Source organism: Serratia sp. BW106, assembly GCF_002607755.1.
Taxonomy (GTDB): Bacteria; Pseudomonadota; Gammaproteobacteria; order Enterobacterales; family Enterobacteriaceae; genus Serratia; species Serratia proteamaculans.
Genome location: NZ_MCGS01000030.1, coordinates 1 through 113,276, shown reverse-complemented (window position 1 = coordinate 113,276; position 113,276 = coordinate 1). Strand labels below are relative to the sequence as shown.

112 protein-coding genes and 1 pseudogene (1 of these 113 running past the window's edge) are annotated in these 113,276 nt (G+C 55.6%); 51 read left to right on the top strand and 62 right to left on the bottom strand.

Annotated elements, in window-relative coordinates; translation table 11 throughout:
• The 3 genes from BEI65_RS19415 to norV form a co-directional block, all read right to left on the bottom strand.
• Positions 1 to 662: the 5' portion of a Dyp-type peroxidase gene (locus BEI65_RS19415; RefSeq protein ID WP_099064706.1), read on the bottom strand. Its footprint begins 289 nt before the window's first position; only the first 662 of its 951 coding nucleotides appear in the window; its start codon is at positions 660 to 662; its stop codon lies off the left edge, out of view.
• Between the two features lie 122 nt (positions 663 to 784).
• Positions 785 to 1,933 (bottom strand): NADH:flavorubredoxin reductase NorW, encoded by a 1,149-nt coding sequence (gene norW / locus BEI65_RS19410; RefSeq protein ID WP_099064705.1) that lies wholly within the window; start codon positions 1,931 to 1,933, stop codon positions 785 to 787.
• Positions 1,930 to 3,411, bottom strand: coding sequence for an anaerobic nitric oxide reductase flavorubredoxin (norV, locus tag BEI65_RS19405; RefSeq protein ID WP_099064704.1), 1,482 nt, complete (start codon positions 3,409 to 3,411; stop codon positions 1,930 to 1,932). The genes norW and norV overlap by 4 nt, the downstream gene beginning before the upstream one ends.
• 161 nt (positions 3,412 to 3,572) lie before the next feature.
• Between norV and norR the strand changes: the two genes are divergently transcribed.
• Complete coding sequence (gene norR, locus BEI65_RS19400; protein ID WP_099064703.1) at positions 3,573 to 5,096, top strand: nitric oxide reductase transcriptional regulator NorR; 1,524 nt, start codon at positions 3,573 to 3,575, stop codon at positions 5,094 to 5,096.
• 96 nt (positions 5,097 to 5,192) lie between these two features.
• Complete coding sequence (locus BEI65_RS26880; RefSeq protein WP_157765466.1) at positions 5,193 to 5,354, top strand: hypothetical protein; 162 nt, start codon at positions 5,193 to 5,195, stop codon at positions 5,352 to 5,354.
• Between the two features lie 45 nt (positions 5,355 to 5,399).
• Here BEI65_RS26880 and BEI65_RS26875 read toward each other — a convergent pair whose 3' ends face one another.
• The 3 genes from BEI65_RS26875 to BEI65_RS19380 form a co-directional block, all read right to left on the bottom strand.
• Complete coding sequence (locus BEI65_RS26875) at positions 5,400 to 5,600, bottom strand: hypothetical protein (RefSeq protein WP_157765465.1); 201 nt, start codon at positions 5,598 to 5,600, stop codon at positions 5,400 to 5,402.
• Positions 5,601 to 5,863: 263 nt separating this feature from the next.
• Positions 5,864 to 6,229: a hypothetical protein gene (locus BEI65_RS19385; protein WP_232519123.1), complete on the bottom strand. Its 366-nt coding sequence runs from the start codon at positions 6,227 to 6,229 to the stop codon at positions 5,864 to 5,866.
• A 224-nt stretch (positions 6,230 to 6,453) separates the two neighbouring features.
• Positions 6,454 to 7,680: a Xaa-Pro peptidase family protein gene (locus BEI65_RS19380; protein ID WP_099064699.1), complete on the bottom strand. Its 1,227-nt coding sequence runs from the start codon at positions 7,678 to 7,680 to the stop codon at positions 6,454 to 6,456.
• A 607-nt stretch (positions 7,681 to 8,287) separates the two neighbouring features.
• On the opposite strand from BEI65_RS19380, the gene BEI65_RS19375 reads away from it, so the two are divergent.
• From BEI65_RS19375 to sbmC, 10 genes and pseudogenes are all read left to right on the top strand, one after another.
• A complete protein-coding gene (locus tag BEI65_RS19375) occupies positions 8,288 to 9,514 on the top strand; it encodes an MFS transporter (protein ID WP_099064698.1) in 1,227 nt (408 codons plus the stop codon).
• A 44-nt stretch (positions 9,515 to 9,558) separates the two neighbouring features.
• Positions 9,559 to 10,413: a cupin-like domain-containing protein gene (locus BEI65_RS19370; protein ID WP_198404485.1), complete on the top strand. Its 855-nt coding sequence runs from the start codon at positions 9,559 to 9,561 to the stop codon at positions 10,411 to 10,413.
• Positions 10,413 to 11,636: an aminotransferase class I/II-fold pyridoxal phosphate-dependent enzyme gene (locus BEI65_RS19365; protein WP_099064697.1), complete on the top strand. Its 1,224-nt coding sequence runs from the start codon at positions 10,413 to 10,415 to the stop codon at positions 11,634 to 11,636. Before BEI65_RS19370 ends, BEI65_RS19365 begins: the two co-directional genes overlap by 1 nt.
• Positions 11,633 to 12,496, top strand: coding sequence for a CoA ester lyase (locus BEI65_RS19360; RefSeq protein WP_099064696.1), 864 nt, complete (start codon positions 11,633 to 11,635; stop codon positions 12,494 to 12,496). The genes BEI65_RS19365 and BEI65_RS19360 overlap by 4 nt, the downstream gene beginning before the upstream one ends.
• The gene (locus BEI65_RS19355; RefSeq protein ID WP_099064695.1) at positions 12,493 to 13,380 is read left to right on the top strand and encodes an acetaldehyde dehydrogenase (acetylating); all 888 of its coding nucleotides are present in this window, start codon (positions 12,493 to 12,495) and stop codon (positions 13,378 to 13,380) included. The genes BEI65_RS19360 and BEI65_RS19355 overlap by 4 nt, the downstream gene beginning before the upstream one ends.
• Positions 13,364 to 14,365: a 4-hydroxy-2-oxovalerate aldolase gene (gene dmpG, locus BEI65_RS19350; protein WP_099064694.1), complete on the top strand. Its 1,002-nt coding sequence runs from the start codon at positions 13,364 to 13,366 to the stop codon at positions 14,363 to 14,365. The genes BEI65_RS19355 and dmpG overlap by 17 nt, the downstream gene beginning before the upstream one ends.
• Positions 14,366 to 14,367: 2 nt before the next feature.
• Positions 14,368 to 15,318, top strand: coding sequence for an ornithine cyclodeaminase family protein (locus BEI65_RS19345; protein WP_099064693.1), 951 nt, complete (start codon positions 14,368 to 14,370; stop codon positions 15,316 to 15,318).
• Positions 15,312 to 15,827, top strand: coding sequence for a MaoC family dehydratase (locus tag BEI65_RS19340; protein ID WP_099064692.1), 516 nt, complete (start codon positions 15,312 to 15,314; stop codon positions 15,825 to 15,827). Before BEI65_RS19345 ends, BEI65_RS19340 begins: the two co-directional genes overlap by 7 nt.
• A gap of 199 nt (positions 15,828 to 16,026) precedes the next feature.
• On the top strand, positions 16,027 to 16,869 hold the full coding sequence (gene kynA, locus BEI65_RS19335; protein WP_099064691.1) for a tryptophan 2,3-dioxygenase: 843 nt from the start codon (positions 16,027 to 16,029) through the stop codon (positions 16,867 to 16,869).
• 32 nt (positions 16,870 to 16,901) lie between these two features.
• A pseudogene (gene sbmC, locus BEI65_RS19330) lies at positions 16,902 to 17,371 on the top strand (DNA gyrase inhibitor SbmC).
• 94 nt (positions 17,372 to 17,465) lie between these two features.
• On the opposite strand, the gene BEI65_RS19325 reads toward sbmC, so the two are convergent.
• From BEI65_RS19325 to BEI65_RS19245, 18 genes are all read right to left on the bottom strand, one after another.
• Entirely contained in the window at positions 17,466 to 18,377 is a 912-nt protein-coding gene (locus BEI65_RS19325; RefSeq protein WP_099064689.1) for a hypothetical protein, read from the bottom strand.
• A gap of 14 nt (positions 18,378 to 18,391) precedes the next feature.
• A complete protein-coding gene (locus BEI65_RS19320) occupies positions 18,392 to 18,874 on the bottom strand; it encodes a type VI secretion system tube protein Hcp (RefSeq protein ID WP_099064688.1) in 483 nt (160 codons plus the stop codon).
• 505 nt (positions 18,875 to 19,379) lie between these two features.
• Positions 19,380 to 19,868, bottom strand: coding sequence for a hypothetical protein (locus tag BEI65_RS26870; RefSeq protein ID WP_157765464.1), 489 nt, complete (start codon positions 19,866 to 19,868; stop codon positions 19,380 to 19,382).
• A gap of 1 nt (position 19,869) precedes the next feature.
• Complete coding sequence (locus BEI65_RS19315; protein WP_099064687.1) at positions 19,870 to 24,294, bottom strand: RHS repeat-associated core domain-containing protein; 4,425 nt, start codon at positions 24,292 to 24,294, stop codon at positions 19,870 to 19,872.
• Positions 24,295 to 24,296: 2 nt separating this feature from the next.
• A complete protein-coding gene (locus BEI65_RS19310; protein ID WP_099064686.1) occupies positions 24,297 to 24,737 on the bottom strand; it encodes a DcrB-related protein in 441 nt (146 codons plus the stop codon).
• A gap of 41 nt (positions 24,738 to 24,778) precedes the next feature.
• The gene (locus BEI65_RS19305) at positions 24,779 to 26,707 is read right to left on the bottom strand and encodes a type VI secretion system Vgr family protein (RefSeq protein ID WP_099064685.1); all 1,929 of its coding nucleotides are present in this window, start codon (positions 26,705 to 26,707) and stop codon (positions 24,779 to 24,781) included.
• 81 nt (positions 26,708 to 26,788) lie between these two features.
• Positions 26,789 to 28,246: a serine/threonine-protein kinase gene (locus tag BEI65_RS19300; protein ID WP_099064684.1), complete on the bottom strand. Its 1,458-nt coding sequence runs from the start codon at positions 28,244 to 28,246 to the stop codon at positions 26,789 to 26,791.
• 48 nt (positions 28,247 to 28,294) lie between these two features.
• Positions 28,295 to 30,961 carry a type VI secretion system ATPase TssH gene (gene tssH / locus BEI65_RS19295; RefSeq protein WP_099064683.1) on the bottom strand — a complete coding sequence of 889 codons (2,667 nt, stop codon included), beginning with the start codon at positions 30,959 to 30,961 and terminating at the stop codon, positions 28,295 to 28,297.
• Positions 30,962 to 31,017: 56 nt separating this feature from the next.
• Positions 31,018 to 32,091 carry a type VI secretion system baseplate subunit TssG gene (tssG, locus tag BEI65_RS19290; RefSeq protein WP_099064682.1) on the bottom strand — a complete coding sequence of 358 codons (1,074 nt, stop codon included), beginning with the start codon at positions 32,089 to 32,091 and terminating at the stop codon, positions 31,018 to 31,020.
• On the bottom strand, positions 32,088 to 33,974 hold the full coding sequence (tssF, locus tag BEI65_RS19285) for a type VI secretion system baseplate subunit TssF (RefSeq protein WP_099064681.1): 1,887 nt from the start codon (positions 33,972 to 33,974) through the stop codon (positions 32,088 to 32,090). The genes tssG and tssF overlap by 4 nt, the downstream gene beginning before the upstream one ends.
• 4 nt (positions 33,975 to 33,978) lie before the next feature.
• Positions 33,979 to 34,554, bottom strand: coding sequence for a type VI secretion system baseplate subunit TssE (locus BEI65_RS19280; protein ID WP_099064680.1), 576 nt, complete (start codon positions 34,552 to 34,554; stop codon positions 33,979 to 33,981).
• A gap of 2 nt (positions 34,555 to 34,556) precedes the next feature.
• Complete coding sequence (locus tag BEI65_RS19275; protein ID WP_304528421.1) at positions 34,557 to 35,372, bottom strand: type VI secretion system accessory protein TagJ; 816 nt, start codon at positions 35,370 to 35,372, stop codon at positions 34,557 to 34,559.
• Positions 35,373 to 35,389: 17 nt separating this feature from the next.
• Positions 35,390 to 36,376, bottom strand: a complete 987-nt coding sequence (locus BEI65_RS19270) for a type VI secretion system-associated protein (protein ID WP_099064678.1) — start codon at positions 36,374 to 36,376, stop codon at positions 35,390 to 35,392.
• Between the two features lie 30 nt (positions 36,377 to 36,406).
• Positions 36,407 to 37,180, bottom strand: a complete 774-nt coding sequence (locus tag BEI65_RS19265; RefSeq protein WP_099064677.1) for a PP2C family serine/threonine-protein phosphatase — start codon at positions 37,178 to 37,180, stop codon at positions 36,407 to 36,409.
• Positions 37,180 to 38,910, bottom strand: coding sequence for a type VI secretion system-associated FHA domain protein TagH (tagH, locus tag BEI65_RS19260; protein WP_099064676.1), 1,731 nt, complete (start codon positions 38,908 to 38,910; stop codon positions 37,180 to 37,182). Before tagH ends, BEI65_RS19265 begins: the two co-directional genes overlap by 1 nt.
• A 152-nt stretch (positions 38,911 to 39,062) precedes the next feature.
• Positions 39,063 to 39,452: a T6SS amidase immunity protein Tai4 family protein gene (locus BEI65_RS19255; protein WP_369804771.1), complete on the bottom strand. Its 390-nt coding sequence runs from the start codon at positions 39,450 to 39,452 to the stop codon at positions 39,063 to 39,065.
• Positions 39,436 to 39,801, bottom strand: coding sequence for a T6SS amidase immunity protein Tai4 family protein (locus tag BEI65_RS19250; protein WP_099064812.1), 366 nt, complete (start codon positions 39,799 to 39,801; stop codon positions 39,436 to 39,438). Before BEI65_RS19250 ends, BEI65_RS19255 begins: the two co-directional genes overlap by 17 nt.
• A 94-nt stretch (positions 39,802 to 39,895) precedes the next feature.
• Complete coding sequence (locus tag BEI65_RS19245; protein ID WP_012145727.1) at positions 39,896 to 40,378, bottom strand: type VI secretion system tube protein Hcp; 483 nt, start codon at positions 40,376 to 40,378, stop codon at positions 39,896 to 39,898.
• 202 nt (positions 40,379 to 40,580) lie between these two features.
• Here BEI65_RS19245 and BEI65_RS19240 point away from each other — a divergent pair, with 202 nt between their 5' ends.
• Entirely contained in the window at positions 40,581 to 40,865 is a 285-nt protein-coding gene (locus BEI65_RS19240; RefSeq protein ID WP_099064674.1) for a hypothetical protein, read from the top strand.
• Positions 40,866 to 41,066: 201 nt separating this feature from the next.
• Here the strand turns inward: BEI65_RS19240 and BEI65_RS19230 are convergent, their stop codons facing one another.
• From BEI65_RS19230 to tagV, 10 genes are all read right to left on the bottom strand, one after another.
• The gene (locus BEI65_RS19230) at positions 41,067 to 41,735 is read right to left on the bottom strand and encodes a hypothetical protein (protein WP_232519122.1); all 669 of its coding nucleotides are present in this window, start codon (positions 41,733 to 41,735) and stop codon (positions 41,067 to 41,069) included.
• An 87-nt stretch (positions 41,736 to 41,822) separates the two neighbouring features.
• Positions 41,823 to 43,328, bottom strand: coding sequence for a type VI secretion system contractile sheath large subunit (tssC, locus tag BEI65_RS19225; protein ID WP_085117362.1), 1,506 nt, complete (start codon positions 43,326 to 43,328; stop codon positions 41,823 to 41,825).
• 3 nt (positions 43,329 to 43,331) lie between these two features.
• Positions 43,332 to 43,868, bottom strand: coding sequence for a type VI secretion system contractile sheath small subunit (gene tssB, locus BEI65_RS19220; RefSeq protein WP_099064671.1), 537 nt, complete (start codon positions 43,866 to 43,868; stop codon positions 43,332 to 43,334).
• A gap of 104 nt (positions 43,869 to 43,972) precedes the next feature.
• Positions 43,973 to 44,998 carry a type VI secretion system protein TssA gene (gene tssA / locus BEI65_RS19215; RefSeq protein ID WP_099064670.1) on the bottom strand — a complete coding sequence of 342 codons (1,026 nt, stop codon included), beginning with the start codon at positions 44,996 to 44,998 and terminating at the stop codon, positions 43,973 to 43,975.
• Positions 44,999 to 45,021: 23 nt separating this feature from the next.
• Positions 45,022 to 45,741, bottom strand: a complete 720-nt coding sequence (gene tagF, locus BEI65_RS19210; protein WP_099064669.1) for a type VI secretion system-associated protein TagF — start codon at positions 45,739 to 45,741, stop codon at positions 45,022 to 45,024.
• 18 nt (positions 45,742 to 45,759) lie between these two features.
• On the bottom strand, positions 45,760 to 49,398 hold the full coding sequence (tssM, locus tag BEI65_RS19205; protein ID WP_099064668.1) for a type VI secretion system membrane subunit TssM: 3,639 nt from the start codon (positions 49,396 to 49,398) through the stop codon (positions 45,760 to 45,762).
• Entirely contained in the window at positions 49,398 to 50,600 is a 1,203-nt protein-coding gene (locus tag BEI65_RS19200; protein ID WP_099064667.1) for a DotU family type VI secretion system protein, read from the bottom strand. Before BEI65_RS19200 ends, tssM begins: the two co-directional genes overlap by 1 nt.
• A 21-nt stretch (positions 50,601 to 50,621) precedes the next feature.
• The gene (tssK, locus tag BEI65_RS19195) at positions 50,622 to 51,968 is read right to left on the bottom strand and encodes a type VI secretion system baseplate subunit TssK (RefSeq protein ID WP_099064666.1); all 1,347 of its coding nucleotides are present in this window, start codon (positions 51,966 to 51,968) and stop codon (positions 50,622 to 50,624) included.
• A 40-nt stretch (positions 51,969 to 52,008) separates the two neighbouring features.
• Entirely contained in the window at positions 52,009 to 52,539 is a 531-nt protein-coding gene (gene tssJ, locus BEI65_RS19190; RefSeq protein ID WP_099064665.1) for a type VI secretion system lipoprotein TssJ, read from the bottom strand.
• A 26-nt stretch (positions 52,540 to 52,565) separates the two neighbouring features.
• Positions 52,566 to 53,066, bottom strand: coding sequence for a type VI secretion system accessory protein TagV (gene tagV, locus BEI65_RS19185; RefSeq protein WP_099064811.1), 501 nt, complete (start codon positions 53,064 to 53,066; stop codon positions 52,566 to 52,568).
• Positions 53,067 to 54,555: 1,489 nt separating this feature from the next.
• Here tagV and pcp point away from each other — a divergent pair.
• Positions 54,556 to 55,203, top strand: a complete 648-nt coding sequence (gene pcp, locus BEI65_RS19175; RefSeq protein ID WP_099064664.1) for a pyroglutamyl-peptidase I — start codon at positions 54,556 to 54,558, stop codon at positions 55,201 to 55,203.
• A gap of 43 nt (positions 55,204 to 55,246) precedes the next feature.
• Here pcp and BEI65_RS19170 read toward each other — a convergent pair whose 3' ends face one another.
• The 3 genes from BEI65_RS19170 to ydgT all read right to left on the bottom strand — a co-directional run bounded on the left by BEI65_RS19170 (position 55,247) and on the right by ydgT (position 57,142).
• Positions 55,247 to 56,281 (bottom strand): NADP-dependent oxidoreductase, encoded by a 1,035-nt coding sequence (locus BEI65_RS19170; RefSeq protein WP_099064663.1) that lies wholly within the window; start codon positions 56,279 to 56,281, stop codon positions 55,247 to 55,249.
• A 77-nt stretch (positions 56,282 to 56,358) separates the two neighbouring features.
• On the bottom strand, positions 56,359 to 56,778 hold the full coding sequence (uspC, locus tag BEI65_RS19165; RefSeq protein WP_099064662.1) for a universal stress protein UspC: 420 nt from the start codon (positions 56,776 to 56,778) through the stop codon (positions 56,359 to 56,361).
• A 148-nt stretch (positions 56,779 to 56,926) separates the two neighbouring features.
• The gene (gene ydgT, locus BEI65_RS19160) at positions 56,927 to 57,142 is read right to left on the bottom strand and encodes a transcription modulator YdgT (RefSeq protein ID WP_012145712.1); all 216 of its coding nucleotides are present in this window, start codon (positions 57,140 to 57,142) and stop codon (positions 56,927 to 56,929) included.
• A gap of 1,398 nt (positions 57,143 to 58,540) precedes the next feature.
• On the opposite strand from ydgT, the gene flhD reads away from it, so the two are divergent.
• The 17 genes from flhD to BEI65_RS19070 all read left to right on the top strand — a co-directional run bounded on the left by flhD (position 58,541) and on the right by BEI65_RS19070 (position 75,122).
• Positions 58,541 to 58,891, top strand: a complete 351-nt coding sequence (flhD, locus tag BEI65_RS19150; RefSeq protein ID WP_017893242.1) for a flagellar transcriptional regulator FlhD — start codon at positions 58,541 to 58,543, stop codon at positions 58,889 to 58,891.
• Positions 58,891 to 59,475, top strand: coding sequence for a flagellar transcriptional regulator FlhC (flhC, locus tag BEI65_RS19145; protein ID WP_157765463.1), 585 nt, complete (start codon positions 58,891 to 58,893; stop codon positions 59,473 to 59,475). The genes flhD and flhC overlap by 1 nt, the downstream gene beginning before the upstream one ends.
• A gap of 158 nt (positions 59,476 to 59,633) precedes the next feature.
• A complete protein-coding gene (gene motA / locus BEI65_RS19140; RefSeq protein WP_037418923.1) occupies positions 59,634 to 60,524 on the top strand; it encodes a flagellar motor stator protein MotA in 891 nt (296 codons plus the stop codon).
• Positions 60,521 to 61,486: a flagellar motor protein MotB gene (gene motB, locus BEI65_RS19135; RefSeq protein ID WP_099064661.1), complete on the top strand. Its 966-nt coding sequence runs from the start codon at positions 60,521 to 60,523 to the stop codon at positions 61,484 to 61,486. Before motA ends, motB begins: the two co-directional genes overlap by 4 nt.
• Positions 61,487 to 61,490: 4 nt before the next feature.
• Complete coding sequence (cheA, locus tag BEI65_RS19130) at positions 61,491 to 63,464, top strand: chemotaxis protein CheA (RefSeq protein WP_099064660.1); 1,974 nt, start codon at positions 61,491 to 61,493, stop codon at positions 63,462 to 63,464.
• A gap of 32 nt (positions 63,465 to 63,496) precedes the next feature.
• Entirely contained in the window at positions 63,497 to 63,997 is a 501-nt protein-coding gene (gene cheW, locus BEI65_RS19125) for a chemotaxis protein CheW (protein WP_012145706.1), read from the top strand.
• A 172-nt stretch (positions 63,998 to 64,169) separates the two neighbouring features.
• Positions 64,170 to 65,840: a methyl-accepting chemotaxis protein gene (locus BEI65_RS19120; RefSeq protein WP_099064659.1), complete on the top strand. Its 1,671-nt coding sequence runs from the start codon at positions 64,170 to 64,172 to the stop codon at positions 65,838 to 65,840.
• 84 nt (positions 65,841 to 65,924) lie between these two features.
• Complete coding sequence (locus BEI65_RS19115; protein WP_099064658.1) at positions 65,925 to 67,550, top strand: methyl-accepting chemotaxis protein; 1,626 nt, start codon at positions 65,925 to 65,927, stop codon at positions 67,548 to 67,550.
• A 28-nt stretch (positions 67,551 to 67,578) separates the two neighbouring features.
• Positions 67,579 to 68,451 (top strand): protein-glutamate O-methyltransferase CheR, encoded by an 873-nt coding sequence (gene cheR, locus BEI65_RS19110; protein ID WP_026142427.1) that lies wholly within the window; start codon positions 67,579 to 67,581, stop codon positions 68,449 to 68,451.
• Positions 68,451 to 69,500: a chemotaxis response regulator protein-glutamate methylesterase gene (locus tag BEI65_RS19105; RefSeq protein ID WP_099064657.1), complete on the top strand. Its 1,050-nt coding sequence runs from the start codon at positions 68,451 to 68,453 to the stop codon at positions 69,498 to 69,500. Before cheR ends, BEI65_RS19105 begins: the two co-directional genes overlap by 1 nt.
• Before the next feature lie 65 nt (positions 69,501 to 69,565).
• Positions 69,566 to 69,955 carry a chemotaxis response regulator CheY gene (cheY, locus tag BEI65_RS19100; RefSeq protein ID WP_099064656.1) on the top strand — a complete coding sequence of 130 codons (390 nt, stop codon included), beginning with the start codon at positions 69,566 to 69,568 and terminating at the stop codon, positions 69,953 to 69,955.
• Positions 69,956 to 69,965: 10 nt separating this feature from the next.
• Complete coding sequence (gene cheZ, locus BEI65_RS19095) at positions 69,966 to 70,610, top strand: protein phosphatase CheZ (RefSeq protein ID WP_099064655.1); 645 nt, start codon at positions 69,966 to 69,968, stop codon at positions 70,608 to 70,610.
• Positions 70,611 to 70,734: 124 nt separating this feature from the next.
• Entirely contained in the window at positions 70,735 to 70,968 is a 234-nt protein-coding gene (vapB, locus tag BEI65_RS19090) for a type II toxin-antitoxin system VapB family antitoxin (protein ID WP_085117342.1), read from the top strand.
• Positions 70,968 to 71,366, top strand: a complete 399-nt coding sequence (locus BEI65_RS19085) for a type II toxin-antitoxin system VapC family toxin (RefSeq protein ID WP_099064654.1) — start codon at positions 70,968 to 70,970, stop codon at positions 71,364 to 71,366. Before vapB ends, BEI65_RS19085 begins: the two co-directional genes overlap by 1 nt.
• Before the next feature lie 129 nt (positions 71,367 to 71,495).
• On the top strand, positions 71,496 to 72,647 hold the full coding sequence (gene flhB / locus BEI65_RS19080; protein WP_099064653.1) for a flagellar biosynthesis protein FlhB: 1,152 nt from the start codon (positions 71,496 to 71,498) through the stop codon (positions 72,645 to 72,647).
• Positions 72,640 to 74,718 (top strand): flagellar biosynthesis protein FlhA, encoded by a 2,079-nt coding sequence (gene flhA, locus BEI65_RS19075; RefSeq protein ID WP_099064652.1) that lies wholly within the window; start codon positions 72,640 to 72,642, stop codon positions 74,716 to 74,718. The genes flhB and flhA overlap by 8 nt, the downstream gene beginning before the upstream one ends.
• Positions 74,718 to 75,122 (top strand): flagellar protein FlhE, encoded by a 405-nt coding sequence (locus BEI65_RS19070; protein ID WP_099064651.1) that lies wholly within the window; start codon positions 74,718 to 74,720, stop codon positions 75,120 to 75,122. Before flhA ends, BEI65_RS19070 begins: the two co-directional genes overlap by 1 nt.
• A 3-nt stretch (positions 75,123 to 75,125) precedes the next feature.
• On the opposite strand, the gene BEI65_RS19065 is transcribed toward BEI65_RS19070, so the two are convergent.
• The 5 genes from BEI65_RS19065 to flgA all read right to left on the bottom strand — a co-directional run bounded on the left by BEI65_RS19065 (position 75,126) and on the right by flgA (position 77,858).
• Complete coding sequence (locus BEI65_RS19065) at positions 75,126 to 75,428, bottom strand: DNA-binding transcriptional regulator (protein ID WP_006321467.1); 303 nt, start codon at positions 75,426 to 75,428, stop codon at positions 75,126 to 75,128.
• Positions 75,409 to 75,795 carry a type II toxin-antitoxin system RelE/ParE family toxin gene (locus BEI65_RS19060; protein ID WP_099064650.1) on the bottom strand — a complete coding sequence of 129 codons (387 nt, stop codon included), beginning with the start codon at positions 75,793 to 75,795 and terminating at the stop codon, positions 75,409 to 75,411. Before BEI65_RS19060 ends, BEI65_RS19065 begins: the two co-directional genes overlap by 20 nt.
• Before the next feature lie 232 nt (positions 75,796 to 76,027).
• Entirely contained in the window at positions 76,028 to 76,462 is a 435-nt protein-coding gene (locus BEI65_RS19055) for a flagella synthesis protein FlgN (protein WP_099064649.1), read from the bottom strand.
• A 47-nt stretch (positions 76,463 to 76,509) separates the two neighbouring features.
• Positions 76,510 to 76,836, bottom strand: coding sequence for a flagellar biosynthesis anti-sigma factor FlgM (flgM, locus tag BEI65_RS19050; protein ID WP_099064648.1), 327 nt, complete (start codon positions 76,834 to 76,836; stop codon positions 76,510 to 76,512).
• A gap of 359 nt (positions 76,837 to 77,195) precedes the next feature.
• A complete protein-coding gene (flgA, locus tag BEI65_RS19045) occupies positions 77,196 to 77,858 on the bottom strand; it encodes a flagellar basal body P-ring formation chaperone FlgA (RefSeq protein ID WP_099064647.1) in 663 nt (220 codons plus the stop codon).
• A 160-nt stretch (positions 77,859 to 78,018) separates the two neighbouring features.
• Here flgA and flgB point away from each other — a divergent pair, with 160 nt between their 5' ends.
• From flgB to flgL, 11 genes are all read left to right on the top strand, one after another.
• The gene (gene flgB / locus BEI65_RS19040; RefSeq protein ID WP_037418980.1) at positions 78,019 to 78,432 is read left to right on the top strand and encodes a flagellar basal body rod protein FlgB; all 414 of its coding nucleotides are present in this window, start codon (positions 78,019 to 78,021) and stop codon (positions 78,430 to 78,432) included.
• Between the two features lie 5 nt (positions 78,433 to 78,437).
• The gene (flgC, locus tag BEI65_RS19035; protein WP_020827521.1) at positions 78,438 to 78,842 is read left to right on the top strand and encodes a flagellar basal body rod protein FlgC; all 405 of its coding nucleotides are present in this window, start codon (positions 78,438 to 78,440) and stop codon (positions 78,840 to 78,842) included.
• 12 nt (positions 78,843 to 78,854) lie between these two features.
• Positions 78,855 to 79,532: a flagellar hook assembly protein FlgD gene (flgD, locus tag BEI65_RS19030; protein WP_099064646.1), complete on the top strand. Its 678-nt coding sequence runs from the start codon at positions 78,855 to 78,857 to the stop codon at positions 79,530 to 79,532.
• A gap of 70 nt (positions 79,533 to 79,602) precedes the next feature.
• Complete coding sequence (gene flgE / locus BEI65_RS19025) at positions 79,603 to 80,826, top strand: flagellar hook protein FlgE (protein ID WP_099064645.1); 1,224 nt, start codon at positions 79,603 to 79,605, stop codon at positions 80,824 to 80,826.
• A gap of 12 nt (positions 80,827 to 80,838) precedes the next feature.
• Positions 80,839 to 81,594 carry a flagellar basal body rod protein FlgF gene (locus BEI65_RS19020; RefSeq protein ID WP_099064644.1) on the top strand — a complete coding sequence of 252 codons (756 nt, stop codon included), beginning with the start codon at positions 80,839 to 80,841 and terminating at the stop codon, positions 81,592 to 81,594.
• A gap of 18 nt (positions 81,595 to 81,612) precedes the next feature.
• Positions 81,613 to 82,395 carry a flagellar basal-body rod protein FlgG gene (flgG, locus tag BEI65_RS19015; protein ID WP_020827517.1) on the top strand — a complete coding sequence of 261 codons (783 nt, stop codon included), beginning with the start codon at positions 81,613 to 81,615 and terminating at the stop codon, positions 82,393 to 82,395.
• A 72-nt stretch (positions 82,396 to 82,467) separates the two neighbouring features.
• A complete protein-coding gene (gene flgH / locus BEI65_RS19010) occupies positions 82,468 to 83,169 on the top strand; it encodes a flagellar basal body L-ring protein FlgH (protein WP_099064643.1) in 702 nt (233 codons plus the stop codon).
• Positions 83,170 to 83,179: 10 nt separating this feature from the next.
• Positions 83,180 to 84,280, top strand: a complete 1,101-nt coding sequence (locus tag BEI65_RS19005; protein WP_099064642.1) for a flagellar basal body P-ring protein FlgI — start codon at positions 83,180 to 83,182, stop codon at positions 84,278 to 84,280.
• Complete coding sequence (flgJ, locus tag BEI65_RS19000; RefSeq protein WP_099064641.1) at positions 84,280 to 85,221, top strand: flagellar assembly peptidoglycan hydrolase FlgJ; 942 nt, start codon at positions 84,280 to 84,282, stop codon at positions 85,219 to 85,221. The genes BEI65_RS19005 and flgJ overlap by 1 nt, the downstream gene beginning before the upstream one ends.
• Before the next feature lie 189 nt (positions 85,222 to 85,410).
• A complete protein-coding gene (gene flgK / locus BEI65_RS18995) occupies positions 85,411 to 87,057 on the top strand; it encodes a flagellar hook-associated protein FlgK (protein WP_099064640.1) in 1,647 nt (548 codons plus the stop codon).
• A 58-nt stretch (positions 87,058 to 87,115) separates the two neighbouring features.
• Complete coding sequence (flgL, locus tag BEI65_RS18990) at positions 87,116 to 88,075, top strand: flagellar hook-associated protein FlgL (RefSeq protein ID WP_099064639.1); 960 nt, start codon at positions 87,116 to 87,118, stop codon at positions 88,073 to 88,075.
• 388 nt (positions 88,076 to 88,463) lie between these two features.
• Here flgL and sra read toward each other — a convergent pair whose 3' ends face one another.
• The 14 genes from sra to fliF form a co-directional block, all read right to left on the bottom strand.
• Positions 88,464 to 88,595: a stationary-phase-induced ribosome-associated protein gene (sra, locus tag BEI65_RS27020; RefSeq protein ID WP_099064638.1), complete on the bottom strand. Its 132-nt coding sequence runs from the start codon at positions 88,593 to 88,595 to the stop codon at positions 88,464 to 88,466.
• Positions 88,596 to 88,968: 373 nt separating this feature from the next.
• Positions 88,969 to 89,751, bottom strand: a complete 783-nt coding sequence (gene fliR / locus BEI65_RS18980; RefSeq protein WP_099064637.1) for a flagellar biosynthetic protein FliR — start codon at positions 89,749 to 89,751, stop codon at positions 88,969 to 88,971.
• A gap of 2 nt (positions 89,752 to 89,753) precedes the next feature.
• Positions 89,754 to 90,023 carry a flagellar biosynthesis protein FliQ gene (gene fliQ / locus BEI65_RS18975; RefSeq protein ID WP_037419012.1) on the bottom strand — a complete coding sequence of 90 codons (270 nt, stop codon included), beginning with the start codon at positions 90,021 to 90,023 and terminating at the stop codon, positions 89,754 to 89,756.
• Between the two features lie 48 nt (positions 90,024 to 90,071).
• The gene (gene fliP / locus BEI65_RS18970) at positions 90,072 to 90,908 is read right to left on the bottom strand and encodes a flagellar type III secretion system pore protein FliP (protein ID WP_232519121.1); all 837 of its coding nucleotides are present in this window, start codon (positions 90,906 to 90,908) and stop codon (positions 90,072 to 90,074) included.
• Positions 90,905 to 91,309, bottom strand: a complete 405-nt coding sequence (gene fliO / locus BEI65_RS18965; protein WP_099064636.1) for a flagellar biosynthetic protein FliO — start codon at positions 91,307 to 91,309, stop codon at positions 90,905 to 90,907. Before fliO ends, fliP begins: the two co-directional genes overlap by 4 nt.
• Positions 91,309 to 91,722 (bottom strand): flagellar motor switch protein FliN, encoded by a 414-nt coding sequence (fliN, locus tag BEI65_RS18960; RefSeq protein WP_085117280.1) that lies wholly within the window; start codon positions 91,720 to 91,722, stop codon positions 91,309 to 91,311. Before fliN ends, fliO begins: the two co-directional genes overlap by 1 nt.
• On the bottom strand, positions 91,719 to 92,720 hold the full coding sequence (gene fliM / locus BEI65_RS18955; protein WP_085117279.1) for a flagellar motor switch protein FliM: 1,002 nt from the start codon (positions 92,718 to 92,720) through the stop codon (positions 91,719 to 91,721). The genes fliN and fliM overlap by 4 nt, the downstream gene beginning before the upstream one ends.
• A gap of 5 nt (positions 92,721 to 92,725) precedes the next feature.
• Positions 92,726 to 93,208 carry a flagellar basal body-associated protein FliL gene (fliL, locus tag BEI65_RS18950; RefSeq protein WP_099064635.1) on the bottom strand — a complete coding sequence of 161 codons (483 nt, stop codon included), beginning with the start codon at positions 93,206 to 93,208 and terminating at the stop codon, positions 92,726 to 92,728.
• A 168-nt stretch (positions 93,209 to 93,376) separates the two neighbouring features.
• Positions 93,377 to 94,603 (bottom strand): flagellar hook-length control protein FliK, encoded by a 1,227-nt coding sequence (locus BEI65_RS18945; protein WP_099064634.1) that lies wholly within the window; start codon positions 94,601 to 94,603, stop codon positions 93,377 to 93,379.
• On the bottom strand, positions 94,600 to 95,046 hold the full coding sequence (gene fliJ / locus BEI65_RS18940) for a flagellar export protein FliJ (protein ID WP_099064633.1): 447 nt from the start codon (positions 95,044 to 95,046) through the stop codon (positions 94,600 to 94,602). The genes BEI65_RS18945 and fliJ overlap by 4 nt, the downstream gene beginning before the upstream one ends.
• Before the next feature lie 22 nt (positions 95,047 to 95,068).
• Complete coding sequence (gene fliI / locus BEI65_RS18935) at positions 95,069 to 96,430, bottom strand: flagellar protein export ATPase FliI (RefSeq protein ID WP_099064632.1); 1,362 nt, start codon at positions 96,428 to 96,430, stop codon at positions 95,069 to 95,071.
• A complete protein-coding gene (fliH, locus tag BEI65_RS18930) occupies positions 96,430 to 97,134 on the bottom strand; it encodes a flagellar assembly protein FliH (protein WP_099064631.1) in 705 nt (234 codons plus the stop codon). Before fliH ends, fliI begins: the two co-directional genes overlap by 1 nt.
• Positions 97,127 to 98,119, bottom strand: a complete 993-nt coding sequence (gene fliG / locus BEI65_RS18925; RefSeq protein WP_099064630.1) for a flagellar motor switch protein FliG — start codon at positions 98,117 to 98,119, stop codon at positions 97,127 to 97,129. Before fliG ends, fliH begins: the two co-directional genes overlap by 8 nt.
• Positions 98,116 to 99,804 (bottom strand): flagellar basal-body MS-ring/collar protein FliF, encoded by a 1,689-nt coding sequence (gene fliF / locus BEI65_RS18920; protein ID WP_099064629.1) that lies wholly within the window; start codon positions 99,802 to 99,804, stop codon positions 98,116 to 98,118. Before fliF ends, fliG begins: the two co-directional genes overlap by 4 nt.
• 434 nt (positions 99,805 to 100,238) lie before the next feature.
• Between fliF and fliE the strand changes: the two genes are divergently transcribed.
• On the top strand, positions 100,239 to 100,553 hold the full coding sequence (gene fliE, locus BEI65_RS18915) for a flagellar hook-basal body complex protein FliE (protein ID WP_099064628.1): 315 nt from the start codon (positions 100,239 to 100,241) through the stop codon (positions 100,551 to 100,553).
• 35 nt (positions 100,554 to 100,588) lie between these two features.
• Here fliE and BEI65_RS18910 read toward each other — a convergent pair whose 3' ends face one another.
• Complete coding sequence (locus tag BEI65_RS18910) at positions 100,589 to 101,188, bottom strand: NAD(P)H-dependent oxidoreductase (protein ID WP_099064627.1); 600 nt, start codon at positions 101,186 to 101,188, stop codon at positions 100,589 to 100,591.
• Between the two features lie 146 nt (positions 101,189 to 101,334).
• Here BEI65_RS18910 and BEI65_RS18905 point away from each other — a divergent pair, with 146 nt between their 5' ends.
• Positions 101,335 to 102,249 (top strand): LysR family transcriptional regulator, encoded by a 915-nt coding sequence (locus tag BEI65_RS18905; RefSeq protein WP_099064626.1) that lies wholly within the window; start codon positions 101,335 to 101,337, stop codon positions 102,247 to 102,249.
• Between the two features lie 547 nt (positions 102,250 to 102,796).
• On the opposite strand, the gene BEI65_RS18900 is transcribed toward BEI65_RS18905, so the two are convergent.
• The 4 genes from BEI65_RS18900 to fliD all read right to left on the bottom strand — a co-directional run bounded on the left by BEI65_RS18900 (position 102,797) and on the right by fliD (position 106,211).
• Positions 102,797 to 103,663 carry an AraC family transcriptional regulator gene (locus tag BEI65_RS18900; RefSeq protein ID WP_099064625.1) on the bottom strand — a complete coding sequence of 289 codons (867 nt, stop codon included), beginning with the start codon at positions 103,661 to 103,663 and terminating at the stop codon, positions 102,797 to 102,799.
• Positions 103,664 to 104,008: 345 nt separating this feature from the next.
• Complete coding sequence (gene fliT / locus BEI65_RS18895; RefSeq protein WP_099064624.1) at positions 104,009 to 104,377, bottom strand: flagella biosynthesis regulatory protein FliT; 369 nt, start codon at positions 104,375 to 104,377, stop codon at positions 104,009 to 104,011.
• Positions 104,377 to 104,787, bottom strand: a complete 411-nt coding sequence (gene fliS, locus BEI65_RS18890; RefSeq protein ID WP_085117266.1) for a flagellar export chaperone FliS — start codon at positions 104,785 to 104,787, stop codon at positions 104,377 to 104,379. Before fliS ends, fliT begins: the two co-directional genes overlap by 1 nt.
• 26 nt (positions 104,788 to 104,813) lie before the next feature.
• On the bottom strand, positions 104,814 to 106,211 hold the full coding sequence (gene fliD / locus BEI65_RS18885) for a flagellar filament capping protein FliD (protein ID WP_099064623.1): 1,398 nt from the start codon (positions 106,209 to 106,211) through the stop codon (positions 104,814 to 104,816).
• 281 nt (positions 106,212 to 106,492) lie between these two features.
• Between fliD and BEI65_RS18875 the strand changes: the two genes are divergently transcribed.
• The 7 genes from BEI65_RS18875 (at position 106,493) to tcyN (ending at position 112,660) form a co-directional block, all read left to right on the top strand.
• Positions 106,493 to 107,731 (top strand): FliC/FljB family flagellin, encoded by a 1,239-nt coding sequence (locus BEI65_RS18875; RefSeq protein WP_099064622.1) that lies wholly within the window; start codon positions 106,493 to 106,495, stop codon positions 107,729 to 107,731.
• 186 nt (positions 107,732 to 107,917) lie between these two features.
• Complete coding sequence (locus BEI65_RS18870) at positions 107,918 to 108,640, top strand: RNA polymerase sigma factor FliA (RefSeq protein ID WP_099064621.1); 723 nt, start codon at positions 107,918 to 107,920, stop codon at positions 108,638 to 108,640.
• Between the two features lie 57 nt (positions 108,641 to 108,697).
• On the top strand, positions 108,698 to 109,207 hold the full coding sequence (fliZ, locus tag BEI65_RS18865) for a flagella biosynthesis regulatory protein FliZ (RefSeq protein ID WP_099064620.1): 510 nt from the start codon (positions 108,698 to 108,700) through the stop codon (positions 109,205 to 109,207).
• 127 nt (positions 109,208 to 109,334) lie between these two features.
• A complete protein-coding gene (locus BEI65_RS18860; protein ID WP_099064619.1) occupies positions 109,335 to 110,327 on the top strand; it encodes a D-cysteine desulfhydrase in 993 nt (330 codons plus the stop codon).
• Positions 110,328 to 110,441: 114 nt separating this feature from the next.
• The gene (gene tcyJ / locus BEI65_RS18855; protein ID WP_099064618.1) at positions 110,442 to 111,242 is read left to right on the top strand and encodes a cystine ABC transporter substrate-binding protein; all 801 of its coding nucleotides are present in this window, start codon (positions 110,442 to 110,444) and stop codon (positions 111,240 to 111,242) included.
• Complete coding sequence (gene tcyL / locus BEI65_RS18850) at positions 111,242 to 111,904, top strand: cystine ABC transporter permease (RefSeq protein ID WP_037419074.1); 663 nt, start codon at positions 111,242 to 111,244, stop codon at positions 111,902 to 111,904. The genes tcyJ and tcyL overlap by 1 nt, the downstream gene beginning before the upstream one ends.
• Before the next feature lie 3 nt (positions 111,905 to 111,907).
• Positions 111,908 to 112,660: an L-cystine ABC transporter ATP-binding protein TcyN gene (gene tcyN, locus BEI65_RS18845; RefSeq protein ID WP_099064617.1), complete on the top strand. Its 753-nt coding sequence runs from the start codon at positions 111,908 to 111,910 to the stop codon at positions 112,658 to 112,660.
• A 59-nt stretch (positions 112,661 to 112,719) separates the two neighbouring features.
• Here tcyN and BEI65_RS18840 read toward each other — a convergent pair whose 3' ends face one another.
• A complete protein-coding gene (locus BEI65_RS18840) occupies positions 112,720 to 113,145 on the bottom strand; it encodes a transposase (RefSeq protein ID WP_099064616.1) in 426 nt (141 codons plus the stop codon).
• Between the last annotated feature and the right edge of the window lie 131 nt (positions 113,146 to 113,276).

The window sequence follows — 113,276 nt, the reverse complement described above, 5'->3', positions numbered from 1 at the left end:
GAAGGTTTCACGTCTTCATCCAGTTCAATATTGGATTGCTTGTGGCGGCCAATAATGCCCTCCTGCGTTTCGACGGGCAGGGCATTCCAGCCTTTCATATCATGCAGATATTTCTGCACCAGCACGTAACTGCCGCCGGAAAATGCGCCATCTTCATCACCGATCACCGTGTAGTTGACTGCATCATTTCCCTCCGGGTTTTCGGTGCCGTCGACAAAGCCAATCATCGCGCGCTGGTCGAAGTAACGGAAGCCGTGCACTTCCTCAATCACCGTCACGGCGTCGCCGAGTTTGTTCATTAACTGGGTGGCCAGTTCGAAGCACAGATCCATCTCGTCGGCGCGGATATGCAACAGGATGTCGCCGGGGGTTGAGACAGCCACGCGGTCGCCGGAGCCTATTGCGCTAAAGGGATGAAGTTGTGCCGGACGGGGTTGGCCGAATAACCGATCCCAGGCCATTGAGCCAAATCCGCAGACGCAGGACAAGTTTCCTGCCGGGGCTCTTTTGCCGACGGAACGGATCACACCGCTGATATCAGCGCACCAACCACGCACCGTTGCGAGCTGTGCAGGGTCGGGTGACAAGGTAGCAACCAGGAAAATAGCGTGGCGCGTAACAGGGCTGGAAACAGCTTGTGGTAGGGGGGAATTGATAGTCATAGCATCCAGTGCCGGAGTAAGTCAGAGCTTAAAACTAATCTATTTTAAGGGCTACGCCAACTGATTAACCCCAGTTGGCGTAGGGCATCGTTAAATGCTCAGAGTGTGCAGGTGGGTCATCATCAACTTTCTGCTGTCAGGGCGTTTAATTCTTTCAGTAAGCCGAAGGCCAGTTTCATATGGTCTTCGCTAACGATAAACGCGCGCAACTGCTGTTGCCGATCAAAACCTTTGGCAATCATGCCCTGTTGTTCGGCGACAATGTTCCAGCTCAAATCCTGACGATGGGTTTCCCCTGCCAGGTGCAGCGGCAGGCTGGGGGTTTTCACCTTGACCAGCATGGCTGGCAGTTTCACGCCTTCCTCGGCACCCAGCAGGTTTTTCGCCAGGGCCATGGCGCTAAACTGTATCGGCTGGAGGAATGGCAGCAGTTGGCCATCAATCTCTGCGCAATCGCCGAGGGCGTACACATCGATCTGCGAGGTCTGTAAGCGATTATTCACCCGGATGCCGCGATCCACCTGCAGATTAGCCTGGCGCGCCAGCCCAACGTTCGGGCGCAGTCCGACCGACGCGATCGCCGTATCAACCGATAATTGACGTCCATTCCCCAGCGTTGCCTGTATGCCACCGTCTTGTTGTATCAAGGCGCTCAGTTGCTGGTTGAGCAGCACTTCGACACCCATCTGTTGCAGACAATGCTGCAAACGGCTGCTGGCTTCAATCGGCATCAGTGCCGACAGCAGGCTGCCGGATCTGTCCACCAGGGTGACCTGTTTACCGGCCCGGCACATGTCCATCGCCAATTCACACCCGATCAGGCCGCCGCCCAGGATCAGCACTCGCTGCGCCTGAAGCAGTGTCAATTCGCCGTCGCGATATTCCTGCTGGCTGTTGAGCGTCAGCATCAGTTCATTGCCGGTCACCGGCGGTACGATAGCCGAAGCACCGACCGCCAAAACCAGTTTGTCGTACTGCCAGCTTTGCTCGCCGCTGCACACCCTTTTATGCTGAGTATCAATATCCGTGATCCGCGTGTTTGGGTGTAACGTCAGTTGGAACTGTTCGGCAAAGCTGCCGCAGGTTTGCCGCGTTAAGGCATCTGCTGTTTGATTCTGGCTGATCACATGGCTCAGCTCAGGTTTGTTATATTCATCACAGCTGTCGGCGGCAATCAGGCGAATCGGGACGTCGCTATTGAGCCTGCGCAGATTTTTTACCAGCTGTCGGGCGGCAAAGCCGGAGCCAACGATCAGAATGCCAGGGTTCATTTTGCCTCCGAAGCGAGGGGATCGAACACGTCTTTGCCCATTGCGCATTCCGGGCACAGGAAATCATCCGGCACGTCTTGCCAGCAGGTTCCGGGGGCCACATCTTGCATGGGTTCGCCCAACGTTGGATCGTAGATCCACAGGCAGACGCTGCATTGCATGCGCGGCCCGAGATCGGCATCGGCGTTGGTATCGGTATCGACATTGGCGCAGGATACTTCAGGTTGTGGTTGAGCGACGGCAGCTGCAGGCGCTGGGGCTGCCGTCGTCAAAGGCAAGCAGGTTAAAGCCCATTGACGAGCGATATCCCGGCCATGTTGACGGCAGACTGCCAGCATATCGCCATCGGGACGCCATTTGGCTTTCAATGCCAGCGTGGTTTCAAAACCACAGTCCATCAAACGGGTTTGAATACGGTCTACCGCGCCACCGTTCCAGCCGTAGCTGCCGAAGGCCGAGGCTTTCTTATTGCGAAAACGCAGCCCGGTGATCTCTTCCAACAGCCCGGCAACTTTTGGCATCATCACATTATTCATGGTCGACGAACCCACCAATACGCCTTTGGAACGGAACACGTTAGTCAGGATTTCGTTTTTGTCATGACGCGCCACGTTAAAAATCTTCACCGCCACCCGTGGATCGACTTCGTTGATGCCCTGTGCAATAGCGTCCGCCATCATGCGGGTGTTGTTGGACATGGTGTCGTAAAAAATGGTGATGCGATCTTCTTGATAATCCGCCGCCCACTCTAAATAGCGCTGCACAATTTGCGTCGGATTATCGCGCCATACCACGCCGTGTGAGGTGGCAATCATGTCTACCGGCAGGTTGAAGCCGAGGATCTCGTTGATTTTGGGTGTCACCAGCCGGCTGAACGGGGTCAGGATATTGGCGTAGTAACGCTGACATTGTTCAAACAATTCATTTTGATCAACCTCATCATTAAACAGATGCTCATCGCAATAATGCTGGCCAAAGGCGTCATTACTGAACAGCACGGCATCGCCAGTCATGTAGGTCATCATACTGTCCGGCCAGTGCAGCATCGGCGTTTCAACGAAGATCAGCTGTTTACCATTGCCGATATCCAGGCTGTCACCGGTGTGGACTACGTGGAAGTTCCACTCTGGGTGATGATGGTGACCGTTGATTGAATCAATGCCATTTTCGGTACAGTAGATAGGCGTTCCCGGGATCTGCGCCATCAACTCGGTCAGCGCCCCGGCGTGATCTTCTTCTGCGTGATTGATGATGATGTAATCCAGCGTTTTGAGATCAATTTCCGCTGACAGATTCTGTACAAACTCACGGCTAAACTTGTGGTCCACCGTGTCGATCAACACGGTTTTCTCTTCACGGATCAGATAGCTGTTATAGCTGCTGCCCTTCAAGGTTTTGTATTCTGTCCCATGAAAATTACGCACTTCCCAGTCACGTTGACCGACCCACTGGATATTATTTTTCACCTGAATTGCCATGCTCATTACCTTATTGTCGTTTACTGGGTTTCGATACTTGTAATGAGCAAACAGCGTGCCAGTTTTTATGTTGTTGTTTTTTATGTGATAATTATTCATTGATGTCATTGTGACATGGGCGTAACATTGTCAATATGACAATTAAGTGTCGGAATGACATTATGACCCTCTCCATACAGTCCCTTGCCACCATCGCTATCGAATTACAAAGCGGCCTGACACAAGGCGACCGCTTTCAACGCCTGATCAACAGTCTGCGCCGCCTGCTGCGCTGTGATGCTTCGGCTTTACTGCGCTTTGAAGGGCAGCAGTTCCGCCCATTGGCGATTGACGGTTTGGTTCAGGATGTTCTGGGGCGACGCTTTGCGCTGGATGCCCATCCGCGCCTGGAAGCGATTGCCCGCGCCGGTGACGTGGTGCGTTTCCCCGCGGATAGCGATTTACCGGACCCCTACGATGGTTTGATCCCCGGCCATGACCAACTTAAGGTTCATGCCTGTATTGGACTGCCCTTGTTTGCCGACCAGGATTTAATCGGTGCGTTGACTTTTGACAGTCTGGACCCGCTGCAATTTGATCGCTTCAGCGATGAAGAACTACGGTTAATCAGTGCACTAGCGGCGGGAGCGCTAAACAATGCGTTATTGGTTGAAGCCCTGGAGAGGCAGGCGTTGTCTCCGCTGGCATCGCAAGGGGTAAGCACGCCTAGAGAAAATGATGAGATCATCGGACTTTCGTCGGTTATGCAGCAACTCAAGCAGGAAATCAGCATCGTTGCCGGTTCCGAACTCAACGTTTTGATCACCGGAGAGACCGGGGTAGGTAAAGAGCTGGTGGTGCGGGCGATCCATCAGGGATCGGCGCGGGCTGCCAACCCGCTGGTCTACCTTAACTGCGCCGCTCTGCCGGAAAGCGTGGCGGAAAGCGAACTGTTCGGCCACGTCAAAGGGGCATTTACCGGTGCCATTCAGCACCGCGCCGGCAAATTTGAAATGGCGGACAATGGCACTCTGTTTCTCGATGAGATTGGTGAGCTTTCACTGTCGCTGCAGGCCAAGCTGTTGCGGGTGATCCAATACGGCGATCTCCAGCGAGTGGGGGATGATCGGGTCAAGCGCGTTAATGTACGAATTTTAGCGGCCACTAATCGTAATCTCAAACAGGCGGCGGTTGATGGGGAATTCCGGCTGGATTTATACCATCGGCTGAGCGTGTTTCCGCTGTTCGTGCCACCGTTGCGCGAGCGAGCCAGCGACATTGCCCTGCTGGCGGGGTACTTTTGCGAACGTTGCCGTATCAAGCTGAGTTTGGTGCAGTTAACGCTTTGCGCAGAAGCATTATTCACGCTCGAGCAGTATTCATGGCCGGGGAATATTCGCGAACTGGAACATGTCATCTATCGGGCGGCGATTTTAGCTCGCGCGGAGCAAAACAGCAGCGAGCTACAACTGTTGCCGGCGCATTTCACTATAAAGGCCGGCTCTTTGCCGACCGGGATCAGCGATGAAGCACTGCCAGAGACAGCTATTGAGGCGGATCTCGCGACGATGACGCAACATTTCCAGCGCAGCGTGATTGAGAAAACCTTGGCGCAATGTGAGATGAACTGGGCGGCGACCGCACGTAAATTGAACCTGGACAGCGGTAACTTGCATCGATTGGCCAAGCGATTGAATATTAAATAAGTGTACCTTTTATAATATTCACTAATTTATTTTTTCTCAAAAAAATCAAATATTTTTAATGAAAGGGTGACAAAAGAGTAAAAGGTGGCGAGAGTAATGACAAATGTGGATGCGCCTAAGGGGGCGGAGAAACCTAAAGCAGAAGTCTCGCCCCTGATACCGCTAAGAAAAGGTGCCGTGGCAATGATTGCCAAGAAGATAATTGCGGGTCTGATTATTTTCCTCATTTGTTTCACTCCATTAATTTATTCAGCATAAAAAATAAACCGTCCGCGTATATTCTCATGTGCGGGGCGGTTTTATCTATGTTTTTTTGAAAATCACACAGATGATTTTGTATATAAAAACAATAATGGAAAGTGAAAAGAACATGGCAACGATAAGTTTTGATATTTTTTCTGGCGCAGAGTAAAGATAATCAACGCCGATGCCTGCACCCGCTAATAAAATAGAGGATAAAACCATCACAATTAAAACTGATATTGTCCAGTATGTTCTTTTCATGCTGAAGACTTTGTAAAAATATCGAATAATTTAAAAAATAACGAAATGAAAAAAGAGAAGGTGGCAATGATAATGACTAATTGAGACATACCTGCCGGCGCGGCCAAGCCTGAACCAGGATTAAGCACTCCAGCACCGCTAAGAAAAGGGCTGCTGGAAACTATAGCTAAAAGTATAAGTAACGGCCTAATTTTCTTTGTCATATATAATGCGGCTCTAATATATAGAGCGGTAGTAATAAACTACCGCCTATGATTTTTAGTCTAGATACGGCACGAGCCACCAATTGAACCATTACAATTAGAGCTTTTATTTCCGGCATTGCTATTATTATCACCATTAGAACCTTTGTTCGTGAAGCACCCACCAGCAAGTGATCCACCAATAAGTCCTAATCCGAGACCAAGCGGTCCGCCAGCAGCTCCTGCAATCATGCCGCCGATAATGCCAGCACTACAGTTTGTTGTCTCCTGACTCTGTTTCTTATAATAACCACCATTATCAGCCTTGCCACTGGTGTTGCTGGTTCTGCCTCTGCTTCTGCCGCCATTATCTACACGATCGCCGCCATTATTGCCACGGCCACCGGCGATCGAGTCTAACAAGGCTACATCAATTGTTTTCATCATCAATTCCATTTGAATGTATAATTTATTGTTATATTCACCTTTGAATGGGACGGTTAGTTTTTAACTCACAACTATTTTTATATCAAGAGTTATTTTATCTGACAGATAAAAAATTTTTAATTAATTAGTGATTGCACTAAATTGTATAATTAAATGATTTTATTAAACATGGTCGATATTAATATTATATTTAAATCCGAGCGGCAACGCCGCCCGGGGGATGATCAGCCAGCTAAATCAAATGGATCATCAAGGGATTTTGCCGGCGGGGTAAACCAGCGAGCGCCGTCTTCAGTGACGTAAAAATGGTCTTCAAGGCGGATACCAAACTCGCCCGGCAGGCACAGCATAGGTTCGATGCTGGCGCACATACCAACATCGAGCTGTTGCTGCTGTTTGCGGATCAGATACGGTGCTTCGTGAATGTCCAACCCGATACCGTGTCCGGTGCGATGTGGCAGGCCCGGCAACTGATAGTCCGGTCCGAAGCCATGAGAAACCAGCACATCGCGCGCCGCGTCATCCACTTTATGGCAGGGTACACCCGGTGCGATAACGGCAAAAGCGGCGGCCTGCGCCTCATGCTCCGCCTGCCAGGCGAAGCGTTGCCGTTCGTTGGCTTCGCCATACACATAGGTACGGGTGATATCGGACAGGTAACCCTTGTAGCGGCAACCGGTATCCAGCAGCACGATATCGTTGTTTTGCAGCGGCTTGGGCTGCTTCACGCCATGCGGAAACGCGCTATCGGAGCCGAATAGCGCAATACAGAAATAAGAGCCACTGGTGCCCATTTTACGGTGGGCTTTATCGACGAAGTCGATCAGCTGGTCGGCGGTGATCCCTGGGTGCAAGATACTGGCCGCAGCCTGTTGTACCCGCAAGGTAATGTTATTGGCGGTTTGCATCAGCGCGATTTCCGTCGCCGATTTTCGGCTGCGACAGCCACCGGTGATGGGCAGGGCACTGACCAGTTTATTGTCCCCGGCATACTGTTGCAGACCGAGGAACAGCGTGACCGAAGCGGTTTCGCAAATCGCCACTTTGTGCTGGCGGCCAGCACCTGTCAGCCCGCGAGAAGCCAGCACGCTGAAGAACAGTCGATAGGGGTCTTCTTCCTCATGCCAGCTAAAGATTTCGGCCTCAATCACCTGTGCGTCTTTGAAGGTGCCGATCTCGAACCAGGGGGCGATATAGGCGATTTCACCTTCGGCCGGGATCACTGCGCCGACCATGCGTTCGCTCGGTGACCATGGAGTTCCGGTAAAATACAGCAGGTTGCTGCCCGCATTGACATAGCAGGCGTCAATGCCGTTTTCGCGCATCAGGCGCTGTGCGTGTTGAATACGTTGCCGATACTCTCCGGCGGCGATTGCAGGCGGATTATCCGTTAACGGTTGCAGTTGTTCCAGGGCCTGTTGCGCCGTGCAACCGCCAATGCCTGTAGCCATGTTTTTCTCCTCGCATAATGTTCAATGTCAGGGCCAATGTCCCAGCGCGCCAAACCTTCATCATAAATAAACCGCAGCGACAAAACTTGGCTCCAATAGATAAGAAAGATGCCGATTACAGCACAGTTTTACCTTCGGCGATGTTGTGTCCTCGTTTTACCCGACAGATTCTGCTGTAAAAGGCGCTGCGGGCGAACCAAAAATTACATTTACCCCTTAATCTATCTGTAACTGATTCTATTTACTTGATAATGCAATAACGCATCAATGTGATGCAAAAACGCTCTTGTAAATAATGATTAGCGTTGCTAATTGTTAATGCCCATCGTATTAAATAAATTTATAAGGAATTTTTACTTTTACACAGTAGTGAATGAATCATTGTTCATCACGATAATTTCAATGCTAACGATGCATAAATAACCAAGTTTTAAACGGATAATTTTAATTTATTAGCGTGTTATTAGACACTCGCGCCGTCACGCATAAATAAAATTTGAAATTATTTTCTCTATTGCGAAAACCTAACCTGATAAGTGAGGGGATATATTGTTGTTGATATATTCAGTTGCTTGGGCATAAGCGATTTTATTATTGAGAGTACTTTATGGAAACAAATGCCGTTGAGTCTAAATTCAGTTTTGGTTCCTATACCCGATTACTGTCTGGTCCCGGGCATGCCGTGCTTTCTTTGTTTGGGCTATTAGTTCGCTTTCCGGTGGCGATGCGTTCTATAAGTTGCATTATGTTGTTATCTGCTACTACCAATTCGCTGTGGATCGCGGGTACCGTCGCCGGAACCTTAATGATTACCCAGGCTTTGGCCAGCCCGATACTCGGGGGCTTTGCCGACCGATTCAGCCAACGCAAAGTGCTTATTGTTACCTGTTGTTGTCACGTTATGGCCATAGCTTTACTGATTGCCCTGGTCTTTCTTAATGCCCACTTATGGACAATCATGGCCGCCGCTATGGGTATTGGTTGCTCGTCAGTGCCGGTAGATGGCTTTATTCGCACCCGTTGGGCGGCAATGGTCACCGATGAGGCTCTGCGAACCGCTTATGCTTTAGAAACCGTACTCGATGAGATTATTTTCTTGTTGGGGCCGCTGGTCGCCATTGTTTTAGCCACGGTATTACACCCCGCTGCGGGGTTGGTTTTATGCGCCGTATTCACCTTCAGTGGTTCGATGGCGCTGGTGCTGCATCGGCGTTCAGAACCGGTTGTTGTGCAAAGGGTCGATGAAAAAAACCGCAGAGCCATTAGCATGGCCTGGGTTCGTAGCCTGATGATCTCCTATGCAGCAGTGGGGATATTTCTTGGCTCGATCGATGTGATGATGATCGCCTTTGCCAAAGAGGCAGGTAATCCCACGCTGGCTGGCGTGTTGTTGTCTATTTGTGCCGCGGGCAGCCTGGTGGGAGGGCTCTGCTATGGTGCCATGAACTGGTCTATACCGCAGCCACGGCTGCTGTTACTCACCTCTGCCACGCTGTGTGCCGGTACTGTTCCCCTGGTGTTCACCAGTTCCCCGATCGTCATGGGGTTCTCCGCTTTTATTGCCGGTTTATCGGTGGCGCCGTTATTAATCACCTGCAGTAACCTGCTGGAATCGTTAACGCCCAAAGGTTGCCTGTCAGAAGGCTTCTCCTGGCTTTCCAGTGCGGGTTGGCTGGGGTTTTCCCTGGGAGTGTCGGTCGGCGGGCAACTTTCAGATCAAACCGGGGCTGCTCAGGTCGCCTGGATCGCTTTGGCCGCTGGCATGCTCGCCTTATTAGCCAGTCTGTTCAGCCAGTCACTACTCAGTAAGAAATCAATACCCAGCCCGATTTAAGCGGGTTCTCTCATTATTATTACCGAGACAGGAAAACGGCCATCGTGAATCAGTTAACCACGGGTATTCCCGTACCACGTATTACCTTTAATGAATTTGTCGCGCTGGGGGTTGAGGCTGTTTTCCGGGCCGACGTTCCTGTGATTATTACCGATCTGCCGCTTGATACCAGCCGTAGCGCTAATGACCTTATTGCTCAACGGTTAGGTGATGACAATGTCACCTTGTTCCGGGAAGCCAGTAATAAGGAAAATACCGAACGATGGCAGACCATGAAGATCCAACTGCGTGGCTTTCTGGAAAATAAAGAATACCAGCAAGACAACAGCACCTGGTATCGCGTGGTTTCCAATATTATGCACCGGCCAGAAGACATCAATACTCTTCTCGGCTTCGATGCATTTTCGCTACTGGCTTCCCGTCGTGGTCTGAACGCGGCCAATTTATGGATAAGTTACCACGGTGTATTTACCCAAAGCCACTTCGATGAACTCGAGAACTTTAATATCGCCCTGCAGGGAAGAAAACGATTCATCCTTTACCCACCCGGCCGACGCGATTATTACCCGCGTTCTATCTTAAAGGGGTTTGGCGACAAATCGCAGGCCTTCGATTTTAACAATATTGACCCACAGCGTTTCCCACGGCTGGCAGCGAAATCCCCGCAGCGTCGCGATTTTATTCTGGAGCCCGGTGAAATGCTGTATTTGCCGCTGGGATGGTGGCACCAGGCCGAGTCGTTAGACGACCTGAATATCAACGTTAATTTTTGGCTGTGGGATCTGAAAATCCTGCGCAGGCCTTATGTTTTGTATTCCGCGCTCTACACGGCCGCCTACCGTAAGTTCAAAGGTATTTATAACTATCAACCCGAACCTGCCAAGAAGGAAGGAATTTGATGACCAGCCGTAAGAAGATCATGCCAACCAACCACTATCGCAACAACGACAAAGCTATCGGTATTGGTAATCCCTTCTGGGATATGTCAGAGCAGAACGGACTCGCAGGGATCGTCGCCGGACTTGAAAACGATCTCCTGTCCACCCCGAATGGTCATCAATTTGTCAATTTTAGCTGCTGCTCCTACCTGAACCTGGACTCCCATCCCAAGGTGGTAGAAGGGGCCATCGACGCGGTACGTCGCTATGGCGTGCTGGATCATTGCATCGCCCGCAGCCGGGTTCAACTGCCGGTACTGAAGGAGCTGGAGGAATCGCTTGGTGAACTGTTCCAGGCCGATGTTCTCAGTGGCGTGTCGGCCAGCAGCATCAGTGGCGGGCTGCTGCCGCTGATCGCCTCCGGACATTTGGGCAACGGTGCTCGCCCGTTAATGATTTTCGATAAGCACGCTCATGTGTCGTTGGCCGCAGCCAAACCCGCCTGTGCCGATGAAACCGAGGTCGTCACCTGCAATTACCACGATCTGGAGTTCATTAAGGACTGCTGTAAGAAATATGAACGGGTCTGCTACGTGGTTGACGGCAGCGATAGCCTGGGCGGCTATGCGCCGGTTAAAGAGTTGGCCGAACTGCAGGACAAATACGGCCTGATGGTGTTCTACGATGATTCACATTCTATTTCCGCCTATGGCGAACGTGGAGTCGGTTATGTTCGTTCACACAGCCCGGCACTGAATGAGAACACCGTTATGGTGGTCACGCTCAACAAGGCTTTCGGCACCAGCGGGGCGGCGATACTGCTCAACGGCTATTCACAGCCGATGTTGCGCCTGGTCGAACGCTTTGGCGGTGGGCTCAACTATTCGCAAAATCTGAACACGGCGGCCATCGGTGCCAGCCTGGCTTCGGCCGAAATTCACCGCACGGCTGAATTGCCGATGTTGCAGAAGAAGCTGTACGACAACATTGCCCTGTTCGACTCACTGGTTCCGACAGAGCAGAGCGGCAACAGCTACCCGATCCGTCTGGTGCCGATGAGCGATGAAACGGTGATCAGCGAAGGTCGCAAGGTGATAGAGGCCGGTTTTTATGTCTCGCCGGTATTCTTCCCGATCGTTGCGAAAGGCACCGCAGGCCTGCGGGTGATGATGCGTGCCGGGCAAACAGAAGATCAGATTCGCCGTTTGTGCAAGATACTCGCTGAAGTAAGGGCTCCCCAATGACGGATATCACACGCGCTATTCCACGCAGCATTCTGTATACCCCGGCCTTATCACTTAACCGGGTGGTCAAGGCGCTGACTTATGACGCCGATGTTCATCTGATCGATTTGGAAGACTCGGTCCCGGGCCCATTGAAAGCGGAAGGGCGGATCATCTGCCGCACCGCCCTTGATAGTGCCCCTCCGTCGGCGAATATAGCTGTGCGCATAAACGCGCTGGGTACGATTGATGCTTTGCATGATTTGGTGATGCTAAGCACCGGCGTTGCCACGCCGGGTTTTATCGTTATGTCGATGGTCAGGTCACCTGCCGAGGTTATTTTTCTGCGTGAGACTTTTGCCTCAGCGGGCAAGTATCCGGAAATTTACCTGACGATAGAGACGGTTGAAGCCATTACCGACCTCGATGATGTCGCGGCCGTAGCCGATGGCCTGGTTTTTGGCTCTGCGGATTTAGCGGCTACGCTTGGCGTGCCAATCACCTGGTCCGGAATGCTGGCGGCGCGTCAGGCGATGGTTTTGGCCAGTGCGAGACACGGTATTGGTTGTATTGATACCGCCAACTACCGGCTTTCCGAGCCGGAGGTGCTGGCCAGCGAAATTCAGAACATCAAGGATCTGGGTTTCCACGGTAAAGCTACCGTCCACCCCAGCGAACTTGAGCCGATCAATTTAGCATTGCGACCCAATGAGGGCGCGCTATTGGCCGCATCCCGGATCACCGACGCGGTCAAGGCCGCCGCCGGAGGCATTGCCTTACTGGACGGACATATGGTGGGGCCACCTTTTGCGCGTATGGCCCACACCACGTTGCAACTAGGCAAAGCCTGGGCTGAACGTTTCAACCGGGGGAACTCATGACTCTCTCCGTTGCCGTCATCGGGACCGGAGCCATCGGCATGGATCTGGTCAATAAAATTCATCGTTCGCCCTGGCTTTATTGTGGGCTGCTGGCGGGGCGTAACAAGGATTCTGCCGGTCTTGAAATCGCGGCCAAGCTGGGCTGCCCGACCAGTGCCGGAGGGATTGACGCTATTCTGGCCGCACCCAAGCCGTTCGATGTGGTATTTGATGCCACTAATGCGATGTCGCACGTCAAACACTGGGAGCTGCTTCGCCCACTGGGTACGTTGCTGATCGACCTGACCCCCAGCCACTTGGGCAAAATGATAGTTCCTACGGTGACCGGCATCGAAGCGCTGGCCGATCGCAATGTCAGTTTGATCAGCTGTGGCGGGCAGGCGTCGATCCCCATCCTGCATGCCCTTAGCCGGCATTTCCAAATTAACGACATCGAGGTGGTGGCGACCGTCGCCAGCAATATTTTGGGGCGAGCAACGCGTATCAACATCGATGAATACGTAGAGACTACGCAGATTGCGCTCAGCGCTTTCACTGGCGTGGCAAACACCAAGGCGATCCTCAATATCAGCCCGGCAACCCCGCCTGCCATGTTTAGGGTCACTATTTTTGCCGAGATCCCCGGCGTGACGGCAGAACAGATAACCCCGGTGGTCACCGCGGCGGCGGCGGCAGTGCGGGAATTTTCGGCGGGTTATCGATTAACGGCGATCAAGGTCACCGAAGGGCGAGTGTCTGTCTCTTTGGAGGTGATCGCCAGCAGTAAGGTGATGCCTGAATACGCGGGTAACCTGGACCTGATTAATTCCGCGGCCATTCTGGTTGCCGAACAGTATGCGCACTCTCGAAATAAAGCGGAGGTGGCCAATGACTATTCTCATTAACGACTCAACCCTGCGCGATGGGCAACATGCAGTAAAACACCAACTTACTGCGGCGCAGTTGCGAAGCTACGCCACCGCGGCAGACAAAACCGGCGTGGCGATTGTTGAAGTCGGCCACGGTAACGGGCTGGGGGCTTCCTCCTATCAGGTGGGCCGTGCGGCACTGAGTGACGAAGCCATGCTGACTACGGTGCGAGAGTCTTTGCAAAACAGCAAGATGGGGGTGTTTATGCTCCCCGGTTGGGGCACCAGCGCTGACCTGTCGAAAGCCCTGGTCTGCGGCACCGATGTGGTGCGTATCGGCACGCATTGTACCGAGGCTACGCTGGCTGAACGTCACCTGGGCTGGCTGCGTGAACAGGGTGCGGAGGCGCATGCGGTGCTGATGATGAGTCATATGGCCACCCCTGCCGAGTTAGCCGAACAGGCTGAGTTATTGGTGGGTTATGGGGCTCAGGCGGTCGGCATCATGGATTCGGCAGGCAGTCTTTTGCCGCAGGATGTCACTGCACGTATTGCTGCGATGCGCATGCAGGTAGAGGTGCCGCTGATTTTCCACGCGCATAATAATTTGGGCATGGCGGTGGCGAATTCGGTGGCTGCCGCTCAGGCGGGAGCCGGCATTATCGATGGCTGTGCTCGCGGGTTTGGTGCGGGGGCGGGTAATACCCAACTGGAAGTGCTGATCCCGGTATTGGAACGCCTGGGGTATAACACCGGCATCGATCTCTATCATTTTCTGGATGCCGCCGATCTTGCCGCCCGGGAGTTAATGGTGGTTCCGCCGATGATTGACTCTTTGGGCATCGTCAGCGGGCTGGCCGGCGTATTTTCCGGCTTCAAAAACCCGGTACTGAATCATGCTGGCAGCGCCGGGGTGGATGCGCGCGACGTGTTCTTCGAACTGGGAAGACGACAGGTTATTGCCGGCCAGGAAGACCTGATCGTTGAGGTTGTTGCCGAGTTGAAGAGGGCAATCTTGTGACGATGCAAATGATAAATGCTGCCGAAATGGCGGGTGAGGACCGACTTCGGCAGGTGATGGCGACCCTGAGTGAAGTGTTCCAGGACTTACGCAGCGGTAAAGAACAATCTCCGCCGCGAACCTTGCTGAACCACGGTCGTTCTGAAATGTTGATCAGCCCGGCAAGCTGGATGAAGCGCGGCGTTGCCAGTGTCAAAATCACCACCCTCACGCCGGGGAACGCCGAACATGGCCTTCCGTTGATCCACGGGGTGGTGGTGCTGACCGACGTCGATAGTGGCCAGATGCTGGCATTACTTGATGGGGCGAGCTTAACCGCCGTACGAACCGGTGCGGTTGCCGGCTTGGCGACCCAGCTGTGTGCCAATGCAAATGCCGGGGATCTGGCCATTTTGGGCGCAGGAGTGCAGGCCCGGGCCGTGCTGTTGGCGATGCTTGCCGTCCGCCCGATCCGCAGGGTGCGGATTTTTTCCCGCACGCCGACCAGAACCGAAGAGTTTGCACGGTGGGCACGCTCGGTGACGCAAGCCAGAGTCACTCTGTGCAATAGCGCATTCGAGGCGGTGCAGGGGGCGGAGATTATTTGTACGACCACATCCACCAGCGCTTGTGAGCCGCTGATCGAGGCCGGTTGGATAGCGCCGGGGGCGCATCTGAACATTATTGGTGGGACCCACGAAGAGGCTATTGAGGTTGAGCCCAGCTTGCTGAAGACGGCGTTTGTGGTGGTGGAAACCGCCGCTGCCGCTCAGGAAGACGCAGGAGAAGTGCGCACCGCCCTCACGCAGGGCTACATTCAACCTGAAGATCTAAATGAACTCGGCGCCGTCATTCTTGGCGAGGTTGCGGCAAGAGAAGGGCAGACAACGTTGTTTCGCAGCGTGGGGCTGGCGATTGAAGACACGGCAGCGGCGATTGCACTGTATCCATCCAGGGAGAAAAGGTCATGCTAAGACGAGTTGGCGAAAACGAGTATGTTGAAGAACACGGTGGGGATTACGAGGACTTCGAGCCGGGAATGACCATCAAACACTGGCCGGGGCGCACGTTATCCGAGGCCGACAATACCTGGCTAACCTTGCTGACGATGAACCAGCATCCTTTGCATTTCGATCAGGCCTATGGCGCCCAGGTTGAATATGGCCGCGTATTGGTGAACAGCAGCATTACCCTGGCGCTGGTCAGCGGAATGACCGTACAAGCCCTGTCGGCCAGGGCCGTCGCTAATCTGGGGTGGGAAAAAGTGCGTTTGAAAGATCCGCTTTTTGTCGGTGACACGCTCTATGCCACCAGCAAAATCCTGGCAAAACGCCCTTCAAAATCCCAACCGAATAAAGGCATTATCACGGTAGAAACCCTGGGCATCAAATCCACGGGCGAAACGGTGATCACCTTCGAAAGATCCTTTATGGTGCTGCGCCGGGAGTATATTGCCGCCCAATCTTCATCTGCGCGGGATTAGACAGGGCGACTCATTCCCGTTGATAACCGCAGCGGGGATGAGCAGAAAAAACCATTGAATTGAATGTGCTGCCACCCAGCCTGAGATCTGCGTGGCAACTCTGGCTGATAGTCCTTCAGGCCTGGGGGTTCTGTACTATGTTTTCTGTTTGCAGCACGCTACACACCGCTTCCGGTCGTGGGCGCAGCGGAGAGAACAGATGAACAAACGGGAAATAGAAAGCGCGATTGTCACCGATTTTTCCAAACGCATGAGCTACGGTGACTACCTGTGCCTGGATCAACTGCTGGACTGCCAACATCCGTTGTCGAACCCACAGCATCATGATGAGATGCTGTTTGTGGTGCAGCACCAGACCTCTGAACTGTGGATGAAATTAATGCTGCACGAGCTGCAGGCGGCGCGGGCACTGGTGCAGCAGGATAAACTCAGCCACTGCTTCAAAATCCTGGCCCGGGTCAAACAGATCCAGCGGCTGCTGTTTGAACAGTGGGCCGTGTTGGAAACCCTGACGCCGTCGGAGTACGTTGAATTCCGCGATGTGCTGGGCAATTCATCGGGTTTTCAATCCCATCAGTACCGCTCGATTGAATTTTTGCTGGGCAACAAGAATGCCGCCATGCTGGCGGTGTTCAGCAACGATGCGGAAAAACACGCTGCGCTGAAGGCGATCCTTGAAGCACCGAGCCTGTACGATGAATATCTGCTTTACCTGTCACGCCACGGCCTGCCTATTCCGCAAGAGTGTATCGAACGTGACTGGACGCAGCCTTACCAGCGTAACCCGAACCTGTTGCCGGCATTTAAAGAGATCTACGATCATCCACAAAAGTATTGGGAAGCCTATGAAATGGCCGAGAAGCTGGTGGATATAGAAGAAAGCTTCCACCTGTGGCGTTTCCGCCATATGAAGACGGTGGAGCGGATTATCGGCTTTAAAACCGGCACCGGCGGCTCCAGCGGCGTCAGTTTCCTGAAAAAGGCGCTCGAGCTGACTTTCTTCCCGGAACTGCTGGATGTGCGCACCGAGATTGGTGCCTAAGCTTTATCCCGTAACAGTGCGAGGGGGTCGTGATGGCGATAAGAATTGAAGATAAAGCGGCAGAAACCGTGGTGGGCTTGCGGGTCGCGGCCCTTACCCGCAAACCATCCCTCAGGGCTGCCAACGGCTGATGGCCTGGCAGCAGCAACACAAGGTTCCATTAGGGAAATGGTTGGTGCTGTACTGGGACGATCCGTCGGAAGTCGCCCCCGAGCGACTGCGGGCCGACGTGGTGTTTACCGTGGCGGATGATTTCGTATTGCCGACGTCGGCCAGTGAAGGGGTGGTACTGCAAACGCTGCCCGCCGGGCAATATGCGATTTACAACGTTCGTGTCAGCGACGGGGATTTCGAGCGGGTATGGGGCGATTTTTATCAGCGGGAACTGCCGGCCAGCGGTTACCAGCCGGTAGAGGGCGTGTGCTATGAGCACTACCTTAACGACTGTGAGGCAGACGGCTACTTTGACCTGGATATTTACCAGACGGTGAAGAAAGGTTGAGTTTGCGGTGCGGGGAAGGGGAAATGCTGAGGTTTCAGGGAGAGGAAAGGGGCTGAACCCGGCGAATACCGGGCTCAGTTCCCTATATTAGCTGCTAGAAGGTACTGGCGATTTCATACATTAACTTCATATGCGCCTTTGAGATATCCGTCGTGCCCCTATCACTGATTACCGAGACATACTGCTGCTCACTGGTTAACAGGATTTTGGCTTGTAACGGCGCGGATCGTTCATTCAGGGTGGTAAATAACAGAGTTTCAATGCGATCCAGATTTGGATCCGCATTGCCCCTGGCCTGGTCCGTATAACGTCTGCCCATATACAGCTCGGCATTACTGCGGCATTTTTCTTCATCCTTGATTATTTTTATCCGCGTTTCGTTAACGAACTCAATTAGCTTGATCCTCGCCTTGGCCGTTCTTTTGGTTGCTTCCAGCAAGTCTTTATTATCCGTCTGCTGACGCTCAGACAAGGTGTTTCTGAGCATCAACAGGCCGGCACTGACGATACCGGTCGCGCCGATCGTCGTCATGGCATACCGGACATAGATATTGGTCATCAGCGTGTCTGCTGCCTGAGCGGCGGCGATCGCCGCATAGGTAGCCCCTGCGCCCGATAATGCCCCCACGGCACCTACTGCCTTGGCGGCATAATCATAGTTACTCTTTTGCCTGTCGTTATAGACGTTGCCCCCATAACCCCGCAGCGAGGTTTTATATTTTTGGAAGAAACCAGAGCGCTCTCGCAGAGTGGTATTGTTGCCATGATTTAATAGCCCCATTTCCATCACGTCGGTGTCATCTTCTTCACCATTGCGCTGAGCATCACTGCTCTGGCGCAATCGTTCGAAACTGGACATGATTGCCCGTTCGGAGTCATTCTCATACTGGTTGAGCGCTGTATTATCCAGCTCATTAACAAAGGCGATAATTATCCGCAGCTCGGCAGCATTGTATACCGAGAGATCGTTGAGCAGATTGTCTATCGCCAGCGTTGGGTCTGCCATAGTGCTGCCCTCGTTTAAATCTCTTTATTCTGTTTAATATCCCAACCGGCTTTGGTTTCTGCACCTTTGGTGCCGCTGGCGCTTTGCTCCCAGTAATGCAGGTTGACCTTGGAAGCCTGGAAGCGATATTTAACCAGGATATTGTCGGTGTGCCCAACACCGGTAAAGTCCGCCATACTGACCAGGACATCTTCCAGCACGATCCTGGTATATTCGACCTGGGTACCCCCGGCCTTGCAGATAGAAAGTTCAACTTTGGTTACATGTTTACCGCTGGAGCAAAACTTCAGAATGGCCGGTGTGGATTTATCGATAAGTGCCTGCACCTCCAAATCCTTGAAGTTTACTTTCCCTGTCCCGCCGCCACCGCCTACGGCCATATTGCCAGACTGGGTCGCCCCCCAGTTGAATGACAGAATATCAGTCCAATTTTTGTGATTCGAATCATTAGATTCGCCAGTAACCCCTTCAACCTTCAAAAATGAGTCAATTGCCATTTTGGTACCTATATGAAATTGATTAATTTGCATTGGTAAAGCGAACTTATGTCCGTCAAAGCCAATAAGTGAGGTGACACTTCTGGGCAAAGATAGCATGGGTTAATACACCCAGAATTAAACTTGAACTAAATATCAATGGTGATTGCAACGGCTATGGGTGGGTATCTCTCCTTTGGTTTTTAGGGTGATTTTGGTTGTGCAGCGCAGAGAAGTAGCACTACCGCAGGTTTTTAAATTTAGGGGCCAATTAACGAATGCTTTTTATCAAACTATTATTGATTAGATAGAGTGGTTATCTATTTTTATAATGTGCTTTTCTCTATATTTATCAACGCAGGTTGCTTCGGAATATATTGATGCGTGTTAATCCCGTCAGCCTGAAAGGATTATATCGGATCTGTATAGGCGGCAGGGGATCTTTACGGTACAGCGTACGACTTCGATCTAAAACCAAAAAGACACTTTGGATTAAAACCCAATCGAAGAGATAGTCCCCGTTAATTCAGTAAGTTATTTTGTTTCTTCTGCAATAACGTTGCCATTCTCCTTCATCACGAAAGCTGCTTCGATAGTTACATACTATGGTTCCGGTTAAATTATGAGGGTCATAGGCAGCGTCAATGTGTCCCCAAGGCCCACTAACGGGCAGCTGTATTGAGGTTTCACTTTTAAACCATGCTCGAAGACTTTTGGTAACTTTACCCTCAGGTTTACTTTGTTCTCCCATCATTAATTTCTCCGGAGCAAAACGCCAACTACAAAGTAAAGCATTTTTTGAAAATGGTTCGGAAAAATCAATTATTAAATATATTTTACCTAGTTTTTTATTGCTTGAATTTATTATGGTTCTGTATGAAGTTGTACTGCCATCTGATTTCTCTGGCCACCCTTCAAAAGATACAGGCTTTATCATTAACTCTTCTTTAGTTGTGGTCGGACTTACAGTTATTTTGTTTAGTTCTAACTCACCATTATGGGTATTTATTTGCATCTTAAAGTCCAAGTTCAAAAGGTTTTCCAATCGGTTCAAGTACAGTTTTATAATTCGAGAGAAAATATTGAGTTCCTCCCCCCTTACCGAATCTCGATTGATCCTGTGATAGCGCTTTACCTGTTCCAGCTACTGCTTCTCTTTTAACTCTATATGCTTGTATTTTTGATCTAAAGCCAAATTTTTCATGTGGAAGCACTTGCAAACTCTCCCAGAGTTTCTGTCGACTTCCACCTGCGGCATTTAATGTGGCCTTATCAAAGTAGAAACCTGACTGCCCAGGAGCGCCACCATAAACAATATCACCTTCTTTTAGCATTGTGTTTGACCATGAATCCCGTCCTTTATAGATACCACGCCCTTGCCACTGTCGACCAAAAGCAGCCTGATTATGATCGTTGTCTTTGGTTGGAGCACATCGCGGTTTCCATCCCCAAGGATCCACCCACCCCAAAGGATTCGGCGCATACTGATAAAGGTTTATCCCGCCCGCCAACCCAATCGGGTCGTGCTGGGTAAATCTGCCGATATCTGGGTCGTAATAACGGAACAGATTGTAGTGCAATCCGGTTTCGCGATCCAGGTATTGACCCTGCAGGCGCAGGTTTTGGGAGTAATCCAGATGCTGCTGATTTTCCTCATACTTTGTTTTGCCCCAGGCGCTGCTGTGACCTTGCCAGCATAGAGTGCCATCGCGGTCGGTCAGGCTTTCCGGCTCGCCGTTGGGCGCGGTGTGGAAGTAAAACACCTGCGCCTGCGGCCCGCCGTCGATACGTGCCAGCGGCTCGTAACTCCCCTGATCGGCATACACATAGGTGAGCGGCATACCGTCGCGCGTTTCCTGCAGCAATCGGAAGCCTTCCCACAGGAAGGTGGTGGTCTGGTGCTTGCCGGTCGTTTGGCGCAGATCCTGGCTTTGCAGCCACACCTGTTTCTGCGTGCGTCGCCCGAGCGGATCGTAACGGAACTGCACATGCTGCAAGGGTTCGCTACGGTGCAGGCTATAGCGTACCACTTCGCAAAGGCGGTGCTCGGCGTCGTAGCGGTACTGCCAGCGTGAGTTGCCCTTGCGCTTTTCCACCGTGCGGCCAAAGGTGTCGTAGCGGTAATCGATGCCTTGATAGTGCATCACACGGTTATGCTGTTGGCGGAACTGACCTTCATCCAACAGGTTGGAGGCCGGGTCGTAGCGGTAGCGCTCAGTGTCCGGTAAGGTGCCGTCCTGGCTTAGCAGGCGGCCTGCGGCATCGTAGTGATAGCGCTGATAGGCGAACGGGTTGGCGTTCTGTTCTTCGCGCGTCAGGTTGTTCTGATAGTCGTAGAACCACTGCCGCGAGCTGCTGGCCGGGGCAGGGCGTTGGCGGTTATCGTTAAAAATTTCCCGGCGATCTTTGCGTCCGAGCCGATCATAGTGCAGCCGGCTGGTCAGTCGGCCCTGAGTGCGGCTCAGTTCACGGTGCAGGTTGTCGCGTTCGAATTCGCTAATGGTGACGTCATCCAGCGCCACCTGCAGCAGGTGGCCGCTGCCGTAATACAGCGAGCGCAGGGTGCGGCCGTCGGGCAGGGCAATCTGCGTGCGGTTGCCCATCGGGTCGTAATCATAGTTCAGCGTGCCCTGGGTGCTTTGCTCACTGAGCACCTGACCCAGCAGGTCATAGCTGAAGCTGACTTCGCTTTCCGCTGTCGGCTGGTAATCCCGCCACACATCGCCGCGATAGAAGGCGGCGTGCAGTAACTGGCCGACCGGGTTGTAGCGATAGCGGGTTTCCCCGTCCGGTGTCTGTTTGTTCGACAGTTGTCCGGCGGCGTCATGGCTGAAGTAGTGTGAAAAAGCGGCCGGCGTATTGGCCGCAAAGGTGCGTTCAATAACCCGACGGCATTCGTCATAACGATAGCGGGTGCTGATACCGTCCAGCCCGGTTTCTTCCTGCAGCAAATTGGCTGCTGTCCACTGAAAGCCGTAGCTCTCGCCGTTCTCATTGCGCAGGGCGGTCAGCCGACCACGAGTATCGTAGCTGCGCAGCACTTCGCCATCGAGCGGGTTGCGGGTCGCCAGCAGGCGGCCGACGCTGTCGTAACGATAATGCGTCAGGCGGCCATCGGCACCCTGGTAATGAATCAACTGACCCTGCGCGTTCCAGCCCAGTTTCTCCTGCCAACCTTCGGCACGTTGCAACTGTGTCAGGCGGCCGGCTTTGTCGTAATGATAGTGGGTGCTCTCACCGGCGGCGTCGGTGACTTCGGTTAACCAGCCATGTGGCAGGTAGCGGTAGGTGGTCTGTTTGCCGGAGCAATCGCGGGCGCGGATCAACTGGCCGTGTTCATCATAGGCGAAATGGCTGATGCCGCCGTTGGCGTCGACCGACTGCACGACCTGGCCGTAGTCATCGCGCAAATAGCGCTGGGTGTGACCGAGTGCGTCGACGTCGGCTACCAGCGCGTGGCGTTGATCGTAATAAAAATACTGTGCGGCACCGTTTGGCGCTTTGATACTGACCGGCAGCGCACGCTGTGGCAGCCATTGAGTCAGGCGGATGTGGCCGAGCGGGTCTTCTTCTTCGACCAGATTACCGGCCTCGTCATAGCGAAATTGCCAGCCATGACCCAGCGGATCCTGGGTGGCGACCAGCATATCTTCGTCGTTCCACTGGTAACGCCAGATTTCGCCGCGCTCATCGATGTATTCGGTAATTAATTGCTGGGCGTTCCAGCGGTGGCTGTGTTGCAGACCATCGTATTCGGTGACGGTGGTCAGGCCTGCAGCCAGGTCGTAATCAATGGTGCAGCCGCTACCGGCTTCATCGCGGTGTTCCACCACTCGCCAGTCGTCAAACATCGCCCAGCGATACTCGAAATAGGGGCCACCGGCCTGTTGATGACGGGTCAACAGAGACTGGTCGTTATAATGGAACTCACGAGTAATCAGGTCACCGGCGTCAACCACCTGGTGGAGATCGCCGGTGTCGTTATAGCAATAACGTACTCGCGTCTCATCGTTATGGCGCAGTGCCGTAACGCGGTCCGCAAAGCGTTCGTCAGCGTATTCCAGTTGCAGCGTCATGGCGTTGGCACTGTCGCTGATCTGGCTCAGGCGTTGCTGTTCGTCGTAGCTCAACAGCAGCGCATTATCATATTCGTCGCTGAGCGACATTAACCGCAGGCGAGAGGGATCCTGTGGTAGCGGGACAAACAGCCGCCACACGCTGCCGTCGGTATCGGCGATGACCAGTTGGCCTTCTTCACCGCTGCGGAACATCAGCCCTTCACCGGCGCTGAAGCTGGGTTTATTCACCTCGGGCAGAGGGAAGCGCAGTTCGCGGCCAGTTTCATCATGCAGACAACATTCGACGTTGCCTTTACCGTCGTCAGCCAGATCGACCCAGGTTTCAAACGGCGTGCGCCAGCCGTGACCGAACAGGCCCTGATAGCGGTTGCGACTGTTGTAGTTACGCTGCCAGACCAAAGGGAAGCGTGCCGACAGCAGCAGATCGATATCCTCTTCGCCGTTCAGTACCTTGGCACCGGTGGCAGCGTGCACTGGATTAAATGCGGCGTGGATCGCTTCTCCTAACGCATTGGCACCCGCTGCGGCCAGGCCGCCGCCAATCATGCAGGGCAGGTTTTTAACCAACTTGGCTGGGTTGCCTAGCAACAAGGGCAGCACGGTCAGCGCCAGGCCGATACCCGGCAGTTTGCCGCTCTTGATATCCCGTACCACAACCGCGTCACCGCCGATCAGCACGTTCTTTGAAACGTCGGTCGAGACCTTGGCTTCACAGGTTGAACGGTCGTTACTGCGCACGGCCGGTTGACCGTTAATGAATACCTTGCCGGAACCTTCCGCCAGGTATTGCGGGCTGGGGTGCTTGTCGCAGGCGATCTTGTCTTCTTCCAGCGCCTGGCTGGGCAGGCTGGGACCGGCGACGCTGGGCTGCCACAACTGCGAGATGATATTACCGCCAGCGGCCAGCAGCTCAGAACCGTAATCCCAAAAACTTTGTGGCGGTTGCGGCGCGGGCAGGGCCTTGATCTCATCAGCGGTGAGCAACCGACCGGCGGCACGTGCGGCCGGTTTGGCGTTGGTTAAAACGTTGGCAGATCCCGTGAGGATCACACCGGAGACCACGGGAGGAAACAGCCAGTTGGCCACGGTGTCGCAGCCGTTGCTGATATGCTCGCCGACGCCGGTCAGGCTGGCGGTGAAACCGACGATCAGACCGGCACCGACACAGCCGGAAGCCGCCGTCGCCGCAGCCCCCAGCACAGCCACACCCGCCAGTGCCGGGGCTGCCGCTGCCGCTGCGGCCGCAACGGCGGCTGTCGCCAGTGAGTAAACCGCGACCTCGGCAACGGCGCTGGCGATGTCCGCCAGCGGGCTGGTATGGATCAGTTCGTCATCCTTTCTTGCCGCCCAAATATCGCTCATGGTTATCGGTCATCCTGTCCGGTCAATGCCAGCGAGGCTTTCACCTGCTGCCATTCATGGTCATCCTCAGCGGTGAAAGATTTCATTGAGGAATAAGTCACGATCAGCAGCGTCTGGCTTCCCTCGGGTTGGGCCGCTAACTGATGCTGATGGTGGTGGTGTCCGGCGCGAATAAAATTGCTGGTGACCTCGATAGCCCGGATAAGGTGGTTGGGCCCGGCGCTGATGCGCTGGCGTGGCGACTGCTGCAAATCCGTGATCTGCGGCAGCAGCGCCTGCCACTGTTTGTCAAACTCGTCTTCCAGCGTGCTGTCCTGCGGGATCGCGCCACGGGTGATCACCAGCGAAGCGCCGGTCTGCGGGTTTTTGAGGATATTGACGGTGCAGTCCTGCCAAGGGCCGGCGGGCAGGGTGAAATGACCTTCCTGGAAAAGATAATTCATGGGTATTCTCTAAAGATATTGAGGACCGAAAAATTCAGCGGTCAGGATTTTGGGAACAACTGGTCGACGGCACCCTGGATTGCCGTTTTGTGATCCGGCCCTGGGGCGGCAGTGCGCGCGGCACCGCCCGGTTGATTGAGTTGCAGCTTGCCGCCGGTGTTGATCTCGCCGTCGTTTTTGACCGTGATGTTAAAGCTGGTGCCGGTGATGTTGATCTGGCCATTGGCCCGCAGCTCAATGACACTTTCCCCGCATTCCAGCCGCAGTGACTCCCCGGATCCGAGGGTGAAGGCGTCTACCACATTGTCGGCGCGCGTTTTGCCGGTCAGCGACGAAGCGTCGCCTTTAACCCCGGTCGCCTGGTTGAGCACCACCCGTTTCATCTGGTTACCGCCGACCAGGTGAGTATGGTTCTTGTCAATGCTATGGCTCTCGTCGTTCTTTACCTGGGTATCCATATTGCGTTCCGCCTGGATCCACACCTGTTCCGAACCGGCTTTATCTTCGAAGCGCAGGGCGTTGGCGTTGTCAGCGGTGCCGTCCTTGGTGCGGCTCATAAAGCCCATTTGGGTCGCGGCGGCGGGCAGTGCCCAGGGCGGCATGCTGGCGTCGTTATACACGCGACCGGTCACGATCGGGCGGTCCGGGTCACCGTTGATAAAGTCCACCACCACTTCGTCGTTGACGCGTGGGATCTGCACCCCGCCGTAACCCTGTCCGGCCCAGGCACTGGAAACGCGCACCCAGCAGGAGCTGCCATCGTCTTTGGGTCCGAAGCGATCCCAGTGGAATTTCACCTTGATGCGGCCGTATTTGTCGGTCCAGATTGACTCGCCTGCCGGGCCGACCACTTTTGCGGTCTGCGGGCCGTGGGTTTTCGGCCAACTGGCCTGCTGTGCCGGGTGCCAGGGAATATCGGCCGGTAACACGGTGAAATCGATGCGGTGCTCGCTGTGCTGATCGTCGCCGCTGGCGTAGCGGTTTTCCTTCAGGTGATATTTGGCTTGCAGCGTCAGGTATTCCCGGTTGTCGTCCGCATGCGGCGCGTTATACAGCGTGAAGGTGCTGCCGGGGGCGATACCCAGCGCGGTGGCGGTGCCTTCAATCTGCTGATGCTCGGCCTGCCAGGTTTCCTGACGGATACGGGCGTAGAACTCCCCCTGCTGATGCTCGGTGTAGCGGCCCGGCCAGTCGTAAACGTCAATCTGACCCGGCGTCGGTGAAGCGGGGTTCTGACGTGCCTGAAACAGCCAGGCGTTGGGTTTGCGGAAGTCGTAATCATCGAGACTGTAAATGCCCGGCGTCACGTGATCGGACAAGGTCCACTGGCTGATACCTTCTTCGCTGGTACTGCCACCGGAGGGTGTCAGATGGTAAGGGATCATCTCGTAGCCGGGATAGGGCTGATGATGGTGGGGCGCATCGCCCAGTACCAGGGTGTGCTTGCCCATCTCATGTTTGAAATAGTAATAGATGCCTTCCAGCTCCATCAGTCTGCTGATGAAGTTGAAGCTGCTCTCGTTGTACTGCACGCAGTAGCCCCACAGGCGGTAGTCGCCTGTGAGCTGGTCTTCCAGCTGAACATTATGTTCAGTCAGCAGGGTTTTGACGATCTGCGGTACCGTCTGTTCCTGGAAGATGCGGAAGTTGCGGTCCTTGGTCATCGGCCACAGGTCTGGCTGCACGTGCAGGTTATACACTGCATAACGGGTGCCGCCGATCTCCTCGCTGCCGACGGCGATCGAAGTGATCTTGCCGTTCAGGTAGCGGGGGGTACTGAGAAACCCCTGGGTGGGGATCTCCAGCGTCAGGGGTTGGCCGAGCAAGGCCTTGCGGTCGAGGCGGGCATTTTTGCTCAGCAGCTCGATGCTGAAATCAAAGGGGGTAGAAAGGGCTTCGGTCCCTTCCAGCGAACGGAACAGCAATGGCTCCGGGCCCAGTGGCGTATGCGCAATAATACGATCCAGCATGAGAACGTCCTCTGTGAATGACGCATGCGTCAATCTCATGAAAATGGTGTGGCCCGCCGTGGCGGGCTGGAGACGTCGGGGTTAACCAGCGACGGCCGGGTTGACCAGCCAGGTGCCGGCGTTATCGATGCTAAGCTGCTGGCGGCGCAACTGGTCGTTATGGCGGATTTCCAACTGATAGCTGCCCGGTGCCAGATTCAGGCTGGCGAAACCGTTATTGCCCGCGCTCACCTGCTGGGGTTTGCCGTCCAGGCTGACCTGTTCGCCGGGTTGCAGTTTGAAATACACCAGCGCCACCGGCTGAGGCACCGGGGCGGTTTGGGCCGCAGGCGGCTGCTCGGGCGACGGATTGGCCGCCGTCTGCGACGCGTTCTGTTGCGGCACCAAGGGCTGATCCGCCGGTGGATTGTCCGGGGTATTGGCGGCTATCGGCGTTGGGTTACTGTCGTCGCCGCTCAGCCAGGCGATGATGCCAACCACCAGCAGAGCCGCTACGCCAGCGCCTGCCATCATTGGGCGTGTGAGCTTCATGCTATGTGCGGTGACGGTGCCTGCCGCTGCGGCGCCGGCTGCCGGATTGGTGGCCACCAGCAGGTTTTCCGGGGCGGCGGCCGGGGTGCTGATGATTTCGTTTTCATCGGCAATCGGCAGGTGCAACAGTTCCGCCATCTCGTCGATGGTTTGCGGCCGATCTTCCGGTTTCAATGCCAGCGCATGATCGATAGTGCGCAGCAGCTCCAGTGAATAGCCCGTCGGGCGGCGCTCGGTCAGCGGTTGATAGCTGTCCTCGATGCTGCGCACCACGCTGACCGGCGGCGGTGAACCGACGATCAACGTATGCAGCACGGCACCCAGAGCGTAAATGTCGGTCCAGGGGCCCTGTTCACCGTCGCTGTTCTCGGTGTATTGCTCAATCGGCGCGTAGCCCGGCTTCAGCATGATTTCCGTTTCGTCTGACAGGTTGCCGATCTCTTTGCGCGCCGAACCAAAGTCCAGCAGCACCGGCAACTGGTTTTCCTGGATCTGAATGTTATCCAGTGAAATGTCACGGTGCAGATAACCTTCCTGATGGATGGTGTTGATGGCGCTGAACAGCGGCGGCAGCAGCCTGCGGATCCAGGGCTCGTCGATTTTCTCCGGCTGTTGGGCCTGCAGGTTCTTCAGGGTGGTGCCGCTGTAAAACTGGGTGCCCATGTAGGCGGTACCGTTCTCTTCCCAGAAGCGCAGCACGTGCAGCAGCCCTGGGTGTGAGAAACGGGCCAGCAGACGGGCTTCCTGAATAAAGCTGTTTAATCCGGCCTGGAAGGTTTTGCTGAAACGCTCACCGCGCAAGCCGATGCTCAGATCGTCATTACGCATGGCCAGCGAGGTCGGCATGTACTCTTTGATGGCGATGGTGCGTTCCAGTTGATGATCGTAGGCGCGATAGACGATGCCGAAACCGCCTTCGCCGATAGCTTCCTTGATCTCGAACTCATTAAACCGATAGCCGATCGGCAGGCTGTTTGAATTCGGTTTGATTACCCCGGTTCCCGACATAATGATGACTCTCTGTGAACAATGGCCGCCGTGCCGGCGGCCGCGGCGTTATGCCTGAAATTGACAAATAAATTCGTTTTGCTGTAGCGCGATATGCAGTTGGCGATAACGCTGATCGTTGGCGCTGCCGGTCAGTAAGGTGTGGCTGATCTGCGGCAGCAGATTGTTGGTCAGAATGGCGTCGACCATACGGCCGCCGGACTCCACTTCGGTACAGCGGCTGACGATTTGCTCGATCACCGCGTCGTCGAAGGTACAGACGATATCGTGGTTTTCCGCCAGCCGGCGTTGTACCCGTCCCAGTTGCAGCCGCACGATGTTGCCCAGCGTGGCATCGGTCAGCGGGTAGTAAGGCACCACCAGCAGGCGGCCAAGCAGCGCCGCCGGGAACACCGACAGCAGCGGTTCGCGCAGGGCACCGCTCAGCGCCTCCGGTTCCGGCATCAGATCCGCATCGCTGCACAGTCCGGCGATCAGATCGGTACCGACGTTAGAGGTCAGAATAATGATGGTGTTACGGAAATCGATATGGCGGCCTTCGCCGTCTTCCATCCAGCCTTTATCGAACACCTGGAAGAAGATCTCGTGTACATCCGGATGGGCTTTTTCTATTTCGTCCAGCAGCACCACGCTGTAAGGGCGACGGCGTACCGCTTCGGTCAGCACGCCCCCCTCGCCGTAGCCGACATAGCCTGGCGGGGCGCCTTTCAGCGTTGAAACGGTATGCGACTCCTGGAACTCGCTCATGTTGATGGTAATCACGTTCTGCTCGCCGCCGTACAGCGTTTCCGCCAGCGCCAGCGCGGTTTCGGTCTTCCCGACGCCGGAGGGACCTGCCAACAGGAAGACCCCGACCGGCTTGTTCGGATCGTCCAGCCGTGCCCGAGAGGTACGTACCCGGCGGGCGATCAGATCCAACGCATGTCGCTGGCCGATAACCCGTTGGTTGAGCGTATCCGCCAGTTGCAGTACCGCGTCAATCTCATTTTTGACCATGCGACCCAGTGGGATACCTGTCCAGTCGGATACCACTGCGGCTACCACGTTGGCATCGACAGCGGCGAAAATCAGCGGAGCCTCACCCTGCAACTCGCTCAGTTGTTGCTGCAATTGCGCCAACCGGGCGCGCAGTTCTTCGGCAGTTGGGACGGTTGGTGATTCATCTGTTGTGGCCTCGTCAGTTGGCTCAGCTACAGCGTCTTCCCCGTGCAGTTCGGCACGCAGATCGATGATCTGTTGGATCAGCGCCAGCTCATCCTGCCAGCGGGTAGTGAGCTGTTCCAGTTGCTGTTGCAACAGCGCCAACTGAGCTTCGATATCCTGCGGGCGCTGCGGATTGCCGATGCCGACCTTGGTTTCGCGCTGGGCGATCTCCAATTCAATCTGTAATGCTTCAATGCGGTGGCGGCAGTCTTCCACCTGTGCGGGTTCCGCATGTTGACTGACCGCGACGCGTGCACAAGCGGTGTCCAGCAGCGCTACGGCCTTGTCCGGTAACTGGCGGGCCGGAATGTAGCGATGCGACAGACGCACGGCGGCGTCGACCGCCTCATCCAGCAGCAGCACGCGGTGGTGTTGCTCCAGCGGGCTGACGGTGCTGCGCAGCATCAACAACGCCTTGTCTTCGCTCGGCTCATGCACCTGCACTACCTGGAAACGGCGGGTCAGCGCCGGGTCTTTCTCAATGTATTTTTTGTATTCCGACCAGGTGGTGGCACCAACGGTGCGCAACTGGCCGCGTGCCAGCGCCGGTTTCAACAGGTTGGCGGCATCACCGGTGCCCTGTGCGCCACCGGCACCGATCAGCGTATGGATTTCGTCGATAAACAAAATGATGGGAGTCGAACTGGATTGAACTTCATCAATCACCGTCTGCAGACGTTTTTCGAACTCGCCCTTAACCCCGGCTCCGGCCTGCAACATGCCGATATCCAGTAGATAAAGCTGAACATCGCGCAACTGCGGCGGGACGTCACCGGCCACAATACGCAGCGCCAGCCCTTCGACCACGGCGGTTTTGCCGACTCCGGCCTCACCGGTCAGCAGCGGGTTGTTCTGGCGGCGACGCATCAGAATATCGACAATCTGGCGGATTTCTTCGTCACGCCCGGTCACCGGGTCAATCTCGCCGTTGCGCGCCCTGGCGGTCAAATCCTGAGCATATTGCGCCAGCACGCTGCCGCCGCTTTGCGCCGCCGTCGGGGTAGTCTCGGCCTGGGCGCTCGGCGTCAGGTTGTTTTCTGCCGAGTGGGCGGTGATGGTGGCAAATTGCTCCATCAGCAAATCGGCGTTGATGTGTTCAAACTGTGCGGAGATGGCCTTCAGCAGGTGGCGCAGGCTGTAGGTTTTCAGGATGCCAAGCAGCAGATGGCCGCCGCGGATCTGTGTGGCACCGAACTTCAGCGAACCATAAACCCAGGCACGCTCTACGGCGCTGTCGATATGCTCGGACAGATCGGAAATCGCGCTGGCACCCCGCGGCAGACGGTCCAGCGCCTCGACGATATCGCGCGCCAGTTGCGCCTCATCCAGTGCAAAGTGGCGGATCACCTGTTGCAGGTCCGCATCCGGTGCCTGCATCAGTTGATGCAGCCAGTGCACCAGCTCAACGTAAGGGTTACCGCGCAGCTTGCAAAACGCCGTCGCACTTTCCAGAGAGGTGAATAACAGGCTATCCAGTTTGCCAAATAATACCGAGCGGCTGATTTCAGACATGGTTTTCCTCAGGTCTCAGAGTGGCGGAGCGCTGTATGGCTCCGGCCAGAATAAAGTCAGAACGGGTTTTCCAGCGGTTCGGGGCTGAAGATCAGATCGTCAAGGTCGCGTTGGTGGCGGGCGTCTTCCAACCAACTGCTTAATCCCAGGCGCTGAGTACCGCCGAGTTGGGTGCCGCTGAGCTGATCTTTCGCCAGAATCAGCCGCAGTTCCCAAACAAACTCGATGCCCAGATATTGGCGCACCCAATCACGCAACTGACGGCACAGTTCGGCACCGGGCAGAAAACGCTCATAGTTTTGTTGTGACATTGGCCCCAGTTCGATGCGGAACTTGTGTTGAATATCGCGCACTGCAATGCCAAGGAACGAGGATTCTCCCAGCCGGGGGGCACCGCGACCCGCCTTGAGGCGAGCCTGTTCGCGTGGTTCTACCCGCAGCCAGTGCGGTACGTTTTCCACGATGCGCACCGGTACCTTGAAGTACTGCTGCAAGATTTTGCTTAACCCTTCCGGATCGCGGCTGTGGCGAATCAGATGACCGGCCATAAAATGCTTGGCGTGGGCATTGATACTGTCGCGTTGTTGTTGCGCCGGTTGGCCGATGCCAATCAGGCTGGAAAGGTATTGGTCGAAACGCCGGTCATCCTGACGATCCAGCGATACCGTGGGTTGTGCATCGGCCCAGGCGCGGTAAAACAATAGCGTTAGCCGGTGGTGAAACAGGTTGGCAAAGGCCAGCAGGGTGGTGTCCTGATGGTGATGGACCCGTTCACGCACGTATTCGGTCAGGTGCAGCGGCAGCGGCCCATTGGGACCAAACAGGCCAAAGCTGAAAATCGAAACGTCGTGTAACGGACTTTGCGGCCGTGGGCTGACCTGTGCCAGCGTCGACGGGGCGAACGACAGAGAAGGTTCTTGCCCCAACCGCAGCATTTCATGGCGTGGCAATGGGGCACGGCCCAGCAGGTAAGCTTGCCCGCCCTGAGCATCGAGGCGGCGCAGCAGCTGAAATAAATCGTGTTTATAAGGCGCATTGCTCAGCCGCAGCCAGAAATCCTCCGGCAGGCGGTGCAAGGCATTAATCTGTGGCGGTGCCGTCAGTTCCGCCCCGGCGAGATGCGGGCTCAAATCAGCGTCCTTTTGCCCATGCGCGCCTGCCAGTGGGCGATCTCGCCGCGTTGTTGGCTGGAAAGCGTCATTTCGGTAAAGGTGTTCATCGCCACCAGTCGGGAGAACAACCGCTCCAGCACGCTGCCCAACAGGTAGGGGCTGCTGCCGGAGAACGACTGCTCGTCAACGGTCAGATCGATGGCGATGCCGCGTGCGAATACGATCGGGCCTGGCTCGGGTACGCGGCGGTAAACCGGGCGCAGGTTACAGTGGCGCACGCCCTGGATCTGCTTGGTGATTGCCGGTTCGCTCAGGTTACCGTACAGCCCGAGCAACTGGCGCAGGCTGGCAGCACCTTGTTCCGGGTCACCGTCCATCATGCTGAGGTAGTTCAGTTGCAGCTGGCTGATCAGCCGCCAGGTGATCATGCCTTCGGCCAGAGCCGGGCGCGGCGGTGTCGGGCCTTTTTTCAGCGACACCTGTTTAATCGGGATCGAGTCCGGCATCACGAAATTGCCCTGATCCTGTTGCAACAGCATTAGCGGCAAATCGCGGCTGGTGCACAGCACGTCGGCGGTGAGGTATTTCAGGTCGCTATGCCAGGGTGACTGCCGTTCATCCACCAGCGAGACGAACACTTCCGAACCGACATAGCCGGTGCGGGTGCCGTAGCGGCGGGCGTGTTCGGACAGCGTGCGCTGTTCGCGGCGCAGTGAAAAGTAAGCGCCATAGTTGCCGTCATCCGCGCTCAGGGTGCTGTAAAACGGTCGAAACTCCTGCTCATAGCGTTTTTCGCTGGCGCTGCCGCCGAGCCGTTGAACAGAGAACACCTCATAATCAAGTGGGCGAATATTATCGACCACCAGATGATATTCATGGCTTTTTTCGCTGACAGTGATGCGTTCGGCGACTTTGGGGAACAGATTAATCACCGGCGTGCAGTGCAGCGCCAAATGACTGACGTCGATCACCCGTTCCAGCGCCGCATCCTGGCGGTCAAGCAACACCAGGATCTCAAACTGCCGCAGCGTTTTTTTGCCTTCACGTACGCTTTGCAACAGCGGGCGTATACCGTTGACGCTGAAGAACTGGAAGCGCGCCGGGAAGGCAAAATATTCCTGTAGCAGGCGATAGCCTTCAAAGTTGCGCAGATCGTTCGGCAGCAGTGCCTGATCGGCGGCAAAGCCTTCCTGGCGTAACCCATCCAGCGCCAGCACTCTCCGCTGCGGTTGTGCTTCCACCGTCTGGCAAATCAGCCCGACGCTGTGCTGCATCAGCAGTTCCAGCAGTTGCTGCGCCTGCAAATCCGGGCCAGCGAGGTAGAACATCAACTGGTCTAACTGCAGGTTGTTCAGCGTGACGCTGTCATAACATTCCAGCCGGATACGCAACGCGCTGACACAGCCGTTGTGCTGCAACCCCAGGCTGGCCAACGGGATATCAGCCGGAATGCCGCCCAGCTCGACGCTTTTCAGCCGCACAGGCTGCAGCGTGACGTCGTGCGCGGTGGTATAGCTGCAGGTGATGCCGCTCTTTTTCAGCGACTGGCTGTCCATCATGGTGCCGCGCGGCACCACAAAGCCGTTGCTGATGTCGCCTTTGTTGCTGTCCGGTTGCAGTTCGGCAATCGCCATCGACGGCGTCGGCGACAGGTAATTGGGGTAGATAATCTCCAGCAGGCGTTGGGAGAAACGTGGAAACTCCGCGTCCATCTTCAGTTGCACGCGCGAAGTGAGAAAGGCGAAGCCCTCCATCAGACGCTCGATATAAGGATCCGCCACGTCGATGCCACGCATGCCGAGGCGGCCCGCCACTTTCGGATACTGCTCGGCGAATTCCGCGCCCATCTCGCGCAGATAGGCCAGCTCGCGGTTGTAATAATCTAAAAGTTTACTGTCCATCGCCTTACCCTATGTCTTTCAGATCGAAGTGGCCGTTTTCCAGGTCCACGTCGGTACGGAACAGAAACTCAAGCGGATAGGGCACGCACCACAGGCGGCCCTTGATTTCAATCGATAACACGTTGTGCAGCTCCAGCGAGCCGGTGTCCGAAATGCAGCGCACCTGCAAGCCATCGGGCAGGATGCGTGGTTCGAAATTGAGGATGGACTCGGTCAGCGCCTGCTGAATATCCTGCCATTCGATATCCGACATGCGCTTGCCGGCCAGCGAGGCGATGCCATAGTTCAGGGTGGATCGCCGCACCTGCGGGAAGTCGCCCAAATCGAGACTGGATTCGCTGTTCACGCAGTTAAACAGCCACTGCAGGTCACGCAGCACCCGGCGACGCAGTTCGCTGTGCGAGACCAGATTGCGCACCTGCGCTTCCTGTTTTTTCAGCGGTTGGTCGTCGGTCAGCATGTCGAGCAGCACCGGCTGCATTTTGTCGCGTGACGTCAGGCGCTCGCTGTCCTGACGGGCGCGATAGCCCTGACGGCGCAGATCGCCATCATCATGTTGGGTTGGCCGCTTGCTGTTCATGATTAGGCGCTCGCGTTAAAACTCAGGTGGCGCAGGCTGTGCAGCGGGAACTCATCGTTCTCGCTCAGCCAGGTTTTCAGGCCCAGTCCGGCGTAGTGCGGACCCTCGCCCAGCGCGAGCCACTCGGTGCGTTTGCCGAGCAACAGGGCATCGTCGCTGTCTGCGGCCAGCGGATAGCGAGCAGGCAGTTGGCAAACCTGTTCACGACCGTCGTTCAGCCGCACCAGTGCATGGCTCCAGACCAGGTCAATGGCGCTTTGCGGTGCCTGGAACTGAATTTCTGCGATATCGGCAAAGGGCAGCCAGTAATAGGTGCCGTTCAATGCCAGTTCGCACAGCGGGCCGAGGCGGCCGTCACCGTCGGTCAGCCAGTCAAACGCCACCGGCTGTTGCTGTTCATCCAGGGTCAGTTGTCCGGCACTGGCCGGTGCCGCTTCCAGCGCGCTATCGCGCAATGCCTGCGCCTGTTCAGTTTCACCCAAGACATCGTGACGTAACGCCTGGATCATCTGTTGCAGCCAGGGCTGATTTTTTTGCAGCAGCGCGGGGGCTGCCTCGCCGGCGAACACCACCTGGCGCTGCTGTTCCGCATTGACCGATTGCATTAACAGCAAAGTGGTCGGCTGGGCGATCGGCTTCAGAGCCTGCCAGGATTTCAGTTGCGCGTTGGCGCGCTGCCAGTTACCGCTGATGCACAGCAGTTGCACCAGCGCCGCACGTAGATCGGCATCCGCCGGTCGCGCTTTAATTTCACTTTCCACTGCGCCGATAGCCGCGCTGACCGAGCCGCCTTGCAACATGTTTGCTAATGATTTCACGGGGCTTTCCTTAATAATCAGTGAGTGGCGTCGTTAACCGACAGGTAGCTGCCACTGGCAGGATCGACCCGATCGCCGGCCAGCTTTTCCACCAGTTTGAAACTCAGCGGCGTGGCCGGGTGGGTCAGCAGCGGCTGCCAGGCACGTTGTACCTGTTCAATGCGCTGTTTGATTTTGTTGGTGTCTGCGGCTTGTTCACGGGGCATTTCGACGATCACTTCGCCATTAAACGACCAGGCGTGCAGCTGCGGTGCGAAAGGTAGCAGCAGGAAACTGCCCGGAGCCTGCGGGTTGGCGCCGAGCACCAGCCGCTGCACGTTGGCACTGATCACGCTCAAGGGGTGATCGCCGACGTTGATCTTCACCAGCGGGTAGCCCTGGTAGAACGACAGCGCCGGCGAAGCGGTTTTGCCATTTTGCTGCAGTGTCACGCTGCTATTGCCGTTTAACCCGCCGTCCTCACCACAGCGCAGTGCGTCGCCGCTCGGGATGAACAGCGCGCTGCCGTTGGTTTCTTCGTTCCAGTAGGTGCGGAAATGACAGCCTTGCGGCAGGTCAAATTGGGGTACCGGTGCGCTGTCTGCCTGCGGCGAGGTGATTGCCACGGCAGCCGGGATCACCGGCGCTGGGGGAGTCATCGGCTCGACGGCCTGCTGTTTTTGCACCGGCTTCCAGCCCCGTACCTTGCTGGCTTCGCCAGACGCCAGTTTTTCACCGCGCTTGTCGGTCAGCGTCCAGGGCAGTTGGCTGGCCCTGGCGCATTGCTTGGCCAGCAGATTGCCGACGCGGGGCAGGAAGTCATCCAGCACGGCGGGATCTTTGCTCTGCGCCGAAACGATGCGCAGCGGGATGGTTTTGCTGCACCAACTGGCTGGTTGGCTATTTTTGACGTCGTCGATAAACACCTCCAGCTTCTGGCTGGGGGAGTAGACCAAGCGATAATTCGCCGCCTGCGCGGCCGGTATCGCCATCAGGGCGATAAATCCGGGCATCCAGTATTTCATAGGGAACCTTGCTGTAAATGTGTACCTGACTCAGTCGCGGGACAAAAACCGCTCTGCATCCGCCAGCGAATGCAGCAGGGTGGTTTCCTGCGGTGAGCCAATCCAGACGGCGATAGCGCTGTAGTTATCGCTGTTATTATTTTTCTTCCATGCTTGCTCCATCAGGGCAATCCACTCGCTGGGGGAGTTGACCATATGCAGCGATTGCTCCAGTTCCGACTGGGTAAAACTGTGCCAAAAGCCGTCGGTGCACAGCAGAAAGACGTCGCCATCTTCCAGTTGCAACACGTCGCTGTAGGTGGCGTCGCGCTCTTCATTCAGGCCCAGAGCGAAATACAGCAAATTGCTGTTGATGCCGCTGGTCTGGTAGCCGGCGTCCTGCATTTGCTGGATCAGGCTGTGGTCGGTGGTGACCGAATACAAATAGCCGCGGCGGAACAGGTACAGACGACTGTCACCGGCGTGCGCCCAATAGGCCAGTTGGTAATCACGATCGATAAACAGGCTGACCAGCGTGGTGCCCATCTTGCTGTACTCATGCGCCTGTCGCTGCTGCTGGTGGATGGCGGCATTGGCACTGGAAATGTGTTGGCGAATGCTCTGGGCGTTCAGGTGCTTTTCACCGTCGAAGTTTTGCAGGATGGTGTCGTGTGCCAGCTTGGCGGCGATGTCCCCGCCGGGAAAACCGGCGATGCCGTCACAAACCACGAAACAGGCTGCGCGGTTGCCGACCACTTCGCCGGTCTGATCCTGATTAGAGGCGCGGCCGCCCTGATTGGAGGTAGAGGCTATAGTGATATTCATTACGCATCCGGTTGGGTCTGTGAGTCTTTATATTGATTCACTTCAACGTCATAGGCGTGCAGGAAGGCTTCGCCGAACAGGGTGTGGAAGTCGTCCTCGATTTCGCCAGAGGTCTGCTGATAGCTTTTTACGAAGTAATCCCACAGGGCCGCCTTGCGGCTGGCGGGCAGCGACAGGCGAGGGGCCGCACCTTCCTTACGCGCTTCTTCTTCGAGACGATCCGGGTTGAACGACTGCAACATGGCGGCGATGATGGCGCGAATACCGGCGATCATGCCTAGCTGGTGTGCCTGCAGGTCGATCAGCGCGTCACGTACCGCCTGTTCTGGCGGCATAAACCCCGGCATTTTGCTGCCGAACATCTGCATCAACACCGTCTTGCCCGAAGGCAGCAGTTTGAATGGGTTATTGGCCTCATCGAGGATCATGGTCATCTCGGCCTTCACGCCACGCTTAAGGATCGAGCGTGAAGACAGCAGAGCGACGGTGCCCTGAGAAAACAGGCTCAGCAACCGACCGGCCTGACGGAGCTGTTGCTCATCAAAGTGCGGCTGTGGCTGTAGATCATCCAGACCGACCCCTTGCAGGAGTGCCGCCAACAGGGGGCCTTCCAACCGTTCGCCGCTAGTTACTGAACCATGTTGAGTGCGTGCGGACTGATAGGCGATCGGATCGATACCCAGGCGGTTGGCCGGACGCGGACGCGGCTGAGCGGTGGTTGGCTGAACCGGGGGGGAATATTGTGGCTCTGGTTGCGGTAGCGGCGTTGGCTGTGCGACCGGCTGCGGCGTGGCTTTGGGTTGAGGTGTTTCCTCGCGAGCTACCATTGCCGGCTGTTGCAACGGTGGCTGGGGTACCTCCGGCTGTGTCAGAGGGACGGCACTGCCCATCAGCAGACCGAGGGGATCGTTGCTGTTTAATGCCTCCGGCGATGCGGGAGTGGAAGAACCGCCAAACAACGCCAACGGATCGAGCTCCTGCTCATTTTTTTTCAGCTCAGCGGGTTTGATCGGCGCAGCTTGGCTGGTGGTCGGACGCTGTTCGGCCAATAGCGCACTCGGGGTGGTATCGGCCAAAATTGGATCGCGTTCGAAGGTGGTGTCGGTGTTGAACAACATAGCCGGATCGGTTTGCTGCGACTGCAGTTGACGTAGTTCGACACCGCCTGCCAATTGCGCCAGCGGATCGGCCGGGTTCATCTCAGGTTCCGGGGTTTCCAGCAGCGGATGGCTGTCCTGATTAATGACGGGAGCCGGGCGCGGATTTACCGCTGCGGCTGGCGTGAACTCTTCTACCAGGCTGTCCCAGATCTCATTCGGGATGGGGGCAGCCGATTTTTCTTTGGCGACCGGCGTAGTCACTGGCGCGGTGTCGGCGGTTTTCACTGCCGGTTGAGCCTGCGGTGCAGCCGCTTGCTGTAAGGAGGTGACCTGGATCTGGTAATCGTCGATGCCGAGAATGTCCCCATCCTGCAGTTCGACCTGACGGCCACGCTCCAGCGGGATATCGTTCAGCAGCACACGGGTGACGTTACCGCGGTTGGTCACGCGGCATTCGCCGTCAGCAGAAATATGTACGATCGCCTGCAGCCGGGAGATGGCGCGCTCTTCGTCCGGCAGCACCAGGTTGTTGTCCACGCTACGGCCAATGGTGCCGCCGGGCGGCAAAAAGTCGCAGCTACTCTGTGGCGCAACCTGGCCACTTTTATTTTTCACAATAGAAAATCGCATAAGGCATTCCTGCTGATTAGGAGATATTGCAGTTAATTATTATTTCGGTGTCTGGCTTACCAAAATCGGCGGTTATTTTGGTAAGCCAGTTTATGCTGTGGTTTTTTTCAAATATTTAAAGGCCAATTGGGATTTGAGGTCAGTTATAAAACCTAGTTGTCATCTTTATCTTTGTACTTGCTGATTATTTGTTTTAGTTCCTGGCTATGGTAAAGGTCGATACATTTTGCCATCGTCATCGGTTCGCCCGACATGCTGTCGTATTGACGTGCTAAAAACTGTTTAGCGAGATTACGAACTGCGGTATGCGCTTCAAGGGAGTAATTACCAAACTCGGTATAACCTCGAGCGGCGGCCGCGGCGTCATTTTTCACCTCTGCTGCTGAATAGCCTTCGGCAATACAGACGCTGAGTGCGTAGTTTTCAAGCTGTGACTCTGGGCTATACATTTGCTTAAACTGAGCAAGCCCTGAAGGGGATGCTATTAAGCTTGTAATTATGAGCAACAATCTCAGCCTTGCCTGCCTATTCATTTTTTTCATATTTTTTGAAAATAATTTTGGCTTCTGCGGATTGAGGAAGTGAGAGGCATTCCATTGTATGGTAGCTCCCCTTAACCGAACCCTGCGAGTGTTTCTGCAAAGTTTGACTAACCAATTCCTCCCCCTTGTCGAAAGCATCAATAGGTAACTTGCTGAACTCCAAATAGGCGCTGGCTGAGCGGAATGCATCTTCACGGGTCTTTTCGGAGTCGGTGGATTTTCCAATGCATCGGCTAACCAACCAGTTATTATATATTGTCTCTTGTGGAAGATTTTCTATTTTAATATTCCCTGCAAGTAAAGATGTTGGTAAAAATAAAAGAATGAAGGCAGCGTGTGAATTTTTCATTTTAATATCCATAGTGAGACAACTTCAGGTACGAATGATCCATTCTCCTTATCAGTATGTTTGAAGACCCCCGGCCGGAACCGGGGGAAACAGATTAAGCTTCGCGGTTTTCCTTGATATTCCAACCTGCGCTGCTTTCTGCGCCTTTGCCGCCTTTATCGCTCTGCTCCCAGTACTGCTGTTTCACTTTCGATGCCTGGAACGAGTAAGTCACGCCCACGGTGTCTTCACCGCCGGCACCGGTGTATTGCACGGCAGTGACCAGTACGTCGTCCAGGGTGATTTTGACGTATTCAACCTGGCTGCCACCGGCTTTACAGACTGACAGTTCAATCTTGGTCAGGTGTTTACCGCTGGAGCAGTGTTTCAGCAGCGCCGGGGTTGATTTGTCGACCAGCGCATTGACATGCAGATCGTTAAAGCAAACCTTACCGGCACCGCCGCCACCACCCACGCTCATGTTGCCTGGTTGAGAAGCGCCCCAGGAGAAAGAAGTAATGTCGGTCCAGCCTTTGTGATTTGAATCTTTAGATTCACCGCTGGCACCTTCAACTTTCAGGAACATATCAATAGCCATAGTATCTACTCTTTTTTAGGGATAAATAACATTGCTGCTTTCGAAAAAGCACTTATATGGCAAACAGGAAAGCATGGGGCCGAATAAAATCGTCCATATTTTACCTCTGCCTCGGCGTGAACTACTTCCATAGTTCAGTGAAACTCGAAACGATGATATAAGATTCCCGTTTCGAATAGGTTAACCACAAAGCACGGATGAAATGCTAGACATTAATCTACCCGTTACACTAGAATCACTTCCCATGATTGGCTTTGTGATTTTAAAAAGGTTGAAAATGAAAAAAATTATCGCTGTAGTACTTTTAACCGCCTCGTTCATCATTGGTGTTTATGCACTTATTGATGTCATTCGTTCTGCTTACTATGTTCTGGTATATGAGTCTTTGACCGGAAGTTCTATTGGGGTTATTTTTGGTAAAACACTCTTCTTTATAGTTATGGTTGCTATTTTTTTATTTGCTTGTAAGTTTTACAAAAAAAATTAAATTTTTGATTTTATTTTTTCCGCAATGTAATAAATGGCGATAGATGTGAGGACTAATAGCAGTAACATTCCAGTGTTTATCGCCAAGCTGGAATTTTCACTCTTCCAGTCAAAGACAAGGATGTAGTAGCCTAAGGTTGAAAAAAAAGTCACTGAGGAGATGAAAATTAATATGTATACCAGTGAGTATTTGATGGTTTTTTCAATCACGTGGCACTCCCGCTAAAAAGCGATCAAATATTTGTTTGTCGTAAGCACCGTGCGAGCCTTGATAGTTTATTGCATCAATGAATGGTTTTATATTATCGTCAACCAGAAAGTAAAGTAGATCTAAATCCCCGGCAGCTCTTAGCTCGTTATAGATATTTTGATTTAATTTTCTAAGTTCGTACGATGAATAAATAGAACGTGAAACTGATGCGCCAATACTTAAAACCCCTGTCATGCCAGCGGAAACCAAAAAACGAGGGATGATTTTCGATACAAACAAAGAAATTAATTCATTAACGAAGACCATTTTAAATGCCATATTACCTGATGTACGACCTGCCTTTTTCAACAACAAATCTTTAGATTGTTCTTCTGTTAACCCTGTGAGGTATTTTCTGATCACAATGTTAAGTAAGCGTCGAACATCTTCTGAAGTTAAACCCTTTTTTATCAGTGTGATTAATCGAATTCGGTCCGTTTGATTGCGCCAACGATTGTCTGAGTCAAAAAAATCTCTGGTAAGCATCCATAAATCTTCTGGGATCTCTATAAATCCACTGACGGCACTCTTGGCAAAGATTTCAGCGTTACTTTTCTTCCGTGTATCGAAAATTTTCAGCATGCCATCGGCAATTTCTCTTGGTGAGCTGGTTGCCATCATTGGTCCCTACTATTAACGTTATTAGATTATTGTTATAAAAAATTCAGATCAGTCAGGCCGTGTTTCCACGGCCTGACTTTCAGCACATCAGGATGCGTCGTTCTGCTTCAGTGAAGGCAGCTTCGATACCAGACGCAGGGAGACGGTCAAGCCTTCCAATTGGTAATGTGGGCGCAGGAAGAACTTGGCGCTGTAGTAGCCCGGGTTGTCTTCTATCTCCTCCACCTGCACTTCCGCCGCGGCCAGCGGTTTACGCGACTTGGTTTCCTGCGAGGAGTTGGCCGGGTCGCCATCCACGTAGTTCATGATCCAGTCGTTTAACCAGCGTTCCATATCGTCACGCTCGCGGAAAGAACCGATCTTGTCGCGGACGATGCACTTCAGGTAATGCGCGAAGCGGCAGCAGGCGAACAGGTACGGTAAGCGGGCGGAGAGCTGAGCGTTGGCTGAGGCATCGGCGTCGTAGTATTCCGCCGGCTTCTGCAACGACTGGGCACCGATAAAGGCGGCAAAGTCGGAGTTTTTCCGGTGCACCAGCGGCATGAAGCCGTTCTTGGCCAGTTCGGCCTCGCGGCGATCGCTGATGGCGATTTCGGTTGGGCACTTCATATCCACGCCGCCGTCGTCGCTCGGGAAGGTGTGGCACGGCAGATTCTCTACCGCACCGCCGGATTCCACCCCACGGATCGCAGTACACCAGCCAAACTCTTTGAACGAGCGGTTGATGTTGGCGGCCATGGCATAGGCGGCGTTGGTCCAGGTGTAGTTACCGTGGTTGGCACCGTCGGTTTCTTCCTCGAAGTCAAATTCGTCGACCGGATTGGTACGAATGCCATAGGGCAGGCGCGCCAGGAAGCGTGGCATCACCAGGCCCAGATAGCGGGCATCTTCCGATTCACGCAGGCTGCGCCAGGCGGCGTATTCGGTATTTTGGAAAATCTTGGTCAGATCGCGCGGGTTGGACAGCTCCTGCCAGGACTCCATCTGCATCACGCTCGGTGCGGTACCGGCGATGAACGGGCAGTGGGAGGCGGCACTGATTTTCGCCATCTCACCCAACAGCTCTACGTCCTGCGGGCTGTGATCGAAGTAGTAATCTCCCACCAGACAACCGAACGGCTCGCCACCGAACTGGCCGTACTCTTCCTCGTACACCTTCTTGAAGATGGGGCTCTGGTCCCAACCCACGCCTTTATGGCGTTTCAGCGTGCGGCCCAGCTCCTGCTTGGAAATGCTCATAAAGCGGATTTTCAGCATTTCGTCGGTTTCGGAGTTGTTGACCAGATAGTGCAGGCCGTGCCAGGCGCCTTCCAGCTTCTGGAATTCGGCGTGGTGGATAATCTGGTTAACCTGCTGCGACAGCTTTTCGTCGATTTCGGCGATCAGCGCCTGAATGGTGCGGTAGGCGTCAGAGGAGACGGTGACGGTATTTTCCAGCGCCTGCTGCGCCAGGGTTTTTACCGCATTTTCAACCGCTTCCTTGGCCTGGTCGGTCTTAGGCCGAAATTCTTTGTTCAGCAGCGCACTGAATTCATCACTGGAGAAGCTTTCGGTGGTCTGCAGCGCTTTTTGTTGCTGAGGCGAGTTGCTCATCAATTAATCCTCACGCTGATTGTTGTCGTCTTCTGCAGCCGGTTTCGGCGCATCGGTCAGGGATTGCAGCAACGCCGGGTTTTGCAAGATCTTCGAGATCAGCTCTTCGGCACCGTTTTTACCGTCCATATAAGACAGCAGGTTGGAAAGCTGAGTACGGGCATCCAGCAGGTTGTCCAGCGCGTCAACCTTGCGGGCGATCGCGGCAGGGGAGAAGTCTTCCATGCTTTCGAAAGTCAGGTCGATGTTCAGCTTGCCTTCGCCGGTCAGGGTGTTGTCAACCTGATAGGCCACGCGCGGTTTTAGCGATTTCATGCGCTCATCGAAGTTATCGATGTCGATCTCCAGGAACTTGCGCTCATCAACGCTCGGTTGCGGATCAACCGATTTCCCTACCAGATCGGCCATTACGCCCATCACGAACGGCAACTGGATTTTGCGCTCTGCGCCATAAATTTCGACATCGTATTCAATCTGTACGCGCGGTGCGCGGTTGCGGGCGATAAATTTCTGCCCGCTGCGGGATTTCGAGTTTGGCATGATTTACTCCATCTTATGGCGATTGGGAACGCGCCTCTTCCGGCTTGGAGAGTCAGGTTCAAATGCAGGTATGACTATCGTTAAGAGAACAAAGGGATCGGCGGCTAGTTGTTCTCCTCGTTATCGGGACGACCGAGAATGGTCTCCAGTTGGTTAAGACCATCGGGCGCCAAATCGCGGATAATTTGCATAAAGTCCAGTGCAATTAGCCGTTGTACCCGGTCGATCATCAGCGGTGCCGGGTGGCTTGGCTCATGAAGACGAAAATAGCTTTTTACCTTGTCCAGCATCAGTTGGGCGTCATCGCGCGACTGAATCTGTGCACTGCGCCAATTGAGCGTGGCACCCGATGGCGCTGTGGCTGCGTTTGTGGGTTGGGCGGCAACGTCAGCCGGCTGTTCGGCCATTTCGGTAACCGGGGCGATGTCCTGACCGAACTGAGCGACCAGGGCAAAGATTTTGGTCAGGTTGTGCATTTCCGGCAGGGCGCTTTCCCCCAAATGGCGGATGACCGTCGCGCGGATAGCACCGAGGGTTTCGGCGATGTGCACCACCAACTGCGCTTCCGGGCGGTCCGGTTGCGACAGTTCGTCCTGCAGGCGCGCTCGGCCGCCGGGGAAATTAGGGCACTCCAGCTTGCTGCCGTCGAGTAGCGCCCCGGCATCACGCAGTGAGATTTCACCAGCGGCCCCTTTCAGCAGCGGCGCGGCGCGCACGCTGGCGGTCAGCGTGGCTTTATCGCCGAGATCGGCCAGCACGTTGATGCGAAACAGCGGGTCGGCCTCGCCGTCGAATTCCAGCAGTGGCAACAATGCATCCCAGTAGCGATCCAGCGCCTGATGGATCAGCATCAGGCCGTCGGCGTAACCCCGTAGCCCGCGCAGTTGCGTCCAGGCGCGGGTCAGACACAGCATCACCCGTAAATCTTTGGTGCGCGTCAGCAACGTGGTCGCGAGTCGTTCAACCTGCACCCAGTCCGGTGCTTCTGCCGGGATAATGGTGCTGCCGAACTGCTGCTCACTCTTACCGGTGGCAGCCTGCTCCATCGCCAGAAAATCGGTGTCGTACTCCAGGTTTTCGCCGCAGGGATTTTCTGCGTCAACCGGGGCTAACAGGGTGTCGATAGCCATAAAATTTCCTTCAACAGGCGAGGTTAATCAAACATCTGCGGATAGTGACCGCCACGACCGGGGCGTGCCCAGCCATTGGGTTCAAACAGCAGAGAGAACAGTTGCACGGTAAGGTTGCCGCTGTGCACATGGGTATAGAGCGGATGCCCATCGGCCTGGTTGGTCCACCAGAAACTGGTGTACTGCGCCGGGTCGAAGCAGTCGGCCGCCTGTTGCCAGCCGAGGCCGGGCACGTCCGGATGTTGGAAACCGATGATCGACAGGATCTCGGAATCTGTCTCAACGGGTGGGCTGGCAAGAACAGGGATCTCCAGCAACGAACGGTCGAGTTGCTCGGCAGAAAAACCATTGCGCACGCCATTCAGTAACCGATGCCCGAGCTGGTTGTACCATTCTGCCGCCATGTTCAATTGCTGCATTCGCCAGTCTTGCTGGCAGAACAGGCGCAGAGCACAGATTGGGTAATGACGACCCACCCGATCACGGGCGGGCAGCAGGCAGCCCATTTGGACATACTGGCTGCCGAGCGTGGCCGGAATGACGAAATTCCATACCGGGGCGTTGCTGAAAGGGTGGCCGTTCGGCCCCGGTGGATTGCGTTGCAGGTTCACCAAACCGTTGTGAAACCAGTGGGCCCAATTATTGACCACCAGGTCGGGTAGGCGACGCTGCAGGAAGTCTCCGGCGGAAGGGATCTTGCCATACCAGCCAATGCTTGTGGTCGGGCTCGGGTCATTGCTCATCATCTTGTCCTTTCGGGGCTACGGGCAGGAGAATGCCGGCAACTGGAACGGATTGCGGATACTGTTGGCCGTGAACTCCAACGTGACGCGGTGGCCATCCAGGTTAAAGGTTGCCTGACGGCCGAGGCTGCTACTGCCAGTGGAGGACTGTGCCGTATCCACCAAACGGTTCAGCGCCCAAGGGCCGCTGGTCACCAGGCTGGCGGTGGAGCCGTTGGCCAGCGCCAGTTGCAGGTGCACCTGATTGGTGTTGCGGGTACCCGGCCAACTGACCACCAGAGGAACCTGCGGACCGTGGCTGTATTTGAACAACTGTCCGTCGATATCCAGCGTCAGGTTGAGGATGTCGTTATCCATCCGCACTGGTCGTACGGTCACGCGGTAAGACGGCGCGGCGGTACCGTTGGCGAAGAAGGCATCACGAATACGTTGCGCCTGCTGGAATGAACGCAGGATGCCTTCGCCACCTGGCAGCGTCTTGCCGTCTACCCCAGGGGTAAAACGCCAGTTGGCGCGGGTGGTATCGACCTTGCCCTGCAGGTTGTCACGGAAGAAGCTGTCCATCAGTCCGCTATTGGGCGCAAACATACGTGCCAGGTCGTCCGGCGTCACTTCCTGCCGTGCCCGGGCGGCCAGAGGGTAACGTCCGGCGATTGCCTGACGGCAGAAGCTGCCGACTTCGACACTGATGCGTTTCTTGACGTTCTCCATCTCCTTGCGCTGGGTGTCACTGCTGGCACCGATTGCCAGCGACAGCAGCATCTGTTTGAACGGCACTGGCAGACGTCCGGATTCGGCCTGCAGGCGTGAGATGATATCGCTCGGAGGGGCCGACATGCCGCTGTTGGCCGCGCCCTGGACCGCAGTCAGGTAGCTGTATAGCTCATCAACCTGTTTGAGCACGCTGTCGAACGGGATCGCTTTGTTGCCTTCCCCCTGACTTTGCGCCAGTTCCAGTAACGCGGCAAAGTGCGCCATCACCAGTTGTTCCGGCTGGGCAGAGACGTCGCCGTCAGCGTTGGCAGGGCGGTTGGTGAACAGGGCTTCCAGTTGGTGGTTAGCATTCTGGCTCAACCGATCCTCGGTTTTATCCAGCAATGAGCGGGAATCAGCGTCATTTTTCTCATCGCGCAGGGTGACATTCTTGCTGACGTTGACCAGCAGGTTCCGCATTGGCGAAGGATTGCCGGACAACAAACGTGCGCTGCTGATGCGCTGGCTCAGGTTGCCAATATTGGCCAATTGAATATCACCCAACAGTTCATCCCAGGCGCTGATAAAGTCCTGCATATACAGTTGGCGAATGGTTTTGATCAGATCGGCGTTTTTCTGATCCGGCGTTTTGCTGTTCAGCACCCAAACATCTTCCTGACGCAGGGTATCGGTCACCGGATCAATATTGTCGTTGAAGGTTTTCCAGTAGCCTTGCGAGGTAAACAGGCCCGGTACACCGTCGGTCACCGGCTTGCCGCTTTTGCGCGAAAAAGCCAGTTCGGTCTGCGGGCCGGCCAGGTCAACCAGGCTGACCGGTTTGATTTCGGTCTGTTTCAACAGCAGGCGCTTGAGGCGGCCGTACACCCGTTGCGACAGGGGAGCACGGTTCAGCGCGGCCTGCGCTTGCTCGACCAAAGGTTCATCTTTGGCATAAGGCGAAGCCTGGATCTGCACGTCGAGCAGTTGGCTCAGGTGCCACTCAATCTGCTGCAACTGTTTTTGCGTACTGCCCTGCGGCAGGTTGCGCTGCAGGTTGAGCATTACCCAGGCGCGCAGGAATTTACCGTCGTACTGTTTCGGCAGATACAACATCTGATAGGCCTTCAACGCTTCGTAGCTGAAGTCGGCATCGCCGTGGTTGTCGTTACGCAGCGTAGTGGCGATCTGCTGCGCCACCTGCGGCAGCAGCAACTCCTTTAGGGCTTTCTGATACAGCGAGTCGCTGGCGTCGCTGACCTGATCGCCACGATACAGCCCCATGCGATAAGTGAACGGGGGATCTTCCAGCGAGAAGTTTTGACTATCCGGCAAATGCAGCACGCTGTTGAGGAACGGCAGCAGCGATAACATGTCGCCGTTACCCAACTGCGTCAAACCCAATCCCTGACGTTCCACGCCGGGCACTTTGGCGGCGACTTCGGCCAGATAGGCCTTGTTGTTGCTGTAACTGGTGAACCAGAAAATTGCCAGGATCGCCAGGCAAGCCGCCAGCGCGATATAGCCTGCCCAATGCAGGGCGCGGTTGCGGTATTCCCACCAGCGGTTGCTGCCTGCCAGTCCGGACTCCTGGAAAATTACCGATTCCAGCGTGTCTTTCAGGAAAAAGCTTTGGCCCTTGGTCGCCGGGATGGGCGCGGTCGGGTTCACATTGTCCCAGGCCGGGTTGGCATGCTGTTGGCTGTTTGCGGTCGGCAATTGCAGGTAACGGTTAAGTTCGCCCATCACCCGATCGAAAGGCAGACCTTCCTGGGTGCCGCTGGTGAAGTAAATGCCGCGCGGCGTAAAACGAGTCTCAAAACTGGAGGTGGCAAACACCTGATCCAGATACTGGCTCAGCAACGGACGCAGAGCGGCGAATTCCTGCGGAAACAGATAGGTTTCGGCGCGTTGGCGGGCGTCATGTTCAACCAGCAAAGTCTCAGGCAACGCGGCATCCAGCCGTTGCTGCAGCAAGGTATATTGTTGTTCGAAGGTGGCGTTCAGGTTGAAATCCGGCTGACGCGAAGCCTCATAGGGGAAAGTGAATCCCCAAATTTGGTCGCGCTGCGCCTTATCAAAGCCGTTGAAATAGGCCATAAAACCATTGAGCAGGTCGGTCTTGGTCACCAGTACGTAAACCGGGAAATGGATCCCCAACTGCTCATGCAGCTCAATCAGGCGTTTACGCAGCGCGCTGGCCTGCGCGGCACGGGCATCGCTGCTGTCACTCAACAGATCGGCGATGCTGATGGTCACCATCACGCCGTTGATTGGTTGACGGGTACGGTATTTTTTCAGCAGGCTGACGAAGCTTTTCCACTCGTCGGCATCTTCTTCTCGCTGACTTTCCTGTGTGGTATAGCGACCGGCAGTATCAAGCAACACGGCGTCATTGGTGAACCACCAATCACAGTTGCGTGTTCCTCCGACACCCCGTAGGGCAGATTTGCCGAAGCGATCTGCCAGCGGGAAATGGAGACCGGAGTTGACCAGCGCGGTGGTTTTCCCTGCGCCCGGTGCACCGATGATCACATACCAGGGGAGCTGGTAAAGATATTGACGGCTGAAGTGAGTCATCCAGCGGTGCTTGCTGTCGCCCTGGCCCGGTGCGAAGCGGGCTTTTTTCAGCAATTGCGCCGCTTCATCAAAACGCTGGGCCAGCAGTTCATCCTGTTTGGCTACCGGCTTGCCGTTTTCTGCCGGGATTTCCTCGCTGGCACGCAGGTTGCTCAGCAACCGACGGTTGAGCCAGGCATTGTAGATACGCGGAATAATGCGGCACAGAAACCAGATCAGATAGAGAGCGCCGATGGCTAACTGGCGGTTGAGTTCCGGTTCCAGCGGGCGATAATCGCCGATAGCCACCAACGGGCCGATCATCCAGATGATGAACGCCAGCGCGGTAATACCGGCAAAGCCCCATAACAGGCGACTGGTGATGATGGAGAATAACGTACTGAGCATTACTTTCCGTTTCCTTGCGGCAAGCCGTTGATTTCCGCCTGGGTATTTTCTGGCGCAACCAACAGCGTAATTTCTACCCGACGATTCAGCGCCCGGTTCACTTTGCTATTGTTCGGTGCGACCGGGTTGCTTTCACCACGGCCCTCCGCCTTCACCCGTTGCGGGTTATCGAGGTGTTTCTGCAGCCGGGCGCTGACCGCCTCGGCGCGGGCCAGTGAAAGTTCCCAGTTGGAAGCGAAGCGCGCGCTGCGGATCGGCAGATTATCGCTGTAGCCGGTGACCAGGATCTTGCCGCTGACGCCGTTCATGGCGGCGGCAACGCGGTCAATCACCGGAATATAGTTGCCGCGTACCGTGGTGGCGGCGGAGTCGAACAGGCCGTCACCCTTCAGGATCACCACGCTTTGCTGTGCTTCGTCACGCACCACCACCAGGCCTTCGGCAATTTCTTTACGCAGGAAGCTTTTCAGACTCAGCGTCGGGGGCGCCGCCGGTGCCGGGTTGCCGATGGCAACCTGAGGCAGATTGGTCTGATAAATGGCGGCCAATACCGGGCTGGTATTGTCGCCCAGTCGCCAGTTGAGGGCGATAAACAGCAACGACGCCAGGAAACCGGTCAGCGCCACGCAGGCCCAGAGCGGTACCAGTGGGCGCCACAGCTTTTGCTGCACCGGCAAGTCCAGTGCATTGGGTGACAGCGGTGGGGCATAACCGCCACGCACCGAGCGGATCAATTGCAGCAGGCGCTGCTTCATGGTCTCCAACTGCGAACGGCCGTTCTCCATCACCCGGTAGCGACCTTCAAACCCCAGTAGCAGGCAAAAGTTAATCAGCTCCAGCAGTTGGATATGTTCGCGCGGACTTTGCGACAGCTTGGCCAGCAGTTGGAAGAATTTTTCTCCACCCCAGGTTTCGTTGTGAAAAGTCACCAGCAATCCGCTGCCGGACCAGACGCTACTGCTGCCCCAGGGGGTCAGCGCGGCGGCTTCATCCAGAGCGGTGCACAGGCAATAACGTGCGCCGATAATCACTTCATACGGCAGGTTGGCGCGCTGCCCGTGGAGTTCAAAGTGACGTACTTTATCAATCAGTTGCTGGCGCAGTTGCGCCGGGTTGGCGTGAGTGGCCGACTGACGGATTTGCGAGATGGCGTTCAGCAACGGGTTGGCGGCCTCTACCAACGGGTTGCCCGCCGGCGTCATGCTATTTTCCTGAGTCATAAGTTACCGGTCCGTATGGCTGCGAATCGCCCAAAATTCCATATCCAGTCCTGGGAAGTCGCCGGCCAGGTGCAGGGCGAAGGCGCTGGATTTTTCCATCTGTTTCCACAGGTCGCTGCCTTTTTCCAGTTCGAAATAGGTGTAACCCGCGTGATAGGGGATCTGACGTGGCGCGGCTGGCATGGTACGCAGCCCAATGCCCGGCAGTTGCAATTGAACCAGATCACGGATACGCGTGACCGGGGCTATCTTCATCTGCGCCGGGAAGTGGGTCAGCAGCACTTCGGCGGCCACGTCGGCACGTACCGCCAGCACGAAACCGAAGTCGCGCATCATTTTGGTGTCTTGAACGGTGGCGATGTTCAGGCCATGCGAGCGCTCGACCAGGGTCAATTGGATGGCGTTGTCTTCCAGCACCACCGACAGTCCCTGACGCAGTAACAGCATTAACTTGCCAAAACACAGTGCCAGGTTGTCATGGTCATACACCGGTAGTCGGGCTTCCGGCGTGCGCTGTGCCGAGAAGCTGGCGAGTTCGGTGGCGAATTGCAGCCAGTCGGCGAACAGGCGTTCCGGGTGCAGATGATCAAGATGGTAAGCGTGGCTCACCTGGCCGAGATGGCGGTTAATCAGTTGCAGCAGCATGAAGTCGACCATTTCGGAACTTCCGCCGCGTCCCGGTTGCAGCAGGCGCTGGCTCATCTGTTGGCTGCGCTGTTGTAACAGGCCCTGCAAATCGTTGATAAAGTTTTTCAGCACCGGGCTTCCCTGACAGTTCAGCATCGGCGGGATTTGCACCTGATCGAGACGCAGGCTGGCATCGCCGCGTTTTTCCAGCACCCGGGTGACACCTAGTGCCGTCCATTCAGCGTTAAGGTCGCTTTCCAGCATCAGGCGTAGGCGCAATTGACCAAACTGCAGTGCTGCGCTGCCGACCGAGACGGCGTTCAGGTCGTCGACTTCGTTTTCATAGGCCAGATAGCGTGCCAGCGCGTCCGGCGCTTCCTGAAAAATCACGTCTTCGCGGCCCGCGCGATAGGTCGGCAGGGCCAATACGACGTTTTCGCCGGTCTTGTTTTCGGCGATGGTCAGCGGGGCGGGTGCCTGTTGGGCGCCGGAGAAACGAAACGGCGTGCCGTCCGGCATGATGCCGCTGGCAGCGTTGAGGGCAATTTTGCCCTGACGCAGCAGGGTCTGATCCAAATCCAGATTGAGGAAACCCCAAAAACAACCCTGGTGGGCCTGGCCCCAATTGCGCATGTAGCTTTCGAGATAGTTTTCCGCCTGCTGGAAATGGTGAGGGCGTAAAAACATCCCTTCAGTCCAGACTACCTTATGAGCATCTTTCATCATCACACCTTTGGTTACTTCGCTTCAGCACAGCGGTGGGTCAGTCGGGATCTTTCAGGGTACGCAGGCCACTAATGCCTGCGACGATGTGGGCTTCCAGCTCATCCGGCGAGAATTGCCATACTTTGTAAAAATTGGTCTCGGTCGGTTCCGGCAGCGGTAAGGAAATGCGCCAGGCTTTGCCATCGAGGTTTTGATATTCGGCGATGATGCCGATATATCGGGTTTCCAGCGTGCTTTGGCCGCTGAGCTTTTTGCCCATCTGGCCCGGAGTCAGGAAGAACTGGTCACTGTCCAGCAGGCTGGCTCCCAGCACGCTTTTCGCATCGCTCTGCAGGCTAAAGAAGTCGGCCTCCATAAATTCCGCATCAGAGCGCAGCAGTAGCACGCGAATTTTAATCGGTGCAGGACGTTGACCGGCTACGGCATTGACCTGGCGGTCGGCGTCAAAGACCAGGCTGTAGCGAGAGGGCACACTCTTGGCAGAGGACATGCAGCCGCTGAGCGTCAGTGCGCCCAATATCAGGAACAATAGCCCGCACCGGCGGGAGGTGATGGATGTGGTTATCATGTTAAGTCTCGTCAACCTGGGGGGAACTACTGAAGGATCCAGGTGGCAGAGCCGGCGCTTTTACAGGCCTTGCTGTCACCGCCGACTTTTACGCAGTCCTGCGGGGCGGTACGGGTACGGCGCGGTAAATCTTTACGCAGCGTCGATTTGTAACGCGTTGCCGGTACACCGGCGTTGGTCTGGATGTACCCCATCAGATCGCCTCCGTCGACTTCGGAGATTGCCAGCCAGTGGTTTTCTACTTCACCCAACGCATAGAAAGCGGCGGCATTGTCCAGGCTACCGACCGGAGTGCCGTTGTAGCCGGGGCTGCTCATGATGCTGGCGGCGTACAGACTACGGTATTCCTTGCCTATGGGTTTGAACTGTTGGGGAGCTGTGATGGCGACGCGGTGCTGCAGTTTTACACCGTCCACTTCGCTGCTGATCAGGGCGTTGTTATCGAGTACCGGTGGTGGTGGTGGCGGGGTGGAGCAGCCGGCAAGCGTCAGGGCGGTCAACAGCGTTAAGGTAATCCGTGTTTTCACAATATCCTCTTTGAGCTTTTTATGGGCAGAAATGAAGCGGCTGTGTAATAAAAGCGCCGACTGCAGGCGCAAGCGACATTATTTTTAGCTGGCAGGTCAGGATGCGTATCAGAGGTGTTTTGCCGGCTGAGGCGAGTAAACCAGCGTAGCCAGCGAACCTTTCAGCCATGGGGCAAAGGTATCCGTCGGGATGCCTTTTTCGTCGTGGGGGGAGTGAAGGGCTGATGATTAACCCAGTGGCCGAGCGGTAACACTTTATGGGGCAGTTGCCACAGTTCGGGTTTAGGGTGCAGACGCGGGGATACCCCGATGTCGGCTAGCGCCAAAACGGAGACATCCGGATGATGTTTTCCCTGCCCGTGGCAAGGACGATGAACTGCGCTTGGGCGCAATGGTTTTACGGCTTTCATTGTGTGTAAGGCTTCCCGTAGATATCAGCGAACAGCCAGGCCGCATCGCTCAAAAACAATCCCGTTTTTCGGTTTAATAGATATCAGGCTACTTCACAATCTTTGTGCTGCTGGCTGTTTTAACCTGCTTTTTTGATGGTGACGGTCAGGTTTTTTAGGCTCAATAACTCAACTGTAAACTCAAAAAGCCCAGCGAGTGACACTCACCGGAAAGGCGTTTAAACCGCGGTTGACGGCAGCCCGAGAGGGATGCGGAATGATAAGATAATTCGCACAACCTCTCGATTGAGACATAGCTACCGCACGAGAATTAACGCAGGATCCCGATGACGTATCTGTCACGAATTGAGACATGGACTGACGAAAAACTTAACAAAGTTTACATATAAACAGAGTTTTCGCAGTCTACAATAGCCTTACAAATTTGCAAAATAACCTTCTGGATCAATGTCCAATTCGTTATCTCACTCACAATTTAAATTTAAACCATACAAAACATGTATTTATGTAGTAATTGTTTTTGTGTGGATGTTTTTTGGATCATTGGTAATACCATGAAATATTTATGTAACACTTAAGCCAATGTACTTAAATAACGACTATTTTTTAACGCAAATAAAGTGACAGGTCGTTTTATGTACTTACCATTCGCAGGGTAAAGATGATCTCATATATAAATAAAAGGAATGTTATTTAGGAGGATTCCTATTTGGTTGGGCGAAAAGTCGCTCAGGGCGGGGGCGGACGCGGGTCGATTGACCGAATGGCTAATGCTTTAGTAGGGGTGAATTAACGGCGAAAAGGATTGAGATTGAGTTGGTGTAGGGTGTCGCATAACCACGCCAAAGCAGGGTCGTGCTTTATCTGTCGTCCGGCAACCATTTCGATCGGAAAGGCCGGTACGGCCAATTCACCCGGTAGCGGCAGAAACTGAATTTTTGAGGGATCGGCAAATTGCCGGGCGGCACTGGATAAATTTATTGTATGAATACTCTATATACAAATAATCTATTTCCAGAATCATACCGCGTTGTTTAGGCTGGGAGCACGCTGATTCAATAACAACATAAGGTGTGACGATGGACAGGGTATTGGTGACCGGCATTGAGCCGTTTGACGGCGACACGATCAACCCCTCATGGCAGATTGCCCAGGCGCTGGCCGGGGAACAGATAGCCGGTGCGGAAGTTGTGGTGCGCGAATTGGCCTGCGTGCTGGGTTTATCCAACCAGCAACTTATTGCAGCGATCGAAGAGTTGCGGCCGCGGGTGGTGATCTGCCTGGGCCTGGCCGGTGGGCGTGGGGAAATCTCTATTGAGCGCGTGGCCGTCAACCTGATCGACGCCCGTATTCCCGATAACGCCGGTAAACAACCGATAGACGTACCTGTGGTGGTGGGCGGTCCGGTGGGTTACTTCTCTACGCTGCCGGTGAAGGCGATCGTGCATCACTTGCATCAGTCAGGCATTCCGGCCGCGGTATCGCATACGGCGGGCACCTACAACTGCAACCAGCTGTTTTATGGGCTGAGTCATCATATCGCCAGCCATAATCTGGCAATCAAAGGCGGGTTTATCCACATTCCGTACAGCCATGAGCTGGCGGTCAATCATCCGGGCAAACCGAGCATGGCGTTAGCGACGATGATTGAGGCGGTGCGCAGTATTGTGCATACCAGCTTGACAGTCGGGGAGGACTTAACGATTTCCGGCGGGGCGCTGCATTGAGTTAATAACAGGGCGCAGTTCACAATGACTGCGCCCTGAAACATTACTCGTCGCTAACGCGGATCACCAGTTTGCCGAAGTTCTTGCCTTGCAGCAGGCCGATGAACGCCTGTGGTGCATTTTCCAGCCCGTCGACCAGATCTTCGCGGAATTTGATTTTTCCCTGACCAACCCATTCGCCCATCTGCTGCAGGAATTCGCCAAAACCTTCTGCATAGTCGTCGAAAATAATAAAGCCTTGCATGCGGATGCGCTTGCGCAAGATCAGCCCCTGCAGCATCGGCAGGCGATCCGGGCCGGCAGGCAAGTCGGTGGCGTTGTAATGGGCGATAATGCCGCACACCGGAATACGAGCCTGGGTATTAAGCAGTGGGATCACCGCATCAAACACGGCACCACCGACGTTTTCATAATAAATGTCGATGCCCTGCGGACAGGCGGCGGCCAGCTGTTCGGCAAAGTCAGGCGCCCGGTGATCAACGCAGGCATCGAAGCCCAGCTCTTCTACCACATAGCGGCATTTCTCTTTACCGCCGGCCACGCCGACCACGCGGCAACCTTTCAGTTTGGCGACCTGTCCGACGACGGAACCGACGGCACCGCTGGCGGCCGCCACCACCAGGGTTTCACCGGGTTTCGGCTGACCGATATCCAGCAGGCCCATATAAGCGGTGAAGCCCGGCATGCCCAAGACGCCGAGCAGGCGGGAAGGGTGTTTTTGATCCGGGCCTAGGTTACGTAAGCCGCTGCCGTCAGACAGCGCGTAATCCTGCCAGCCGTCGTAACCCAACACCCAGTCACCGGGTTTGAAGTCAGGATGCTGCGATGTGACAACCCGGGATACCGTGCCGCCAACCATCACTTCACCGATCTCTACCGGTGGGGCATAAGAAGGAGCATCGCTCATTCGGCCGCGCATGTAAGGATCAAGTGACAGATAAACGGTGCGTAACAGCAGCTGGCCGGCAGTGGGTTGCGGTATCGTCGTTGTTTCCAGACGGAAATTGTCTGCGGTAGGTTCACCGTGCGGACGTGAGGCTAACAGAAAACGGCGGTTTTGTTGCGTAGACTGGGACATCGTAGACTCCTTAAGCGGACACGGGCCCTAAGTCTAGACAATCCTTGGCAAGGGGAAATGGCCTAATGTGCTCAGCCTCAAAGAGGAATGATCAGCACGTCGATATGGCTGGTATTGATAAAGCGCGCTGCAGAGCAGGAAACCTTGTTCATCATGCTGTCACTGTGATTACCACAGATCACCAAATCAAAGGTTTGCTGATGGCTGGCATAGTTAAGGCTGTCACCCAACTCGCCGTGGACGATCAACGTATCGGCTATCGGGTAATCGGCCCGCAGGCGTAACTCTTCCATAAACAGCAACGTTTCCTCTTCCATCAACGCGCGCAGATCGCCCAACATCGGCCCGGCGAAGTTATTGTACATTTCTGGATTGGCAATCATGCTCAGCAGGGTGATTTTGCCGTTGTAAGGGCGCACGATGGAGACGGCTTTTTCAACCAGGCGGTGACTGTCTGCCGCCACGGCGACGGTAACCAAAACGTTTTGATATCCCATCTTCCACTCCTGTTTCCTGTTCTTGGAGGAAAGGGTAGAGCCTGGCGAAACTAATAAATGTGTTTTGCATCACGCGCGTCAATAAATCACAGACTATTGCCGTTATTTAGCAATAAAAGATAAATGGGTACGCGCGTGTAATAAAAAATTATAGCACCTGTGCCCACAGCGTTTTCGGCACTTTGCCCAAATCGAACAATTTACCGGCAACCAGTTCGGCGCGGCGGTGATCGGCGGCTCGGTACATATTGCTGATTTCAATATCATTATCAATGGAATAGTTGAGCTTGTCGTACACTTTTTCCACGCTGTCCAAACTGGTGCATTTACGGAATGTCATCAGGTAATCCAGGGTATCAGTCATGATTAAAATATAGCCTGTTAAGAGTTGTCGCCGGACGAAGAAACATCACCCTGTCATCATGACAGCAGCAAAAGTGTGATGTGTGACCTGAAAAATTAATTTCAAATAAATAAATTTCGATACGGTAATAAATGGCTGTGCGCAAGTTGATCCTGCGTCGAGAATAATAATATGGCCGTGCGTTGTCGGCAATGCCAACCTGCTGATTGGCACCCAAAATAGGGAAAGTCTCAGGTTTGGAAAGTCCAGGTGATCAGATCGGCAGGGTATTGCTTGCGATGAGCGCACATGCAACATGCACTGCCGCGTGATTCTCGAGAGCGGAACACCCGCTGGTGTTTTTTTAACCAATTAGTGCGAATCGGCGATGAAATGTACCTGCTCGTCCTCAAGATGTGCGAGCAGGCGGTAACTTGAAATCCATCGGGTATAGATGAAACCAAGGTATAAAATAAAACGAAACTACGTTTTAATTTATAAGCGTGACGGGAAATGGCACCGAGGTTTATTGGCCAATAAACATTATATGAGATTTAAATGATTTTTCGTCGGGCGATAAAAAATTATTAAAGTTTTAATTAATACTGCCGATAAATCGTTTTGGGATAATTCGCTCAAGAAAAATCCGAAACCAAGTGCTTCATTCTCCTTATCGTGAAACATATGGTTACGACTACTGTCTTGTTCACAACTTAAGCGAGACTTTGTTAACCGAAAGCGATCATTAGCTGAAAAATAAAACAACCTATCACTCGAGTTTTAAGTCAAATCCGAAACCCCATAACCTTATAGTTTACATGCGTTACTTTTCAATGCGGATAGTTTATGGGCTATTAAACGGTTATTTATACTGTCTTTATCGGCTACGAACAGATTTTTGTTCTGTTATTTTAGTTTGGTAATGCTTTTGTTCGAATTGATCTAAAAAAGATATTTTTTTGGCTTATATACATTGTTTTTAAGACGTTTTTTTACTTATGGCTATTTTTTGCCCTAAAACCAGATTGAAAAACAGACGGTAAAGCGGATATTTGGCTTAAATATTTTTTATTTTTGTGATCTAGATCACATTGTATTTAAAATTGCCTCTTACTTACATTGTGTGTGCTAATGGTTCGGGGGTAGAGTTGCGCTGCATTAGGAATAATCTTATTAATTTTGTAAAAATAGTTTCACGGTGATTAAACACTGCTGGAGCAAAATGCTGTACATCCATACACGTTGGTTTACGCACGTATCAAATACTGAATGACGGTCCGAATTTAGTGATGTTGAAAAATTTATAACGGTCGTTATTTAGGGCTTCATTTGCCAACTTAGGGAACAAACCCAGGTCACGGGCGATAAAAATTATCACCCAGCGTATGTTTTTAAACATAGTCTGTCGGGATGGGGAATATGGGTACGTCTGAATTACTTAAGCATATTTATGACATCAATTTGTCATATTTACTTTTAGCACAGCGTCTGATTAATGATGAAAAAGCATCGGCAATGTTCCGTCTGGGTATCGACGAGACCATGGCTGATGCACTTGCTCAACTCACGTTACCGCAAATGGTCAAACTGGCTGAGACCAACCAATTGGTCTGTCAATTCCGTTTTAACGATCACCATACGATTGAACGCCTGACAAAAGAGTCGCGCGTGGACGATCTGCAGCAAATCCATACCGGCATTTTGCTATCAAGCCACTTACTGCAAGAGCTGTCGGCTAAAGACGGTAGTGCGACGAAGAAAAGAGCTTGATGATGGCAGAGAAAAGTATTGTTCAGGAAGCCAAGGACATTCAGCTGGCCATGGAGCTGATCACGTTGGGCGCCCGTTTGCAGATGCTGGAAAGTGAAACTCAGCTCAGCCGTGGGCGGTTGATTAAGTTGTATAAGGAGTTGCGCGGCAGTCCGCCACCCAAAGGGATGTTACCGTTCTCGACCGACTGGTTTATGACCTGGGAACAGAACATCCATTCATCGATGTTTTATAACGCCTATAGCTTCCTGATGAAGAGTGGGCACTGTACGGGCGTTGAAGCGGTGATTAAAGCTTATCGCCTGTATCTGGAGCAGTGTCCGCACGCGCCGGGCGAGCCACCGTTGCTGGCTTTAACCCGGGCCTGGACGCTGGTGCGTTTCGTCGATAGCGGTATGCTGCAGCTTTCTGCCTGCAACTGCTGCGGCGGTACTTTTATCACCCATGCGCACCAGCCGTTGAACAGTTTTGTTTGCAGTTTATGCCAACCCCCATCCCGCGCAGTAAAAAGACGTAAACTTTCGCCGCAACTGGCCGATATTATTCCTCAACTGCTGGACGAGCAGGTTAAACGCGCGATTTGAGCCGGCGGCAGCGCCGGTTTATCCAGACCTAAACCGATTTGTGAAACGCAGGGTTCGGCATGCCGAACCCATCGGCGCAGCCCAGCCTGCTGCGTCGGTGCGTCTCAAGCGCGCGCTTAGCCCACCTTCCATCCACATTGTTAATTTAAGGAATGCGTGTGTTAGTTATTTTGGGTTATCTCGTGGTATTGGGTGCGGTCTTTGGGGGCTACCTGATTGTGGGGGGCCATCTGGGCGCGCTTTATCAGCCGGCAGAATTTTTGATTATCGGCGGCGCGGGTATCGGCGCTTTTATCGTGGGCAACAACGGTAAGGCGATAAAATCCACCCTGCGCGCCATTCCCAAGCTGATGCGCCGTTCAAAATACAGCAAAGATTTATACATGGATCTGATGGCGCTGCTGTATCGGCTGCTGGCCAAGTCCCGCCAGCAGGGCATGCTGTCTCTCGAGTTCGATATTGATAATCCGCAGGAAAGTGAAATTTTCTCTAATTATCCGCGCATTCTTGCCGATAACACCCTCGTAGAGTTTATTACCGATTACTTACGGCTGATGGTGAGCGGCAACATGAATGCGTTTGAGATCGAAGCGTTGATGGACGAAGAGATCGAAACCTTTGAACAGGAAAGCGAGGTGCCGGCAGGCAGCCTGGCGATGGTCGGTGATTCGTTGCCGGCCTTCGGTATTGTTGCGGCGGTGATGGGGGTGGTGCATGCGCTGGCCTCGGCCGATCGCCCGGCGGCCGAGCTGGGGGCGTTGATCGCCAACGCGATGGTCGGTACCTTCCTCGGCATTTTGCTGGCCTACGGTTTTATCTCGCCGTTGGCGACCCTGTTGCGGCAGAAAAGCGCCGAAAACGTCAAAATGATGCAGTGCATCAAGGTCACTTTACTGTCCAGTCTGAACGGCTATGCGCCGCAGATTGCGGTCGAATTCGGCCGTAAAACGCTGTACACCACCGAGCGTCCGTCCTTCGTCGAGCTGGAAGAACATGTGCGTCGGGTGAAAGCGCCGGCACAGCAGGCGACGGAAGAAGAACAGGCATGAAGCAGAATCATCCGGTTATTCTGGTCAGAAAACGCAAGTCGCATCAGGCCAGCCACCACGGCGGCTCCTGGAAGATTGCCTATGCCGACTTTATGACGGCGATGATGGCATTCTTCCTGGTGATGTGGCTGCTGGCGATCGCCAGTCCGCAGGAACTGACGCAAATCGCCGAATACTTCCGTACGCCGCTGAAAGTGGCGCTGACGAACGGCGACAAAAGCAGTTCGGAAAGCAGCCCTATCCCCGGCGGTGGGGATGATCCTACCCAGCAGGACGGACTGATGAAAAGGCAGATCGATACGCTGGAAAAGCGTGACGAGGAGCTGCGGTTGAACAAATTGCGGGAAAAACTGGATGAGCTGATTGAGTCCGATCCGCGTCTGAAAGCGCTGCGCCCGCATCTGCTGATCAACATGATGGATGAAGGTTTACGCATCCAGATCATCGACAGTCAAAACCGCCCGATGTTTAAAACCGGCAGTGCGCAGGTTGAAAGCTATATGCGAGATATCCTGCGGGCAATCGCTCCGATCCTCAATGACCTGCCGAATAAAATCAGCCTGTCTGGCCATACCGACGATATTCCTTACGCCAGCGGCGAGCGCGGTTACAGCAACTGGGAGCTTTCGGCCGATCGTGCCAATGCTTCACGGCGCGAACTGATCGCCGGTGGTCTGTCGGAAGGAAAAGTGCTGCGGGTGGTGGGCATGGCCGCCACCATGAGTCTGAAACAGCACGGTGCCGACGATGCCATCAACCGTCGCATCACCGTACTGGTGCTGAACAAACAAACCCAGCAGGGCATTGAACACGAAAATGGCGAAAGCAACGCGATGGATGTCGCCCGGCCGGTCGATCTGAAGTCGCTGGCTCCGTCGGCGACGGCCCCGGCCACCCTCATTGCACCGGAGCAGCCGGTGGCTGTCCCTACACCGATTAACAGCGACTCACAGCAGAGGTGATCCCGTGAGCATGGATATTAGTGCGTTTTATCAGACCTTTTTTGATGAAGCAGACGAGTTGCTGGCCGACATGGAGCAACACCTGCTGGAGCTGGATCCGTTGGCTCCGGACATTGAGCCGCTGAACGCCATTTTTCGCGCAGCGCACTCAATCAAGGGCGGTGCGGCCACCTTTGGCTTTTCGGTGCTGCAGGAAACCACCCACCTGCTGGAGAACTTGCTGGACGGTGCACGGCGTCAGGAAATGAGCCTCAGCACCGAGATTATCAACCTGTTTCTGGAAACCAAAGACATTATGCAGGAGCAACTGGACGCCTATAAAACGTCGCAAAAGCCTGACGCCGACAGCTTTGAATACATCTGTCAGGCGCTGCGCCAGCTTGCGTTGGACGCACAGCAGCAGGATGCCTCTGTAGCGCATCCGGTCACGGAACATGCCGCCGCCACGCCTGCGGCGATTGAAGGTGGGATGCGGGTTTGCCTGTGTGGCCTGAAGCCGAACGAAGTGCCGCTGATGCTGGAAGAGCTGGGGAATCTGGGCGAGGTGAAAAACCCGCATCAGACCGAAAGCAGCCTGGAAGTGACGCTGCTGACCTCCGCCAGCGAAGATGACATCAGCGCAGTGCTCTGTTTTGTGCTGGAGCCGGAGCAAATCAGTTTCACCACGCCGCCGCAGGTCGAGACGCCAGTTGTGCCCCCTGAGCCGGCAATGCCGGTTGCTGTAGCACTGCCGGTCGCCAAACCCGCCCCTGTGGTGACCGAAGCGCCGAAGCCGCGGGCCAAGGCCAGTGAATCCACCAGCATCCGCGTAGCGGTAGAGAAAGTGGACCAACTGATCAACCTGGTCGGCGAACTGGTGATCACCCAGTCGATGCTGGCGCAGCGTTCGGGCGACCTGGATCCGGTCAATCACGGTGACCTGCTGAACAGCATGAGTCAGTTGGAGCGCAACGCGCGCGATCTGCAAGAGTCGGTGATGTCGATCCGCATGATGCCGATGGAGTACGTGTTCAGCCGCTTCCCGCGGTTGGTGCGCGATCTGGCCGGCAAGCTGAATAAACAAGTAGAGCTGCAGTTGCAGGGCAGTTCTACCGAACTGGACAAGAGCCTGATCGAACGCATTATCGATCCCTTGACCCACCTGGTGCGCAACAGCCTGGACCACGGCATTGAAGATCCCGACACGCGCATCGCCGCCGGTAAGTCGGCGGTGGGTAATCTGATCCTGTCGGCGGAGCATCAGGGTGGCAATATCTGTATCGAGGTGACCGACGACGGTGCCGGCCTGAACCGTGAGAAGATTCTCGCCAAGGCGGCCTCGCAGGGGCTGCCAGTCAGTGACAGCATGAGCGATGAAGACGTCGGTATGCTGATCTTTGCCCCGGGTTTTTCCACCGCCGAGCAGGTGACCGACGTATCCGGTCGCGGTGTTGGCATGGACGTGGTGAAGCGCAATATTCAGGAGATGGGAGGGCATGTAGAAATCCACTCTCAGGCTGGCAAGGGCACCGCGATCCGCATCCTGCTGCCGTTGACGCTGGCGATCCTCGATGGCATGTCGGTCAAGGTAAACGACGAAGTGTTTATTCTGCCGCTCAACGCCGTGATGGAATCCCTGCAGCCACAGGCCGAAGACCTGCATCCGTTAGCCGGTGGCGAGCGGGTGTTGCAGGTGCGTGGCGAATATCTGCCGCTGGTGGAGCTGTTCCGGGTGTTTGAGGTTGCAGGTGCCAAAACCGACGCCACCCAGGGCATTGTGGTGATCCTGCAAAGCGCCGGTCGTCGCTATGCGTTGCTGGTGGATCAACTGATCGGCCAGCATCAGGTGGTGGTGAAGAATCTGGAAAGCAACTATCGCAAAGTGCCGGGCATTTCCGCGGCCACTATTCTCGGTGACGGCAGCGTGGCGCTGATTGTCGATGTCTCGGCGCTGCAAACGCTGAACCGTGAACAGCGTCAGACCGACGCAGCCGCATAACAATTAATCTATTGATTTGAAGGGTGAATGACATGGCAGGACTGGCAACCGTCAGCAAACTGGCTGGCGAAACGGTAGGGCAAGAATTCCTGATTTTTACCTTGGGCAATGAGGAATATGGCATTGATATCCTCAAGGTGCAGGAGATCCGCGGCTACGATCAGGTTACGCGCATCGCCAATACTCCGGCCTTTATCAAGGGCGTCACCAACCTGCGCGGCGTGATTGTGCCGATTATCGACCTGCGGGTGAAATTCGCTCAGCAGGACGTATCCTACGATGAAAATACCGTGGTGATCGTGCTGAACTTTGGCCAACGGGTGGTGGGTATCGTGGTTGACGGCGTGTCCGACGTGCTGTCGCTGACCACCGAGCAGATCCGTCCGGCACCGGAATTTGCCGTGACGCTGGCGACCGAATACCTGACCGGCCTGGGCTCGCTGGGCGATCGCATGCTGATCCTGGTTGATATCGAAAAATTGCTGAGCAGTGAAGAGATGTCGCTGGTCGACAGTGTGGCCAAAAGCGCCTGATCCGCTACCCGTAGGGGCGCTGCATGCCGCGCCCTGATCTGGAAACCGGACAAACCCAAACCCTACATAAAAATAGTTACCTCCCCGCATAAAGTTCTTCCCAACCGCGCCGATAACTCTGTCAATCAACGTAATCAGGGCCTGTCCGCGCGGGCGTTTAACAAGGGAAAACATGTTTAATCGTATGAAGGTGGTCACCAGCCTGTTACTGGTGCTGGTGTTATTTGGCGCCTTGCAGTTGGTATCAGGCGGGCTGTTCTTCTCCTCACTGAAGAATGACAAAGAAAACTTCACCGTATTGCAGACCATTCGCCAGCAACAATCCGAGCTGAACGAAAGCTGGGTCAACCTGCTGCAGGCCCGCAACACGCTCAACCGTGCCGGTATTCGTCACATGATGGACACCAATAACATTGGCAGCGGTGCCACTGTGGCCGAGCTGCTGGCGCGAGCCAAAAGCAACCTGGTGGTGGCAGAACAACACTACGCCGCCTATGACAAAATCCCTCTCAATGCCCGCCAGGACGCGCAGTCAGCCGAAAAGCTCAAGCAGCAATACGGCATCCTGCACGGCGCTTTAACCGAACTGACCGTATTGCTGGGTGAGGGCAAGATCAACGCCTTCTTTGACCAGCCGACGCAAAGCTATCAGGACGCGTTCGAAGATATCTACAACACCTACCTGGCGCAAAACGACAAGCTTTATCAGAGCGCAGTAGAAGACAGCAACAACTCCTTCAACTTCGCACTCTGGACGCTGGCGGTAGTGTTACTGGTGGTTCTGGCGGTGATCATGTTGGTGTGGAGCGGCATTCACCACATCCTGGTGCGTCCGCTGAACCGCATGATCGAACACATCAAAATGATTGCCGCCGGCGATCTGACCCAGCAGATTGCAGTGAACAGCCGCAATGAAATGGGCGTATTGGCCGCCAGCCTCAAACATATGCAGAACGAACTGATCGACACCGTCAGTGGGGTCCGTCAGGGCGCCGACGCGATCTATAGCGGTGCCTCCGAAATTGCCGCCGGCAATAACGACCTCTCTTCTCGTACCGAACAGCAGGCCGCCTCACTGGAGGAAACCGCTGCCAGCATGGAGCAGTTGACCGCCACGGTGAAACAGAACGCCGAAAATGCCCGCCAGGCCAGCCAGTTGGCGTTGAGCGCCTCCGAAACCGCGCAGAAAGGCGGCAAGGTGGTGGCCAATGTGGTGCAAACCATGCATGACATTGCCGGTAGTTCACAGAAAATTGCCGACATTACCGGCGTGATCGACGGTATTGCTTTCCAGACCAACATCCTGGCATTGAACGCCGCGGTAGAAGCGGCACGCGCCGGTGAACAGGGCCGTGGTTTTGCGGTGGTGGCCGGTGAAGTACGTAATCTGGCCCAGCGCAGTGCGCAGGCGGCGAAGGAAATCAAAGGGTTGATCGAAGATTCCGTCAACCGCGTTGATATGGGCTCGGTACTGGTGGAAAGCGCCGGGGAAACCATGGGCGATATCGTCAATGCGGTTACCCGTGTCACCGACATCATGGGGGAAATTGCCTCGGCGTCCGACGAACAGAGCCGTGGCATCGATCAGGTTGGTCAGGCGGTAGCAGAAATGGACCGCGTCACCCAGCAGAACGCCTCACTGGTGGAAGAGTCTGCTTCTGCAGCGGCGGCGCTGGAAGAGCAGGCCAGCATGCTGACCCAGTCGGTGGCGGTATTCCGTTTAAAAGCGGCAGGCCAGGATGAATTCAAAATGCCCGCCAGCAGCAAGGCAACAGTAACACCGGTACTCAATCATAAAAAAATGAACGCCAGCGATCCGCAGGATAACTGGGAAACGTTCTAACCGGCATTAGGCCTCCTTCCTGTTCGGGGGGAGGCCGATTCCCCGTCGTGAGCTGGCCATCGGCCGGCTGCAAGGAGGTTCACAGTGTTTAACCGAATCCGCGTCTCTACCAGTCTGTTTCTGTTGTTGATGACTTTTTGTGTTATGCAGTTGGCCACCAGCGGCTTGTCGTACACCGCTTTCCGCTCCGATCACCACAATCTGAATTTGATCACCCTCGGCAGCCAGCAGCGCGATGCCCTCAGCCTGAGCTGGGTATCGCTGCTACAGGCGCGTAATACGCTCAATCGCGCCGGTACCCGTGCGGCGCTCAAACTGCCGCAGGATCAGGTCAATGCGCTGATGGGCAATGCGCGCAGTTCACTGCAAAAAGCCGATCTCTATTTCAACCAGTTCCTGGCGGTACCGCGTAACAGTGAACAGGAACAACAGCTGACCGCAACTACCAAGGCCAGCTATGACCGGCTGCGCAATACCCTGCGTGAGCTGATTGGCTTCCTGGAGAATGATAATCTGCAGGCGTTTATGGACCAGCCGACGCAGAAAACCCAGGACCTGTTTGAAGCCGATTTTGTCCAGTATCTGCAACTGGTGAGCGCTAACGTCAGCGACGCCAATACGGCGAATCAGCGCTCATTCACCCTGTCGGGCTGGCTGGTAGCCGGTGCGATACTGATGCTGATCGTGGTCACCGGCAGCGCCACCTGGTGGCTGCGTAACATGTTGGTACGGCCGCTGAATATCATGCGCAGTCATTTTGACCGCATTGCCGCCGGCGATCTGGCCACGCCGATCCAGGTGTATGGCCGTAATGAAATCAGCCTATTGTTCGCCAGCCTGCAAGGCATGCAGCAATCGCTGATCGGCACCGTGGGTGCCGTGCGCGATGGGGCGGAATCGATCCTGATCGGCCTGCAGGAAATATCCGAAGGCAACAACGATCTCTCTTCCCGTACCGAGCAGCAGGCGGCCTCGCTGGAAGAAACGGCTGCCAGCATGGAGCAGTTGACCGCCACGGTGAAACAGAATGCCGATAATGCGCGCCAGGCTTCACAACTGGCACGAGACGCCTCGACCACCGCGGCCAAGGGCGGCGAGCTGGCGGGTGACGTGGTGACTACCATGCACGATATTGCCAATAGTTCGCAGAAGATTGGTGCCATTACCAGCGTGATCGACGGTATTGCCTTCCAGACCAATATCCTGGCGTTGAACGCGGCGGTTGAAGCGGCGCGTGCCGGCGAGCAGGGCCGAGGTTTTGCGGTGGTGGCCGGCGAAGTGCGCAACCTGGCGCAACGCAGCGCGCAGGCGGCGAAAGAAATCAAAGGGTTGATCGACGAGTCGGTCAGTCGCGTCAAGCAAGGTTCGGTGCTGGTGGAAAACTCCGGTGCCACCATGCAGGACATCGTGCGTTCGGTCACCCGGGTAACCGACATCATGGGCGAAATCGCCTCGGCGTCGGATGAACAGAGCCGCGGCATCGAACAGGTGACGCAGGCCGTGACCCAGATGGATCAGGTCACCCAACAGAACGCCGCACTGGTGGAGGAAGCCGCCTCGGCGGCCACCGCACTGGAGGAACAGGCGATCACCCTGGCCGATGCGGTGTCGGTATTCCGCCTGGCGGACGATAACTTCACCGCACCGACTCACCCTCAAGACGCAGTTTCACCCGTGGTAAAGGAAGCCCCAGATTGTCAAACCGCATAAGCAGCCCGTTTTTTCTGAGTGACATGGTATGAAGCCGGCACCGTCGACCCCAAACCGAGACCCTGCGACATTGCTGACGCAGATGGTGCAACGCCTGCCGTTGCTGGACGTGCATTTTCGTCGTATCAGCCAACTGATTTACCAGCGCGCCGGCATCGTGCTGGCGGAGCACAAGCGCGAGATGGTTTACAACCGTCTGGTACGACGCCTGCGGTTGCTGGGCCTGAACGACTTTGGCGATTATCTGGCGCTGTTGGAAAGCGATCCGAACAGCGCCGAATGGCAGGCGTTTATTAACGCATTGACCACCAACCTGACGGCCTTTTTCCGCGAGGCGCATCACTTTCCGATCCTGGCGGAGCATGCTCGCTCACGACCAAACGGCTATTGCGTGTGGAGCACGGCGGCCTCGACCGGGGAAGAACCTTACTCGATCGCTATCACCCTGAGTGAAGTGTTGGGGCAACGCGCCACCGGCTGTCAGGTGTGGGCCAGCGACATCGATACCCAGGTGCTGGAAAAAGCCGAGGCGGGGGTGTATCGCCAGGAAGATCTGCGCACCCTGACGCCGACGCAGATGCAACGCTATTTCCTGCGCGGCACCGGGCCGCATCAGGGGTTGGTGCGGGTGCGACCGGAACTGGCGGGGCGGGTGAATTTTCAGTCGCTTAACCTGCTGGCACCGGAATGGGCGCTGCCGGGGCAATTTGACGCCATTTTCTGCCGCAACGTGATGATCTACTTCGATAAGGCGACACAGGAGCGCATCCTGCGGCGCTTCGTGCCCTTGCTTAAACCGGGGGGGCTGATGTTTGCCGGTCACTCCGAGAACTTCAGCCAGATCAGCCGGGATTTCTACTTGCGTGGGCAGACCGTGTATGGCCTGACCAAGGAGAGGTAATGAATAAAATCAGAGTATTGTGCGTCGACGATTCGGCCCTGATGCGCCAGTTGATGACCGAAATTGTCAACAGCCATCCTGATATGGAGATGGTGGCGAGCGCACCGGATCCGCTGGTGGCACGCGATCTGATCAAAAAGTTTAACCCGCAGGTGCTAACGCTGGATGTCGAAATGCCACGTATGGACGGCCTCGACTTCCTGGAAAAACTGATGCGTCTGCGGCCAATGCCGGTGGTGATGGTGTCGTCGCTGACCGGTAAGGGTTCGGAAATTACGCTGCGTGCACTGGAGCTGGGAGCGGTGGATTTTGTCACCAAACCGCAGTTGGGCATTCGCGAAGGCATGCTGGCTTACAGCGAGCTGATTGCCGAGAAAATCCGTACGGCGGCCAAGGCGCGGTTACCCCAACGCTCCAACAGCCCGGCTCCGGCGATCCTCAGCCATACGCCGCTGCTGAGCAGTGAAAAGCTGATTGCCATCGGGGCCTCTACCGGCGGTACCGAAGCGATCCGTCAGGTACTGCAACCGTTGCCGGCCACCAGCCCGGCGCTGTTGATTACCCAGCATATGCCCCCGGGCTTTACCCGTTCGTTTGCCGAACGGCTGAACAAGCTGTGCCAAATCACGGTGAAAGAGGCCGAAGACGGCGAACGCGTGCTGCCGGGTCATGCCTATATCGCACCGGGCGATCGTCACCTGGAACTGTCACGCAGCGGGGCTAACTATCAGGTGAAGCTGCATGACGGCCCACCGGTCAACCGCCATCGGCCGTCGGTGGACGTGCTGTTTCGCTCGGTCGCGCAGTACGCCGGGCGTAATGCGGTGGGGGTGATCCTGACCGGCATGGGCAATGACGGTGCTGCGGGCATGCTGGAAATGCACCGCGCCGGTGCCTATACCCTGGCGCAAAACGAAGCCAGCTGTGTGGTGTTCGGTATGCCGCGTGAGGCGATCGCCACCGGTGGCGTCAATGAAGTGGTGGAGCTGGAACGCATGAGCCAACGGATGCTGGCGCAAATTGCCGGTGGCCAGGCATTACGTATTTGATTTTATGTTGCCGCCGACGGCGGCAGTTGTTTTGCATCTTTAACGGTTAAACCTTGGGAGTAAAAATGGCAGACAAGAGCCTTAAGTTTCTGGTGGTGGATGATTTTTCCACCATGCGTCGTATCGTCAGAAACTTGCTGAAAGAGTTGGGATTCAACAACGTAGAAGAAGCCGAAGACGGCGCGGATGCGTTGAACAAACTTCGTGCCGGTGACTTCGACTTCGTGGTTTCCGACTGGAACATGCCGAACATGGATGGCCTGGAGCTGTTGCAGACTATCCGTGCCGACGGCGCGCTGGCGACCATGCCGGTACTGATGGTGACGGCGGAAGCCAAGAAAGAAAACATTATCGCGGCGGCGCAGGCCGGTGCCAGCGGTTACGTGGTGAAACCTTTTACGGCGGCAACGCTGGAAGAAAAGCTCAATAAGATCTTTGAAAAACTGGGCATGTAAGGAGAGGGCGATGAGAGACATTCCAATGCCTGCCAGCGATGCGGCAACCGCGGGGGAGATTATCTCTCGCATTGGCCAACTGACGCGTATGTTGCGTGACAGCATGCGTGAACTGGGGCTTGATCAGGCGATCGCCCAGGCGGCAGAGGCAATCCCGGATGCGCGCGATCGTCTGGATTACGTAGTCACCATGACGGCGCAGGCAGCGGAACGGGCGTTGAACTGTGTGGAGGCCGCGCAACCGCGCCAGGCGGAGCTGGAATCAGAGGCCAGGGCGTTAAAAGGCCGCTGGGACGACTGGTTCGCCGATCCGATCGAACTGGACGATGCGCGCGAACTGGTGACCGACACCCGTCAGTACCTGGAGCAGGTGCCGGAGCATACGGCATTCACCAACGCCCAGTTGCTGGAAATCATGATGGCGCAGGATTTCCAGGATCTGACCGGTCAGGTGATCAAACGCATGATGGACGTGGTGCAGGAGATTGAAAAGCAACTGCTGATGGTGCTGATGGAAAATATTCCTGAACAGCCGGCGAAAGAGAAAAAGCCGAGTGACAGCCTGCTCAACGGTCCGCAGCTCGACCAGAACGGTGCCGGTGTGATCGCCAATCAGGCACAGGTCGACGACCTGCTCGACAGCCTGGGTTTCTGATGACGGGGGCGCGACATGAGTCGTGCCCCGAACTGCGCAACGACTCGCATAACTCAAGGTATATAGCATTGCTATATACGCTGTGGTGGTTATAATTTAAGCCACACCACAGAGGAGAGTCGCTATGACATTAGGTTCTGTATTTACCAATAACCGCACCCAGGCCGTGCGTTTACCTGCTGAGGTCCGCTTTCCCGATTCCGTTTCAAAAGTCTCGGTACGGGTGGTCGGTAAAGAGCGCATCCTTTCGCCGGTAGAAAATACCTGGGACAGTTTTTTCTGCACAGACAATCACGTCAGCGATGATTTTCTCAGCGAGAGGGCCGACCAGTATCAGTCTGAAAGGGAAGAATTTTGATGTTCAGCCACATGCTGGATACCAACATTGTGATTTACGTGATCAAGCGTCGGCCACTGGAAGTGCTGCAAAGATTTAATCAGCATGCCGGCAAAATGGTGATCTCGTCGGTCACTTATGCCGAGTTGATTCATGGAGTGGAAAAAAGTATGCGGCCTACAGAAAATGCCCGGGTGATTGACGACTTTGTCTCCCGTCTGGAGATACTGGATTACACGGCCAAAGCTGCCGCTCACTACGGTAATATTCGTGCCTGCCTGGAACGGCAGGGTACGCCAATCGGCATCAACGATCTGCATATTGCCGGACATGCTCGCAGTGAAGGATTGGTGCTGGTGACCAATAATCTGCGTGAGTTTGAACGCGTTGACGGCCTGCGTCTGCAAAATTGGCTGTAGCGCCACCTCGCTTCATTGAACCATCCCGCAAATAACCCGCCTTTTTCCTCGCTGTTCCATCAATGAAATCAGCATTTTTTTGGCATGCTGACGGCAATTTTATTCCCTCCCGGCACAGGAAACTCGCTCGTGGCTGAAGACAGCGATCTGGAAAAAAGCGAGGCTCCCACACCCCACAGGGTGGAAAAGGCCCGCGAAGATGGCCAGATCCCGCGTTCGCGCGAGTTGACGTCGGTGTTGATGCTGGTGGCAGGGCTGTCGATCATCTGGCTGGCCGGCGGCAATATGGCGCAACGCTTGGCCATGATGCTGACGCAGGGTCTGAACTTCGATCACAGCATGGTCAGCAACGACAAACAGATGCTGCGCCAATTGGCGACCTTATTGCAGCAGGCGGTTTGGGCGCTGTTGCCGGTTATGGCGGGGTTGACGCTGGTGGCGATCACCGCACCGATGCTGCTTGGTGGCCTGCTGTTGAGCGGCAAATCGCTCAAGTTTGATTTAAAGCGCATGAATCCGCTGTCCGGGTTGAAACGGATATTTTCCAGCCAGGTGCTGGCGGAATTGTTGAAGGGCATCCTGAAAGCGACGTTGGTGGGCTGGGTCACCGGCCTGTACCTGTGGCACAACTGGGCAGCGATGCTGCACCTGGTGACGCAACAGCCGCTCGATGCGCTCGGCAATGCACTGCAGATGATCATCTTCTGTGGCTTGCTGGTGGTACTGGCACTGACACCGATGGTGGCGTTTGACGTGTTTTATCAGCTGTGGAGCCACTTCAAAAAACTGAAAATGACCAAGCAGGACATCCGTGACGAGTTCAAGGATCAGGAGGGCGACCCGCACGTCAAAGGGCGCATCCGTCAGCAGCAGCGCGCCATGTCCCGGCGGCGAATGATGGCCGACGTGCCGAAGGCCGACGTTATCGTGACCAACCCGACGCACTACGCCGTCGCACTGCAGTACAACGACAAAAAAATGAGCGCACCGAAAGTTCTGGCCAAGGGGGCCGGTGAAATTGCGCTGCGTATCCGTGAGCTGGGTATGGAACACCGCATCCCGATGCTGGAAGCGCCGCCGCTGGCGCGTGCGCTGTACCGACACAGCGAGATTGGACAACATATTCCTGCCACCCTGTACGCCGCCGTGGCCGAAGTTCTGGCCTGGGTTTACCAGCTAAGACGCTGGCGGCGCGAAGGGGGGCTGATCCCGAAAAAACCTGAACGTTTACCGGTGCCGGAAGCACTGGATTTTGCTGGAGAAAGTGACACTAATGGCTAATTTGGCCGCCTTGCTTCGTTTGCCGGGCAGTTTTAAAGATACGCAGTGGCAGGTATTGGCCGGGCCGATACTGATCCTGATGATCCTGTCGATGATGGTGTTGCCCTTGCCGGCATTTATCCTCGATCTGTTGTTCACCTTCAATATTGCCTTGTCGATCATGGTGCTGCTGGTAGCCATGTTTACCCAGCGCACGCTGGAATTCGCGGCGTTTCCCACCATCTTGCTGTTCTCGACCTTGCTGCGCCTGTCGCTCAACGTAGCTTCGACGCGCATCATACTGATGGAAGGACACACCGGTTCCGCCGCTGCCGGTCGCGTGGTGGAGGCCTTTGGTCACTTCCTGGTGGGCGGTAACTTTGCCATCGGTATTGTGGTGTTTATCATTTTGGTGCTGATCAACTTTATGGTTATCACCAAGGGGGCCGGGCGTATCGCTGAAGTGGGCGCACGCTTTGTACTCGACGGCATGCCGGGCAAGCAGATGGCGATCGACGCCGATCTCAACGCCGGTCTGATCGGTGAAGAAGAGGCGAAAAAACGCCGTTCCGAAGTGACGCAGGAAGCGGATTTCTACGGTTCGATGGACGGTGCCAGTAAGTTCGTCCGTGGTGACGCTGTCGCCGGCCTGATGATCATGATGTTGAACGTGGTTGGTGGCCTGTTGGTCGGGGTGATCCAGCACGGCATGGAACTGGGCACAGCGGCGGAAACCTATACCTTGCTGACTATCGGTGACGGGCTGGTGGCGCAGATCCCGGCGTTGGTCATTTCGACCGCCGCCGGTGTTATCGTGACCCGCGTGGCGACCGATCAGGACGTTGGCGAGCAGATGGTTAGCCAACTGTTCAAGAATCCGCGAGTCATGCTGTTGAGTGCCGCGGTACTCGGCCTGCTGGGCATGGTGCCGGGGATGCCTAACCTGGTCTTCCTGCTGTTTACTGCCGGTCTGTTGGCCCTGGCCTGGTGGCTGCGCGGGCGGGAACAGCAAGCACCAAAAGAACAGGAAGTGCCGATAGCGCAGGATAATCCGCAGGCGGTGGAAGCCAGTTGGTCTGACGTGCAGTTGGAAGATCCGCTGGGGATGGAGGTCGGTTACCGGCTAATCCCGATGGTGGATTTCCAGCAGAACGGTGAGCTGCTCGGCCGTATTCGCGGCATCCGTAAAAAGTTTGCGCAGGAGATGGGTTACCTGCCGCCGGTGGTGCATATCCGCGACAACCTGGAACTGCCGCCGGCCAGCTACCGTATCCTGATGAAAGGGGTAGAGATCGGCAGCGGTGAAGCGCAACCGGGACGTTGGCTGGCGATCAATCCGGGTAACGCAGTGGGTGAATTGGCAGGGGATAAAACCACCGATCCGGCCTTTGGGCTGGAAGCGGTATGGATTGACAGCGCACTGCGTGAGCAGGCACAAATCCAGGGCTTTACCGTGGTAGAAGCCAGCACCGTGGTGGCGACCCATCTTAATCATCTGATTGGCCAGTTTGCCAGCGAGCTGTTTGGCCGACAGGAAACGCAGCAGTTATTGGATCGTGTCGCGCAAGACATGCCAAAACTGACCGAAGATTTCGTGCCGGGTGTGGTGACGCTGACCACGCTGCATAAAGTATTGCAGAATCTGCTGACGGAGCGGGTTTCGATCCGCGACATGCGCACCATTATCGAGACGTTGGCGGAGCATGCGCCGTCCCAGACCGATCCCTATGAGTTGACCACCGTAGTGCGGGTGGCACTTGGGCGGGCGATCACCCAGCAGTGGTTCCCGGGCAACGGCGAAATCCAGGTGATAGGCCTGGATACCCAGCTGGAACGCTTGTTATTGCAAGCCCTGCAGGGCGGTGGCGGTCTGGAGCCGGGGCTGGCGGATCGCTTGCTGGATCAGGCCAAACAGGCACTGCAGCGGCAGGAAATGCTCAGTGCGCCACCGGTACTGCTGGTGAACCACGCGCTACGGGCATTGCTGGCGCGTTTCTTGCGCCGCGGCCTGCCGCAACTGGTGGTGCTGTCGAATCTGGAAATCAACGACGACCGTCAAATCCGCATGACCGCGACCATTGGGGCCGCATAATGAAATACCGCATGGCGTTAATCTGCCTGTTAGCCCCGCTGAGCTTGCAGGCGGCATCGGGTTCCTGGGTGGCCGACAGCGTCGGTGCTACGCTGGAATACGGTGGGGAACGGGGTGAATCACCCCGGCTGCGTGCGCCAAATGAATTACCGGATGCGAATGCGCGTATCACCAGCGTAAGTTGGCGTTACCGCTTATTGGCTGCCGAACCGGCCGGCATGCAGGTGCAACTCTGTACCCTGACCCGCTGTATTACACTGGGGGGCGGCAGTGGCAGCAGCATTGGGCTGCAAGGCGAACCGGCAAATGCCGAACTGCGTTTTGTTTATTACGTGCAGGCGCGCGGCAGTTTGAATCCGCCGCTGCGGGTGATCAGCAATCAGGTGATTGTTAATTACCAGTAACGGTTAAGCCAGGATCGCCAGACCGTTGCGGTCGACCAACGAAAGCAGCTTCATCGCGGCGGAGTTGGGAACGGCTTCGCCGCGTTCCCATTTTTGCACCGCCTTTTTGCTGACGTTCAGATGCAAGGCAAACACCGGCTGGCTGACGTTCTCGCGCTCGCGCAGGGCGCGGATGTCCGCTGGGGTATATTGTTTGACCGGGCGTAAACACAGCATGTCGAAGGTGCGCATGGTGCCGGCATCGACAAATCCTGCCTGATACAGCTCCTGCACTTCCTGGTGGATCTCAGCAAGGATCTTGCTCATAGGTCAGTCTCCTCAACCTCTTGTCATTAACCAACTGATAAAGCCTGAAAGGGGAATAGTCCAGATAGAGCGCAGCAAGGCGCTTTAACCCGACCAATTCATCACTGGCAATGTTGTCCATTTCATTTTTGGCAAATCCTCTCATGAAAAAAAACCGGTCTTCATCTCGAAAGGCAATAAGTACCCGGTAGCCACCGCGTTTACCGCCACCCGCCCGGGCGACTCGTTTCTTATAAACGCAACTGCCCAAATTGGCATCGTACAGTTGGTTTTGTATTTCTCGCGCAGCTTTGATTACCGTGGCATCGCTAATGCGTTCGTGGGCAGCGAATGCCTGAAATGTTTTGGTGAGGTAAATATCGGTCATTCACACTCCCTGTGAAACTATCCCCTTTACGGGTATAGATCAAGTGGTTTAAAAAACAACACAGGGTGGGGGAATGGGATGGAACAGAACAGATGGAAATACCAGGTATGTGTAGTGTTACGAAAATAAAATCAGAGGGTTAGATAGAATGGCAACGGAAGTGCGAGTTATCTCGCATTGGGAAGCAATGCACCCGGTTGAACGCAGAGCTGACCGGGTGAAGTGCCATTAATTAAACGCCGATTTTTCGTCCGAGCAGGCTGGCGTTGCGCGACTGGCCATCGGGGCCGTACAGCGATTTGTTTTGCTTGCTCAGGATCGCCAGCGCCTGGGCGTTGTGATCGATCTGTTGATTGAGCAGCATACCGTTATGCTGGTTTTTTTCCCGCAGCCGTTGGCTGAGCGACTGCACCCGTTGCCAGGCTTCCGCCAGACGTGGATGTGCAGAGTAGGGTGCCTGTTGCCCTTGTGCACTTTCCAGTTTCAGCCGCTGCTGTTCCAGATAGTTTACCGTGGCCAGCAGCTGGCTTTTTGCGTCGGTGGCACGTTGCAGCGCCACGCCCGGTAATTGGCCTGAGCACAGCAAATGATGCTCTTCCGCCAGCACGGTATCCAACGCTTGCAGCGTTTCCAGCAGCTTATTGATCAGTTGCGCCAGATTTTCCATTACGATAAATCACCTTTCAAAGAGTTCCCTGGTGTTTAACCCGGCGGTTAAACCTTTGGTGTCGGGTTGCCGTTTGACATCCACTGGGCATCGCTTTGCGCGTCTTGCAGCAGGGCATCGGCAATTTTACCGGCATCCATTTTCAGTTCGCCGTTGCGGATCGCCTGTTTGATGGCGTCCACCCGGTTCATATCAATATCCTGCGTCCCTGGCTGCATCAGGCGCGCTTGCGCATCGCTCAACTTAACCTGGGTGCCACTGACGGTGCTTTCCGTCTGGGCGGCCTTGCGTGGCTGAAGTTGATTTTCAGCCGGCGTCTCACGCGGTTGCACCGTTGGAACGGGTTGCAGCCGCTGGGTGCGATCGATACTCATGGTCAATCTCCATCGATGCCGTCGCCGCGCGGGCAATGGCTGATACTATTTGTGGCCCTGGCGGCCAATAAAATACTGCTTATGACTTTATTATCGGCAAGGTTTGATAAACCTTTACCTTTTTATACCCGTCATCTTTCAAGCCGCAGCGTTGTTACCTGCTTACAAGGCCCATCCATGGTCCTTGCCCTTTCAGGGCCGCTGCAAGCAGCGTTCAAATCTGTTCCCGACAGATTTGTCGCTCACCCCAGTTACTGTAGGGGGCGAATAAATTCGCCCCGATTAATGCGGGCGCAGCATGCGGCGCCCCTACAATGCCTGGGGATGAGCGAGCTGGGCGCCTAGCTGCAACTTGAAAGCTATAGGGTATGTAGCATGATGCGAATTGCACCGTCGTCACCGACAATACCGCTAACAATTTGCCCGGAGGCCATGCGTACTCTGACGCTATCTTCGGTGGCGGCGTTGTTCATCGCCTTGCCTGAACCGCTGATGTTAAATCCGTCCCCCTGTGCGCTGACCTGCACCGCCTGACCGGCCTTGATCACCCAGGCACGGCGCAACATGGCGAAGGTCAGCGGCTGGCCGGGGCTGATATTACGCAGGCTGACGGCGCCCAGCGCCTTGCCGGCTTCGGTCAGCGTGCGGGGGGCCAGAGTGTCGAGTCGACCGGTTTTCAGCCTGATGTCCGCCTCTGTCAACTTGCTGCCTGCACTGATACCGCGTGCCGACACCAGGTATTTGCCGATCACCTGAACCTGCGTCTGGATAAAACGCCGCTCCTGACCGCAACGTGCCGAGACGCTGATATTGCCCCAACGGCGGGCATTTGGCGCGAGTGATAGCTGCGGAAATTCGCACTGTGGCCATTGGGCCGCGGGCGTGCGCACCAGCACTTTAACCTGTACCGGACTGCCGCTGAACTGGCTGTTGATGAAGCGATCGATCTGCGCCGTCAGATCCTCGGCCCGTGCGTTCAGGCTGCACAGCAGGGTGACCAACAGCAGTATTTTACCTTTCATCTTCGCTTCCTCAAGAACCATCAGGGTGCGCGTAAGTGTACCCGGACTGCGTTCAGGCTAAGCAGATAAATAGCGACGCATTTTGCCCTTATTCCCGCGATCGGCTGGCGGAAGGGGCGTTTATGCTGTCGGCTCCAAATTCTAACCTCGCGGAGGGAGCATGATCGACAAACTGGACGCTGCTCTGCGCTTTGGTCAAGAGGCGCTGAACCTGCGCGCCCAGCGGCAGGAAATTTTGGCCGCCAACATCGCCAACGCAGACACCCCGGGCTATCAGGCGCGGGACATCGATTTCGCCAGCCAACTGAACAAGGTACTGGAGCAGGGCCGTGTCAGCGGCAGTGGCATTGCGCTGAACATGACGTCGGCCCGCCACATTCCGGCGCAGAACATGCAGCCGCCACAGCTCGACTTGCTGTTCCGCGTTCCGGATCAACCCTCGATGGACGGCAATACGGTGGACATGGATCGCGAACGTACCAACTTCGCCGATAACAGCCTGAAATATCAGACCGATCTGACGCTGATCAACGGTCAGATCAAAGGGATGATGTCAGTGTTACAACAAGGATAAGGCGCATGTCGCTACTGAATATTTTTGATATCTCTGGCTCGGCGCTGTCTGCCCAGTCGCAACGCATGAACGTCAGTGCCAGCAACATGGCCAACGCCGACAGCGTCACCGGCCCGGATGGGCAGCCTTATCGGGCCAAACAGGTGGTGTTTGAAGTTGCCGCGGCCGCCGGGCAGCCCACCGGCGGTGTCCGTGTAGCCCAGGTGGTCGACGACCCGGCCCCGGAGCGTCTGGTTTACCAGCCGGGCAACCCACTGGCGGACGGCAAAGGCTATGTGCGCATGCCGAACGTGGATGTGGTGGGTGAAATGGTCAATACCATTTCCGCTTCCCGCAGCTATCAGGCCAACGTTGAGGTGCTCAACACCACCAAGTCGATGATGATGAAAACCCTGACGCTGGGTCAATAACCGGAGTTTGCCATGGCTATTGCCGCAACTACCAATGAAACGCTGGATAACACCGTCATCGGTGCCAACAGCAAAACCACCAACAGTCAGGATCTGAACAACAACTTCCTGACGCTGCTGGTGGCGCAGTTGAAGAACCAGGATCCGACCAACCCGATGCAGAACAATGAACTGACCAGCCAATTGGCGCAGATCAACACCGTTCAAGGCATCGAGAAACTCAATACCACGCTGGGGTCGATTTCCGGCCAGATCAACAGCAATCAGTCGCTGCAAGCCAGTGCGCTGATCGGCCACGGTGTGATGGTACCCGGCAGCAACATTCTGGCCGGCAGCAAAGACGGCAAGGTCAGTACCACGCCGTTTGGTCTGGAACTGGAGCGTGCGGCCGACTCGGTGACCGTCACCATTACTGACGAGACCGGCAAAGCGGTGCGCACTATCGAACTCGACGGCCTGACCGCCGGTGTGCATTCGTTTAGCTGGGACGGCACGATGACGGACGGTACCGCTGCACCCGACGGTGCCTACAGCTTTACCGTCAACGCCAAGGGCAACGGTGAGCAACTGGTGGCGCGCAGCCTGCATTTTGGCATGGTTAACGGCGTTATCCGCGAAGCGAATGGCGCGAAGCTGGATCTGGGTCTGGCGGGCAGCACCACGCTGGATGAAGTCCGGCAGATACTTTAATTCGATTTTTTATTTCACTCATTCATTGGGCGTTATCGGACGATAGCCTAAACAATATTCGGAGAATGACATGGCCTTTTCTCAGGCAGTAAGCGGCTTGAACGCGGCAGCAACCAACCTGGACGTGATCGGTAACAACATCGCCAACTCCGCCACTTCCGGTTTTAAATCTGGCACCGTTTCTTTTGCCGATATGTTTGCCGGCTCGCAGGTGGGGTTGGGCGTCAAGGTGGCCGGCATTACCCAGAACTTTAAGGGTGGCACCACCACCGGCACCAGCCGTGCGCTGGACGTGGCGATTTCCGGCAACGGTTTCTTCCGTATGCAGGATCAGGACGGTGGTATTTTCTACAGCCGTAATGGCCAGTTCAAACTGGATGAAAACCGCAACCTGACCAACATGCAGGGCCTGCAACTGACCGGTTATCCGGCGGCCGGTACGCCACCGACCATTCAGCAGGGGGCTAACCCGGTGCCGCTGAGTATCCCTGAAGGCATGATGAACGCCAAGGCGTCGACCTCCGGCACCATGGTCGCCAACCTGAAATCCACTCATAAGGTGCCGGACAACAAGACCTTCGATCCGGCCAAGCAGGATTCTTATAACTACGTCAACACCATCACCGCATACGACTCGTTAGGCAACTCGCACAACATCAATGCCTATTTTGTGAAGACCGACGACAACCAGTGGCAGGTCTATACCCAGGATGGCTCTGCTGCACCGGTCGATGCCGGCACCATGACCTTCGATACCAGCGGCAACCTGACCAGCACCACCAGTAAACAAGGTACCGCCGCTGAGTTCAGCATGCTGATCCCGATGTCCGCCAAAGACGGGGCTCCGGCGCAAAACCTGACTCTGAGCTTTGCCAAGAGCATGCAGCAGAGCGTCAGTGCCGACTCGGTCAGCAAGGTATCACAGGATGGCTATGGCGCCGGTGAGTACACCAATTTCCAGATTAACAACGACGGTACGGTGGTGGGCATCTATTCCAACCAGCAGACTCAGGTGCTGGGTCAGATCGTCATGGCTAACTTCTCCAACCCGGAAGGTTTGTCCTCGCAGGGCGATAACGTCTGGCAGGAAACCGGCGCATCGGGTCAGCCACGCGTGGGTATTGCGGGCGGCGGCGGCCTGGGCAAGTTGACCAGCGGCGCGCTGGAAGCGTCCAACGTCGATCTGAGCCAGGAACTGGTGAATATGATTGTCGCCCAACGTAACTACCAGTCGAACGCCCAGACCATCAAAACCCAGGACTCCATTCTGCAGACGCTGGTCAGCCTGCGCTAATAGGATTGATTTATGGATCACGCGATTTATACCGCGATGGGCGCGGCGCGACAGACGCTGGAACAGCAGTCGGTCACCGCCAACAATCTGGCTAACGCCTCGACGCCGGGCTTTCGCGCCCAGCTGTCGGCGCTGCGTGCCGTGCCGGTAGACGGACCAAGCCTGCCGACGCGCACGCTGGTTACCGCCTCAACGCCGGGGGCTGACATGAGCCAGGGAGCGCTGAACTACACCGCGCGCCCGCTGGACGTGGCGCTGCAACAGGACGGTTTTCTGGCGGTCAGCCTGCCGGACGGCAGCGAAGGCTATACCCGCAACGGCAACATTCAGATCTCCCCCAACGGGCAACTGACGGTGCAGGGCATGCCGTTGATGGGGGACGGTGGGCCGATTGAGGTACCGCCGTCGGCGGAAATCACTATCGCTGCCGATGGCACCATCTCGGCGCTGAATGCGGGCGATCCGCCAAACAGCATCGCGCAGATCGGCCGGTTGAAACTGGTGAAGGCTGATGCGCGGGAAGTGATGCGCGGTGACGATGGCCTGTTCCGTTTGACGCCGGAAACTCAACAGCTGCGGGGCAATCAGTTGCCCAATGATCCACTGGTGCAGGTGATGCCGGGGGTGCTGGAAGGCAGCAACGTCAAGCCGATGGAAACCATGGTCGACATGATCGCCAACGCCCGTCGCTTTGAAATGCAGATGAAGGTCATCCACAGCGTGGATGAAAATGAACAACGCGCTAACTCGTTGTTATCAATGAGTTAAGCTGCAAGGAAATAACCCATGATCCCATCTTTATGGATTGCTAAAACCGGTCTGGACGCGCAGCAGACCAACATGGACGTGATTGCCAACAACCTGGCCAACGTCAGCACCAACGGTTTCAAACGCCAGCGCGCGGTGTTTGAAGACCTGCTGTACCAGACCATGCGTCAGCCGGGGGCACAGTCCTCTGAACAGACCACGTTACCTTCCGGTCTGCAGATCGGTACCGGTGTTCGTCCGGTGGCGACCGAGCGCCTGCACAGCCAGGGCAATCTGTCGCAGACCAACAACAGCAAAGACATCGCCATCAAGGGGCAGGGCTTTTTCCAGGTGATGATGCCGGACGGCACCCTGGCTTATACCCGCGACGGCTCGTTCCAGCGAGATCAGAACGGCCAACTGGTGACCGCCAGCGGCTTCCAGGTGCAACCGGCGATCACCATTCCGGCCAATGCCCTGAGCATCACCGTAGGCCGTGACGGTATCGTCAGCGCCACCTTGCAGGGGCAAACCGCCGCCCAGCAGGTGGGGCAACTGACGCTGACCACCTTTATCAATGACAGCGGCCTGGAAAGCATGGGCGAGAATCTGTATCAGGAAACCGAGAGTTCCGGCGCGCCGAACGAGAGCACGCCAGGCTTAAACGGCGCCGGCCTGCTGTATCAGGGCTACGTGGAAACCTCTAACGTCAACGTGGCGGAAGAGCTGGTGAATATGATCCAGACCCAACGGGCTTATGAGATCAACAGCAAAGCGGTATCGACCTCCGATCAGATGCTGCAAAAGCTGACGCAACTGTAATTGACGGGCGCGGCTGCGCCCGTAACCCTATTTTGTGCAACAAAGGCGATACCCGTGGTAACCACAACTCTGATGGCAAACGTGCCGCCGCAAGGCAAACGCTGGTTGACGGCGATGGTGATGCTGACGCTGGGCGGCTGCGCATATATTCCGCATAAACCTCTGGTGGACGGCACGACCACGGCGCAACCGGCTCCGGCGGGCGCTCCGGTGCCGAACGGCTCGATTTTCCAGACGGTACAGCCGATGAACTACGGCTATCAGCCTCTGTTTGAAGACCGACGTCCACGCAATATCGGCGATACCCTGACCATCGCGTTGCAGGAAAACGTCAGCGCCAGCAAAAGCTCCTCGGCCAACGCCAGCCGCAACGGTGCCAGCAAGTTTGGTGTTGCCACCGCACCGCGCTATCTCGATGGCCTGTTAGGCAATGCGCGCGCGGATATGGAGATGTCCGGCGACAGCACCTTCGGCGGCAAGGGCGGAGCCAACGCCAACAATACCTTCAACGGCACTATTACCGTCACGGTCAATCAGGTGCTGGTTAACGGCAATCTGCACGTGGTGGGCGAAAAACAGATCGCCATCAATCAGGGGACCGAGTTCATCCGTTTCTCTGGGGTGGTCAACCCGCGCACCATCAGCGGCAGTAACTCGGTCGCCTCCACCCAGGTGGCGGACGCGCGTATTGAATATGTCGGCAACGGCTATATCAACGAGGCGCAGACCATGGGTTGGTTACAACGCTTCTTCTTAAATGTTTCACCGTTCTAAGGATTGACCGATGCTGAAAAAATTACTGCTTACGCTGTGGATTGGGCTGGTGTGTTTACCGGCGGCGGCGGAGCGCATTCGCGATCTGGTCACGGTACAGGGCGTGCGTGATAACGCGCTGATCGGTTACGGGCTGGTGGTGGGGCTGGATGGTTCCGGTGACCAGACCATGCAGACGCCGTTCACCACCCAGAGCCTGAGTAATATGTTGTCGCAACTGGGTATCACCGTACCGCCAGGTACCAATATGCAGTTGAAAAACGTAGCTGCGGTCATGGTCACCGCCAAGCTGCCGCCGTTTTCACGCACCGGGCAAAATATTGACGTGGTGGTGTCCTCAATGGGGAACGCCAAAAGCCTGCGTGGTGGCACCTTGCTGATGACCCCGCTGAAAGGGGTGGATAACCAGGTTTACGCGCTGGCACAGGGCAACGTGCTGGTGGGCGGCGCGGGAGCGTCGGCTGGAGGCAGCAGCGTGCAGGTCAACCAACTGGCGGGGGGGCGCATCAGTAACGGCGCTACCATTGAACGCGAACTGCCAACCACCTTCGGTGCCGGTGGGGTGATTAACCTGCAGTTGAACGATGAAGACTTCACGCTGGCACAGCAGATCAGCGACGCCATCAACCGCCAGCGAGGCGGCGGCACCGCTTCACCGCTGGACGCCCGTACCATTCAGGTGTTGGTGCCGCAAGGCAAGAGTTCGCAGGTACGTTTCCTGGCGGAGATCCAGAACATTAACGTCAGCGTCGGGCCGATAGACGCCAAGGTGATCATCAATTCCCGTACCGGTTCGGTGGTGATGAACCGAGACGTGATCCTGGATTCCTGCGCGGTGGCACAAGGCAACCTGTCGGTGGTGGTCGATCGGCAAAATACCGTCAGCCAGCCGACGACGCCATTTGGCGGCGGGCAGACCGTGGTGACGCCGAATACCCAGATTTCGGTGCAGCAGCAGGGCGGTTCGTTGCAGAAGGTTAACGCCAGCGCCAATCTGAACAATGTGATCCGCGCGCTTAACGCGTTGGGGGCTACGCCGATCGATCTGATGTCGATCCTGCAGGCGATGCAAAGCGCTGGTTGTCTGCGCGCCAAGCTGGAAATCATTTGATGGCTGGCGATCTGATGGCAATGTCGGGTGCTGCTTACGATGCGCAGGCACTCAACGGGCTGAAGCGTGACGCGGCGAGCGATCCGCAGGGTAACCTGAAACAGGTGGCCCAGCAGGTTGAAGGCATGTTCGTGCAGATGATGCTGAAAAGCATGCGTGCCGCGCTACCGAAGGATGGGGTGTTGAGCAGCGATCAGTCGCGGCTTTATACTTCGATGTACGACCAGCAGATCGCCCAGCAAATGTCGCAGAAGGGACTGGGGCTGGCCGACATGATGGTCAAGCAGATGAGTAATGCCAACGCGGTGCCGAGCGAGACCGCGGGCATGTCGCCGATGGCGCTGGACAACGAGGTGCTGCAAACGCTGCCGAATCAGGCGCTGGAACAAATGATCCGTCGCGCGGTACCGAAAGCACCGGCCACGCAGCCGTTGTCGCTCAATAACGGCAACTTTGTCGCCCGCTTGTCTATCCCGGCACGGGTTGCCAGCCAACAGAGCGGCATACCCCATCAGTTGATTGTGGCACAGGCGGCGCTGGAATCCGGTTGGGGTCAACGCGAGATCCCGACCGCCAACGGCACGCCGAGCTACAACCTGTTCGGCATCAAGGCCGGTGGCAGTTGGAAGGGGCCGGTCACCGAGATCACCACCACTGAGTTTGAGCAGGGGACGGCGAAGAAGATCAAGGCCCAGTTCCGGGTGTATGGCTCTTACGTCGAGGCGATGGCCGACTACGTCAAGTTGTTGACCAATAACCCACGCTACGCCGAGGTGGCCAATGCCCGCAGTCCGGAGCAGGCGGCGCATGCACTGCAGCAGGCCGGTTACGCCACCGATCCGCAATATGCCAATAAACTGGTCAATGTGATCCAGCAGATGAAAAACGCCGGCGAGCAGGTGGTTAAAGCCTATACCCATGACCTGAAGGATCTGTTTTAGCCGCTGGGCGCAGCATGCAGCACCCCTACGCAATAGGCCGTATTTAAATGTAGGGGTTCAGCATGCTGAACCCGTTTTTTTCCTCAAGTTTCCCCGCTTTTTGCCGATAACCAAGACAGGCTGAGTGAACCCTCTCAGCAGATTAATTGACTTCTGTGGGCCAGCGGCGCCGCAGCAAAAGGAACTTTTATGTCCAATAGCTTAATCAATACCGCGATGAGCGGGCTGAATGCGGCTCAGGTGGCGCTCAGCACTGTCAGTAACAACATCTCTAACTACAACGTGACCGGCTATAACCGCCAGACGGCGATCCTGGCGCAAAACGGTGGCTTGAGTACCATGAACGGCTTTATCGGTAACGGTGTCACCGTCACCAGCGTCAACCGCGAGTATAACCAGTTCATTACCAACCAATTGCGCAGTGCGCAGGGCAGCGCCGAAGCGCAGGGTGCCTATTACGAGAAAATCTCTCAGATCGATAACCTGTTGGCGAGCAAAACCAATACCTTGTCGACCAACATGCAAGACTTCTTCACCAACCTGCAGAATCTGGTAAGTAACTCTGGCGACGATTCGGCGCGTCAGACTGTGTTAGGCAAGGCCAACGGCCTGGTTAACCAGTTCAACAACACTGACAAATATCTGCGTGATATGGACAGTGGTGTCAACCAGCAGATCGGTGACAGCGCGCAGCAGATCAACAGCTACAGCCAGCAAATTGCCCGTCTGAATGACGAGATCACCCGTCTGCGTGGCAGTGGCGGCGAGCCGAATGCTTTGTTGGATCAGCGCGATCAACTGGTGACTGACCTGAATAAAGTGGTGGGTGTGCAGGTGACCCAGCAGGATGGCGACGCCTATACGGTCTCATTCGCCAACGGCCTGACCTTGGTGCAGGGCAGTACGACCTACCAGGTGTCGGCGGTACCTTCCAGCAGCGATCCTTCCCGCTCAACCCTGGGTTACGACCGCGGCAACGGTGCCAACGAAGTCCCTGAGAGCCAGATCAACAGCGGCAGCCTGAGTGGGGTGTTCAAGTTCCGCAGTGAGACGCTGGACGGCGCTCGCAACCAACTGGGGCAAATTGCGCTGGCGTTGGCGGACAACTTTAACCAGCAGCACCGCGCAGGTTTCGATCTGAACGGTGACGCAGGGACAGACTTCTTCAGTTTCGGCGGCGGTCGCGTGGTGGATAACACCCGTAATATCGGTGACGCCTCGTTGTCGGTCTCTTACACCGATACCAGCAAGGTGAAGGCCAACGATTACCGCGTCGAGTTTGATGGCAGCAACTGGCAGGTGAGCCGCCTGCCGGACAACGTTAAGGTTAACGCCACTGCGGGTACCGATGCTGACGGCAAGCAGACGTTGAGCTTCGACGGTCTGCAGGTCAGCATCGACGGTAACGCCAAGGGCAAAGACAGCTTTACCGTGAAACCGCTCAGCGATGTGGCGGGCAGCCTGAAGGTGGCTATCACCGACACGTCACATATCGCTGCAGCCGGCAAAGATGACAGCGGCCGTGGTGATAACGAAAATGCCAAAAAGTTGATCGATCTGCAAACCCAGAAGCTGGTGGACGGCAAAGCCACTTTCAGCGGTGCCTACGCCGGTATGGTCAGTAGCATCGGCAATCAGACCGCTGCTGCCAAAGTGGCCACCACTTCGCAGAGCAACATCGTCGTACAGCTGACCAACCAGCAGCAGTCGATCTCTGGCGTCAACCTGGACGAAGAGTACGGTGAGCTGTTGCGTTTCCAGCAATATTACATGGCTAACGCGAAGGTGGTTGAAACCGCCAGCTCGCTGTTTGATACCTTGTTGAATATCCGTTGATTTAATCGCCGAGCGGCGTCCTGTGGGCGCCGGTCGCTCACCGTGAGGAACCTACAGCATGCGTATGAGCACCAGCATGATGTACCAACAAAACATGTCCGGCATCACCGGCAACCAGTCACTGTTTATGAAGGCCGCAGAGCAGTTGTCGACGGGCAAGCGAGTGATCAATCCTTCCGACGATCCGCTGGCGGCGTCGCAGGCGGTGATGCTGTCGCAGTCGCAGGCTGAGAACAATCAGTATACGCTCGCGCGCACCTTTGCCCGGCAGAGCGTCTCGATGGAGGAAACCGTGTTGAGCGGTGCAACATCGACCATTTCCGATATTAAGGCGCTGATCGTCAACGCGGGTGGCACCAAAAGCGATAACGACCGTGACTCGCTGGCGACGCAACTGCAGGGGCTGAAAGATCAGCTGCTCAATCTGGCTAACAGCACTGACGGTAACGGCCGCTACATGTTCGGCGGCTATGTGAACGACAAGCCGCCGTTTGTCGATGAAGGTGGAACCGTGAGCTATAAAGGCGGTGACAAGGTCGTCGAACAGAAGGTGGACGCCAACCGGACCATGACCATTGGTCATACCGGCAAGGGGGTATTCATGTCGTTGACCAGCAACCCGAAACCCGAGCCGGACGGCAGTGCGCCGGTGGCTAACGTGTTTGAGAGCATCGACATTGCATTGAAAGCACTGAAAACCCCGCAGCAGGATGCGGACGACGCCACCAAGCAACAGGTGACAGATGCATTGGCCAAGGCTAACCGCGGCATGGACAACTCCTACAACAAGGTGCTCAGTGTGCGTGCTGAATTGGGCAGTCAATTGCAGGAAATGGACCAGCTGGACAGCATCGGCAAAGAGCGCGACATGACCAATCAAGTGCAGATGAGCGCGCTGACAGATGCGGATTTGGCCGAGTCGATCTCTGCTTACTTTATGCAACAGGCCGCGCTGCAGGCGTCATATAAAACCTTCGGTGATATGCAGGGTATGTCGTTGTTCCAGATGAATCGCTGATACCCGTCAATACCCGTCGTCTGTAGGGGGCGAATATATTCGCCCCGTGACTGATGCGGGCGCAGCATGCAGCGCCCCTACAGTGCAGGGTGGGAATGGCAATAACCCATATCCGCTGTGAAGTTATGGCGGATCGCTCTTTGGGTGTGCTTAGAGGACTTTATCGCTGTAAACAGGGGTAGGGAATTCTTGAAACCGGGCGCACTTGTTTGGCACGTCACTCTTTCCCCCACGAAGGTTTGAGTGACGTGCCTTTTTTTTCGGCTGAGGCAAAGTGAAACCTGCCGATATCCGCCTGATTCAACGTAGGGAAACGTCTTAATATTCAGGGGTGACGGGGTGAATAATTCCGGAGATTATATTTCGGGATTTATTTATAACATCGTCGTTATTTCTTCTTTTTCACCATAGCCCATTTTTCACCGTTCGGCGAAGGGGATAATGCAATTTGAATTCGGTTGGTTGCCCAGTGCGCCATACCTAAGGCTCTGCGTGCTCTGCGGTTGGTTTTAGCTTTCATTTCTGTGCTCCTGAGAGTAGGATTAATTCCGCAAATAATAAATATAACCGTCCCGCCGGCTGACCCCGGTGAAAGAATATCTTTATCCTTGCGGATAACGGATGGAGTTTTAAATTCACTTCCCTGTGTGTTGCTTTATATTTAAATTCCCTCCTGCATTTAATTTCTACGACTAAATACTGACGGTTTTACTGATGGCTTTTTATTTAACAAGGCCATTCTAAGGTGGGGGATTTATTATTCAAGTCGATAAAATTAATCGAAGCCAAATAGTGTTAATAGGTTTTTTTCAACTTTTTATAGCGAGAAAGGGGTTTTACTGCCCGTTTGTCCGGCGAGGTGCGGCCGTTAAGCCGCATTGATCAGGGTTACGCTAGGGCGTCATGCTGCCGAGGACATCGGCCAGCCTGTCGAAGAACTCGCCAAACAGGTGCTCACAAAACGGCGCCAGCATCGGCATCATCATGCCAATGGTCATAATGCCGATGGTCATGGTGACCGGGAAGCCGATGACGAATACCGACAGTTGCGGCGTCATACGGTTGAGCAGACCGAGCGCCATGTTCAGCGTCAGTAACAGGCAAATCAGCGGCAGCGCCAGCATCATGCCGTTGATAAAGATCAGCGAGCCGGCCTGGGTCAATGCCAGAAAACCGTTGCCGTTCAGCGGTTCGGCCTGAATAGGCAGGGTATGGAAGCTGTCTACCAGCAGCGAAATCAACCACAGGTGGCCGTTAAAACTGAGGAACAGCAGCATCGCCAGCAGGTTGAGCAACCGTGCCAGCACCGGGGTGTTTGGCCCACCGCTGGGGTCAAAGAAGGTGGCGAATGACAGGCCCATCTGCATGCCAATCACTTCGCCTGCCAAGCGGATTGCCGCGAAAGCAAACTGCATGGTCAGGCCCAGCGCCACGCCGATCAGGATTTGCTGAGCCGCCAGCCACAGGCCGGCAGCGGAGAAAATAGGGACAGAGCTGATGGGCAGACCGGGGGCCACCAGGACAACGATCAGACCACCCAGGCCAATTTTCACCTTCTTGCTGATCTGCTTTTCGCTGAACACCGGCGCGGTGCTGATCAACGCCAGAATGCGCAGCAGCGGCCAGAAATATTGGCTGAGCCAGACGCCGAACTGGGCGCTGTCAAATGTGAGCATGGTTAACCAATCAGATTTGGCAGGTTAGTGAAAAGCGTGCGCATATAGTCCAGCAGCAGGTTCAGCATCCACGGCCCGGCAATCACGATGGTGGCCACCACCGCCAGAATTTTGGGGATGAACGACAGGGTCATTTCGTTGATCTGGGTGGCGGCCTGCAGCAGGCTGACCACCAGACCGCTGACCAGCGCGGCGAGTAACATCGGGGCCGCCAGCGCCAGCGCCACTTTCATCGCTTCGGTGCCCAGCGCCATGACCGATTCGGGTGTCATCGTGAATCCCTCAGTGGCGGGGTGCCCGCCGCGAATTACCAATAAAAACTAGGAATAGAAACTCTGTGCCAGCGAGCCAAGCAGTAACTGCCAGCCATCGACCAACACAAACAGCATCAGTTTGAACGGCAGTGAGATGGTCGCCGGTGGCACCATCATCATCCCCAGCGCCATCAGCACGCTGGCCACCACCAGATCGATAATCAGGAACGGAATAAATACCGTGAAACCGATTTGGAACGCGGTTTTCAGCTCGCTGGTGACGTAAGCCGGCAGCAAAATGCGCATCGGCACCGCCTCCGGTCCTGCCAGCGGCGGCAGGTTGGCGAGCTTGGCATACAGGGCCAGATCGGTTTCCCGCGTTTGGCGCAGCATAAACTCGCGCAGCGGCTGCGAACCTTTATCCATCGCCACGTCCAGGCTGATTTTATCCTGGCTGAACGGCAGATAGGCGTCCTGATAAACCTTGTCGAACACCGGTGACATGATGAAAAAGGTCAGGAACAGCGCCAGACCCAGCATCACCTGATTGGGCGGCGCGGACGGGGTGCCGAGTGCGTTGCGCAGCAGCCCGAGCACGATGATGATACGAGTGAAACTGGTCATCATCAGCAGCATGGCAGGCAGGAAGCTGAGCGAGGTCAGCAGCACCAGCGTTTGTACCGGCAGCGACCAGCTTTGGCCACCGTTGGCTAACGGCTGGCTGATCAAGCCGGGCAGTTGCGCGAAAGCCGCGGGGCTTATCAGCAGCAGCGCAGCAGCCAGAAGTTGTTTTCCCCTCACCCCGGCCCTCTCCCAACAAGAGAGGGGGAAGGCGGCGGTTTTCTGCCAATCCGAGCCGAGGGGAGTCATCGTCGGGGATGCCGATTGTTGAGTGCGAGTCATGCCGATTTTTCCGGACGTTTCAGAACTTTTTGCATCAGTTGGCGAAAATCCGCCGGCGCGGTGGCCTCGGCTGCTGTGCTGTCCGCCGCAGGGGCGGGCAGGGTATGCAGCGGGGTGATTTGCTGGGCGGTGACACCCAGCACCAGCAAGGTGTTATCCACCTCGATCACCACCACGCGCTCGCGTTGCCCGACCTGGCAGCTGGCACGCAGGTTTAACAGTTTGTTGTTGCGCGCCTGTGGGGCAAACCCCAGTCGGCGGAACAGCCAGCCGGCCAGCAGGATCAGCAGCAGGATGCCACCGAGCGCAGTGCTGACCTGCGTCAGAACCGAACCGGCCGGCAGTGCCGGCGCGGCAGGTTGTAAGGTGCCCTGGCTGGGCGCGGCGGTGCTTGGGTTCATCAGCGGCTCAGGCGACGCATGCGTTCGGAAGGGGTAATGATGTCGGTGATGCGTACACCGAACTTGTCGGCCACCACCACCACTTCGCCCTGGGCAATCAGATAACCGTTGATCATGATATCCAGGGGTTCACCCGCCAGCCCGTCCAGAGCCACGACAGATCCCTGCGACAGGCGCAGCAGCTCCTTGATGGTCATTTTGGTGCGGCCCAGTTCGACGGTCAGTTTGACCGGAATGTCCAGGATCAGATCGATGTCCTGCAGGCTGCCGCTGGCATCCTGCGGTTCCAGCGATTTGAACACCGCGTCGCTGGCAGAGGTTTTTTCGGTAGATTGCTGCTCGTTAAACGCATCAGCCCACAGGTCGTCCACGGATTCCTTTCCTTCGCCAGACGGTTGCTTAGGATCACTCATTTGGGCTGTTCCTCACTCAGAGCATTCAAAATAGGGTTAATCAAATGTTCAACACGCAGGGCGTACTGCCCGTTTAACGTGCCGTATTGGCTGGTCAGAACCGGTACGCCGTCCACGTGGGCGATCAGGCGATCCGGTTTATCAATCGGTAATACATCACCCGGCTGCAGCTTCAGGATTTTTGACAGCCGCATCGGGATATCGACGAAGTTGGCAATCAGCTCCAGTTCAGAATGCTGTACCTGCTTCACCAGCGTTTCGCGCCAGTGGCTGTCTTCCTGCCGTGAGTTTTCCAGCGGCGGGTTGGTCAGCAGTTCGCGCAGCGGTTCGATCATGGCGAACGGGATACAGATGTTGAACTCACCGCTCAACGCACCGATCTCCACCTGGAACGGAGTGGTGACCACAATGTCGTTCGGCGAAGTGGTGATATTGGTGAACTTCACCTGCATTTCAGCGCGCACGTATTCCACGTTGATCTTGTAAATCGCACTCCAGGCGTCGCCATAGGCGTCCAGCGCCAGGCGCAGCATGCGCTTGATCACCCGTTGCTCGGTAGGCGTGAATTCGCGGCCTTCCACTTTGGTCGGAAAGCGACCGTCGCCGCCAAACAGGTTATCGACGGCGATAAACACCAGGCTCGGCGCGAACACGAACAGCGCGGTACCGCGCAGCGGGTTCAGGTGCACCAGGTTGAGATTGGTGGGCACCGGCAGGTTGCGGGCAAATTCGTGATACGGCTGGATCTTGATCGGGCCAACGGTAATGTCCGGACTGCGGCGCAACAGGTTGAACAACCCCATGCGGAACTGCCGGGCAAAACGCTCATTGATGATTTCCAGCGCGTGCAGTCGCTCGCGCACCACGCGGCGCTGGGTGGTCGGATCGTACGGCTTGACCTCGCTCTCGTTACTGGCGACCGCTACGGGTTCATCCCCCGCGCTGTCGCCGTTGAGCAAGGCGTCGATCTCTGCCTGTGAAAGAATGCTGTCGCCCATAGTGATTACCGCAATATGAAGGCGGTGAACAGCACGTCGCTGACCACCTGCTTCGGTTGTCCCTTAACCAGCGGCGGGCTAAGCACATCCTTAATCTGCGCCACCAGTTGCTGTTTCCCTTGTTCACTGCTCAACTGACCCGCTTCCTGACGGGACAGCAGCATCAGCAGACGGCTGCGCACTTCCGGCAGAAAATCGTTCAGTTGGCGGCGGGTATTTTCGTCCGGCAAGCGTAACGTCAGGCCGATATACAACACGCGATCGGGGTTGTTATCCGGCGTCATCAGATTGACGGTAAAGGTGTCCAGCGGCATAAACACCGGCACGGCCGGCGGCTGAGGTTTTTCTGCGGGTTGCGTACCGTTCTGGTGCTGCTTGAGCTGCCACCAGCTGTAACCGGCCGCACCGCAGGCGAGCACGGCTATCAACACCAGCAGGATGACCAGAAGGGAGCGTTTTGGTGCTGCCGGTAGGGTATTTTGAGACATAGCTAAATCAAATTCCTGTTGTTATACCCGACGTCCTGAAACCCGGCGGATACATAGCGCGCGCAAAAGCCACACGCATGACATGTAACGGTATTATCGCGCCTATTGCGGCGCACAATAGCCAGAATAGGCGGGGAAAAACGTGCCAGCTTGGGCGTTTGCGGCCACTCAGGCGAAAATATCAACGCCGCTGACGCCGCGGGCCATGGCCTGCAATGCCAGTGGGGCGCTGAGCACCTCTGTGGCCGGTTCGCTGCCACCGTGGCTTTCGCGATAATTCGACCGGCCCTGTTGCTCGCCACTCTGCTGTTGTGCCTGTTGCCCCTGTGGCATTGACTCACCGCCCACGCTGCTGTGCCCCAGATTGATACCGCTTTCCGCCAGTGCATGGCGCAGTTGCGGCATAGCGGCTTCCACGGCGGCACGCACCTGACCGTGGGCCGAGGCAATGTGCAGCTGTGCCTGGTTGTCATCCAGCTTGAGGGTGATCTGCAACGCCCCCAGTTCCTGCGGGTGCAAACGCAGTTCGGCACTTTGCTGGCCGTTGCGATGGAACATCAATACCTGCTGATTCAGCGCCTGCTGCCACTCGGGGCTGCCGAGCTGGGCATTCAACTGTGGCGTGGGTGGGGCGGTGACCAGCGAGGCGGCTGGGGTGGCGGCCAGGGTCGGGCTGGATACCGGCGGGGCCACCAGGTGATTGACCGGCGTTTGCGGTTGCGTATCGGTGCCGAATTTCAATGCAGCGACATCCGGCTTGTCATGGGTTGCCGCGGTCTGTTGTGGCGTGTCGGCGCGACTTTCCATGTTGAGCGGATCTTGGCTCACCGTTGTCGGGTTTTTCTGCGTGTCTGCCAGCGGGCTGCCGGAAGCATCCGAAGATCGGCCCAGAGCGGCACTCAGCGCCGCTGCCGGTTGCGTGGCATTTTGCTCACCTTCAACGGTCAGTTCAGTGGCTCCGGAAGAACCCGGCATCACCGGCGTGACGGCAATGGGCAGCATGGCGAACAGCGCCTGCAACGTGGCGGCGTCGATCTCACCGGCAGGGCGCAGAGCCGTATCCTCTGACGGTTGATTTTTCTGCGGTTCTTCGCCGGGAGCGACGGCGGCGGGCTGACCGTTGCTTAACAGCGACGGCGCTAAAAGCCCATCGCGTTCGCCGAAGGCGGCCAGTAGCTGGGTGAGCTGGTTGCGGCTCAGCGGCGCTGACTCCTGGTCTGCGCTTAAGGTCATCGGTGACAGCTTGCCCGCAGCCTTATCGGCAGGCAGCACGCGGGCACCGAGCAGTTGAGCAAAAGCGGACGAAAGGGACGGCTCATCCAGCGGCAATGATGCATCCGGCAGTAATCCGCTATCGCCCGCGGGCGACATAGCGGGCAAAACGTTGAGGTTCATTGGTGAGTATTCCTTTGTGCACTGCGTTGAGCGAACTCATCCATCAGCTTTTGATCCCGTTTATTCTCCAACTGCAGCTCCGCGCTTTGGGCTCGGGTATGCAGGGTTTCGAAGGCGTTCAGCCGCTGCTGTTTGTCCTGCCAGTGCTTCATCGCGTGGTCGACCTTTTGTCCCCACTGCGTCAGTTGCTGACGGTGCTGGGTGATGGCCTGCTCCAGCGTGCCGATAAACTGCTGGTAGTTCTGCCAGTTGGATGACTCCATACCGCCACTCAGTTGATTATTCAGCTTCTGGCGGTACTCATCCTGATAATTGAGCAGCATGGAAAGCTGCTGCTCAGCCGCCTGCTGCGCCTTGCGCACCTGGCCCAACTGCTGCGTCGCCTGTTCCACCGCATCCTGCGCCAAATCGCGCAGGGTAATCAGGGGTGACTGTGGTTTCATCGGATTTGCGCCTTTGGTGACGTTAAACGATCAATTGCTGTAACTGCTGGCAGGCGTCGTCGTAACCGCTGCGCTCGAAAATGCCCTGTTGCAGATAGGCTTCCATCTGCGGGTACAGCGCCATCGCCTTGTCCAGCAGTGGATCGCTGCCTGAGACGTAGGCACCGACGCTGATCAAATCGCGGTTGCGTTGATAGCTGGCCAGCATCTGTTTGAAATTGCGTACCCGGCGATAGTGCTCTTCGTCGATCAACGACGTCATGGCGCGGCTGATCGACGCTTCAATGTCGATGGCCGGATAGTGACCGGCTTCCGCTAATCGCCGCGACAGCACTACGTGGCCATCGAGAATGGCACGCGCCGAATCGGCGATCGGATCCTGCTGGTCATCACCCTCGGTCAGCACGGTATAAAAGGCGGTAATCGAACCGCCACCGCTGATGCCGTTGCCCGCGCGTTCCACCAGCGCCGGCAGTTTGGCGAACACCGAAGGCGGGTAGCCTTTGGTGGCCGGTGGCTCGCCGATGGCCAGGGCGATCTCACGCTGGGCCATCGCGTAGCGGGTCAGTGAATCCATAATCAGCAGCACATGCTGGCCGCGATCGCGGAAGTCCTCGGCGATACGGGTGGCATAGGCCGCCCCCTGCATCCGCAGCAGCGGTGAGACGTCCGCCGGTGCGGCGATCACCACCGAGCGTGCCCGGCCTTCAGGGCCGAGGATGTTTTCGATAAAGTCTTTAACTTCGCGGCCGCGTTCACCGATCAGCCCGACGACGATCACGTCGGCCTGGGTGTAACGTGCCATCATGCCCAACAGCACGCTTTTACCGACGCCGGAACCGGCGAACAGCCCCATGCGCTGGCCACGACCGACGGTCAGCAGGCCATTGATGGTGCGTACACCGACGTCCAGTACCTGTTCGATCGGTGTACGTTGCAGCGGGTTGAACGGGGCGGTGATCAGCGGCGCACGATAGCCGGTTTCCGGTGCGGGCAGGCCGTCGAGCGGCTTGGCGCTGCCGTCCAGCACCCGGCCCAGTAGTGCCGGGCCAAGCGGCAGCTGTTTACTGGCGCTTTGTCCTTCCGGTGAGACGCGGGCATAAACCCGGGCGCCGGGCACAATGCCTTCCACTTCTTCCAACGGCATCAGGAACAGTCGCTGGCCGTTAAAACCGACCACTTCGCTCTCGACTTCCTGCACTTCACCGCCGTCGTGGCGCTCGATCAGGCAGGTGGCACCGATGGGCAGTTGCAACCCGGTGGCTTCCAGCACCAGCCCGGTTGCGCGCGTCAGGCGGCCGTAGCGACGAACCGTCGGGGCCAGAGTAATACGTTTTTCCAGCGTATCCAGTGAGGTCAGCCAGCGGCCGAGGCGCTGAGTCATTACACCTCTCCCGGAGCTGCCAGACGGCAGAGTTCGTGCCAGCGGGTCGCCAGACTGGCGTCGAGATCGCCCTCATCAGCACTGACCTTACAGCCGCCAGGGTGCAACTGACCGTCCGCCAGCAGCCGCCAGCCGTGCAGGCTTAGCGTGGCGCCCAACTGCTGCTCTATCCGATGATAATCATCCGGATGTACGCGCAACTGCGGCTTGCCGCTGAACATCGGCTCCTGTTGGATCAACTGTTGGATCTGCGCCAGCAGCGCGGTGCCATCACACACCGGCGGCTGACCGAGCACCTGTTTGGCGGCGGTCAACGCCAGTTGCATCAGGCGCGAGGCGATCACGCTGTCGAGAGCGTCCAGCGTGTGCTGGAATTCGGTCACCAGCTGCAGCCAGTGGGCGGTCAGCGGTTGCTGTTGCTGCTGCGCCTCCAGCAAGCCCTGTTGGCGGCCTTCCTCCATTCCAGCCTGGAACCCGGCGTCGTAGCCTTTTTGCTGACCGTCGGCATAACCCAGTTGCTGGCCCTGTTGCTCTGCCTGCAGGCGTAACTGAGCCAGTTGCTGTTCCTGAACGAAGCTGTCATCCAGGGGAACGCCGTAAGTTTCCACCACCGGTAACGGCAGGGGTTCGAGCTCCGGTTTGGGTTCGTTCAGGTCATTGAGCGACCAGGGCTGCCAGGGCAGGGTGTTAATGCGATCAGACATAGGTGTCCTCGCCACCGCCGATAATCATTTCGCCGCTCTCTGCCAAACGACGTACCACCAGCAGGATGGCTTTCTGTTCGTTCTCTACCTGCGACATGCGCACCGGGCCACGGTTGGCCAGATCGTCGCGCAGAATATCGGCGGCGCGTTGCGACATGTTCTTGAGGAACTTCTCGCGCAGCGGCTGTTCCGCGCCTTTGAGCGCCACCAGCAAGGATTCGCCTTCCACTTCCTGCAACAGGCGCTGGATGCTGCGGTCGTCGACTTCCACCAGGTTTTCGAACAGGAACATTTCGTCGATGATCTTCTGTGCCAGCTCGCCGTCGTATTCGCGCATGGCGTCGATAACCGCCTCTTCCTGCTGAGTTTTCATCAGGTTGATGATCTCGGCCGCGGTGCGTACCCCGCCCATTTTGCTGCGCTTGAGGTTCTGGCCGTCGAGCAGGTTGTTCAGCACTTCGGTCAGTTCCGCCAACGCCGCCGGCTGCACGCCACCGAAAGTGGCAATACGTAGCATGACGTCGTTGCGCAGGCGTTCGTCGAACAGCGCCAGAATATCTGCCGCCTGGCCACGCTTCAGGTGGACCAGAATGGTGGCGATGATCTGCGGGTGTTCGTCGCGGATCAGATCCGCGGCGCTCATCGGCTCCATAAAGTTGAGCGTTTCCATGCCGGTGGTGGTTTCGCGAGATTCGAGAATATCCTCCAGCAGGCTGGAGGCACGCTCTTCGCCCAACGCCTTGATCAATACCGAACGCAGGTAGTCGCTGGCATTGACGCTCAGTGCTGCGTACTGTTCGGCATCGTCTTCAAACTCGCGCAGTATTTCTTGCAGTTGCTTGTGCGAGACCTGGCTCATGCTGGCCATGGTGCCGCTCAACTGCTGAACTTCACGCGAGGAAAGGTGTTTGAACACCTCGGCAGCGCGATCTTCACCCAGCGTCATCAGCAGGATGGCGCTTTTTTCGGTACCGGTCAGACTCATAATTCGTTACTCATCCATTGGCGGATTACCAGAGCGACCACGCGTGGGTCTTTTTCAGCCAGTTCGCGGATCCGCTGGCTCTGGACTTCTGCACTGACGCGCTGCTGCGATTTGCGGTGCTGCGCCAGCTCCTCATTACTCTGTTTATTGCTGTCGGCCGGTTTGGCCATTGGCGCATTGGCGCTGGCTAGGGCGGCTTTCTGTACCGCCTGACGGTTTTGCAACTGCGGCCGCACCAGTTTGCGCCACAGCAACCAGGCCACCAGCAGGACCAGCAGATAGCGACCGGCATCCAACAGGCGATCGATAAAGCTTTGGCTTTGCCAGAACGGCAGTTCACCACCGGTGACTTCGTTATCGGTAAACGGCGTATTGACCACGTTGAGGGTATCGCCACGGCTGCTGGAGAAGCCCATGGACTCACGTACCAGCGATTCGATCTGCGCCAACTGCTCTTTGCTCATCGGCAGCGGTTTGCCTTCTTTATCGGTGCCGCGATAGTTGACCACTACCGCCACCGACAGCCGCTGTACCGTCCCGGCCTTCTGCTGGGTATGGCGAATGGTGCGATCGACCTCATAGTTGGTGGTCTCATCGCTGCGCGTATTCTGTGGCCCTGACGCCGCACTGCGGGTTGCCGTGGCATTCGGTTTGGCGGTGTCGGCGTTGGTGCCGGCAGCCGGTTTGGCGGTTTCAATCGGCGCGGTAGCCGGTGCGCTAGGTTGGTTGGACAGTGCGCCCGGCACGCCGCCGACCAGCGGCCCGCCAATTTGGTCGCTTTGGCTCAGTTGTCTGGAGCGTACGGCGGCTTTATTGGGCTGTTGGTTCGGCTGGTATTCTTCGTCAGTTTGCTCGCGGGTGGCGAAGTCAATCTGTGCGGTGACCTGCGCACGGACGTTGCCGCTACCGACCATCGGCGCCAGGATTGCTTCGATGCGACGCTGATAGCGATTTTCCACTTCACCGGCGTATTTCAACTGTGCCGCGTTCAGGTCACGCCCGGTGCCGTCAGACTGGGTCAGCAGACGGCCGGACTGATCGACCACCGTGACGTTGCCCGGCGGTAAACCGGCAACGCTGCTCGAAACCATATAAATGATGGCGTTGATCTGACCGTCATCCAACGCGCGGCCGGCTTGCAGCGTCAGGGTCACGGAGGCGGAAGGGGATTTTTGTTCGCGGACAAACAGCGAGGGTTTTGGCAGCGCCAGATGCACGCGGGCGTTTTGTACCGGCCCCAGGGATTCGATGGTGCGTGACAGTTCGCCTTCCAGCGCGCGCTGATAGTTGATTTGCTCACTGAACTGGCTGATGCCGAATTTTTCCTGATCCAGCAGTTCGAAACCCACTGCGCCACCTTTCGGCAGACCCAGCTGCGCCAGTCGCAGGCGGGTTTCATGTACTTTATCGGCCGGGATCAGCAGCGCCGCGCCGTTTTCGGCAAAGCGGTAGGGGATGTTCAGCTGCGTCAGTTGGGTGACGATGGCACCCCCGTCGCGATCGTTAATGTTGCTGTACAGTACGCGGTAATCTGGGCTTTTTGCCCATAACAGCAGCGCAACCACAATGGCGATGGCGGCGGAAGCGGCAATCAGCAGAGGGATTTTCGGGTTGGCGCGCAGACGGTCCCACAGGGCTTGCAGACCATTATCGCGGTTTTCGGTGGCGGAGATTGAAGCACTCATTTTAGCCAGTGTCCTTCAATGACGCTCAGGATCCGGTGCGGGCCACGGCGTAGCTCCCTGCCAGGCTGATGAACGATGTGGTTAGCGTTGTGTGACAAAACAGACTCCCTGATACACATATAAATATACCCTATGCCTTTCAAGTTGCAGCTAGGCGACCAGCTCGCTCATCCCCAGGCGCTTACTTGAGTAAGTAACTGGGGTGAGCGAGTGCAGGTAACAACGCTGCAACTTGAAAGACGACGGGTATAGCGGCGCTCCCATTTCTGGGCATGCCATTATTTCCCCTTTGGGGCTATTTCGATGGCTCGATAAGCCGGGTTTTTTGCAGTTAATTAGCCGCTTTAGGATAAAAATGCTGTGTTAGGGTGTGCAGCATCAAAGTAGTGCCTGCCGCCACAACGGCAGGTAGCCGCGTTTTTATTGAGGTCACGATGGCAATTCAGGGTATTGAAGGGGTGTTGCAACAGTTGCAAGCCACGGCGATTCAGGCAGGGCAGATCGGACAAGGCGCTGGTGCGCCAGGCGTCAGTTTTGCCAGCGAACTGAAAGCGGCGATCGGCAAGATCAGCGATACCCAGCAGACCGCACGCAAGCAGGCGCAGGATTTTGAGGTCGGCGTCCCCGGCATCAGCCTGAATGATGTGATGGTCGATCTGCAAAAATCATCAATCTCGCTGCAGATGGGTGTGCAGGTGCGTAATAAGCTGGTTTCCGCTTACCAGGAAGTCATGAATATGGCGGTGTGATAAAGCTGGCCTCAGAGGTGAGGCCATGACGGGTTTCAGGAGAGCAGTTCAACCAGTTGATGACGGGCCGCTGCCAGGCCGCTATCCCGGCCATGCGGTTTCATATCCAGGCCTTCGGCATAGACGAATTGCACCTTGCGAATGCCCATCAAACCCAAAACAGACCTCAGGTAGGGCGTGACTGCATCGGTTTCGTGACCGACATGTACCCCACCGCGAGAACTGATCACCAGGGCTTGCACAGCTTCCACCAGACCGACTGGATAAGTCGCGGTATAGTTGAATGTCACCCGCGCACGCGCCACCAAATCAAACCAGTTCTTCAAATGGGTCGGCACGTTGTGGTTGTACATCGGCGCACCTATGACAACCAGATCGCTGGCTTTGAGTTCGGCGATTAATTGGTCAGAAAGCGCCACTCCCTCTTTGAGCCGTTGGCTTGAGATTTCACCGCCGCGCAACGCGCTGAACAGCTCTGCGTCCAGCACCGGCAGGTTGAGCTCAACCAAATCACGTACCACGATATTGTCCTTCATTCCTCTGACGCTACGCTCGTTCAGGAAGTTGTCGATCAGCATATTGGTGTGGGATTGGTCACCCTTGAAGCTGGATTTGAGTACCAGAATATTGCTCATAATATTTTCCTGATTGGGGTCTGAGTTAAATCCCCTGGCATTACCTTTGCCGCTGGGGTATTCGAGATAACGCATGTTAGCATTGCTGAATATTCACCAGTGGTGATAGTGTTTCACATCATTGATGCCTAAATGGACGCAATAAGGTGAGAGCTGAACTGAGTGGGATCCCGGTATTTGTCGCCGTGGCAGAGGCCGGTAGCTTTGCCAATGCCGCAGAAAAACTGCATCTGACGCGGTCCGCTATCAGTAAAATCATTTCCCGGCTGGAAGAACGGCTTGGAGTGATGCTGTTTCTGCGTACCACGCGCAGCCAGAGCCTGACGGATGAAGGGGTGTTGTTCTACGAGCACTGCCGACAGGCATTAGCCACCATCAACAGCGCGGAAACCCTGCTGGAGAGCGGCAAGGTGCAGGCCAGTGGCCGACTGCGGGTGTCGATGCCGGTACTGTTCGGCCATCTGTGCATTGCGCCAGTGCTGACGGAGCTGGCGCAGCAGCATCCGCAACTGACATTGGAACTGTCATTTAGCGACCGCAGAGTCGATTTGATTGATGAGGGTTTCGATCTGGCCATTCGTATTGGTGCCTTGCCAGACAGTAATAGTCTGGTTGGCCGGCAGTTAGGCCAGCACGGCATGACATTCTGTGCGTCCCCGGCCTACTTGCGGCGCTGTGGTGAGCCGCAAACACTATCAGAGCTCGGCCAGCATCAGGCGGTGGGGTATTTACACGCCGGTACGCTGCAGCAATGGCAGCTCAAAGACGCCGGTGGCAGCCTGCAGGAAATAAAACCGCAGGCAAGAATAATGATGGACGATATGCAGGCCATTACGGATGCTGCCGTGAGTGGCGCCGGTGTGGTTTGGTTGCCTTATTGGCTGGCCCGCGAACACCTTGCCGAAGGCCGTTTGGTAGCAGTGATGCGCGACTACGATAGCGTAGATTTCCCGGTTAACGCAGTCTGGCCCCATGCGGCGTACCAGCCGCTAAAAGTGCGGCTGGCGGTTGATCAATTGCTGGCACAACTACCCGCCAGATTGGCGCTGATTGCGCCTTAATTTATGGTGGTTGGGGTTTTATCAGTGCGGTTTTGACCACTGACCTGGCACATTGGATGTATTACCCTTAGCGAATTGTACCAATCGCCAGAGCAAGCGGGCAGAAACCTCGCTTCAACTCACATTGCCGTACGGGTTACGGGGTTATAATTGTCGGGATATAGGATGTGTTAATTACCGGACAAGATGATGAGTAGCAAAAGTGAAAGCAGATGGCGGCTATTGAGTATTTTAATTTTGGTGGTGCTGGTCGTACTCATAGGCGTTTTAATTAAACAAAGTTAAAAAAACGGGCCACAGGTTGTGGCCTTGCTGATTTATTTTCCCGCCAGTATCCGCATGGCGTCTTCTTCGTACGTCAGGCCCAGCAGCCAGATACCAAGCAGCAAGACGGCCAGGGAAAACAGCAGTTTTTCGTTGAGCATGGCTTATCCCTCCTGATGGCGTTAACGCTCGCCGATGCTATCTCACCCCGCGGTTTTCCGCTAACCCGACCTGCATAAACCACGATTCCATTGTTCAATGATTTAACTTACGCCCGTGGTCATCAGTCCCGCGCTTCCATCAAGCTGAAATGGTCGGGACGAATGGTGCTGGGTTCCATGGCTCGTTGATGCCCGCGAATGGCGGTGGGGGCAAAGCCGAAGCGTTTGCGAAAGCGTTCGGCGAACCGCGAAGAGCTTTCGTAACCGACGTGCTGGGCGATGGCGGATATTGGCCAGTCAGTGGACTGTAACAATGTCAGTGCACTGTTCATGCGCACGTCGATCATCAGATTACGCAATGAGGTATTTTCCGCCGACAGCTTGCGACGTAACATGACCTCGCTCATCGACAAGGTGTCCGCGACCTCGGCTGCCGTCCAGATGTTGTGTGGATCGGTTGCCAGACAACGTCGCACCCGTTGGGTTAAATTTCTAACCTCGTTATGCACGAAGTTGATATTGAACTGCTTCAACCACAGCAAGATTTCCAGCATTTTGTGGCGAATAATGACAGTAGGGAAACGGTGTTTAAGCGCCAGCGCCAGGCTGGTGGTTTCAAAACTGTGCATGAGGGCGCAGGGCAGGTTGCGTAGTGCCAATACCGGGTCGAAGGCCGTAGGGGCCAGGGTTTCCGCCTGGGTCGGTTGTGCCGCGAACAGTAACGGATCGCAGGTCAGCAACTGGCAACTGAATACCCCTTCCTCTGAGGGCTCGTTAATAATATCCACGGTTTGCCCTCCGTCGATAATCAACAACTCTCCGGTCTGAGCCACGACTTCACGCTGTTGCCAACGTACACGTTTGTGGCCTTGCTGTACCAAATACAGATGGGGTTGTTCAAAATAGACTGAAGGGAATAATAATTCAGTATGCTGAATGATGTGCGCCGAGGCACCAATTCCAGGACAAAGATTAATTGTACGTTCCATCGATATTCATTTCGCAGCCATTATCTGAGAATATCTTTACGCTTTGATTGGCGTTGGAGCAACATTTTTCCATGCGTTGTGAAACACAACGACGTGTTTTATCTATCAAAAATCAATTTCCTGCTGAACAGAAAACGTCCGTGTCGGCGTAATATTTATCCGTCTCGTAGGGGCGTTGCATGCTGCGCCCGTGTTAGTCGGGGCAATATATTCGCCCTACGGGCCCAGAGTGATCAATATGTTGAATGTATATAATTCAAATGCCATGGATTAATATCCTGACTTAACCGGAGAATAATAGTGCATGCTGCTATTTATTCCGCCATTACCATTATTGTTAAGGGTTTATCTGATTTGCGGCTCTCCCAACAGCAGGGCGCGGTCGTGAAACTGGCCATAGGTGTTGTTAACCACGTTCTGTCGCGTTGACTGGCCGATCAATTCTTTCAATTGGTCCATGCGTTGTTGCAGCAGACGTTTGAGCTCGGTTTCATTGTCCAGGATCTGTTGCAGCTTATTGCGCAACAACTCCTGCAGCGCCATGGACGGGCCGGCCTGACCGGTGAAGGCGGCGGTACTTTCCACCGCCGTCACGTAAGCCAGCTCCAATTCGATCAGATCCTCCCATCTTTCGGTTTGCGCCAGGGCGATCATCTGGCTGCTCAGACTATATATTTGTTGATACGCGGCTAGCAGTTGCTGTTGACGTTCCATTATACGGCGTCCTGAGAGGGGTGATAATTGGGGCCAATCTGGCGCCAGGCATCGGCAATATTTTCCAGCAGTTTGACCACTTCGTCGATCGCCGCTTCGTCATTATGCAGGTTGGCCTGCATCAGGCGGCGCTTCATATAGTCATACAGCGCCGCCAGATTATCGGCCATTTCGCCGCCCTGCTGGGGATCGAGACCGCTTTTCAGGCCGTTATCGATAATATTGATGGCCTTTGACAGTGCCAGCCCCTTGCCGGCGATATCCCCCTGTTTCATCAGAATGCGTGCGCGTAACAGGGCGCTAAGCGCCCCGTCGAAAAGCATCACGATTAACTGATGCGGGCTGGCGCTCATTACGCCGCTTTCCAGACTGACCTGGGCGTAGGCTTGAGTTCCGCTTCGGTTATACATGCGATTTATTACCTGGTTAAAAAGTTCTATTTGAACTGTTGGGTTAAATAATTACCTGTACTGCCCAACTTTGACATCATGGTATCCAGTTGAACGAATTGTTGTTTATAGCGATCTATGGTGTTTTGAATGCTGGCCGTCACCGTGGTGATTTTACTGTTGAGGCGATCGAGGCTGGTATTAATGCTTTTGGTCGAGTTCTCAATGATGCCGCCGGCCTTGATGTAGTTCTGGATCTCGTTATGGATCTCAGTGGCCATGCCGGTGTCTTTGCCGTTGCCAGAGAAGAAGTTGGTGACCTGGTCTGGTTTCTCTTCAATGGCTTTGTTCAGCTTGGTGCTGTCGATCTCCAGCTTGTTGGTTTTGGTGTTGGTGGTGATACCCAGATTGCCGAGACCCTTCAGTTCTGGGTTGTCTTGTGCGGCGCTGAGTGCGCTTTTGATCGACGACTGAATGCCACGCAGGGTGTTATCGCCCAACAGCGCGCCATTTTTGGCATTCTGCGCTTCACCGGTCTTGACCGGAGTAAATTTGCTTAGCGAGTTAAAGGTGTCCAGCAGCGAGTTATAGTTGTCGACCCACTCTTTGATCTTATCGGCGGTGCCGGTTTTATCGGTACTGATCACCAGGTTTTGTGGTGCATCAGTTTTGGTGGTGGTTTTCAGGTCGATAGTGACGCCCTGTAACGCATCGGCAATCGAGTTGGTGCTGCGTTTAATTGGCGTGCCGTTAACCTCGATCTCGGCATCCTGACCGGCCACGGTTTGCTTCATCGCACCGCTTTTGGCCTTGTAGTCATAGTTGAGGATAGCCCCCAGCTTATCGTCATTATTGACCTGCACCGAGACGGTATTTTTCGCCCCGGTGGTAGTGGAACTGATCGCCAGTTGATAGTCGTTGTCGCCTACGCGCATGATGCTGGCGTTGACGCCGGCCTTGGCGTTGTTAATCGCATCGCGCATTTCCACCAATGAGGTTTGGTCGTCGCTCAGTGGGATCTTCACGTCTTTTTGTGGATCGCCAGCGGTAATGGTGATTGAACGGTCGCTGCTGCCTGGCGTGCCCAACGTTTCTGTCTGATTGGCAATAGGGGTTTGGGTGGTCAGCGTTTGCGGCTGAGCCAGCGCGATCACCTTAACGATGTAGTTACCTGCCACCGCCTTGTCGGTCGTGGTGATAGCGAACTGATCGTGTTTGCTGGCGGTGGTATTGTTGAAGAACGCCGGTTTCGCCAGCTCTTTGCTCAGGTTATCGAACTTTTCCAGTGAGCCTTTCAGGGTGCCGTAGGCGGTCAGTTGGGCGTTATAACTGGTTTGCTGGGTGGTGTACGGCGTCAGACGCTGCTGTTCCGCTTTGCTTAGCTTGTCCAGCAAGCCGTTGAGGTCGAGTCCTGAGCCGATGCCTAATGAACTGATCGATGCCATTGGTAATTCTCCTTAATCATGACTTTATTCGCTTTACGCGTTTATCGGCCCAGCGGAGAAAAAGTTTACCGAAAAATTAAAAAAGTGATGACGCAATAGAAGAGGGAAAAACCGCGTTATTTCTGCCATTGCGGTGAAAAGAAAAAAAAACAAAAAATTTCTAAAGGTTGCAGGGGGAGGGCCGATACCTGATGGGACGGTGGTTGACGCCGTGGGCAAAGCAGCCCGAACCTTTTAACCACATTGCGAAGATCGCAACTGATTCGTAAGGAAAGTATACAATGGCACAAGTAATTAATACCAACAGCCTGTCGCTGATGGCGCAGAACAACCTGAACAAATCTCAGTCTTCTTTGGGTACTGCGATCGAGCGTCTGTCTTCTGGTCTGCGTATCAACAGCGCCAAGGACGATGCCGCGGGTCAGGCCATCTCTAACCGCTTCACCGCTAACATCAAGGGCCTGACTCAGGCTTCTCGTAACGCTAACGACGGTATCTCTCTGGCGCAGACCACTGAAGGCGCACTGAACGAAGTTAACGACAACTTGCAAAACATCCGTCGTCTGACCGTACAGTCTCAGAACGGTTCTAACTCTTCCAGCGACCTGCAGTCCATCCAGGACGAAATCAGCGAGCGCATGTCAGAAATTAACCGTATCTCTGAACAAACCGATTTCAACGGCGTGAAAGTACTGAGCGGCGACCAGAAACTGACCATCCAGGTGGGCGCTAACGACAACGAAACCATCCAGATTGATCTGAAAAACATCAATTCTAAAACTCTGGGCCTGGATAAGTTCAGTGTGGCAGACGGTGTTGATACAGCTAAAGTCGGCGCAGCGGTTACTACCATTGCGACAGGCAAAGACCTGACCATCACTAACACGACCAATAAGCAGGCTAACGGTGCTGCACCGGCCAGCTATCTCAAAGATAATACTACTGGCGACGTTTATGCAGTAGGCACCGACGGTAAAAACTACAAGGCCACCGTTGACAAAACCTCTGGTGACATCACTGCGATCGCGGGGACTGAAACCACCGGTTTGACCGACACCGCTGCTACCACCACCGTTAAAGAAGAAGTTACTGCAACCGGCGACACTACTGGTTTGAAATCTTATGACGGCGGCAAATCTTACCTGATTCAGGAAGGTACTGGCGCAGCGGCTAAATACTTCAAAGCCACTGCAGATAGCGCAGGTAAAGTCACCAAAGGCGCAGAGATGAGCTCTGAACCTAAAACTGCCGACCCACTGGCAACTCTGGACAAAGCATTGTCACAGGTTGACGGTCTGCGTTCTTCTCTGGGTGCGGTACAGAACCGTTTCGATTCTGTTATCAACAACCTGAACAGCACTGTGAACAACCTGTCTGCTTCCCAGTCCCGTATTCAGGATGCTGACTACGCGACCGAAGTGTCCAACATGAGCCGTGCCAACATCCTGCAACAGGCTGGCACCTCTGTTCTGGCACAGGCTAACCAGTCTACTCAGAACGTGTTGTCCCTGCTGCGTTAATCGACTCTCCCCGATTAACCTGTCGCAAAAAGAACCCCGCTTCGGCGGGGTTTTTTTTATGGTCGCGCGCTGTGCAGGTATTGCATGGCGCAAATAAGGCCTGTTTTGTACGACTGTTCAGCCGATTGGCATTTTGCCCCCTACGGATAATAGCGCTGACTCTCTTATCCGCAGGTTTTAGACATAGTGAGCGATTTGTATACCGCCGAAGGCGTGATGGACAAAAATTCTCTTTGGTTGCGCTACGTTCCGTTAGTGCGCCACGAGGCGTTGCGCCTGCAGGTCAGGTTACCCGCCAGCGTGGAGCTTGACGATCTGCTGCAGGCCGGGGGGATAGGGCTGTTGAACGCCGTCGAGCGTTACGACGCCCTGCAGGGAACTGCCTTTACCACCTATGCGGTGCAACGCATCCGTGGCGCCATGCTCGATGAGCTGCGCAGCCGCGACTGGGTGCCACGCAGTGTGCGTCGCCATGCGCGTGAAGTGGCACAGGCGATGCGCCAGTTGGAACAACAGCTAGGCCGCCCGGCCAGCGAAGTGGAAGTGGCGCAGACGCTAAACCTGTCACTGGATGAGTACCGTCAAATTCTGTTGGACACCAATAACAGCCATCTTTTCTCCTACGACGAATGGCGGGAAGAGCATGGTGAAAGCGCGGAGCCACTGCTGGAAGGGCACGAAGAGGCCAATCCGTTACATCATCTGCTGGAGGGCAACCTGCGCCAACGGGTGATCGACGCCATCGAGGCATTGCCGGAACGCGAAAAAATGGTGCTGACGCTGTATTACCAGGAAGAGTTGAATCTGAAAGAGATCGGCGCCGTGCTGGACGTGGGGGAATCGCGTGTCAGCCAACTGCATAGTCAGGCGATCAAACGCCTGCGCGCCCGTCTGGCGAACGAGAATTGATATGTATTCAACCCTGAGCCTTCAACCCGATCACCCTTGCGATAACCGGACTGCCTAATGCCAGCAATACTGTTGAAAAAGCGGCCGCTGAGCCGTTATTTGAAAGATTACAAACACAGCCAGACTCATTGTTCCCAGTGCGGCAAGATATTGGATCGCATGGCGCTGGTGTTTCGTGGCAAGATCATCAACAAAGACGCCATTGCGCGTATGGACCAGCCGATCGACGATCACGTCTGGCTGAATGTACAGAATGAGCTGACCGCGCTGTGCCGCTTTTGCAGTGAAATTTCCTGCAACAGCCATCCGAGCTATTTCGACATTATGGCCTTCAAGCAGTATCTGTTTGAACAAACCGAAATGAGCCACAGCACCATCCGCGAATATGTGGTGCGCCTGCGCCGGCTGGATGAAATGCTGGTGGAGCGCAACTATCCTGCCGACAAGTTCGCCAGTAATGCCAGCCATCAACGCATCATTGAAGAGTTGCCTTCTGCGGCGCACAACAATTACCGCATTGCCCTGCGTAAATACGACCAGTATCTCGCCTGGCAAAAAAGCTACTGATCCGCTCTCCCCGGCGCGCCAGCCGGGGTTTTCGTCTTCCCCCCATCACTAATAAAGAGTGATTATTAGGTTCACATCTGCTAAATCTATCGTTTAGCTGTTGATACCTTATTCCCTGGGGGAAGTTGTGAATCTGCAACAAAAATTGGCGCAGTTCCCGCGCCTCGATTTAGTCGGCTCTGCCACACCGCTCGAAAAACTGTCTCGCCTCTCAGACTACCTTAGCCGTGAAATTTACATCAAACGTGACGACGTCACGCCGATGGCGATGGGCGGTAATAAACTGAGAAAGCTGGAGTTTCTGGCTGCCGAAGCCCTGCGTCAGGGGGCCGATACGCTGGTCACTGCCGGGGCTATCCAATCCAATCACGTGCGCCAAACGGCGGCGGTGGCGGCCAAACTGGGCCTGCACTGCGTAGCATTGCTGGAAAACCCAATCGACACCCAGGAAGAGAATTACCTGACCAACGGCAACCGCCTGCTGCTTGGGTTGTTCAACGCGCAGGTGGAGATGTGCGAAGCGCTGCATGACCCACAGCAGCAGTTGGCCGATTTGGCGACGCGCCTGGAGGCACAGGGTTTCCGCCCTTATGTGGTGCCGGTCGGCGGCTCTAACGCATTGGGTGCGTTGGGTTATATACAGTGTGCGCTGGAAATTGCCGAACAGAGTCGCCTCAGCAATGTCGCGTTCAGCTCCGTGGTGGTGGCGTCCGGCAGTGCAGGAACCCATGCCGGGCTGGCGGTCGGTCTGCAGCAACTGTTGCCAGAAACTGAGCTGATCGGTGTGACCGTTTCACGCAAAGTCATCGACCAACTGCCCAAGGTGGAACTGATCCAAAAAGCGCTGGCCTGTTCGTTGGGCATCGATGAACTGGCGCCCATCACCCTGTGGGATGATTACTTTGCACCACAGTACGGCATGCCGAATGAAGAAGGGCTGGCGGCCATACAGCTGCTGGCGCAACAGGAAGGGGTGTTGCTGGATCCGGTGTATAGCGGCAAGGCGATGGCGGGTTTGATCGACGGTATAGCCCAACAGCGTTTCCGTGATGACGGCCCGATTTTGTTTATCCATACCGGCGGTGCGCCGGCGCTCTTCGCCTACCATCCGCAGGTGTGAGCCGAGTTTGTTATTCCATTTTGAACTATATTTATAAGGTTATATTCCTTCAAGCAGGCGGTCACACTGTTAAAGTGCTGATATCAAAAAAGATAAACAACAGATGGGGTGTTTATGATGTTTTCTAAAGTTCGTCGTCAACTGCTGCTGGGTGTGATGGGCGTTGCGCTGACGGCGGGGTTGAGCACTCAAACCTATGCCGCCGATAACCTGCTGGAGCAGGTGAAGCATCACGGTACTCTGGTTGTTGGGCTGGAAGGCACTTACCCGCCGTTCAGCTTCCAGGGTGAAGACGGCAAGCTGACGGGTTTTGAAGTGGACTTCGCCAACGCGCTGGCGCAGCATCTTGGCGTGAAAGCCAAACTGAACCCGACCAAGTGGGACGGCATGTTGGCCTCGCTGGATTCAAAACGCATCGACGTGGTGATCAACCAGGTGACCATTTCCCCGGAGCGTCAGAAGAAATATGATTTCTCCACGCCTTACACCGTCTCCGGTATTCAGGCGCTGGTGAAGAAGGGCAATGAAGGCACCATCACCAAGCCGGAAGATCTGAAAGGCAAGAAAGTCGGCGTCGGCCTGGGCACCAACTACGAACAGTGGCTGCGTGACAATGTGCAGGGCGTTGACGTGCGCACCTATGATGATGACCCGACCAAATACCAGGATCTGCGCGTAGGCCGTATCAATGCCATTCTGGTTGACCGTTTGGCGGCGTTGGATCTGGTGAAGAAAACCGGCGATACGCTGGCGGTAGCCGGCCCGGCGTTCTCTCGTCAGGAGTCTGGCGTAGCGGTGCGTAAAAACAACCCGGAACTGCTGGCTGCGATCAACCAGGCGATTGCCGAAATGCAAAAAGACGGCTCGCTGGCGAAGATCTCTGACAAATGGTTTGGCGCGGACGTAACTAAATAATGCACGAAAGTATCCAACTGGCGCTGGATTCAGCGCCATTTTTATTGAGGGGCGCGATACTCACTCTCCAGCTCAGTCTGGGGGGCATGGCGCTCGGTTTATTGCTCGGTTTTCTGCTGGCGCTGATGCGCCTTTCGCCGTTATGGCCACTGTCGTGGTTGTCGCGCTTCTACGTGTCGTTGTTCCGTGGCACGCCGCTGATTGCCCAGCTGTTCATGATTTACTACGGTTTGCCGCAGTTCGGTATCGAGTTTGATCCCTTCCCGGCGGCGCTGATTGGCCTGTCGCTGAATACGGCAGCCTATACCTCGGAAACCCTGCGTGCGGCGATTTCGTCGATCGAAAAAGGACAGTGGGAAGCCGCGGCCAGCATCGGCATGACTCGTTGGCAGACGCTGCGTCGGGTGATCCTGCCGCAGGCAGCGCGTACTGCATTACCTCCGTTGGGCAACAGCTTTATCGGCCTGGTGAAAGACACCTCGCTGGCGGCGACCATTCAGGTACCGGAGCTGTTCCGTCAGGCACAGTTGATTACCTCGCGTACGCTGGAAGTGTTCACCATGTATCTGGCGGCCTCGCTGATTTACTGGGTGATGGCGACTTTGCTTTCTGCGCTGCAAAATCGTCTGGAAGCGCACGTCAACCGCCAGGATCAGGAGTAACGCATGAGTGCCATTGAAGTGAAACAGCTGACCAAGCAGTTCAAAGGTCAAACGGTGCTGCATGGGATCGACCTGGAGGTCAGTGCGGGTGAAGTGGTGGCGATTATCGGGCCCAGCGGCTCGGGTAAAACCACCTTGCTGCGCTGTATCAACCTGCTGGAGGTGCCGGATTCCGGTACGATCCGCGTTGGTGATATTCAGATCGACAGTTCCAAACCGCTGAGCAAACAGAAAAATCAGGTGCGTGCGTTGCGCCAGCAAGTGGGCTTTGTGTTCCAGAGCTTCAATCTGTTCCCGCACCGTTCGGTGCTGGAGAATATTATTGAAGGGCCGGTCATCGTTAAAGGCGAGTCGAAAGCCAGTGCAGAGCAGCGTGCGCGGACATTGTTGGCGAAGGTAGGGTTGAACGGCAAAGAGTCGGCCTACCCACGTCGTCTTTCCGGTGGGCAACAGCAGCGGGTGGCGATAGCCCGCGCACTGGCGATGCAACCGGAAGTGATCCTGTTCGATGAACCGACTTCTGCACTCGATCCAGAACTGGTGGGCGAAGTGCTCAACACCATCCGTTCGCTGGCGGAAGAAAAGCGCACCATGGTGATCGTGACACACGAAATGAGCTTTGCCCGTGACGTGGCCGACCGCGCCATTTTCATGGATCACGGCCGTATCGTTGAGCAGGGTCCGGCGAAAGAGCTGTTCGCCAATCCTCAACACCAGCGCACCCAGCAATTCCTCGATAAATTTCTGAATCAGTAACCTGTAGAGGCCGAACATGTTCGGCCTTTAAATTAATAATCCTCGGCTTTATCTGTCCCTCATTGTGCAGGATTATTCGCAATGTATTCCCGTGTTAACGCCAATTCTCTTTCATTTCGGATGACTCTTTCCCAGTAACCACGCTGCCATGTAGGGTGTTGCAATTGGCGTGTCACTGCCGCTTTGTAACTGCGAATAATTATTGGAATGGCCACCCCTTTTCCTTCGCGAATATGCAGCAGCGCATGTATATGGTTCGGCATCAAGACAAAATGGTCTAACTGAACGTGGGTAAAATGCTGAGAGATTTCCAACCAGCATTGTTTTGCGATGATCCCATGGGCGTTCAGCAGCATGATCGAATCGTCTATTTTACCGAAAAGACACTGTCGCTGATGCGTGCAAATCGTCACAAAATAGATACCGATAGAGGCATAGTTATAATGGCGCAAGCGAAGGGTTTTTCGCGATTGGAAATGTGTCATTTATCCTCCTGAATTTCGGATACTTAATCAGAATTTGGCTGGATAAAACATATCTGAGGAGCGGTTATGCGAGGTGTTTTGCAGGAAACCGCTGTCATGTGCAGGGCGCAGCAATGAACTGAACCCCAAAT

Excerpts from the sequence above, each read along its gene's own strand:
- BEI65_RS19300 (WP_099064684.1), bottom strand. The coding sequence starts at position 28,246 with ATGTCGGGAACCGGGGTAATCAAACCGAATTCAAACAGCCTGCCGATC.
- flgG (WP_020827517.1), top strand. The coding sequence starts at position 81,613 with ATGATCCCATCTTTATGGATTGCTAAAACCGGTCTGGACGCGCAGCAG.
- BEI65_RS19255 (WP_369804771.1), bottom strand. The coding sequence starts at position 39,452 with ATGAAAAAAATGAATAGGCAGGCAAGGCTGAGATTGTTGCTCATAATT.
- fliQ (WP_037419012.1), bottom strand. The coding sequence starts at position 90,023 with ATGACACCCGAATCGGTCATGGCGCTGGGCACCGAAGCGATGAAAGTG.
- BEI65_RS18910 (WP_099064627.1), bottom strand. The coding sequence starts at position 101,188 with ATGAGCAATATTCTGGTACTCAAATCCAGCTTCAAGGGTGACCAATCC.
- BEI65_RS19105 (WP_099064657.1), top strand. The coding sequence starts at position 68,451 with ATGAATAAAATCAGAGTATTGTGCGTCGACGATTCGGCCCTGATGCGC.
- fliJ (WP_099064633.1), bottom strand. The coding sequence starts at position 95,046 with ATGAAACCACAGTCACCCCTGATTACCCTGCGCGATTTGGCGCAGGAT.
- fliM (WP_085117279.1), bottom strand. The coding sequence starts at position 92,720 with ATGGGCGACAGCATTCTTTCACAGGCAGAGATCGACGCCTTGCTCAAC.
- BEI65_RS26875 (WP_157765465.1), bottom strand. The coding sequence starts at position 5,600 with ATGAAAAGAACATACTGGACAATATCAGTTTTAATTGTGATGGTTTTA.
- BEI65_RS19355 (WP_099064695.1), top strand. The coding sequence starts at position 12,493 with ATGACTCTCTCCGTTGCCGTCATCGGGACCGGAGCCATCGGCATGGAT.
- flgD (WP_099064646.1), top strand. The coding sequence starts at position 78,855 with ATGGCTATTGCCGCAACTACCAATGAAACGCTGGATAACACCGTCATC.
- BEI65_RS19320 (WP_099064688.1), bottom strand. The coding sequence starts at position 18,874 with ATGGCAATTGACTCATTTTTGAAGGTTGAAGGGGTTACTGGCGAATCT.
- fliI (WP_099064632.1), bottom strand. The coding sequence starts at position 96,430 with ATGACTCAGCGCCTCGGCCGCTGGCTGACCTCACTGGATACGCTGGAA.
- cheR (WP_026142427.1), top strand. The coding sequence starts at position 67,579 with ATGAAGCCGGCACCGTCGACCCCAAACCGAGACCCTGCGACATTGCTG.
- tssH (WP_099064683.1), bottom strand. The coding sequence starts at position 30,961 with ATGTCTGAAATCAGCCGCTCGGTATTATTTGGCAAACTGGATAGCCTG.
- BEI65_RS19250 (WP_099064812.1), bottom strand. The coding sequence starts at position 39,801 with ATGAAAAATTCACACGCTGCCTTCATTCTTTTATTTTTACCAACATCT.
- pcp (WP_099064664.1), top strand. The coding sequence starts at position 54,556 with ATGGACAGGGTATTGGTGACCGGCATTGAGCCGTTTGACGGCGACACG.
- BEI65_RS26870 (WP_157765464.1), bottom strand. The coding sequence starts at position 19,868 with ATGCAAATAAATACCCATAATGGTGAGTTAGAACTAAACAAAATAACT.
- flgM (WP_099064648.1), bottom strand. The coding sequence starts at position 76,836 with ATGAGTATCGATCGCACCCAGCGGCTGCAACCCGTTCCAACGGTGCAA.
- flgH (WP_099064643.1), top strand. The coding sequence starts at position 82,468 with ATGGCAAACGTGCCGCCGCAAGGCAAACGCTGGTTGACGGCGATGGTG.
- BEI65_RS19085 (WP_099064654.1), top strand. The coding sequence starts at position 70,968 with ATGTTCAGCCACATGCTGGATACCAACATTGTGATTTACGTGATCAAG.
- fliE (WP_099064628.1), top strand. The coding sequence starts at position 100,239 with ATGGCAATTCAGGGTATTGAAGGGGTGTTGCAACAGTTGCAAGCCACG.
- fliP (WP_232519121.1), bottom strand. The coding sequence starts at position 90,908 with ATGACTCGCACTCAACAATCGGCATCCCCGACGATGACTCCCCTCGGC.
- flgE (WP_099064645.1), top strand. The coding sequence starts at position 79,603 with ATGGCCTTTTCTCAGGCAGTAAGCGGCTTGAACGCGGCAGCAACCAAC.
- flgL (WP_099064639.1), top strand. The coding sequence starts at position 87,116 with ATGCGTATGAGCACCAGCATGATGTACCAACAAAACATGTCCGGCATC.
- BEI65_RS19005 (WP_099064642.1), top strand. The coding sequence starts at position 83,180 with ATGCTGAAAAAATTACTGCTTACGCTGTGGATTGGGCTGGTGTGTTTA.
- BEI65_RS19345 (WP_099064693.1), top strand. The coding sequence starts at position 14,368 with ATGCAAATGATAAATGCTGCCGAAATGGCGGGTGAGGACCGACTTCGG.
- tagF (WP_099064669.1), bottom strand. The coding sequence starts at position 45,741 with ATGAGCAATGACCCGAGCCCGACCACAAGCATTGGCTGGTATGGCAAG.
- flgK (WP_099064640.1), top strand. The coding sequence starts at position 85,411 with ATGTCCAATAGCTTAATCAATACCGCGATGAGCGGGCTGAATGCGGCT.
- tssK (WP_099064666.1), bottom strand. The coding sequence starts at position 51,968 with ATGAAAGATGCTCATAAGGTAGTCTGGACTGAAGGGATGTTTTTACGC.
- kynA (WP_099064691.1), top strand. The coding sequence starts at position 16,027 with ATGAACAAACGGGAAATAGAAAGCGCGATTGTCACCGATTTTTCCAAA.
- tcyJ (WP_099064618.1), top strand. The coding sequence starts at position 110,442 with ATGATGTTTTCTAAAGTTCGTCGTCAACTGCTGCTGGGTGTGATGGGC.
- BEI65_RS19325 (WP_099064689.1), bottom strand. The coding sequence starts at position 18,377 with ATGGCAGACCCAACGCTGGCGATAGACAATCTGCTCAACGATCTCTCG.
- BEI65_RS19310 (WP_099064686.1), bottom strand. The coding sequence starts at position 24,737 with ATGAATTATCTTTTCCAGGAAGGTCATTTCACCCTGCCCGCCGGCCCT.
- flhA (WP_099064652.1), top strand. The coding sequence starts at position 72,640 with ATGGCTAATTTGGCCGCCTTGCTTCGTTTGCCGGGCAGTTTTAAAGAT.
- BEI65_RS19230 (WP_232519122.1), bottom strand. The coding sequence starts at position 41,735 with ATGATGGCAACCAGCTCACCAAGAGAAATTGCCGATGGCATGCTGAAA.
- BEI65_RS19375 (WP_099064698.1), top strand. The coding sequence starts at position 8,288 with ATGGAAACAAATGCCGTTGAGTCTAAATTCAGTTTTGGTTCCTATACC.
- BEI65_RS18945 (WP_099064634.1), bottom strand. The coding sequence starts at position 94,603 with ATGAACCTCAACGTTTTGCCCGCTATGTCGCCCGCGGGCGATAGCGGA.
- BEI65_RS19305 (WP_099064685.1), bottom strand. The coding sequence starts at position 26,707 with ATGCTGGATCGTATTATTGCGCATACGCCACTGGGCCCGGAGCCATTG.
- norR (WP_099064703.1), top strand. The coding sequence starts at position 3,573 with ATGACCCTCTCCATACAGTCCCTTGCCACCATCGCTATCGAATTACAA.
- flhD (WP_017893242.1), top strand. The coding sequence starts at position 58,541 with ATGGGTACGTCTGAATTACTTAAGCATATTTATGACATCAATTTGTCA.
- cheZ (WP_099064655.1), top strand. The coding sequence starts at position 69,966 with ATGAGAGACATTCCAATGCCTGCCAGCGATGCGGCAACCGCGGGGGAG.
- fliO (WP_099064636.1), bottom strand. The coding sequence starts at position 91,309 with ATGAACCCAAGCACCGCCGCGCCCAGCCAGGGCACCTTACAACCTGCC.
- BEI65_RS19120 (WP_099064659.1), top strand. The coding sequence starts at position 64,170 with ATGTTTAATCGTATGAAGGTGGTCACCAGCCTGTTACTGGTGCTGGTG.
- BEI65_RS19270 (WP_099064678.1), bottom strand. The coding sequence starts at position 36,376 with ATGAAATACTGGATGCCCGGATTTATCGCCCTGATGGCGATACCGGCC.
- fliZ (WP_099064620.1), top strand. The coding sequence starts at position 108,698 with ATGCCAGCAATACTGTTGAAAAAGCGGCCGCTGAGCCGTTATTTGAAA.
- tssB (WP_099064671.1), bottom strand. The coding sequence starts at position 43,868 with ATGCCAAACTCGAAATCCCGCAGCGGGCAGAAATTTATCGCCCGCAAC.
- flgJ (WP_099064641.1), top strand. The coding sequence starts at position 84,280 with ATGGCTGGCGATCTGATGGCAATGTCGGGTGCTGCTTACGATGCGCAG.
- BEI65_RS18840 (WP_099064616.1), bottom strand. The coding sequence starts at position 113,145 with ATGACACATTTCCAATCGCGAAAAACCCTTCGCTTGCGCCATTATAAC.
- motB (WP_099064661.1), top strand. The coding sequence starts at position 60,521 with ATGAAGCAGAATCATCCGGTTATTCTGGTCAGAAAACGCAAGTCGCAT.
- BEI65_RS19240 (WP_099064674.1), top strand. The coding sequence starts at position 40,581 with ATGCTAGACATTAATCTACCCGTTACACTAGAATCACTTCCCATGATT.
- BEI65_RS19060 (WP_099064650.1), bottom strand. The coding sequence starts at position 75,795 with ATGACCGATATTTACCTCACCAAAACATTTCAGGCATTCGCTGCCCAC.
- cheY (WP_099064656.1), top strand. The coding sequence starts at position 69,566 with ATGGCAGACAAGAGCCTTAAGTTTCTGGTGGTGGATGATTTTTCCACC.
- fliS (WP_085117266.1), bottom strand. The coding sequence starts at position 104,787 with ATGTATAACCGAAGCGGAACTCAAGCCTACGCCCAGGTCAGTCTGGAA.
- tssM (WP_099064668.1), bottom strand. The coding sequence starts at position 49,398 with ATGCTCAGTACGTTATTCTCCATCATCACCAGTCGCCTGTTATGGGGC.
- flgC (WP_020827521.1), top strand. The coding sequence starts at position 78,438 with ATGTCGCTACTGAATATTTTTGATATCTCTGGCTCGGCGCTGTCTGCC.
- vapB (WP_085117342.1), top strand. The coding sequence starts at position 70,735 with ATGACATTAGGTTCTGTATTTACCAATAACCGCACCCAGGCCGTGCGT.
- BEI65_RS19055 (WP_099064649.1), bottom strand. The coding sequence starts at position 76,462 with ATGGAAAATCTGGCGCAACTGATCAATAAGCTGCTGGAAACGCTGCAA.
- flgA (WP_099064647.1), bottom strand. The coding sequence starts at position 77,858 with ATGAAAGGTAAAATACTGCTGTTGGTCACCCTGCTGTGCAGCCTGAAC.
- tssJ (WP_099064665.1), bottom strand. The coding sequence starts at position 52,539 with ATGATAACCACATCCATCACCTCCCGCCGGTGCGGGCTATTGTTCCTG.
- ydgT (WP_012145712.1), bottom strand. The coding sequence starts at position 57,142 with ATGACTGATACCCTGGATTACCTGATGACATTCCGTAAATGCACCAGT.
- fliL (WP_099064635.1), bottom strand. The coding sequence starts at position 93,208 with ATGTCTCAAAATACCCTACCGGCAGCACCAAAACGCTCCCTTCTGGTC.
- BEI65_RS18875 (WP_099064622.1), top strand. The coding sequence starts at position 106,493 with ATGGCACAAGTAATTAATACCAACAGCCTGTCGCTGATGGCGCAGAAC.
- tssA (WP_099064670.1), bottom strand. The coding sequence starts at position 44,998 with ATGGCTATCGACACCCTGTTAGCCCCGGTTGACGCAGAAAATCCCTGC.
- BEI65_RS19315 (WP_099064687.1), bottom strand. The coding sequence starts at position 24,294 with ATGAGCGATATTTGGGCGGCAAGAAAGGATGACGAACTGATCCATACC.
- fliG (WP_099064630.1), bottom strand. The coding sequence starts at position 98,119 with ATGAGTCTGACCGGTACCGAAAAAAGCGCCATCCTGCTGATGACGCTG.
- tagH (WP_099064676.1), bottom strand. The coding sequence starts at position 38,910 with ATGCGATTTTCTATTGTGAAAAATAAAAGTGGCCAGGTTGCGCCACAG.
- tcyN (WP_099064617.1), top strand. The coding sequence starts at position 111,908 with ATGAGTGCCATTGAAGTGAAACAGCTGACCAAGCAGTTCAAAGGTCAA.
- BEI65_RS26880 (WP_157765466.1), top strand. The coding sequence starts at position 5,193 with ATGACAAATGTGGATGCGCCTAAGGGGGCGGAGAAACCTAAAGCAGAA.
- BEI65_RS19385 (WP_232519123.1), bottom strand. The coding sequence starts at position 6,229 with ATGATGAAAACAATTGATGTAGCCTTGTTAGACTCGATCGCCGGTGGC.
- cheW (WP_012145706.1), top strand. The coding sequence starts at position 63,497 with ATGGCAGGACTGGCAACCGTCAGCAAACTGGCTGGCGAAACGGTAGGG.
- BEI65_RS19020 (WP_099064644.1), top strand. The coding sequence starts at position 80,839 with ATGGATCACGCGATTTATACCGCGATGGGCGCGGCGCGACAGACGCTG.
- fliN (WP_085117280.1), bottom strand. The coding sequence starts at position 91,722 with ATGAGTGATCCTAAGCAACCGTCTGGCGAAGGAAAGGAATCCGTGGAC.
- fliR (WP_099064637.1), bottom strand. The coding sequence starts at position 89,751 with ATGCTCACATTTGACAGCGCCCAGTTCGGCGTCTGGCTCAGCCAATAT.
- BEI65_RS19170 (WP_099064663.1), bottom strand. The coding sequence starts at position 56,281 with ATGTCCCAGTCTACGCAACAAAACCGCCGTTTTCTGTTAGCCTCACGT.
- tssC (WP_085117362.1), bottom strand. The coding sequence starts at position 43,328 with ATGAGCAACTCGCCTCAGCAACAAAAAGCGCTGCAGACCACCGAAAGC.
- dmpG (WP_099064694.1), top strand. The coding sequence starts at position 13,364 with ATGACTATTCTCATTAACGACTCAACCCTGCGCGATGGGCAACATGCA.
- fliT (WP_099064624.1), bottom strand. The coding sequence starts at position 104,377 with ATGGAACGTCAACAGCAACTGCTAGCCGCGTATCAACAAATATATAGT.
- BEI65_RS18900 (WP_099064625.1), bottom strand. The coding sequence starts at position 103,663 with ATGGAACGTACAATTAATCTTTGTCCTGGAATTGGTGCCTCGGCGCAC.
- tssF (WP_099064681.1), bottom strand. The coding sequence starts at position 33,974 with ATGGACAGTAAACTTTTAGATTATTACAACCGCGAGCTGGCCTATCTG.
- sra (WP_099064638.1), bottom strand. The coding sequence starts at position 88,595 with ATGAAAGCTAAAACCAACCGCAGAGCACGCAGAGCCTTAGGTATGGCG.
- fliF (WP_099064629.1), bottom strand. The coding sequence starts at position 99,804 with ATGAGTGCTTCAATCTCCGCCACCGAAAACCGCGATAATGGTCTGCAA.
- uspC (WP_099064662.1), bottom strand. The coding sequence starts at position 56,778 with ATGGGATATCAAAACGTTTTGGTTACCGTCGCCGTGGCGGCAGACAGT.
- fliD (WP_099064623.1), bottom strand. The coding sequence starts at position 106,211 with ATGGCATCGATCAGTTCATTAGGCATCGGCTCAGGACTCGACCTCAAC.
- tcyL (WP_037419074.1), top strand. The coding sequence starts at position 111,242 with ATGCACGAAAGTATCCAACTGGCGCTGGATTCAGCGCCATTTTTATTG.
- flgB (WP_037418980.1), top strand. The coding sequence starts at position 78,019 with ATGATCGACAAACTGGACGCTGCTCTGCGCTTTGGTCAAGAGGCGCTG.
- norV (WP_099064704.1), bottom strand. The coding sequence starts at position 3,411 with ATGGCAATTCAGGTGAAAAATAATATCCAGTGGGTCGGTCAACGTGAC.
- BEI65_RS19065 (WP_006321467.1), bottom strand. The coding sequence starts at position 75,428 with ATGAGCAAGATCCTTGCTGAGATCCACCAGGAAGTGCAGGAGCTGTAT.
- BEI65_RS19380 (WP_099064699.1), bottom strand. The coding sequence starts at position 7,680 with ATGGCTACAGGCATTGGCGGTTGCACGGCGCAACAGGCCCTGGAACAA.
- BEI65_RS19340 (WP_099064692.1), top strand. The coding sequence starts at position 15,312 with ATGCTAAGACGAGTTGGCGAAAACGAGTATGTTGAAGAACACGGTGGG.
- flhC (WP_157765463.1), top strand. The coding sequence starts at position 58,891 with ATGATGGCAGAGAAAAGTATTGTTCAGGAAGCCAAGGACATTCAGCTG.
- fliH (WP_099064631.1), bottom strand. The coding sequence starts at position 97,134 with ATGTCTGATCGCATTAACACCCTGCCCTGGCAGCCCTGGTCGCTCAAT.
- norW (WP_099064705.1), bottom strand. The coding sequence starts at position 1,933 with ATGAACCCTGGCATTCTGATCGTTGGCTCCGGCTTTGCCGCCCGACAG.
- BEI65_RS19200 (WP_099064667.1), bottom strand. The coding sequence starts at position 50,600 with ATGACGCCGGCGGGCAACCCGTTGGTAGAGGCCGCCAACCCGTTGCTG.
- BEI65_RS19070 (WP_099064651.1), top strand. The coding sequence starts at position 74,718 with ATGAAATACCGCATGGCGTTAATCTGCCTGTTAGCCCCGCTGAGCTTG.
- BEI65_RS19265 (WP_099064677.1), bottom strand. The coding sequence starts at position 37,180 with ATGAATATCACTATAGCCTCTACCTCCAATCAGGGCGGCCGCGCCTCT.
- BEI65_RS19280 (WP_099064680.1), bottom strand. The coding sequence starts at position 34,554 with ATGAACAGCAAGCGGCCAACCCAACATGATGATGGCGATCTGCGCCGT.
- BEI65_RS19365 (WP_099064697.1), top strand. The coding sequence starts at position 10,413 with ATGACCAGCCGTAAGAAGATCATGCCAACCAACCACTATCGCAACAAC.
- BEI65_RS19360 (WP_099064696.1), top strand. The coding sequence starts at position 11,633 with ATGACGGATATCACACGCGCTATTCCACGCAGCATTCTGTATACCCCG.
- BEI65_RS19245 (WP_012145727.1), bottom strand. The coding sequence starts at position 40,378 with ATGGCTATTGATATGTTCCTGAAAGTTGAAGGTGCCAGCGGTGAATCT.